This is a genomic window from Cytobacillus depressus (genome assembly GCF_008923245.1).
Classification (GTDB): domain Bacteria; phylum Bacillota; class Bacilli; order Bacillales; family Cytobacillaceae; genus Cytobacillus; species Cytobacillus depressus.
The window spans coordinates 346,029-450,600 of the sequence record NZ_WBOS01000003.1 but is presented as its reverse complement, the minus strand read 5'-3'; the positions used below and the strand labels follow the sequence as shown (position 1 = coordinate 450,600).

The 104,572-nt window shown below is 37.5% G+C and carries 85 protein-coding genes, 4 pseudogenes and 1 riboswitch (1 of these 90 running past the window's edge); of the genes and pseudogenes, 24 read left to right on the top strand and 65 right to left on the bottom strand.

What is annotated here, in order from left to right; translation table 11 throughout:
* Positions 1-143: 143 nt before the first annotated feature.
* The 4 genes and pseudogenes from F7731_RS10825 to F7731_RS10810 form a co-directional block, all read right to left on the bottom strand.
* The gene (locus F7731_RS10825) at positions 144-599 is read right to left on the bottom strand and encodes a hypothetical protein (RefSeq protein ID WP_151534786.1); all 456 of its coding nucleotides are present in this window, start codon (positions 597-599) and stop codon (positions 144-146) included.
* Positions 600-801: 202 nt separating this feature from the next.
* Positions 802-1,563: a glycosyltransferase gene (locus tag F7731_RS10820; protein ID WP_151534785.1), complete on the bottom strand. Its 762-nt coding sequence runs from the start codon at positions 1,561-1,563 to the stop codon at positions 802-804.
* Between the two features lie 564 nt (positions 1,564-2,127).
* Positions 2,128-2,736, bottom strand: a pseudogene (locus tag F7731_RS10815) (IS110 family transposase); the annotation flags it as partial.
* Positions 2,737-2,764: 28 nt separating this feature from the next.
* Positions 2,765-3,565 (bottom strand): DeoR/GlpR family DNA-binding transcription regulator, encoded by an 801-nt coding sequence (locus tag F7731_RS10810; protein WP_151534784.1) that lies wholly within the window; start codon positions 3,563-3,565, stop codon positions 2,765-2,767.
* A 348-nt stretch (positions 3,566-3,913) separates the two neighbouring features.
* Between F7731_RS10810 and F7731_RS10805 the strand changes: the two genes are divergently transcribed.
* The 4 genes and pseudogenes from F7731_RS10805 to F7731_RS26840 all read left to right on the top strand — a co-directional run.
* Positions 3,914-5,128: a metallophosphoesterase family protein gene (locus F7731_RS10805; RefSeq protein ID WP_151534783.1), complete on the top strand. Its 1,215-nt coding sequence runs from the start codon at positions 3,914-3,916 to the stop codon at positions 5,126-5,128.
* 58 nt (positions 5,129-5,186) lie between these two features.
* Positions 5,187-5,366 carry a twin-arginine translocase TatA/TatE family subunit gene (tatA, locus tag F7731_RS10800; protein WP_151534782.1) on the top strand — a complete coding sequence of 60 codons (180 nt, stop codon included), beginning with the start codon at positions 5,187-5,189 and terminating at the stop codon, positions 5,364-5,366.
* A gap of 71 nt (positions 5,367-5,437) precedes the next feature.
* Entirely contained in the window at positions 5,438-6,190 is a 753-nt protein-coding gene (tatC, locus tag F7731_RS10795) for a twin-arginine translocase subunit TatC (protein WP_151534781.1), read from the top strand.
* Positions 6,191-6,244: 54 nt separating this feature from the next.
* Positions 6,245-6,540: pseudogene (locus F7731_RS26840) on the top strand (cupredoxin domain-containing protein); the annotation flags it as partial.
* Positions 6,541-6,908: 368 nt separating this feature from the next.
* On the opposite strand, the gene F7731_RS10785 reads toward F7731_RS26840, so the two are convergent.
* Positions 6,909-7,226 carry a DUF1572 family protein gene (locus tag F7731_RS10785; protein ID WP_246197182.1) on the bottom strand — a complete coding sequence of 106 codons (318 nt, stop codon included), beginning with the start codon at positions 7,224-7,226 and terminating at the stop codon, positions 6,909-6,911.
* A 277-nt stretch (positions 7,227-7,503) separates the two neighbouring features.
* Here F7731_RS10785 and F7731_RS10780 point away from each other — a divergent pair, with 277 nt between their 5' ends.
* The 3 genes from F7731_RS10780 to F7731_RS10770 are packed head-to-tail and all read left to right on the top strand — an operon-like array spanning position 7,504 to position 9,038.
* Entirely contained in the window at positions 7,504-8,118 is a 615-nt protein-coding gene (locus F7731_RS10780; RefSeq protein ID WP_151534780.1) for a TetR/AcrR family transcriptional regulator, read from the top strand.
* A complete protein-coding gene (locus F7731_RS10775) occupies positions 8,115-8,585 on the top strand; it encodes a DUF2269 family protein (RefSeq protein WP_343032858.1) in 471 nt (156 codons plus the stop codon). The genes F7731_RS10780 and F7731_RS10775 overlap by 4 nt, the downstream gene beginning before the upstream one ends.
* An 18-nt stretch (positions 8,586-8,603) precedes the next feature.
* Positions 8,604-9,038: a DoxX family protein gene (locus F7731_RS10770; RefSeq protein WP_151534778.1), complete on the top strand. Its 435-nt coding sequence runs from the start codon at positions 8,604-8,606 to the stop codon at positions 9,036-9,038.
* A 535-nt stretch (positions 9,039-9,573) separates the two neighbouring features.
* On the opposite strand, the gene F7731_RS10765 is transcribed toward F7731_RS10770, so the two are convergent.
* Entirely contained in the window at positions 9,574-11,793 is a 2,220-nt protein-coding gene (locus tag F7731_RS10765) for a transglycosylase domain-containing protein (protein WP_151534777.1), read from the bottom strand.
* Positions 11,794-11,855: 62 nt separating this feature from the next.
* A complete protein-coding gene (locus tag F7731_RS10760; RefSeq protein ID WP_151534776.1) occupies positions 11,856-12,092 on the bottom strand; it encodes a hypothetical protein in 237 nt (78 codons plus the stop codon).
* 1,038 nt (positions 12,093-13,130) lie between these two features.
* Here F7731_RS10760 and F7731_RS10755 point away from each other — a divergent pair.
* On the top strand, positions 13,131-13,439 hold the full coding sequence (locus tag F7731_RS10755) for a hypothetical protein (RefSeq protein ID WP_151534775.1): 309 nt from the start codon (positions 13,131-13,133) through the stop codon (positions 13,437-13,439).
* A gap of 278 nt (positions 13,440-13,717) precedes the next feature.
* Here F7731_RS10755 and F7731_RS10750 read toward each other — a convergent pair whose 3' ends face one another.
* The 8 genes and pseudogenes from F7731_RS10750 to F7731_RS10705 form a co-directional block, all read right to left on the bottom strand.
* The gene (locus tag F7731_RS10750) at positions 13,718-14,191 is read right to left on the bottom strand and encodes a hypothetical protein (protein WP_151534774.1); all 474 of its coding nucleotides are present in this window, start codon (positions 14,189-14,191) and stop codon (positions 13,718-13,720) included.
* A gap of 346 nt (positions 14,192-14,537) precedes the next feature.
* Positions 14,538-14,999, bottom strand: a complete 462-nt coding sequence (locus F7731_RS10745) for a hypothetical protein (RefSeq protein ID WP_151534773.1) — start codon at positions 14,997-14,999, stop codon at positions 14,538-14,540.
* Between the two features lie 676 nt (positions 15,000-15,675).
* Positions 15,676-16,227, bottom strand: a pseudogene (locus F7731_RS10730) (transporter associated domain-containing protein); the annotation flags it as partial.
* Positions 16,209-16,769 carry an aldehyde dehydrogenase family protein gene (locus F7731_RS10725; protein WP_151534771.1) on the bottom strand — a complete coding sequence of 187 codons (561 nt, stop codon included), beginning with the start codon at positions 16,767-16,769 and terminating at the stop codon, positions 16,209-16,211. The gene F7731_RS10725 and the pseudogene F7731_RS10730, both read right to left, overlap by 19 nt.
* A complete protein-coding gene (locus F7731_RS10720; protein WP_151534770.1) occupies positions 16,700-16,885 on the bottom strand; it encodes a hypothetical protein in 186 nt (61 codons plus the stop codon). The genes F7731_RS10725 and F7731_RS10720 overlap by 70 nt, the downstream gene beginning before the upstream one ends.
* Before the next feature lie 73 nt (positions 16,886-16,958).
* Complete coding sequence (locus F7731_RS10715) at positions 16,959-18,590, bottom strand: thiamine pyrophosphate-dependent enzyme (RefSeq protein ID WP_151534769.1); 1,632 nt, start codon at positions 18,588-18,590, stop codon at positions 16,959-16,961.
* Positions 18,591-18,669: 79 nt separating this feature from the next.
* Positions 18,670-19,878 (bottom strand): LL-diaminopimelate aminotransferase, encoded by a 1,209-nt coding sequence (locus F7731_RS10710; RefSeq protein ID WP_151534768.1) that lies wholly within the window; start codon positions 19,876-19,878, stop codon positions 18,670-18,672.
* A gap of 192 nt (positions 19,879-20,070) precedes the next feature.
* Entirely contained in the window at positions 20,071-21,723 is a 1,653-nt protein-coding gene (locus F7731_RS10705; protein WP_246197181.1) for a thiamine pyrophosphate-dependent enzyme, read from the bottom strand.
* A gap of 174 nt (positions 21,724-21,897) precedes the next feature.
* Here F7731_RS10705 and pdxR point away from each other — a divergent pair, with 174 nt between their 5' ends.
* Complete coding sequence (gene pdxR / locus F7731_RS10700) at positions 21,898-23,277, top strand: MocR-like pyridoxine biosynthesis transcription factor PdxR (RefSeq protein ID WP_151534766.1); 1,380 nt, start codon at positions 21,898-21,900, stop codon at positions 23,275-23,277.
* 87 nt (positions 23,278-23,364) lie between these two features.
* On the opposite strand, the gene F7731_RS10695 is transcribed toward pdxR, so the two are convergent.
* From F7731_RS10695 to F7731_RS10670, 6 genes are all read right to left on the bottom strand, one after another.
* A complete protein-coding gene (locus F7731_RS10695; protein WP_343032857.1) occupies positions 23,365-24,567 on the bottom strand; it encodes a PDZ domain-containing protein in 1,203 nt (400 codons plus the stop codon).
* A 218-nt stretch (positions 24,568-24,785) separates the two neighbouring features.
* Positions 24,786-26,246, bottom strand: a complete 1,461-nt coding sequence (locus tag F7731_RS10690) for a S41 family peptidase (protein ID WP_151534806.1) — start codon at positions 26,244-26,246, stop codon at positions 24,786-24,788.
* 296 nt (positions 26,247-26,542) lie between these two features.
* Positions 26,543-27,436: a permease-like cell division protein FtsX gene (gene ftsX, locus F7731_RS10685; protein ID WP_151534764.1), complete on the bottom strand. Its 894-nt coding sequence runs from the start codon at positions 27,434-27,436 to the stop codon at positions 26,543-26,545.
* On the bottom strand, positions 27,426-28,112 hold the full coding sequence (ftsE, locus tag F7731_RS10680) for a cell division ATP-binding protein FtsE (RefSeq protein ID WP_151534763.1): 687 nt from the start codon (positions 28,110-28,112) through the stop codon (positions 27,426-27,428). The genes ftsX and ftsE overlap by 11 nt, the downstream gene beginning before the upstream one ends.
* Positions 28,113-28,457: 345 nt before the next feature.
* Positions 28,458-28,802, bottom strand: a complete 345-nt coding sequence (gene cccB / locus F7731_RS10675) for a cytochrome c551 (RefSeq protein WP_151534762.1) — start codon at positions 28,800-28,802, stop codon at positions 28,458-28,460.
* 51 nt (positions 28,803-28,853) lie between these two features.
* Complete coding sequence (locus tag F7731_RS10670) at positions 28,854-29,720, bottom strand: YitT family protein (RefSeq protein ID WP_151534761.1); 867 nt, start codon at positions 29,718-29,720, stop codon at positions 28,854-28,856.
* Positions 29,721-29,977: 257 nt separating this feature from the next.
* On the opposite strand from F7731_RS10670, the gene F7731_RS10665 reads away from it, so the two are divergent.
* Positions 29,978-30,445, top strand: coding sequence for a hypothetical protein (locus F7731_RS10665; protein ID WP_151534760.1), 468 nt, complete (start codon positions 29,978-29,980; stop codon positions 30,443-30,445).
* A 168-nt stretch (positions 30,446-30,613) separates the two neighbouring features.
* On the opposite strand, the gene prfB is transcribed toward F7731_RS10665, so the two are convergent.
* From prfB to flgM, 23 genes are all read right to left on the bottom strand, one after another.
* Positions 30,614-31,715, bottom strand: a protein-coding gene (gene prfB, locus F7731_RS10660; protein ID WP_151534759.1) for a peptide chain release factor 2 whose coding sequence is annotated in 2 segments (ribosomal slippage) — positions 30,614-31,642 and positions 31,644-31,715 — 1,101 coding nt in all. Because the reading frame shifts where the segments join, the coding sequence is not laid out codon by codon here.
* Positions 31,716-32,012: 297 nt separating this feature from the next.
* The gene (gene secA, locus F7731_RS10655) at positions 32,013-34,520 is read right to left on the bottom strand and encodes a preprotein translocase subunit SecA (protein ID WP_151534758.1); all 2,508 of its coding nucleotides are present in this window, start codon (positions 34,518-34,520) and stop codon (positions 32,013-32,015) included.
* A gap of 285 nt (positions 34,521-34,805) precedes the next feature.
* Complete coding sequence (locus tag F7731_RS10650) at positions 34,806-35,651, bottom strand: DUF1028 domain-containing protein (RefSeq protein ID WP_151534757.1); 846 nt, start codon at positions 35,649-35,651, stop codon at positions 34,806-34,808.
* Between the two features lie 337 nt (positions 35,652-35,988).
* The gene (hpf, locus tag F7731_RS10645) at positions 35,989-36,540 is read right to left on the bottom strand and encodes a ribosome hibernation-promoting factor, HPF/YfiA family (protein ID WP_151534756.1); all 552 of its coding nucleotides are present in this window, start codon (positions 36,538-36,540) and stop codon (positions 35,989-35,991) included.
* 407 nt (positions 36,541-36,947) lie between these two features.
* Positions 36,948-37,391, bottom strand: a complete 444-nt coding sequence (locus tag F7731_RS10640) for a YaaR family protein (RefSeq protein ID WP_343032856.1) — start codon at positions 37,389-37,391, stop codon at positions 36,948-36,950.
* 18 nt (positions 37,392-37,409) lie between these two features.
* Positions 37,410-37,682, bottom strand: coding sequence for an EscU/YscU/HrcU family type III secretion system export apparatus switch protein (locus F7731_RS10635; RefSeq protein ID WP_151534754.1), 273 nt, complete (start codon positions 37,680-37,682; stop codon positions 37,410-37,412).
* Positions 37,679-39,589, bottom strand: coding sequence for a hypothetical protein (locus F7731_RS10630; RefSeq protein ID WP_151534753.1), 1,911 nt, complete (start codon positions 39,587-39,589; stop codon positions 37,679-37,681). The genes F7731_RS10635 and F7731_RS10630 overlap by 4 nt, the downstream gene beginning before the upstream one ends.
* Before the next feature lie 202 nt (positions 39,590-39,791).
* Entirely contained in the window at positions 39,792-40,139 is a 348-nt protein-coding gene (gene fliT / locus F7731_RS10625; protein WP_151534752.1) for a flagellar protein FliT, read from the bottom strand.
* The gene (gene fliS, locus F7731_RS10620) at positions 40,139-40,534 is read right to left on the bottom strand and encodes a flagellar export chaperone FliS (RefSeq protein WP_151534751.1); all 396 of its coding nucleotides are present in this window, start codon (positions 40,532-40,534) and stop codon (positions 40,139-40,141) included. The genes fliT and fliS overlap by 1 nt, the downstream gene beginning before the upstream one ends.
* 39 nt (positions 40,535-40,573) lie before the next feature.
* Complete coding sequence (gene fliD, locus F7731_RS10615) at positions 40,574-42,082, bottom strand: flagellar filament capping protein FliD (protein WP_151534750.1); 1,509 nt, start codon at positions 42,080-42,082, stop codon at positions 40,574-40,576.
* An 11-nt stretch (positions 42,083-42,093) separates the two neighbouring features.
* Positions 42,094-42,453, bottom strand: a complete 360-nt coding sequence (gene flaG / locus F7731_RS10610) for a flagellar protein FlaG (protein WP_151534749.1) — start codon at positions 42,451-42,453, stop codon at positions 42,094-42,096.
* Positions 42,454-42,511: 58 nt separating this feature from the next.
* Positions 42,512-43,555 carry a glycosyltransferase family 2 protein gene (locus tag F7731_RS10605; RefSeq protein WP_281352274.1) on the bottom strand — a complete coding sequence of 348 codons (1,044 nt, stop codon included), beginning with the start codon at positions 43,553-43,555 and terminating at the stop codon, positions 42,512-42,514.
* Positions 43,556-43,866: 311 nt separating this feature from the next.
* Positions 43,867-44,730 carry a hypothetical protein gene (locus F7731_RS10600; protein ID WP_212031170.1) on the bottom strand — a complete coding sequence of 288 codons (864 nt, stop codon included), beginning with the start codon at positions 44,728-44,730 and terminating at the stop codon, positions 43,867-43,869.
* A 25-nt stretch (positions 44,731-44,755) separates the two neighbouring features.
* Positions 44,756-45,940, bottom strand: coding sequence for a glycosyltransferase family 2 protein (locus F7731_RS26450; protein ID WP_170289681.1), 1,185 nt, complete (start codon positions 45,938-45,940; stop codon positions 44,756-44,758).
* Positions 45,941-45,969: 29 nt separating this feature from the next.
* Positions 45,970-47,838, bottom strand: a complete 1,869-nt coding sequence (locus F7731_RS10590; RefSeq protein ID WP_151534747.1) for a glycosyltransferase family 2 protein — start codon at positions 47,836-47,838, stop codon at positions 45,970-45,972.
* Between the two features lie 140 nt (positions 47,839-47,978).
* The gene (locus tag F7731_RS10585; RefSeq protein ID WP_151534746.1) at positions 47,979-48,821 is read right to left on the bottom strand and encodes a flagellin N-terminal helical domain-containing protein; all 843 of its coding nucleotides are present in this window, start codon (positions 48,819-48,821) and stop codon (positions 47,979-47,981) included.
* Between the two features lie 128 nt (positions 48,822-48,949).
* Complete coding sequence (gene csrA, locus F7731_RS10580; protein WP_151534745.1) at positions 48,950-49,174, bottom strand: carbon storage regulator CsrA; 225 nt, start codon at positions 49,172-49,174, stop codon at positions 48,950-48,952.
* A 2-nt stretch (positions 49,175-49,176) separates the two neighbouring features.
* Positions 49,177-49,626: a flagellar assembly protein FliW gene (gene fliW / locus F7731_RS10575; RefSeq protein WP_151534744.1), complete on the bottom strand. Its 450-nt coding sequence runs from the start codon at positions 49,624-49,626 to the stop codon at positions 49,177-49,179.
* Positions 49,627-49,645: 19 nt separating this feature from the next.
* A complete protein-coding gene (locus F7731_RS10570; protein ID WP_151534743.1) occupies positions 49,646-50,197 on the bottom strand; it encodes a DUF6470 family protein in 552 nt (183 codons plus the stop codon).
* A gap of 48 nt (positions 50,198-50,245) precedes the next feature.
* Positions 50,246-51,136: a flagellar hook-associated protein FlgL gene (gene flgL, locus F7731_RS10565; protein WP_151534742.1), complete on the bottom strand. Its 891-nt coding sequence runs from the start codon at positions 51,134-51,136 to the stop codon at positions 50,246-50,248.
* A gap of 9 nt (positions 51,137-51,145) precedes the next feature.
* On the bottom strand, positions 51,146-52,714 hold the full coding sequence (gene flgK / locus F7731_RS10560) for a flagellar hook-associated protein FlgK (RefSeq protein ID WP_151534741.1): 1,569 nt from the start codon (positions 52,712-52,714) through the stop codon (positions 51,146-51,148).
* A gap of 20 nt (positions 52,715-52,734) precedes the next feature.
* A complete protein-coding gene (locus F7731_RS10555) occupies positions 52,735-53,220 on the bottom strand; it encodes a flagellar protein FlgN (protein ID WP_151534740.1) in 486 nt (161 codons plus the stop codon).
* 20 nt (positions 53,221-53,240) lie between these two features.
* On the bottom strand, positions 53,241-53,504 hold the full coding sequence (gene flgM, locus F7731_RS10550; RefSeq protein ID WP_151534739.1) for a flagellar biosynthesis anti-sigma factor FlgM: 264 nt from the start codon (positions 53,502-53,504) through the stop codon (positions 53,241-53,243).
* A 305-nt stretch (positions 53,505-53,809) separates the two neighbouring features.
* Positions 53,810-53,892: riboswitch (cyclic di-GMP riboswitch) on the top strand.
* 153 nt (positions 53,893-54,045) lie between these two features.
* Here flgM and F7731_RS10545 point away from each other — a divergent pair.
* Positions 54,046-56,229, top strand: a complete 2,184-nt coding sequence (locus F7731_RS10545) for an EAL domain-containing protein (protein ID WP_170289680.1) — start codon at positions 54,046-54,048, stop codon at positions 56,227-56,229.
* 99 nt (positions 56,230-56,328) lie between these two features.
* On the opposite strand, the gene F7731_RS10540 is transcribed toward F7731_RS10545, so the two are convergent.
* From F7731_RS10540 to F7731_RS10530, 3 genes are all read right to left on the bottom strand, one after another.
* Positions 56,329-56,757, bottom strand: coding sequence for a TIGR03826 family flagellar region protein (locus F7731_RS10540; RefSeq protein ID WP_151534737.1), 429 nt, complete (start codon positions 56,755-56,757; stop codon positions 56,329-56,331).
* 128 nt (positions 56,758-56,885) lie between these two features.
* Entirely contained in the window at positions 56,886-57,431 is a 546-nt protein-coding gene (locus tag F7731_RS10535) for a ComF family protein (RefSeq protein WP_246197180.1), read from the bottom strand.
* A 146-nt stretch (positions 57,432-57,577) separates the two neighbouring features.
* On the bottom strand, positions 57,578-59,074 hold the full coding sequence (locus tag F7731_RS10530; protein WP_151534735.1) for an ATP-dependent helicase ComFA: 1,497 nt from the start codon (positions 59,072-59,074) through the stop codon (positions 57,578-57,580).
* Positions 59,075-59,417: 343 nt separating this feature from the next.
* On the opposite strand from F7731_RS10530, the gene F7731_RS10525 reads away from it, so the two are divergent.
* Positions 59,418-59,702 (top strand): hypothetical protein, encoded by a 285-nt coding sequence (locus F7731_RS10525; RefSeq protein WP_151534734.1) that lies wholly within the window; start codon positions 59,418-59,420, stop codon positions 59,700-59,702.
* A gap of 117 nt (positions 59,703-59,819) precedes the next feature.
* On the opposite strand, the gene F7731_RS10520 is transcribed toward F7731_RS10525, so the two are convergent.
* Both F7731_RS10520 and F7731_RS10515 read right to left on the bottom strand, forming a co-directional pair.
* A complete protein-coding gene (locus F7731_RS10520; RefSeq protein WP_151534733.1) occupies positions 59,820-60,512 on the bottom strand; it encodes a response regulator in 693 nt (230 codons plus the stop codon).
* A 96-nt stretch (positions 60,513-60,608) separates the two neighbouring features.
* Complete coding sequence (locus F7731_RS10515; RefSeq protein WP_151534732.1) at positions 60,609-61,751, bottom strand: sensor histidine kinase; 1,143 nt, start codon at positions 61,749-61,751, stop codon at positions 60,609-60,611.
* A 694-nt stretch (positions 61,752-62,445) separates the two neighbouring features.
* Here F7731_RS10515 and F7731_RS10510 point away from each other — a divergent pair.
* From F7731_RS10510 to F7731_RS10490, 5 genes are all read left to right on the top strand, one after another.
* Complete coding sequence (locus tag F7731_RS10510) at positions 62,446-63,084, top strand: YigZ family protein (protein ID WP_151534731.1); 639 nt, start codon at positions 62,446-62,448, stop codon at positions 63,082-63,084.
* 104 nt (positions 63,085-63,188) lie between these two features.
* The gene (locus F7731_RS10505; RefSeq protein WP_151534730.1) at positions 63,189-64,211 is read left to right on the top strand and encodes an LCP family protein; all 1,023 of its coding nucleotides are present in this window, start codon (positions 63,189-63,191) and stop codon (positions 64,209-64,211) included.
* Between the two features lie 209 nt (positions 64,212-64,420).
* Positions 64,421-65,083 (top strand): hypothetical protein, encoded by a 663-nt coding sequence (locus tag F7731_RS10500; RefSeq protein WP_151534729.1) that lies wholly within the window; start codon positions 64,421-64,423, stop codon positions 65,081-65,083.
* 14 nt (positions 65,084-65,097) lie between these two features.
* A complete protein-coding gene (locus F7731_RS10495) occupies positions 65,098-66,297 on the top strand; it encodes an efflux RND transporter periplasmic adaptor subunit (RefSeq protein WP_151534728.1) in 1,200 nt (399 codons plus the stop codon).
* A gap of 223 nt (positions 66,298-66,520) precedes the next feature.
* The gene (locus F7731_RS10490) at positions 66,521-68,509 is read left to right on the top strand and encodes an S-layer homology domain-containing protein (protein WP_151534727.1); all 1,989 of its coding nucleotides are present in this window, start codon (positions 66,521-66,523) and stop codon (positions 68,507-68,509) included.
* Between the two features lie 281 nt (positions 68,510-68,790).
* Here the strand turns inward: F7731_RS10490 and F7731_RS10485 are convergent, their stop codons facing one another.
* The gene (locus F7731_RS10485; RefSeq protein ID WP_151534726.1) at positions 68,791-69,834 is read right to left on the bottom strand and encodes a glycosyltransferase family 4 protein; all 1,044 of its coding nucleotides are present in this window, start codon (positions 69,832-69,834) and stop codon (positions 68,791-68,793) included.
* 372 nt (positions 69,835-70,206) lie between these two features.
* On the opposite strand from F7731_RS10485, the gene secA2 reads away from it, so the two are divergent.
* Both secA2 and F7731_RS10475 read left to right on the top strand, forming a co-directional pair.
* Positions 70,207-72,573 (top strand): accessory Sec system translocase SecA2, encoded by a 2,367-nt coding sequence (secA2, locus tag F7731_RS10480; RefSeq protein WP_151534725.1) that lies wholly within the window; start codon positions 70,207-70,209, stop codon positions 72,571-72,573.
* A 17-nt stretch (positions 72,574-72,590) separates the two neighbouring features.
* Complete coding sequence (locus tag F7731_RS10475; RefSeq protein ID WP_151534724.1) at positions 72,591-73,478, top strand: accessory Sec system S-layer assembly protein; 888 nt, start codon at positions 72,591-72,593, stop codon at positions 73,476-73,478.
* 187 nt (positions 73,479-73,665) lie between these two features.
* Here F7731_RS10475 and F7731_RS10470 read toward each other — a convergent pair whose 3' ends face one another.
* From F7731_RS10470 to F7731_RS10440, 7 genes are all read right to left on the bottom strand, one after another.
* Positions 73,666-74,727, bottom strand: coding sequence for a DNA-processing protein DprA (locus F7731_RS10470; RefSeq protein ID WP_151534723.1), 1,062 nt, complete (start codon positions 74,725-74,727; stop codon positions 73,666-73,668).
* Positions 74,728-74,730: 3 nt separating this feature from the next.
* Complete coding sequence (locus F7731_RS10465) at positions 74,731-76,266, bottom strand: YifB family Mg chelatase-like AAA ATPase (RefSeq protein WP_151534722.1); 1,536 nt, start codon at positions 76,264-76,266, stop codon at positions 74,731-74,733.
* A gap of 38 nt (positions 76,267-76,304) precedes the next feature.
* Positions 76,305-76,943: a transposase gene (locus F7731_RS10460; protein WP_151534721.1), complete on the bottom strand. Its 639-nt coding sequence runs from the start codon at positions 76,941-76,943 to the stop codon at positions 76,305-76,307.
* Between the two features lie 304 nt (positions 76,944-77,247).
* Complete coding sequence (locus F7731_RS10455) at positions 77,248-79,440, bottom strand: 5'-nucleotidase C-terminal domain-containing protein (protein ID WP_246197179.1); 2,193 nt, start codon at positions 79,438-79,440, stop codon at positions 77,248-77,250.
* Between the two features lie 268 nt (positions 79,441-79,708).
* Positions 79,709-82,396, bottom strand: a complete 2,688-nt coding sequence (locus F7731_RS10450) for a copper amine oxidase N-terminal domain-containing protein (protein WP_151534720.1) — start codon at positions 82,394-82,396, stop codon at positions 79,709-79,711.
* 556 nt (positions 82,397-82,952) lie between these two features.
* On the bottom strand, positions 82,953-84,872 hold the full coding sequence (locus F7731_RS10445; protein WP_151534719.1) for an FAD-dependent oxidoreductase: 1,920 nt from the start codon (positions 84,870-84,872) through the stop codon (positions 82,953-82,955).
* Positions 84,873-85,175: 303 nt separating this feature from the next.
* Positions 85,176-87,068: a stalk domain-containing protein gene (locus F7731_RS10440; protein ID WP_151534718.1), complete on the bottom strand. Its 1,893-nt coding sequence runs from the start codon at positions 87,066-87,068 to the stop codon at positions 85,176-85,178.
* A gap of 204 nt (positions 87,069-87,272) precedes the next feature.
* On the opposite strand from F7731_RS10440, the gene F7731_RS10435 reads away from it, so the two are divergent.
* Entirely contained in the window at positions 87,273-88,679 is a 1,407-nt protein-coding gene (locus F7731_RS10435) for a stalk domain-containing protein (RefSeq protein ID WP_151534717.1), read from the top strand.
* 31 nt (positions 88,680-88,710) lie between these two features.
* On the opposite strand, the gene F7731_RS10430 is transcribed toward F7731_RS10435, so the two are convergent.
* From F7731_RS10430 to F7731_RS10420, 3 genes are all read right to left on the bottom strand, one after another.
* Positions 88,711-89,082, bottom strand: a complete 372-nt coding sequence (locus F7731_RS10430; protein WP_151534716.1) for a YhfM domain-containing protein — start codon at positions 89,080-89,082, stop codon at positions 88,711-88,713.
* Between the two features lie 196 nt (positions 89,083-89,278).
* Positions 89,279-90,271 carry a stalk domain-containing protein gene (locus tag F7731_RS27185; RefSeq protein WP_343032855.1) on the bottom strand — a complete coding sequence of 331 codons (993 nt, stop codon included), beginning with the start codon at positions 90,269-90,271 and terminating at the stop codon, positions 89,279-89,281.
* A 313-nt stretch (positions 90,272-90,584) separates the two neighbouring features.
* On the bottom strand, positions 90,585-93,107 hold the full coding sequence (locus F7731_RS10420) for an S-layer homology domain-containing protein (protein WP_151534715.1): 2,523 nt from the start codon (positions 93,105-93,107) through the stop codon (positions 90,585-90,587).
* Between the two features lie 585 nt (positions 93,108-93,692).
* Between F7731_RS10420 and F7731_RS10415 the strand changes: the two genes are divergently transcribed.
* The 3 genes and pseudogenes from F7731_RS10415 (at position 93,693) to F7731_RS27175 (ending at position 96,023) form a co-directional block, all read left to right on the top strand.
* Complete coding sequence (locus F7731_RS10415; protein ID WP_151534714.1) at positions 93,693-94,319, top strand: hypothetical protein; 627 nt, start codon at positions 93,693-93,695, stop codon at positions 94,317-94,319.
* 498 nt (positions 94,320-94,817) lie between these two features.
* Positions 94,818-95,561 (top strand): annotated as a pseudogene (locus F7731_RS27180) (serine hydrolase); the annotation flags it as partial.
* Complete coding sequence (locus tag F7731_RS27175; RefSeq protein ID WP_343032859.1) at positions 95,535-96,023, top strand: copper amine oxidase N-terminal domain-containing protein; 489 nt, start codon at positions 95,535-95,537, stop codon at positions 96,021-96,023. The pseudogene F7731_RS27180 and the gene F7731_RS27175, both read left to right, overlap by 27 nt.
* Before the next feature lie 828 nt (positions 96,024-96,851).
* Here F7731_RS27175 and F7731_RS10400 read toward each other — a convergent pair.
* Positions 96,852-99,200 carry a hypothetical protein gene (locus tag F7731_RS10400; protein WP_151534711.1) on the bottom strand — a complete coding sequence of 783 codons (2,349 nt, stop codon included), beginning with the start codon at positions 99,198-99,200 and terminating at the stop codon, positions 96,852-96,854.
* A 17-nt stretch (positions 99,201-99,217) separates the two neighbouring features.
* Positions 99,218-99,802 carry an S-layer homology domain-containing protein gene (locus F7731_RS10395; RefSeq protein WP_151534710.1) on the bottom strand — a complete coding sequence of 195 codons (585 nt, stop codon included), beginning with the start codon at positions 99,800-99,802 and terminating at the stop codon, positions 99,218-99,220.
* A gap of 528 nt (positions 99,803-100,330) precedes the next feature.
* On the opposite strand from F7731_RS10395, the gene F7731_RS10390 reads away from it, so the two are divergent.
* Positions 100,331-100,789: a C40 family peptidase gene (locus tag F7731_RS10390; RefSeq protein WP_170289679.1), complete on the top strand. Its 459-nt coding sequence runs from the start codon at positions 100,331-100,333 to the stop codon at positions 100,787-100,789.
* Positions 100,790-100,935: 146 nt separating this feature from the next.
* On the opposite strand, the gene F7731_RS10385 is transcribed toward F7731_RS10390, so the two are convergent.
* The 3 genes from F7731_RS10385 to F7731_RS10375 form a co-directional block, all read right to left on the bottom strand.
* Entirely contained in the window at positions 100,936-102,594 is a 1,659-nt protein-coding gene (locus F7731_RS10385) for a S8 family peptidase (RefSeq protein ID WP_151534708.1), read from the bottom strand.
* A gap of 49 nt (positions 102,595-102,643) precedes the next feature.
* Complete coding sequence (locus F7731_RS10380; RefSeq protein WP_151534707.1) at positions 102,644-104,017, bottom strand: N-acetylmuramoyl-L-alanine amidase; 1,374 nt, start codon at positions 104,015-104,017, stop codon at positions 102,644-102,646.
* 490 nt (positions 104,018-104,507) lie between these two features.
* On the bottom strand, positions 104,508-104,572 hold the final stretch of the coding sequence (locus tag F7731_RS10375) for a S8 family peptidase (RefSeq protein ID WP_170289678.1). Its footprint extends 3,358 nt past the window's final position; only the last 65 of its 3,423 coding nucleotides appear in the window; its start codon lies beyond the right edge, outside the window — the gene reads right to left on this strand; its stop codon occupies positions 104,508-104,510.

Here is a 104,572-nt window from a genome sequence, read left to right as displayed (position 1 = left end):
ACATATTCCTATAAAGTAACATTAATCATAAAATTATTAACCTAAAGCACATGGGCATATCCTGAATTGCGAACAGGGTAAATACCTTGTTCACATACATGAGCCATGAGTTAAATAAGTTCATTCCTAAAGAATTGCGCCCTTTATTCGAGGATTGAGCCCCTATTTATCTTGGATATTAGCAATGACAAATGGAAGTACAAGTTAGATGCTGCAAACCCCCACATTAGGGCTAACGTAAATCCATTCCAATGAATATCCCCACTGAACACAATAAAAAGAGCTCCAACGATTGCCCCCGCTAGGGAGTACATACCAAGTCCGATATAATACCTTTCCCATTTTGACTTTCCATTGGACTTTCTAATCAGCTTATTAATAAGGACCGAAAGGGGCATTCCTGCAATAAGGTAGAGAGATCCAGCATAGATAATGACAAAAACAAAGGTTTCAAAGAAACCAAAATAATACGTGTTAGGTTCCCGTTGAGAACTGGGAACGTAGGAAACCCAAGAAAATGCTACTGCAAATAAAACAACAGCTAGCGCCATTGTTGAGAGTCTTTCCAATAGGCTTTTTATTATTCTTTCCCTCTTCAAATAAACACCTTACTTTCCCCATTATCTGTTAAGCAATCGCGCCCTTTAATTGAAGATTTTACAACAATAAATAGCAGTATATGAAAATACATAAAAGCTACCCTTTGTTTAAGTACATTATTTCATAATCTATATACTTTCGGTTTTATTTCTTGTTGAAACCCAACTTTAGGTCCTGAACATTGTAATGGTACTGTTATGGTTATCTATCTTGATTTTCATAATATGCTTCATCCGCATGTTTCTGATCAGTTCCTTTTAAATAAGCTAAAATTATCTTCGGACGTTTCAGTAAAGCCCAGTCTCCATGTTTATCAAACTTTCTGGATGAAGTGATCATTCCATTTTGAATCGTCCCGTACTTTTTCCCATTCTTCTTTCCCCATTCCTTTAATCGCTTAGCAAAATCAGCATCTTCGGCCATAAGCATATCTTCATTAAATCCTTTAATCGACTGAAAATCCTTTTTGTAGCACCAGAAGATTCCCACGGATATTGCTCCATATTTAAGGAGTAGTGGGCCTATTAATAATAAGGTTGAAACAAATATGCCTAAAGACATTCTTTCAAATTTCCCTGTAACTCCACCACCGATGTACTTTCCAGTTGTTAAGTATTCCTCTACACTAGACAACACATGGTCGTTCATCTGGGTATCTGCATCAATTGTAACAATGATTTCACCTTTCGCTATATCAGCACCAGCGTTCCTAATCTTAGAAAGGTTTTTATCGTTATTCTTTATCGTTATACATTTGTATGATTTTGCAATTTCTTCTGTTCTGTCTGTACATCGATTTAACACTACGATGACTTCAACCTGATTTTCAAATGCTTTTGATGCCTTTGAAATAGATTCCAGGCATTTTCCAATGTACTTTTCTTCATTATGGGCAGGTATGATAATTGAGAATTTTATTTCCTCTTTATGTGTATCTTCTAAAGAAATCTCCTTTTCTTTCATACACGATCTCTCCCTTATAATGAAACTATTAATTTGTATTATTTTCCTTTGAAACACCAAAAGCGGCTGTTGTTAAAATTAAATCATAGGTCTATAGTATTCAATCCTAAATTACAACTCTTTTCACTTAAATCTTACCATATATTGTAATTATTTGAATCATTAAAGTTTATTACATTTCATCTTTTTGTGAAATAAGAGAACAACTTCTTTATTGTTTTTTTAGGTAATTAAATTGAGTTGCTTAGTATTATTCCTTTTTCAGCTGACTTATGACCGTTAGATTAAATACAAACCTTCACAATCTCTTTTAAGCTATAACTTAGGCAGCTTATTTTCTTTAAGGTTTTGTTCCACAATCTGGTTCTTATCATAAAGAAAGAGAGTAATCTTATTGCAGAATTGCGCCCGATTGTTGAATATCATTTTTCTATTGAATAGTATCGTTGTACTGAGCAGTAATCGATGTTAAACAACTTTATCAGAATAGCAAACGATTGCTTGAATTCTTCCATTACCTTACATGCGATATGGTTCACCGTAACAAATTTAAATGAGGTTTTGCATTTCTGCAATGATAATGGCTGCTGTATCTTTCTTAATTCCTGGCATTGAAATCAGAAGTCGTAATTCTTCCTGATAATTTTCCAAAATTTCGTCTACTCTTTATTCAATATCCAATATTAATTCTTCAAGATAGACAATGTGTTTCCACGATTGTTTGATAAGAAAAAGCTGATGGTCATTTAACGTACCAAACAAGGAATCCGTAATCAATTGTTTTTTATGGGCCATTCTACCGTGAATTTTTTGCTCGACATCTTCCTGATCAATATAACCACTGGATATTAGTTGTTCTAACAGTTTCCTGCCTGAAACCCCAAAGACATCCGAAATAACTGTACTTAACTTGATGTTTGAGGTCGCTAGTACTTTCTGAATTCGGTTCTTTTCTGATGTCATATGTCCAATCCATTTCTTTCTAAGCCTAGTCAAATCCCGTAGGTTTCGAAAATCTTCAGGAGGTACAAAACTTTTCTCTATTAAGCCATGTCTTAATAATTTGACAATCCATTCTGCATCCGAAACATCTGTTTTTCTTCCAGGTACGTTTTTAATGCGCTGGGCATTTGCCAAGGTAATATCAAAGAAATCTTCTAAGATCATTAAAATTGTACATCGGAGGTAAGGCACCTTTAAATTAATTTTCATGGATGACACCTGCATTTATCCATTTTACGTTTTTAACCATAGCATCTTTTGACCAATCAGCGGGCATTTCTTGATCTGTAATCACACATTCAATTGATGAAAATGACCCTATATGAAAAAGAGCCTTCTGATTCATTTTAGAAGTATCAGTTACAACATAAACACTTCTTGATCTTTTCATCATAATAGTAGATGCAGTTGCTTTATCAATACTAAAATCACAAATTCCATCTTTGCTAATTCCCCCACATGAAATAAACGCTTTATCAAAATAAAAATGTTCTAATAACTGATTGGTTAATGGCCCGCTGATTGATTGTTGCAGTGGATTGGTTGTGCCTCCAAGTACGATTACACTGCCATCAAATAGTTGATTTTCTAATCTATTATTTAAGATTTCTGCTGCTGCTAATGAATTGGTGACAATCGTGATGTTTTTTAAGTTTTTAATTGACCTTGCAATATGTAAGGTAGTTGATCCTACATCTAGAGCAATCGTTTCACCATCCAAAATGAAAGTTGCGGCAGCTTCCCCTATCATTTTTTTTTCATTATAAGAGATTCCGATTTTTTTATTAAAATGAGGTTCTTTCATCAAACTAAAATATTGAATAGCCCCGCCGTGAATTCTGCGCAGTTTCTTTTTCTCCTCAAGCACGCGTAAATCTTTTCGAATCGTTTCTGGTGTGACTTTTAATTTAATGGCTAGATCTACTACATTAATTTTATTTTTCATCTCAAGTTCCCTAATGATTAATCTATATCTTTCTGTAATTACATGCTTATTCATAAAATCTCTCGATGCCCCCATCAATTAATTTGTTTTGTTGTAACCAATTATATTAACTGAATATAACAAAAAGCCTAAGAAAATATTAAGTTTTGTAAATTAGTCAAAAATGAAGAATAAAACAAAATCAAAAAGCATCTTTTTCATCTATCTTTTCTACTATGAGTAATCTGATTATTTTTGTAAAAAGGACTATATGGCCGTTTTATTTGGCTTATTTGTTTTCTATTTTTTCTTTGTTTATTTTACTTACCTTTCTAACCTAATTAATACTCTATCAATATTTTTATCCTACGATGTAATAGTAGATGACAGGAATAATTTTTAAAAAATTGGGAGGTAATTTTCATGAGTAATCAGGATCTAAACAAAGGGTTAGACAGAAGGAGTTTTATGAAAATCGGAGGAATGAGTACGCTCGCGTTAACACTTGCGACTACTGGATTACCTGGAGATTTATTTACTAGCCAGGTACATGCCGAAGAATTAGGAAATGCTAAGCTACAATTTAACTCCGATGGAAAGTATAAAGTTATTCAATTTAACGACACTCAGGATGATGAACGAATTGATCGTAGGACAATTGAACTTATGGAGAAGGTTCTAGACTCAGAGAAGCCGGATTTTGTTGTTCTTAACGGTGACAATATTACAGGAGGCTGTGATACGGAATTAGAGATGAAACAAGCCTTAAATAATGTAGCTCAACCAATGGAAAATAGAGGTATCAAATGGGCAGTTACATTTGGAAATCATGATGAAGATTCTTCCCCCAATAGTGGAATGTATGAGAATGACATGCTGAAGTTCTACATGAACTACAAATATAATATGAATGAACCTGGAGAAAAGGGCCTTACTGGAACAGGAAACATGAACCTTTTAATAAAAAATTCAAAAGGTAATAATGCCGCATTCAACCTCTGGCTTCTTGATAGTGGAAGATATGCACCAGCACAAATTGCCGGACAGGATTTTAAAGGGTACCCTACTTGGGACTGGCTTCGTTTTAATCAAGTTAATTGGTATTATGAGAAATCCAAAAATCTTGAGAAGCAATACGGTTTTAAAGTGCCTTCACTTGTATTCATTCATATCCCTCTATGGGAACATCGTTTTATGTGGTATGGAAGTGTTGATAGCAGAACACAAGCTAACCATGACCTTGCAGCAGTAAAACATAATATAGTTGGAGAAAGAAATGAAGATGAATGTCCGGGACCGGTTAACGGCGGTTTGTTTTCAGCCATGTTAGATAGAGGGGACGTTAAAGGTGTTTTCTGCGGACATGATCATGTAAACACCTACTGTGGCAACTATTATGGAATTTTGCTTGGCTATTCTGGTAACACAGGTTTTGGAACGTACGGCCTTTCTGGAGCTGATCGAAACAGACTTCGTGGAGCGAGAGTATTCAATTTAGATGAAAATAAAGAAGGTGTTCTTGTAGAAACCCATATGGTTTTCGCTAAGGATTATGGAATTGATTTAACTGCGAACGATCAAAGTATGGATCCTTTACCATTAAATAATGGAGAAAAGGAAAAAGCGATGAAAGGATAAATGTTGTTGCTCTTATCCGGATCCATAGTTAAATAATATTATTAATGGAGGTAACAATATGCTGCAAAACATAGGAGTACCTGGTCTAATTTTAATATTAATTATTGCCCTCATCATATTTGGGCCATCTAAGTTACCTGAAATTGGGCGTGCATTTGGCAATACATTAAGAGAATTTAAAAGCTCAGCAAAGGATTTAATGTCAGAGGAAAAAGGAAATAGCGGTGATTCTAAGTAAGAGTGTCGAGGATGTAAGTTCAAAGCTTACATCTTCCTCTTATTTCTAAAAGGAAAAAGGGAGAGCCTTGTATGAAAAATCAAGAGTTAACGCTTGTTCATCACCTTGGGGAATTAAGGAAGCGATTAATCATTACATTACTCACTTTTATCGTATGTTTATTTGGATCATTCATTTTTGTTCAGGATATTTATGAGTGGCTTATTCGTGATTTCCACCGTGATTTAGCAGTATTAGGTCCAACTGACATCCTTCGAATATATTTTATGATTTCAGGAGTGAGTGCCTTCGCCCTTACCATCCCGATTGCTGCCCATCAAACGTGGCTATTTGTAAAACCAGGTCTAACTAAGAAAGAACAAAAAATAGCATTAGCCTACATTCCGGGATTTTTTACTTTGTTTGTTGCAGGGCTTTCATTCGGTTATTTTGTTTTGTATCCAATTGTTCTAAACTTTTTATTATCCTTATCTAAAGGCCAGTTTGAAACCATGTTTACGGCCGAAAAGTATTTTAAATTCATCATAAACTTAACACTGCCGTTTGGATTATTATTTGAAATACCGCTCATTGCCATGTTTCTTACCTCAATTGGTGTCATTAATCCAAAGTTTCTATCTAAAGCTAGAAGGATATCTTACTTTTTACTAACACTTATAGCTATTTTCATCACTCCACCTGATATTATGTCAGATTTATTAGTTATCGGACCGCTATTCATTTTATATGAATTTAGTGTTACCTTGTCTAAAATCGTCTATCGAAATAAAATCAAAAAACAGCAATCAGATCATACTATTATTCCAATGAAAAAAACGTCATAAACGTATTTCATTAATGGCAACAATAGAAAACGGTGCCTGTTCCCCGATAATTCGACATTCGAAACAAGGAGAAATCATCCTATTAAAGTCAAGTGGAAAAGTAATTGCCTTTTGAACACCTGTTGCCTGTTGATCGAACGGTTCATGGTGCATAACCAGATAAACCTTCTGTAAGGACATTTGTCCATTTGCATGAAGGGCGGACTAGTCCGGAAAGTGACGGATATCCAGACACATGGTTTACACAGAATTTTGAAAATGTTGGACCAAAATTTGTACATGAAGTCTACTATTATCCAATTTGCCAACGGCCTGCAACACTATGGTATCATGATCACGCCGTTGGGATCAGGTAAGAACGGATAGGGGTTAGAATACACTACTTTGTGGCATGAATCATTCAGGGAAAATCGTTTTCTGGATGGCGCTATATTTCATATCCAATTACCTATACGAAAGTGGAATCTTATATATGAAAGAATTAGCGGCGGATTATTTAAAGGCTATTGTGGGGCACGGAAATATTTCAAATGCCGCTCGTGGATTATACATATCACACCAAATCATAAGAACAGGAACCCCCTTGATATAAAAATTGATCAAAGGGGTTTTTGTTCTTCATTTCATTCTTAATTTCAGCCTTAAATAACCTAACTTTAAGTATTCTATGACTAATTTGTGCAAATGGTATAGAAACCTCATTTACTTATGGTACGGTTCACATTGTATTAAAAAGTAATTTCCATCCTTCTTCCCAAATTTGCATTATGTGTTCCTTGGATTCATTATCATCAACGAATTCCAAGTCTCTATCTCTGTAAGATTTTTCTCCATCAGTAGTCAAAAAATCCACCCAGCGAGAGTGCATATTCCCACTTAAATGCTTGATAATTATTGCAATGTTATTTGACTCTTCACTTGGCTTCCAGTGTAATTCTTCTTCTGACAATTGCTGTATTCCCTTTTCTGCACGTTCTTTAAAGTGTTTAAATTGTCCAATTGCAATGCTAAGGTATTCCTTTTCATAATTAGTCAAAGATATCTCCCCTAATTGAATATTCAATATATTAATTATAACACCGTTTTCACAATCTCTATTTTTTTAACATAAATATCAAAATTATCTTCCATGTGCTATTCAAGATTATGGCCCTTTTCATGAAGAAAGACGCTTTCCTTATTTTAGAAAAGCGCCCTTTTGTTGAATAACAAAATACTGTTTATTTACAAACCGACCGACGGTATGTATAATTAATATCAACAAACAAAACCAAAGATAACCGCCAATATACATGAGAAAAGGAGGAAAACACTTGGATCGAGCATCAAAACGAAAACGGACGAAGCAGCTTCTTTTGGATGCTACCAAAGAATTAGTACGCGAAAAAGGTTGTAGCAAAATGACCTTGAACGACATTATAGAACGTACGAGGCTTTCAAAAGGAGCTATTTACCATTATGTAAAAAGCAAGGATGAACTGTTGGCCATAGTGTTAGAGGAAAGACTCGAAGATATCAATGACAGCTTTTTTGCTGAAGTAAATAAAGGAAATAAAGAGCTGGAGGGGCCACTACAAGAAACCCTTAAAAAATTGCCATCGTTGCAAGACCCCCTTGATCCCACCAATCGAATCTTTATTTACTTGTTGGGTAAAAACGATCAACCTGCCGTAAGCGAGATGATCCGTCGTTTTTATGAACAAGCGATCCAATTTTCGAAGCAGTGGATTGTAGCCGGTCAAAAGGCAGGGGTCATTTCCTTAACAGTCGATGCCGATAAGATAGCCGAATTGTTTGTATTGATTTCGTATGGGGTACGTATGCGAAGTGCCATCTCTTCTGACTCCTACGCATTCGGCCCAGACGATTTCTCGAACTTCATCGCCGACTTACTGCGGTCAAAAAAGAATAATGAGAAAAGGATGTGAACTATTTGAACTTTCTACTATTTTTGCATCTATTGGGGTCGATTATTTTCTTGGGAAACATTATAACTGCAGCGTATTGGAAAATTCGAGCCGACATAAAGGGAGATCCTACACCCATTCACAACACGGTGAAAAACGTGATGTTGGCCGACTTTATTTTTACGCTGCCAGGATTGATATTAATCATCATCACCGGGAGTCTAATGGCTGCACAAGCAGGTTATTCAATGTCTGGTTTCAATTGGCTCACCCTCTCAATGATCCTGTTTTCCCTTTCCGGCATCCTCTGGTTGATGGTGCTGCTGCCTGTACAGCGTAGCATGATCCGCCACAGCGCCGAATCGATAGAGAGTGGCATTATTTCTAAAGCGTACCGGAAAGCATCGCTTTATTGGGCCATTTTCGGGATCACCACTACTTTATTACCTGTTGTTATTTTGTATTTTATGATTACCAAAGGTTTTTAAATTAGAGGAGGAATACGAATGGTTCCGTTTATCCTACTGATCGTGTCATTCCTGATTTTTCGCTTGATTGGTTTTTTCGGACTGTCTTATTTTGATGTTTGGGAAACTTCTTTACGAAGCGCTGTTGCTCTCATGTTTTTATTTACAGCAATGGCTCATTGGGGAAAGAGACGTCCGGATCTTATCAAAATGGTACCTCCGGCTCTGCCAAATCCAGATTTCATCGTGACCGCTACTGGAATATTAGAGATCATTGGTGCCATAGGCCTGTTGATCCCCATCACTTCCAATATTGCTTCACTCAGTTTAGCATTGTTACTTATTGTTATGTTCCCGTCTAATATTCGCGCTGCACGAAAAGGGATCACCATTGGCGGAAGACCCAGTACACCTCTTTTCCCTCGAACGATTTTACAAATCATATTTTTGACTGCTGTTATTTTAGCTGGATAGGATTGATAGACTACAGTGTAGACATAGCCTGAGATTGGTAAGATGAAGAATAAAATTTCCAACTCTCAAGTTCCTAGCGTTTTTTTCCTTTAGAAGGGGGATGTTTTTAAAACAGCTTATCTAAGAATCAATTATCATATTTATTTCACTTACTTTTGTATTATTTCTCTACAAACCATTGAAATGTATTGTTCAACTATATGGTCCAATTCATTAATAAGGGCACATTTCTTGCTCAAGAAATGCGCCCGATTGCGGAAGACCGTAATCAAAAGTATCAATACTTTACCGCTAGTTCTTATGGTGCTAACGCACCCGTTACACATTAAGTACATTTCTTCACATTCTCAAGCAACATGAACAATTGGGGGATTATGCTTCCATATAAAAGACCTATAAATAATGGGTCATGTGTATTTAATCTGTTAAAGTTTATTTTGAATTCAACGAGATTTTCCGATTAACTATCTATTGTCTTAATAAGTGAAATCGCCCTATTATTGAAGTGGAACAATAGTAAGAAAAAAATATCTATCTAATCATGCTTTTGTTTCTTTTTCTCTTCCTTTTTTCGACGCTTCTCTTCCTCTTTTTTCAATTTCTCTTCCTTTTTCTGACGCTTCTCTTCCTCTTTTTTCAATTTCTTTTCTTCTGTTTTGAGTTTCTTTTCTTCTTTATTTCCGCCATTATTAGGATGAATTATTACATTGTCGTTCTTAGGTTGAGGTGGAACTTCTGCAGAATCAATTCCTTTTATATAAAGTTCATTATTCACTCTGTAGACACTTTCTGGTTGCTGAAAATTTACTGTGTCCGTTCCGAAAGCTTCCATCATTGCTTTAAACATTAACTGTGAGATTTTCGTCGTATTTCCACTCATATAGTTACCCTGTCCGTTTTGAGTGTAACCCGTCCAGACAGCCATGGTGTATTGAGGTGTATATCCTGCAAACCAGCTATCATTTGCAGCTGAGCTTGGGTATCCATATTTAGCTCGGGTTTTTTCATCAAAATTGGTTGTACCTGTTTTCCCGGCAACATCCAGTCCGGAAACATTTGCAGTTGTTCCTGTCCCAGCATTTATGACTGTGCGTAACATATCAGTTACCATATAGGCAGTGTAATCCTGCATCACTCGTTTTGATTCCTGAGTAAAGCTAACCTCTTTACCATCAGGGGAAATAACTTTTTGGACAAAATGTGGTTGAGTGTATACCCCTCCATTTCCAAAAGCACTAAAAGCTCCAGCCATATCCAAAGGATTAACGGTATTGCTTCCGATTGAGTAGGATTCATATACCTGATTATTCTTAAAAGTAATGCCGAGTTGCTCTGCAAAATTCTTTGCTTTTTCCATCCCTACCTCTCTCATTGTGAGTAAAGCAGGAATATTGTAAGAGTATTGTAATGCTGTCCGTATAGTTATGATTCCGTGGTATTTATGGTCCCAGTTAGAAATAGGTTGACCAGTTGAATACGATGTCTCCTTGTCATGGATTAAATGACCAGTGGACCATTTTAAATGTTCAATCGCAGGTCCATAATCAAAAATTGGCTTAAATATGGAGCCAGGTTGACGTTTCATCTCGATTGCAAAGTTGTGTCCTAGAAATCCTGCTTTAAAGTCGTTTCTCCCGCTTCCAATCGCCCTAACTTCACCCGATTTTGTATCTAAAAAGACGAAGGCTCCTTGAAAATTTGGATTTGGATAAGCAATAATTTCATCTGTGTTCAGCATTTTGTCAGCATAATCCTGAGCTTTTGGATCCAATGTAGTATAAATAGATAATCCGTCCGTGCTGATGTCAACATCCTTCAATTTTCCCTTTACTTCTTTTACAGCAGCATCCAAAAATGCTTCATATGGCATGCTCTGTTGCGTATTTTTTTGTACGAGACCTTCTGTTACAGGAACTTTTTCTGCTTCCTTCATTTGTTTTTCCGTGATATAGCCATCTCGATGCATCGAGCTTAATACGATGTGACGGCGCTTCGTGGCTGCTTCTTTGTTTTCCGGTATAGTTGGATCATAATTGTTCGGACTCTGTGTCAGTCCGGCTATCATCGCCGCCTGCGCAAGCGTCATTTTTTTCAAATCATCGGACTCAATACCGTAATAATTCTTAGCTGCAGCAGCCACTCCGTAAGAGCGGTTTCCAAGGTAGATTTTGTTTAAATACATCATTAAAATGTCCTGCTTGGAATATTTTTTTTCCAACTGATACGCTAAGTCCCATTCTTGCACTTTACGTTTCAGTGTTTTCTCTGGAGACAGAAAAGAATTTTTAATGACTTGCTGTGTAATCGTACTACCTCCCTGAGATCCGAAATCCCCGGTTACGTTCACGAAAATCGCCTTGGCTGTCCGTTTGAGGTCGATCCCAAAATGTTCGTAAAAATGGGAATCCTCAGTGGCAATAAAGGCATCTTCCAACACTTTTGGCACTTGATTGTACGTAATTTTTGTCCGTTTTTCCCTCCCGTATTCATAAAGGAAGTTTCCGTCTTTATCATAAAATTTAGTAGAAAGCGGATCCACTAGCTTAGAAGAATCTAAGGTAGGTGTACCCTTAATCATTGAAGCGAACGTAATGGCTCCTGCTCCTGCTGAAACAAGACCGAGTACCAAACAGACAATGACCATTTTTTTAAACAACGATCCTTTTTTCAGTATACCAATACTTCTTTGTTTATTTTGGTTTGTTTTTTCCGCTTTTTTTCGTTCCTCACGAGATTGATACGCTTCTTCAGACATTCATATTCTCTCCCATGTAAAGATAATTAAAGTTAATATAAGATAAAAAGCCTGTGTCGATATTATAGTTTAATTTGATTAAATTTCGGGTCATCTTTTTCATGAACTCCTATATAACGGATTGAAGAACGATTGATCCAATAATACCCATGCTCACCTTTCGTAAGAAAGTATTTGCGCTGTTCAATCTTTTCTACTATTTCTTGTATAACTTGTTCCTTACCAATATCTGCCTTTTTCATTATTCTTTCTCGTTTAATATCATCCTCTAAGGTATAACAAACTATGAATTCCTTCATACTAACTCCCCCATTTAAAACTTACAAAGTTGATCAAACTCTATAAATCTACAGTTGGATGTTACTTTACTTGAGCCTATTTATATAGGTTCGTAAGAACCCTTAACTTTATTGGGGATTATGGGGTGTTAGTTTAAACCAAAAATAAAAAAGAGCTGCCGCAGCAACTCATTCCTATTCAACAAACCTGCTTCTTTACTTTAAGTATAATATCACAATCTCCTTTAAATTTAGCATAGGGATCTAATCTTCTTTAAAGGAGTTGCTCTACAATATGGCCCTATAATGAAAATAAGCGCTGTTCCTTATTACAGAAAAGCGCCCTTTAATTGAATAACTAAAACATAGCATTAGTCAAAAATAGTTATATACCGTATTTTTGAAGTGTAGATAACATGATTATTTTTTTCACTCTTTATAATAAAATAGTTACAGTGTTCAACTTTTTTAAACACTTCTTGTAAAACATCCTCTTTTCTAATACTAGTCTCTTTTTTATTTTCTCAAACTTGATATCAGCTTCAAGTGTATAACATACATTAAATTCTTTCAAATTAATCTTCCCCTACCTTTTATACATTGTCTATGTAATATTTTGTTAACAAAATGTAATTATTTTCGACCCTAAGAAAAGATAATCATTTCGAAGATTATTACTATAGTAATAATCAATTAGTCAATAGAGGTGAACTAAAATTAAACTTGATTTATTTGGTTTAATGCTAGTAATTATAGGATTTTGGTTAGGTATCTATAAAATTTTTATTGATACAACTGGTGGATATCTTAATAAAGTAACAGGAGTATTATCGTTAGTTTTATCTATAATGCTTTTTATTTCATTTGTATCAAAATTGTTCAAGAAGAGAGATTAGGTCGAAAATAACCAAATTTTGTTAATAGAATAAAAGCGATACAGCGGACCCATATACTATCATTATATCGAAATCAAAATGTAAATATTATGTCACAATAATACCATTGAAGATTGCGTATTAAAAAGTATAAACTTTACCTTATAATTTGAGGAGTGATTAAGTGAAAACAGTACCTGTGAATAAGCTGAAATTCAAGAAAAACTTATCGATGATTGAGCAATATGTAGTCAAAGATTTCCTGTTTCAATGGGTTGGTCGACCAACAGAGGGAATAGACGATTTTCTACCACTTGATTACACAGAAGATGTCTTTGCTAAGTTGGAGGCAAAACAGGACAAGACTTTCCTTATTAATGGGGATGAACAATTCAGATATGTAACAATAACAGAAGATAAACAAATCGTAATAGGCATTTTAGATTTAAATAAGGAGCTAAAGCATAGAATAATTTCTCCACAGGTTTATTAGATAAGCACTTTATAGTGCTTACCTTTTTCCTGTCCAATTTTGTAAACTTCCAACAAAGTTTCTTTATAAAACTTTCGTAATGTTATAGAAGATTGTTCAAACATCTTCTTAATAAACAATGCGGATTGTGAATCATTAGCGTTACTAAAGAATCTGGCCCTTTTCATGAAGAAAGACGCTTTCCTTCTTTCAGAAAAGCGCCCGATTGTTGAAGATCAGTGGCTGCTGAAGATGGCTAGTACTTATTGAACTCTAGCCCCTATAGTTTAATAAGAGCTTTACCTCCACCACGTATTATCTATTTTCTTTCTTAAATTAGCTTCTTCATTGTTAATATTATTTTTGATTTCAAGTAATCGCTTTTCTAAGTTTTCTGCTTCTTTTATATTTATCTCTGAAATATCTACAATGTTGCGAAGATATGTACGCCAAACATCTTCAACTTCACGGAAATTCTGTGATTCAACTAAACCCAAAGAGACCATATTAATGTAATATTGGTCAAAAGAATGACTTAAGTATGTGAAATACTGATTATTAGAATCTACTGAATGAACTTTGGCTAATAACTTGGAATCATTCGATGATAAAATCTTATTAGTAAACTCCATTTGCTCGTAAAGATTTATTACACTTAATTGTTCAGCAGTTTTTATTGTTAATAATTTATTATTCTTCGTATCAATACCGTAACTAATTAGAATAATTACCGATATTAAAATAAACCCATAAATCCAGATTTTCCTTTTCACCTTGTCATCCCCAAAGATGGTATTTGAATTTGTTTTGCAGTTTTCAATTTTATGATTTCCTAAGTTATTGAATATCTATTTCAAGCTAAATGCTTTGTTAGCACAAGAAGCGACTACTCTTGTTTAACAATCGCCCCCGTTAGCCATCCATGCAGCACAAAATCAGTGCTGCACCACAGAGTATGAAAATAATTAGGAAGCGCCAATACTGATACAGACCTTAATCCAGTCAACCCATTCCATAGATCAATGAATTGTTGCTCTTTCCATTTTTTTTAACGATGGATAAGGGATCTCTTTGGTATTGCCTTTTTTCGAAGTTAGAGAAGTTTATTTTCAAGGTAGTTCAATAAGAGATTTTATTTCGTTTGGCTATTTTCAATAATCCAAACTGCAATACAGTTTGAAAGAAAAGAAAAATCATAGAACTTACCACTGCCATAAAAATAAAGTTAAAGATAAAACCAATTTCTAAGAAGAAAATTGACACTAAAACTCCACTAATAACCCCCAACAGTACATAAGCAAATATTACTGTTAAGATACCTTTAATGCCCTTTAATTCAAATCTCTTAATAACTATTCCATCAACGATAGGTGATAAAAGAGCTCCTAATATAAAAAAAGTAAAGATACTTGGAACAAAATTGAATGCAAATAATCCTCCGAATGAATAATACCCAATATCAGATCCCCTTTCGGATATTGGTGTGTACCCTTTCCAAGAACTTGCCAGACTAAATACAATAGCAGATACAATAGCAGTAATAATTTTCACAAAAACAAATTTGTATCCGTTAAGTGGCATATTTGTCCACCTTTCTTTACTTATTTTTTTTCTAATACCATTATGACAGAATAAAACAAAAATCCCCACATGAAAAATTATCATTTTGTCAAGGAACAATATTCCACTAAACTGTCCTTTACTTTAAGTACAAAACTTCACAATCCCTTCTAAAATATCCATTTATTTCAAAAACGAGTTACTCACAATCTGGCCCGATTGCGGAATAAGAAAAAATCCTGCAAATCACAGGATTTTTAATCAAACTTTTTAATAAACGTCGCGACTTTATTTTGAGATAGTAAATTAACATATAAGCGAATTTGAATATTACGGATACCATAAGAAATTGCTACACCTGAATTATCAATACTTGATGAAAAAGCAAAAGCCAAGATGATTAGCCAAGACAATTTGAAACCCTCTCTAATTTTTTTTATTATTTTTAATAAATCGACAAGAAGTGCTTGGCATTATAAAAAGTGTTGATAAAAAATCAACAAAGTATGAACCTTACAGTCATTACCACTAAAAATATGAAACAACAGGATGACTATGTTTTGAGGAACAGCTTTCATATTTGCTTTATACGGCTTACTCACCCAAAAATAAAAAAGTTCTTCCCTGGAAAGAAGAACTTTTGTTGTTTGTTACTTATATTAAATTTATTAATTGTTTTTCTGCTAAAAACTCAATATTATTTTTTTACTTCTAAATAATGAATTTGATGTCCATCGATTTTATGCACTTTGAAAATATAACCTTCAAATTCTAGTTCTGAATCTGCTTCTGCATCGATGTTTTGAGTTAAGAACCAACCACCAATTGTGTCAACATCCTCTTCTGATAAATGAGTTCCTAATAAATTGTTTACATCCTCAATGAGCAATTTAGAGTCTAAAATATAATGGTTTTCGTTTAACATTCGAATCGCTGGTACTTCATCTTCATCAAATTCATCTCTAATTTCACCAACAATTTCTTCTATAATATCTTCAACGGTAACTAAACCAGAAGTACCTCCATATTCATCCATTAGAATGGCAATATGGATACGTTCTTTTTGCATTTTTAGTAGCAGGTCATGAATTGGGACACTTTCTATTACACGAATAACCGGATTTATAAATGGCTCTAATTTATAGCCTTCATCTAATTTGGGGTTTTTAAGGTTAGCCGTTAAGAACTCTTTCACATTGATAAAACCAAGAATATGATCTTTATCTCCATCTACAACTGGGTATCTCGTATTCCAATAAATGAAATTTTACGTACATCATGATTACTTGTCATTTCTTGGCCAATTTCTTCTGCTGGCCCGATTACTAGATTTACAACACCCTTAGGTAATCCAGCTTTATGAAAACATTCAAACACCATAATTGCCGATAACGGTGTTTCAAGTGCAGGCTTTAGGACTACAGTGCAACCTGCAGCAATAGCAGGGGCAATTTTTCTTGTAATCATAGACATTGGAAAGGTCCAAGGGGTAATAGCCGCGCATATACCAACTGGTTGTCTTATGACCATAAGATGTTTATCAAGATGTGAAGCTGGAATAGTATCACCATAAATTCGTTTTGCTTCCTCTGCATACCATTTCAAATAATTAATGGCACTGTTCACTTCATTTGTAGCTTGCTTTAAAGGTTTACCATTCTCTTTTGTTATCGTTTCTGCTAATTGAGTCATTTTCTCTCTCATCAAATGGACGACTTTTTCTAAGTAATTACTACGTTCATTCCCAGTTGTCTTTTTCCAAGTTTTGAATGCTGTTCTTGCGCTAGTAATCGCTTCTTTTCAGCTCTACCGCCCACTGTAATTGTTTGAATGATTTCGCCAGTTGCTGGATTTATTACATCCATTTGATTGTCAGTATTTATCCATTCGCCATTAATATAAAGCATTCAGAATCCTCCTGATTTATTTTAGATTTATGCCATCCAAACCTTATACTCCTGATCCATTCATTTTATCGATTCACTCTTTATGATCTGCTGAGAGTATATTTGGATTTGTCACTACTTCAATTAACGCAGGTTTCCTTGCTGTTAGCGCTCTCTTTAGAGCTATAGGAAAATCTGAAGTTCTTTCCACTCTTTCCCCATGTCCGCCAAAATTCTCTGCTAAATGAGCGTAATTAGGATTCGTCAGCTCGGTTCCTATTACTCTATTAGGGAATTTACCTTGTTGGAACTCACGAATTGTACCTAGCATATTATTATTAACTATAATTGATATGACAGGTATAATATGTCTGACCGCAAACTCAAACTCCTGCATTGTCATCATAAATCCGCCATCACCCGAAATGGAAACTACTACTTTATTCGGGTTAGCAAGTTTGGCACCAATTGCTGCAGGTAAACCATAACCCATCGCTCCCGAAGTAGTGCCCACATAAAAGCCTCCATCATCATAACGAAAATAACGAGTAACCCATGTATTGAAATTCCCCGCATCACTAGTAATAATCGCATCTTTGGGAAGTTCTTCAACTAAGTTATACATGACACTATTCATATCTACATAATCCTTGGAGTCATTATGTTCAGGAGAAGAAAACTCAATATAATTATCATGCATTTCTACTAGGTTATTTAAGCGCTGTTCATTATTCATAGGTTCAATAACCTTCAAAATTTCAGTTACAAATGCTTTTGCATCAGAAACAATCGGCAAAAATGGTGTGTATACTTTGCCCAAAACATCCGGTGAAATATCGACTTGAATAATCCGAGTACCCTTACTAAAAAGTGTATAATCCCTTGTTGTGGTTTCTGATAACCTGGTCCCAAGTGCTAGAACTACGTCACAATCCTGAATATAATTCAATAGATTATCAGGAAGGGCCGACTCCAATGCACCTGCATAATTTTGATGTAAGTTGGGAAAAGCACTAAAACGTCTAAAAGCGGTAACAACCGGTATTTGTAACTTTTCAGCCAATTGAACAAGTTCAGGTGTTGCGTTAGACATCATTACTCCGCCACCGGCAATAATAAGCGGCTTTTTTGCCTGTCTTAGTTTTTGTGCTGCTAGCTTAACTGATTCAATATCAGGTTGAATTGGAGCCACTTTACAAGGACCGTTCGTAACATCTCCTACTTCATCATTCAACATATCCTCTGGTAAAGAAACCAACACCGGACCTGGTCGGCCAGAACGGGCAATATGAAAAGCCCTGTGCAATAATTCTGGAATTCTTTCTGCACTTTCAATTTCTACTGTCCATTTACATAAATGACTAAAGAATGGTACAAGGTCGATTTCCTGAAACGCTTCTCTTCCACTAAAAGGACGCCCAACCTGACCAATTAAGGCTACTAATGGTGTGGAGTCTTGCTTTGCAGCATGTATACCTATTGATAAGTTAGTAGCCCCCGGCCCTCTTGTAGCCATACAAACGCCAATTTCTCCCGATGCTTTTGCATATCCATCAGCCATAAAGGAAGCTCCCCCTTCATGCCGAGTTGTCAAATATTCTATTTCAGGATGTTCGAATAAAGCATCAATGACATTTAAATAACTCTCACCTGGGACACCAAATATTTTCTTTACTCCTTCTTTACTAAATACATCAGCTATGATTTGTCCACCAGTTTTTCTCATTTATTTACCGCCTTTATATTAAATAGTAAAAATAACTTTACATTGTTGTTTTTTACCATTCCTACGGGAAAATACAACACTATTTTCCTTCACTAATCACATATGCATTTCTACTATCAGGCTTATCTTTTTTTAATAATTCTTTCATCCTTTTTAAAGCCTCTTTTATACGCTCTGTGGGAACAGTTGAAGATATACGGACATATCCTTCTCCAAATGGACCAAATCCAGTACCTGGAACAACAAGTACACCAGCTTCAACTAATAACATCTCTGCAAATTGACTTGATGTAAATCCTTCGGGGATTTGGCTCCAAACAAAAACAGTGGCTTTTGGCATTTTTGTAGGCATACCGATATCATTCAATGTGTTTACCATCATTTCTAAACGTTCTTCATACAACTTACTTTGTTCATCAATTAAACTTTGATCACTTTGCAATGCAAATGCAGCCGCTTTTTGAATTGGGGTAAATTGACCCGTATCCGTATTGCCTTTATAGATTCTTAATGCACCAATAACATCTTTATTTCCAACGATATATCCAATACGCCAACCAGTCATGTTATAAGTTTTCGAAAGTGTACCAATCTCAACCGCAATGTCTTTAGCCCCATCAGCTTGTAAAATACTCGGTGCCTTATAATCACCAAATGAAATCATATTGTATGCAGAGTCATTTGCAATAGGAATACGATGTTTCTTACCGAATTCAACCGCGTTATTAAAAAAGTCAACATCAACAGTTGCTGATGTAGGGTTATTTGGATAATTGAGTATCATTAATTTTGACTTTTCTAATATTTCTTTCGGAATATTGAAAAAATTTGGTTGATAGTTGTTTTTTTCTGTTAACGGCATAGCATGGAAATTAGCATTGGCTAAATATGTCGCCATTGGATAAATAGTAAAACACGGATCTGTAGTAAGAAGGTAATCCCCTGGATCAAGTAACGATGGGATTAAATGAGCAAGTCCTTCCTTTGAACCTATCAACGCAAGTACTTCTGTATCTGGATCCAGATCTACATTAAATTGACGTTGATAAAAATCTGCAACTGCAACTCTAAATTCAGTACAACCATTTACTGATGGATATTTCATGTTTTCAGCATTACTCATTTCTGTGAATAAATTCTCTATTATATGTTTAGGTGTCGGTTTGTCAGGGTCACCCACTCCTAAATCAATTAAATCGACTCCTGACTCAATTAATGCTTCCTTTTTTCGATTTATTTCCGTAAATAAATATGGTGGAACTGAAGCTACACGTTTTGATCCGAACATGTTTATTTTGCTCCTTTAAATAAAATAATTAGTACTACAGTAGCCTTTACCTCTTATGCATAAGATGAACTATAATAATTAAGGAAATTAGTTACTATCCACGCTTTCTAATAATCATCAATGAAGGGCGATGATATTTATCGGACACTCCAACTATCCTAATAGGTTTCTCTCTGTTCAAAGCTTAAATTTTCACCTAACTGAAATGCTCCGTAAATCTCTAATCGTCTTACCATTTACAATATGCTCAACATCATGACATCTCACATCAATTAGGGTCGTTACATTACGCGAAAGTGCTTCCTTAAACGCCCCTTCAAAACCTTCTTTGTTTTCGACTTTAACTCCAACAGCCCCCATGCCTTCTGCCATTTTTGCGAAGTCTACATTCCCTATATCCGTCCCAATGACTTTACCTGGATAATGTAACTCTTGGTGCATACGAATCGTCCCATATTTTCCATTATTGAAAACAATACAAACTATTGGTCGTTTACTTCGAACAGAAGTTTCAATCTCTTGAACCGTCATCATTACGCCACCATCTCCACAAAGCGCGATAACGGGACGGTCTGGAACTGCATGCTTAGCTCCGACTGCAGCAGGCAACCCGTACCCCATCGCACCATTCGTAGGTGCAATGAGCGAATTCGAACGACGCAGAGGAAAACCAGTATTAAACCAAGAAGCAAAGTTCCCAGCATCCATTGTTAACATTGCCTCTTCTGGTAACTGATCGTGGATAACTCTCGCGATTTCACTATAGATAGAGCCATCGCCAGGATTTTCTACTAATTTCTCAAAAGATCGACGACAGACTGCTTGCCATTCACTCCAGTTCTTATCGAGATCTAGTTTTGTAAAAGCCTTTAAAGCAGAATTTAAATCTGATACAATTCCTAAATCCGGGGCGTAGACCTTGCCAATTGTACTTGCTTCTATATCAACGTGAACGAGAGATTGGCCCCATGGCAATATCGAATAATCTTGTGAAGTTGCTTCCGAAAGACGGGTTCCTAACGCAATGACTAAATCCGATTCTTTCACATGTTGAATGAGTGAAGGCGGGGCGCTTAATATAAACTGCCCAATGTAAGCTTCATGCTCGTTATTAATCAGATCATGTCGTCTATATCCGGCTGCTACTGGCAATTTGTACTTATCCAAAAATTCAACTAGTGCATCTTCTGCTCCGGAACGGCGAATGCCTCCACCGGCAATCACGATAGGCCTTTCTGCTTTACTCAATAATTCCTCGAACTTTTTCAGCTCTTCTGGGCTTGGTACCGGTTTTGACTTTTGGGTAGGAGGGCCAAATGTCATAAGTGCTTCATCTAAAAGCATGTCTTCTGGTAAAGAAACGACCACTGGACCAGGTCGACCTGTTTGTGCTACACGAAAGGCTCTTTGCACAAGTTCAGGAACTCTTTTCGCGTCGCTAATCTCAACCGTCCACTTGGCAATTTCTTTAAAGTTTCGGCCAAAATCTACTTCTTGGAAACCTTCTCTCTCCCGGAACTCACGTTTCACCTGACCTAGAAAGACAACCATAGGAGTGGAATCTTGGAAAGCCGTATGGATAGCAATTGAAATATTGGCGCCTCCAACACCGCGTGTTGCCATGGCTACGCCCACTTTACCACTTACTTTCGCATAACCTTCAGCCATAAAGCCTGCCCCGCCTTCATGACGAGCCGAGAGCAATTCAATCTCACTTTGAGACTCTAATTCATCTAATACAGCCAAAAAGCTTTCTCCAGGAACATTAAATACATGTTTGACACCTTCAATTTTTAAGCATTCCACTACCGCTTTTCCTGCTGTCATTGTTTCTTGATAACGCATACAACCGTCTCCTTCTAACGTAATCATTTAATCAAAAATTGAACTGAGCCCATTTCTCCTTTCTTTTGACCTTAAGATTAGGAGATTTATCTCAATATTCAGTATTGTATAATGCAAACTGACATCTGATAAGGTACAATTATTTAAAAACTGACATGTCAGGAGTGATTATAAATGAAAGATACCATTTTTGCTTTTAAGGATAACTCTCCCAAATACAAACAAATCTATGAGCAATTTAAACTATTTATTAAGCACGGCGACATACAAGCTGGTGATCCATTGCCCTCCATTCGGCAACTTGCGGAATCCCTTCAAGTAAGCCGCAATACGACATTAATGGCATATGAGCAACTCGTGGCTGAAGGTTATATTCGTGGAGAAGGTCGAAAAGGGTATTTTGTAAATGAAGTAGAACCTTATTTATTTCAAGATGCCTTAGTTCTCTCTAATAAGAAGCAAACAAAGTCGGTGGAACCAGTCCTAATTAACTTCAGAGCAGGAGAAGTAGATCAAGACAATTTCCCCTTGAAAATCTGGAGGAGAATAGCCAATCAAGTGTTAACATTAAAGGAGAGCTTTGGTTACGGGGAACCATTCGGTGAAGTGTGCTTGCGTGAGCAAATCGCCACATATTTACTCCAATCTCGTGGTGTGAAAACTGATCCAAATGCGATTATTATCGGCAGTAGTACCCAACAAATGTTGATCAATCTTGGACAAGTTCTGAAAGATAATTTCCCTAGCATTATCGTAGAGGACCCAGGATACGATTTAGCTTGGGAAGCTTTTAAATTCCATCGTTTAATGTTTGAAACTTTACCAGTTCATGAAACCGGTGCAGATTTATCAAGATTAGATCAAATGAGGTCACGGTTAGTCTATGTAACACCATCCCACCAAAGTCCAATAGGAGTAAGCATGTCCATTCAACAAAGGCAAATGCTTATTCAGTGGGCTAACAAGAGGGATGGATATATTTTCGAAGATGATCATGATAGTGAATTTCGCTATACGCAACAACCATTTCCAGCACTCGCTTCCATTGATTCAACTAGAGTCATTTATTTAGGGAATTTCTCAAAGTCCTTTCTTCCAGGAATCCGTCTAAGTTATATGGTGCTGCCACAGCTTCTTTTAGACCGATATAAAAATCAATTTCTTCATTTCGAAAGTAACACTTCACTCCTTAGCCAGCTCACAATGGCTAAATTTATGGAAGAAGGAGAATGGAATCGCCATATTAAACGTATGCGTCTTGTTTATAAGCGAAAAATGCAGTGTATCGTTTCAGAATTAAAAGACCAATTCAAACAAAATTTAACTATTATTGGGGAGCAGTCTGGTTTGTACTTATTAGTCAAGGTACATCTAAAACGTTCAGAAGAATGGTTAATCGAGCGTGCTTCCATTAATGGGGTTAAAGTGTATCCTACTTCCATCTATTTCATAAAAAATCATTCTCATGAACCAATGATTAAACTTGGATTCAGTAATCTTTCTTGTGAGGAAATCCAGTTAGGTGTGAAGCTTTTAAAAAAGGCTTGGTCATAAAAAACACTCCATAATCGTTAGATTAGTCTAACAATCGTGGAGTGTTCTATTTAAACATTTTAACTAAATAGGAAAAAATCACGATAATTATACCGCTTCATTGCCCTTTTTCGTCTCATCCTTGACAAAGAGGATTCCGAGTTCATGGTGATCGCCCTCATACAAAGCTCTTTGGGCAAAGCGAATTTGGTCATTCACATCGAGTACTTCAAGCTTGCAATGTGCGCGGTTTTTCAGTAGAGCTTCATAGAAACTGCTTCGGTCATGAACTGCTCGACCGTTCACTTTCGTAACCAGCTCGCCAACTTGTAAACCCATATTGCTTGCCGGTGAGCCTGGAATGATTCCTAATACCATGACTCCATTATTTCTTTTTGAAAAATAAAAAGGTAGATTTTCATCTGCCACTCTCTGCCTTAACGAAATCAGCTCCCGGCCGATAATCGCGAGCGTCACAACCGCAATGGACGCAAGCGGATACCAGTAGCCTGAAATAGACAAGAGCGTGACAAAGACACCGAGCGCAATTACCTTTCTGCCAACCGCTTTCACCGCTGCTGAAGGTAGACTCCCTTGAATTTGTTGGAAAAATCCGACGGCAAAGGGAATAAGGATAATCGAGAAAGTGCTGCCTCCTATCGAAAATACAGGCCACCATTCAAAAGGACTTTTCAAAGCCTCACTCGGGATAATAAGAAAAAGCGGCAGCATCCATAGCCTTTTTACCTCATGAACCCCAATCATCTGCCCTCGTTTACTTTTTACTAGCTTAGGAGAGGATCCCTTCTGTCCATTCCGAACGATCAAAATGCCTTCACCAATAATTAACAGGGCAAGCAAAACCGCAATCGATGGAAAAATAGTTGCCTCTTTAACTTTTAGAGACGTAAAAAACGACGACAGCTGCCATCGCTGATCAGCGGCAAAAATCGTTACAAAAAATGCAAATCCGAGCGTGTAAGCCGGAGCCATCCAGCGGATTTTTGTCGTTAAGCTCCAAATTACTGTAAATGCAGCTGTAAAAAAGAGTGTCTCTACCGGGATGACAAGACCTGCCGCAATGGAAACTAGGGACAGAGATAGTCCAACAACTACTCCTAACGGGAACAGCTGTCTCAGCTCATAATAAGCATTCTCTGCTCGAATATGGAAATTTCTCCTCTCCCGTTTCACGCGGGAAACACCTAAAATAGCAGCAATAAAGAAAAGATAATATAAAAGCGGGTTAAGGAACAGTTTCCCAATCCCTTTCCCTATTTCTATCAGCCACGCATAAGCCAATCTAACCACCTACCTCCGATTAAAATCTTGTATATGTATGTAAAATGTAGAAAATTACTATTTAAGTCTATTACTATATATTCTATCAAATTGTACACTTAAAGCCTATTGCTATATTTTTGAAAAAAGAAATCGAGGGGCATAGTGATCGTTTTTCCCTCCCCCTAAAACCGAAGCCATAAGACGTAAAAAAAGCCATCGCCCATAAAAGACGATGACCCCCTAATCTATTGTCTGGCCAAATACCGCAAGGCCAGCTGTAACTGCATATCATTTTCTTCTTTTTTCATTTCAGCTACGACCGCCTGCTCAAGTGCGGAGGCGGTTTCTCTATCTATTTTTCCAGTAGGATTGAGCTTGTGCCCTTGTTGGAATGCGCGAACAGCGTTTTCAGTTGATTCGCTAAAATAACCGTCGCTTCTTCCCGGTGAAAAACCAAGTCCAGCGAGAATTTCTTGTGCATTTCTCACTTGTTCATTGTTCATATCCTTCACAAGTGCTTCTTCAATTTGCAGCGGGTGTGTCTGGAAAAACTTTGGCTGCTTTACTTCTAGTGTCGGCTTAATTCCTTCATTATGAATCCAGTTGCCGTCCGGAGTCAGCCATTTATAAAAAGTTAATTTAATATTGCTGCCATCCCCCATTGGAAAAGGCTGCTGAACTGTCCCTTTGCCAAATGTTTTTTCCCCGATCAGCGCATAGCCCTCCGCCTCATGCAAAGCACCTGCCAAAATTTCAGAAGCCGAGGCACTGCCTTTATCGATCAGAACAGCGATTGGGTAGTCCTTCCTCTCTTTTAAGTTAGAAAAATAGGGCTTCTTTTTCCCTTGGCGGTTTTCAATTTGAATATACGGTTTTTTTTCTGTGACAAGCTCTTTTAAAATTTTCTCTACAGACACTAATAGCCCGCCTGGATTTCCGCGAACATCAATAAGTAAGCTATCAATCCCTTTTTCCTCTAAAGAGTTTAGATTTTCTTTAAATTCTTTCGCTGTATCTTCGGAAAATGAAGTAATTTCTAAATATCCGATAGACTTCCCATTTTGCATTTTTAAATCGGAATTCACCGTAATTTGCGGAATCTCATCCCGTTTGACATTTACAATTAAAGGCTCCTTCAAACCACTCCTAGCAATTTCGAGCTTAACCTTCGTCCCTTTTTTTCCGCGGATTTTGGACGTTGCTTGGAAAAGATCCATCCCCTTGATGCTCTTCCCATCTACTTTCAAAATTTGATCCCGCGACTTTAACCCTGCTTTTTCCGCGGGAGATTCCTTAAACGGCGAGATGATAATGATTTTTCCGTCATCCATGCCTACTTCAGCGCCGATTCCTTCAAATGATGACTCAAGGGTCTCATTGAATTGCCTAACCGTCTCCTTGTTCATATAGACGGAATAAGGATCAGAAAGGGTTGCCAGCATCCCTTGGATGGCCCCTTCGACGAGCTGACTTTCCTCTACTTTTTCGACATAACTATTGAAGATCAAGCTATAGGCCTGCTCCACTTTTCCTAAATCTACATTCCCTATAGCGGATGGCGGGGCCCCTTCATCGATATGAGCCTCATTTTTGTTAGGCCTTTCTATAAATACACCGCCATGTAACCAAGTCATCCCAACATATGTGCCGCCTGCCCCCATTAATAGGGAGCCTGTCATTAATAGCGCCAACCATTTTCTATTCATCCCATCATCCTTCCCACTTGCTGCATACTTGATGAATGTTTTTTTTTGAAGCTTCATATGCGCCTAGCTTTAATAATTCAATATATGAAGGAAGCGGACAGGTTATGAGGGATTTATTTGGGTGGGGACTATGGATTCGTTATGGGGAGTGTTTTTGGGATCGCTCTTTGAAAACGAGAGCTATGAATGCGGCATGACGACCGATTTTGTAACCAATCTCCCAAAACGTCACTCATCAACAACAATCCAACGCAAAAAAAGAAAGAAGCCGTAGCTCCTTTCTTTCATCACCATCATTATACTTTTAAAAACTTCCTTACAGACATCATACTTCCCCAAATCCCAATGAGGGCACCCATGAGGATAAGCAGACCAGAAATCTGGTATACGAATGGGCTAAAATGAAGAAGTTCGATAAAGTTACCTTTTAGCTTCGGTGCTAAGAAATCATAGAGATAGAAATAGGATGTCGCAATGAGCGCGATTGGTAGGATGGAGCCAAGGATGCCGAGCCATAGACCTTCTAGGAAAAATGGCCAGCGAATGAAGGAGTTTGTAGCTCCTACTAATCTCATAATTTCAATTTCTTTTCTTCTCGCCACAATCGTAATTTTTATCGTGTTGGAAATGAGGAACATTGCCGTAAATAATAAACCGATGATGAGCACGATGCCGACATTGCGGCTCATATTAATGAAGGAAAAGAGTTTTTCAATTTTCCCTTGGCCATATTTAACTTTGGCAGCATACTCCATTTTTTCAATCTTTTTCGCAACCATCGGCGTATCATTTGGGTCCTTTGTTTTCACAACGAAGACGTCGTTTAACGGGTTGTCCTGCTCAAACAGCTTGTAGGCTTCCCCTTCTTCGCCAAAGCTTTCAATTAAGTTCGTCAACTCTTTATCTTTAGGAGAAAAGCGAATTGATTTCACTTCTGGAATTTTTTCAATTTTTTGCTTTAAAAGATTCTGATCCTGTTCGTTAGCAGCTACATCAATATGAACGCGGATTTCGACTTGTTCTTCGAGATCCGCTGCCACTTTATTCAAGTTCATCATAATGGCGAAGAATACGCCGACCAAAATTAATGTGACTGTAACAGCACTTGCCGAGGCGAAGGTCATCCAGCCATTTCTCGCCAGGCTCTTCAAGCTTTCTCGTAAATGTCGTTGTAATGTTCTAACCTTCATAACCGTAATCACCTCTTTGCTGGTCACGGACAATTTTTCCACTTTCAATGGCAATTACACGGTGCTTAATCGTATTTACGATCTCCTTATTATGAGTCGCCATGACGACCGTCGTCCCTCTCGTGTTAATTTCCTCAAAGATGTTCATAATTTCCCATGATGTTTCTGGATCGAGGTTCCCCGTCGGCTCATCGGCGATCACAACCTTCGGAGAATTCACGATCGAACGCGCAATGGAGACACGCTGCTGCTCCCCGCCTGATAATTCAGTCGGAAGCATGCGGGCTTTATGCTTTAAACTCACAAGCTCCAGCGTTTCCATCACCTGTTTTTTAATATATTTAGGCTGCTCTTCCGTTACTTCCAGCGCAAACGCCACATTTTCATAGACTGTTAATGTCGGCAGCAATTTAAAGTCTTGGAAAACAACTCCGATATTTCGGCGCAGAAGCGGAACCTTACTCGCCTTCAGCTTTGATAGATTGATTCCATTAATCGTAATCGTTCCGCTCGTCGGCTTCTCTTCTCTGTACATCATTTTAATAAAAGTAGATTTCCCGGCCCCACTTGGACCAACAACATAAACAAACTCTCCCGCTTTAATATGTACGTCAATTCCATTCGCAGCGACGACGCCATTCGGGTATTTTTTAAATACTTCCTGCATTTCTATCATTTACATCACCTAATTTTTTTGTGTCATATAGTGAAACGGGGGATTTTAACAGCCCGTTCATCCGCAATAAAAACAATATTCTTCGATAAAAATCGACAGCCATCCAACATAATTCTAGTTCTTTCAACGATTTTATACATATTATTATAACATCTTAACTTGTCTATGACCTTGAAAAATTATTACATTTTCTTTTCAGGGAGGAAACAAATAGAAGTACGGAAGCGCAGTTAAGAGGAAATTCGATTAATGACCGCTATGTCTTGTGGCGAACATCGACGTCAGCAACATCCTGTGACAAAAATAAAAACGTTCTGCCATAAAAAGCACAGAACGTTTTTATTTTTACTTTTTAGCAGCTAGCCATTCTGCTACTGCAGATGCTTCGTCACCTTGTAGAAGACCTTTTGGCATAGCACCTTTACCATTGGCGATCACATTTTCAATATCTTCTTTTGAAAGCTGTGAACCAATTTTGTTCAGAGCTGGTCCTACTGTACCTTCTAGGTTTGCGCCGTGACAGCTAGAGCATTTTTGATCGTACATCTTTTGTGCATCCCCAGCACCTGCTGTCGTTTCTCCGCCGCCTTTGTTCGTGGCTGGCTCATTCTTATCCTTCGCAGTTCCACCGCCACAAGCAGCTAGAACGAGCGAAGTACCCATTAAAAATGCAAGAAGCTTCTTTTTCAATGCTATTCCCCCTATGGAAAAATTACATATTACAGCTATATTATACCAACCCTACCCCCGTTTGAAACCCTCACCAAGGACCTCAGATGCGTCAGTAACAACGACAAACGCAGTCGGATCAATGGTTCTAACCAATTGTTTCAACTTTGTGAATTCTGTCTGATCGACAACACACATAAGAACCGGGCGCTCATAATCAGTATAACCACCGTATGCTGTTAGTTTTGTCACACCTCTATCGATTTTATTCAAGATTCCTTCACGAACTTCTATTTGTTTTTCCGTAATAATCAGTGTCATTTTGGAGCGGCCCAATCCGATTTGAACGACATCAATGGTTTTGCTCGTCACAAAAAGGGCAAGCAGGGCATATAGCCCCCGTTCAATATCAAATACCACTGCTGCGGTTAAAACAATTAACCCATCAATGATGGCAACACAAGTTCCTAAAGTAAATCCAGTATATTTATTAATGATTTGCGCGGCAAGGTCCGTTCCACCAGTCGAAGCCCTCCCTTTAAAAACAATACCTAGGCCCAGACCAACCCCAATCCCGCCAAATAAAGAAGCTAATAAAGGATCATTCGTCCATGGCTCAAACCCTTTCGTCAAAAAGACAACGAATGGCAGAAAAATCGTCCCTGCCAACGTTTTTACCCCAAACTGCTTTCCAAGAAAAATAACGCCGGCAATGAAGAGCGGAATATTAAAAGCCCACTGCACATACGCCGGCTCCCAGCCGACAGCAGCCGCCAAAATCGTACTAATCCCGCTAACACCACCGGAAGCAATCTTGTTCGGAAGCAAAAACACATTAAAGGTAATCGCAATAATCGCCGCGCCAAATAATATGTATATGTATTCTTTTAATATGTCTAAAATTGAGTGCTCTGAAGGATGCGTTTTATTGTTTTTCATCTATGTTCTCCTTTTTTGCGATAGGCTTGCTACGGTACCAAAATCCTTGTCAACCGCCCGTTTCCGACAGTGAGTATAGCATGCGAATTTTAAAGTGTAAATGCCAGTAGTTTGCTGTATTAAAGGGGTAAATTGCCTTTTAATATATTCCGCTTTTGTAATAGATTGTGGATTATTGAATTAAACTATTTATGATTTAGTCATTAAAGCTTTGCTATTGATTCTGTGGTACAATCTCGATAAGGAGGGGAAAAAATGTGGAAAAGATTCTTAATGAAATTTTGCATCAATTAAAAGGACATTCAAAGAGATTTGATACAATTGATCAAAGATTCGAGGCGGTAGACCAGAGATTTGATGCAATTGATCAAAGATTTGAAGCTGTTGACCGGAGATTTGATGCCGTGGATCAAAGGATCGAAGCTGTGGACCGGAGATTTGATGAAGTTGATCAAAAATTTGTTGCCATTGATCAGAGATTTGTTGCCATTGATCAGAGATTTGTTGCCATTGATCAGAGATTTGATGCCGTGGATCAGAGATTTGATGCCGTGGATCAGAGATTTGATGCCGTGGATCAGAGATTTGATGCCGTGGATCAAAGCATTAATAATCTTACAGAGATAGTTACCAATAATGCCACGGAATTTAGAAGCCATTTCAAACATATCGAATCGAAATTGGATCAGCATGAAGAAGTTTTTCGAATTATTTCTGATAGTTAATTGGAAATATCGTTGATTCAAACTACCTCAATGGGAAAAACAGTACACAATTGTTAAAAAGAAGAAACCTCGTCAAGTATTGCCTCAATATCAACATAGGCAAACGCCAATTTTCCAAAAAACAAAAAAGCCTTTGCTGATATTAAAATCGAGCAAAGGCTTTTCCTATTAGCTTAATTTTGAGCGCAGGAATGCATCAATAAATTGGTCAAGCTCGCCGTCCATAACAGCTTGAACATTTCCGGATTCGGTGTTCGTCCGGTGATCCTTCACCATGGAATAAGGATGGAACACATAAGAGCGGATTTGGCTTCCCCAGCCAATTTCCTTTTGTTCGCCGCGGATATCTGCCATCTGCTGCTCCTGCTCTTCAATTTTCTTTTGGTAGAGCTTTGCTTGGAGCATTTTCATGGCGCGCTCGCGGTTTTTAATTTGTGAACGCTCGGTTTGACATGTGACGACAACCCCAGTTGGGATATGGGTAATCCGGACTGCCGAATCTGTCGTGTTAACGTGCTGACCGCCCGCTCCGCTTGAACGGTACGTGTCAACTTTCAAATCCTCGGTACGAATATCGATGTCGATTTCATCATTGAACTCTGGCATCACGTCACAAGAGACGAACGACGTATGACGGCGACCCGATGAGTCAAATGGCGAAATTCGGACTAAACGGTGAACCCCTTTTTCCGCCTTTAAATAGCCGTATGCATTGTGTCCTTTAATGCCTAACGTCACACTTTTGATCCCTGCCTCATCCCCTGGCAAGTAATCAAGTGTTTCTACTTTGAAGCCTTTCTTTTCCGCCCATCTTGTGTACATCCGCAGAAGCATGGAACCCCAATCTTGTGATTCCGTTCCCCCCGCACCTGGATGAAGCTCTAAGATAGCACTATTTTTATCATAAGGCTCGCTAAGAAGAAGCTGAAGCTCGAACTCATTAAAACGCTTCGTCATTTCTACTATTTCTGTTTCGAGATCTTCCATCAGTTCTTGATCATTTTCTTCTTTCACAAGCTCGTACGTTAACTCTAGATTTTCATAGGTTTCATTTAAATCATAAAGCTCATTTACTTGATCTTTTAATCCATTTAGCTCCGCGATCACAACCTGTGCCTGCTGCTGATTGTCCCAAAATCCAGGTTGGAGCATTGTATCATCAAGCCCAGCAATGCGCGCCTCTTTGTTTTCTAAGTCAAAGAGACCCCCTAAAGTCCGCCAATCGCTTAGCTGCTTTTTCTAAATCATGTCGAATATCTGCTAATTCCATTACGTCACCTCATTAAGTTTTTAAAAAACATGATATTAATTATACTGTTTCAAATCAATTATTTCACACAAAAATTATGGGAATCGCTAATTTTCTTACCTCAAAAGGACTTATATTTGCGAAAAAAACCGAAAGAAAGCCGGCAAAGCTATTGTGATTGGCTCGCCGGCCTCTTTTTAAAGATATATTCCTTGGAATGCTTAAGGGGCACGCGTTCAAAAAGTGATGGACCAAAATTTTGCTGGCATACCCCATAGGCAATTTCAACATTTTATAGTAAAGTCGTTGATATTTTAATTAAACTCCGCAGCAGTTCTTAAACTTTTTGCCGCTTCCGCAAATACATGGATCGTTACGGCCGACGGAAATTTGTCTGACTGCTGGCTTTTTCTTCACCTTTTCGCCATCTTCCTTTGGATTCACCGCTTGTCCTTTGGCAACCTCTTGGCGCTCCAGGTTATTGCGAATTTCTGCCTTCATAATATACTTCGCAACATCTTCTTCAATGGCCGCAACCATTTGCTCAAACATCGCAAAGCCTTCCTGCTGGTATTCTCTTAACGGATCAATTTGACCGTACGCACGAAGGTGAATTCCTTGGCGAAGCTGATCCATCGCATCAATATGGTCAGTCCACTTGGAATCAACCCCACGAAGCACGATGACCTTTTCAAATTCACGCATTTGTTCAGGCTGAAGCACTTCTTCTTTTTCATCGTAACGTTCCTTCACTTTAGCAAAAATCGCATCAATCATTTCATCGGATTCTTTGCCTTGAAGGTCGTTGATTGTAATATCTCCTTCATGAAGAAGATTTCCATTAATATAATCGACCAGCCCTTGGTAATTCCACTCTTCCTCGTCCCCTGTATTCGGAGAGAAGGCTTCAATATTACGCTCAAGGGATGTGACAATCATTTTTTCCACGATTTCGCGCAGATTTTCTGATTCTAACACTTCATTACGCTGAGCATACAGAATCTCACGCTGTTGACGAAGAACATCATCATAGGAGAGAAGCTGTTTACGAGCATCAAAGTTATTTCCTTCCACTCGCTTCTGAGCCGATTCAACTGCACGAGAAACCATTTTACTCTGGATCGGCTGTGAATCATCCATGCCAAGACGCTCCATCATAGACTTCATATTGTCAGAACCGAAACGGCGCATTAATTCATCATCCATGGAAAGGTAAAATTGCGTAACCCCCGGATCCCCTTGACGTCCTGAACGTCCGCGCAGCTGGTTATCAATGCGTCGGCTCTCATGGCGTTCTGTACCGATAACAGCTAGACCGCCCAATTCCTTCACGCCTTCACCAAGCTTAATATCTGTACCACGACCAGCCATATTTGTTGCGATAGTTACAGAGCCTTTTTCACCGGCATCGGCAATAATTTCTGCTTCACGTCCATGGTTTTTCGCATTCAAGACGTTATGGCGAATGCCTTTTTTCGTCAAATATTTAGAAATCACTTCAGATGTTTCAATCGCAACCGTACCAACAAGAACAGGCTGACCATTTTTGTAGCGCTCTGCAATGTCTTCCACAACCGCACGGAATTTCCCGTCAATCGAAGAATAAATTAAATCGGCACGGTCATCACGCGCAATCGAACGATTCGTCGGAATAACGACTACATTCATATTGTAAATGTTGCGGAATTCCTCTTCCTCTGTCTTCGCTGTACCCGTCATGCCCGCAAGTTTTTCATACATACGGAAGTAGTTCTGGAATGTAATCGTGGCAAGCGTCATGCTTTCATTTTGAATTTCGAGCCCTTCTTTTGCCTCGATCGCCTGATGTAGCCCATCGCTATAACGGCGCCCCTTCATTAAACGGCCTGTGAATTGGTCAACTATCACAATTTCGCCTTCCTGAACAACATAATCCACATCCAAATGCATGCTTGTATGAGCTTTCAACGCTTGCGTAATATGGTGGTTCAGCGTCACATGGCTAATATCGAATAAGTTTTCAATGCCAAAAGCGCGTTCAGCCTTCGTCATTCCTTCCTCTGTCAGCTGAACCCCTTTTGTTTTTTCATCATACGTAAAATCTTCATCTTTTTTCAAAGTACGGACAAATGCATTCGCCTGAATATAAAGCGCCGTCGACTTTTGCCCTGATCCAGAGATGATTAACGGTGTTCGAGCTTCATCGATTAAAATCGAGTCTACCTCGTCAATCACCGCATAAAACAGCGGACGTTGCACCTTTTGTTCTTTGTAAAGCACCATATTGTCACGTAAATAATCGAAGCCAAGCTCATTATTCGTACTGTACGTAATATCTGCCGCATATGCAGCCTGCTTTTCTTCTTTTGTTAAACTATTTAAGTTCAAACCAACAGTCAATCCGAGGAACTCATATAGCTGCCCCATCTCCGTCGCGTCACGGCTCGCAAGATATTCATTGACCGTTACAACGTGCACCCCTTTGCCTGAGAGCGCATTTAAATAAACAGGCATCGTAGCTGTTAATGTTTTCCCTTCTCCTGTCTTCATCTCGGAAATATTTCCGTCATGCAGAGAAGCTCCCCCCATGATTTGCACGGGATATGGATACAACCCAAGCACACGGCGCGCCCCTTCTCTTACGACAGCAAAGGCTTCCACAAGTAAATCATCGAGAGACTCACCTTTTTGGTAACGGGCTTTTAATTCCTCCGTTTTTCCGCGGAGATCATCATCTGAAAGTTTTTCCATATCTGAAGCCAATGACTCGACTTGGTCAGCAGTTTTCGTAAGGCGTTTTAATTCGCGTTTATTCTGATCGAACACTTTATTTAAAATTCCAAGCATTAAAAACGCTCCTTTATATTGGATATGAGAGGCATGGTCATAAGCCTTTAATCTGCAAAATAGGCAAAGTCCTTATTTATATTTAGCCAGATCATAAGAATTTCGCTTAAAAAAGATGTGCTTCTTATCGGCTGAATCCTCTCATGAAATCTCATTTTATACCTATTAATCTTACCACTTTCCATAAGGAGTGACAACTTAGGGGAGTTGATGGTGCCTGGCAGCGGATAGATATCTATATTAATGAATAGAAGGACGAAAAAATATAGCGGGGACAATCCACCGCTATACTCCTTGCTTGATCATATAATCTAAAACATCTAGATCTATTTTCCCTTCCGACTGCTCCCGTGCTTCAAAGTTTTCGGTGTGGATAAAAGTCGTTAAAGCTTTAAAAAGCTGCTCCTCGTCATAATCGGCGTTCAAATACTGAAGACGAATTAATTGTTGAGCGATCGTCTCTTTCACTTCACCTTCAATGACAGCTATTTTCTCAGGCTTGGCTGGTGAAAAATAAAGCTGCTGCAGCTGATAGATTCGAATAAGCTCCTTAATCGGCTCGGGATGATCATCCACACGAAGGTCGATATAACGATCATTAAATCCGCCATATCCGCCTTTCTCTTTGACAACGAGCAGTGCTGCGGATTGCTGGCCACGGCTGTCTCCCCCGGCCGATTGCCCAGCATCTAAGGCAGCGAGCAATCGTTCTGCGAGCGTTCCTTCAACTCTTATAAAAGTATCTGCCATCGCCTGTACTGTTTTTTTATCGACTAAAATATTTCCCTGTGCCGCAAAATGAGGACCGGTAATTCCGCCTGCCCAGTCATAGCAGCCTTTTCCTGTAAACGTCGCGGGGTTCCCATTTGCATCAATAATACCTACTTGACGTAAACCTTTTTGCGGATCTTCCTCCGTGATAATGTCCATTGTTTCCTGTGCTGATTTTCCTTGCGCCATGAGCTCAAGCGCCTGCGGACCGTAGGAAGTATTTGCGTAGGATTGCGTAGCTACCGCGCCAACACCAGCCTTCGCAAACGGCACAACAGCGCCCACGCTAATAAATTTAGACTGTACAGCAATCCCCCATTCTTTTGCTTTTGGATCAAAACCGACGATAGAATATGTCATTGTGAGTCCCCCTTTATATTGCAAATTCGGTGAGACGGACATTTTCGTGTATGGGTTCGCTTGAAATGTCCGTTATTCTTTTTTGACGACCTTTTCTTCTTTTGATTTCGGCCGAAGTGTCCATTATTACCCTTTTAATTTTATAATTTCAATTATACCAAATCATTAAAATATTTTAATTATAAAAGGGCTTATTTAGGAGAAGATTTGCGGAAAATTGGGAGGCATATAAAAAAGGGACATCCGATAGTCGTTTCTTCGGCTACGGATGCCCCTTTGTCCTTAAATATCAATTTTCAATGGAACTGCACTTGAACGCAGCTCCGTATTTTACTATTTATTGTGCTTCAATCAAGCCATAGCGGCCATCTTTACGCTTATAGACTACGTTCGTCAGACTTGTTTCAGCATTTGTAAACACATAGAAGCTGTGACCTAACATGTTCATTTGAAGGATCGCTTCTTCGCTATCCATTGGTTTTAAATCGAAGCTCTTTTGGCGAACCACTTCAAGCTCATGCTCATCATCTGCATTGGCTCTATCGGAATCCTCCAGCGTAACGAACATGGCTGGAACATTGCCTTTTTCACGGAACTTGCGGTTAACCTTTGTTTTATGCTTGCGAATTTGACGCTCAAGTTTATCAGTAATTAAATCAATTCCTGCATACATATCATCGTGAACTTCCTCTGCACGAAGAACTAAATTCGGCATAGGAATCGTTACTTCTACTTTAGATGATTTATCTTGATACGTCTTCAAATTAACATGTACAGTTGATTCAGGAGTTTCAGTAAAATATCTTTCTAACTTAGCAATTTTCTTCTCTACATACTCTCGAATTGCTGGAGTTACCTCAATGTTTTCACCACGAATGTTAAAATTCATAAGCGAACTCCTCCTTTTCATATACAAATGCTGCACATCTTTCAAGAGCTGCCCTTTAATAAACCGGCACCTTTTAAAAGTGCGCTAAGTCTTATTAAAAAGACTATATGTTTATATTTCTATTTTACCCCATAAAACTCCTGCTAGTACAGGAAAAAAGATTGTGGAATTTATCGGAAGTGTGAAGGATTGGGTTAATTGAACGGATAAGTGGGAAAGCAAAGAAGGCCTATTGATGAAAAAAATGACACTGTTCGATCAGACTTATTTTCATATATATAAAATTGATTTAGATATAGTATTTAGCCGGTTGTTGGTGTTTGATAAGGACTGATTACTAGGAGGGGCAGGAGAAATAAACTACTACCCCTTAAACTAGCCGCCTTTAGACAGTTAGTTCACAAAAGTTAAGTATAAATATTAATCAACATTCCCTTAATTTCGCCAACCTTATTTAAAATATCCAAAGAGCCAGATTCCTGTTCAAGAACTGAATTAGTCAAGTCAATGAGCTTTTTATCCACTTCCTTAACCACTCTATGAATTCTTGTTGATCCTCGCTGATTAAAGCCGAAATTCTCCTGAAGCTCTAGCCCATTGTCCACTGCATACCTCAAAAAGTCCTTCACCATTTTTTTATAGGCTCGAAGACTGTCAACAGTGCGCAGCTCGCTCAGCTTTTTCCCCTGTTCTTCAATATCCTTGATTTTCGCTTGAAGGAGCTCTAATGCTTGCTCATTTTGATTTTTATTCATCACTGATTGGAAGGTAATTGAGCCTTTCGCCACATTTGCATTTGAGCCTATTTTATTTAAAATTGTATTTTTTCCAACTCTGTTGACTTCCATCATTTCACACCTTCTGAACTGTTACTCTTTCTCTATCTCTTTCATAAAATAAAGAATTTCGGAAATGAGTCCGTATAATTGCGGAGGGACTGAATCGCCAAGGTTTACCTTAATTAAATGCTTAAGTAAGGTAGGATCCTCTTGAATTTGGATATTTCCTTTTTGCGCAGCATCAATCATTTTTTGAGCAAATTGCTCTGCTTCATTTGTTGAATTTCTTTCTTCATCATTATTATAAGGATTTGCGAGAGATGGACCAATGAATGGTTTTCGAATATTTTGCCGAGGAATCATACTTTAAAATCATATCCTCTCTCTAAGGAAGTTTGTGTTTCTACTTTAGGTGCTGTCATTATTTTATTCTCTTCCACCTGATCCCCGAATGGTTTAAAATGGATCGTCCCTACTTTGTATCCTATTTCATTTAACCGATCAATGGAAGCATCCATAAATTTCTCCGCTTTTGCGGCTAGGCCTTGACGATTCGTTTTTAAAGTAATGGAGAGATTACGATTATTCGCATTGACGAGAATCCCAATTTCTCCGAGCTTTTTTGTTTCCAGCACAAAATATAAACTGCAGTTCTCCCAATCAATGCCTTTTCCCTTTTTCTGAGAATTAACGAAAACCTTCACATTTTCCATTTTGTTTTCAAGCATTAAAGGAAGCTGCATGAATAAGTTTTGCATCCCTGACGAATCAGGCTTATTTAGCAATTGCTGCCCTGTTAAGTTTGTTAAAGCTTGTTCCAATGGCTGGACGGTTCTAGGCTGTCCTTCTTCTAGTTGGATCAACTTCATTAAAGCCGACTTCAAATTCGGTTCCGTCTCCCCTTTTGAATTGCCTATTAAAACATTCGCCGTTTGATTCTCATGAACAAGTCCCATGCGCTTAACTGTTTCAAACATATGCCTCGCGGAATTTTCTTGCTCAAAAATTGGCTTCATGACTTGCTGGAGCTCGTTAATTAATGGCCTTGACGCATTCATCTCTTTTTGCAATAAGCTTTGCTCAGAGACAAAATGCATCACTTTTGACACGGCAGGCTTAAAATGGATCGTATCGAGTAAAGCTTTAACCTCTTTTACAATTTGATTAGCTTCTGTATGACTTCCTTTTGCAATTAGATCACGTGCCTTTGCAAGTTGTGAGCTCGCTGATAACAGCTCTTTCTCCGTACCCATGTCCGTATAAAGCATGTAATCGCCTTTTAAAATAGCATTGTCCAGCTTGTTTATCGCAGATTCAAGCAGCTGTTTCACTTGTGCAGCTGGAATTGGTTTATTCTCGACGAATGTGTGATTGATATGGTCTAAAAATTTTACAGCATCACGCTTCATCGTGTTAAAATTGATCGTCATTTGAGAGAGCTTTTTCGTAATCTCTGTTACTAGTATATTTTTTGAGGCCAAGTTTAAGGTTTGAGCAACTTCATCCATTATAGGTCGCTCATCGATAAGTGTATCTCCCTTTTGAAGCTGGGAAGGCTCTTCTATATTCTCATTTGCTATTTCTGTTTTCATGTTGTTCGAAGAAGCGAGGTCGTTAGATTCTACTTGAACGTCTAAACCCCGGCTATCGATAATACTTTCTGAAGCTTGTAAAAGATTTATTCCCTGATCTGAATGAAACTGACCTAATTCTTCTAGCAAGTCTTGAAAAGAATTAAATAATAGACTAACTGCCCCTTTTCCATTCAACGCGCTGTGGACAGCCGAAAGATGTGCAACTGTAATTTCTAATTTCCTTTGCGCCAATCCTTGGATGGTCTTCAATTTATCTTCAAAGCTGCCAGGACTTTTTTCTAAAAACTGTTTAAGATTTGCAATTGCTTCCTTATCTAAGCGGTAACCTTTATTAGTCAAAAATTGAATCGACTCTCTTAACTCTGGATGAGAAGCCGGATCTACCCCCATTTTCAGCATATCATTTATTGAATTATTTGCAGGAGGAGCTGAACTGGGCTTAATAATGACCTGTCCATTTTCATCAAAACGAACAACACTCACGAAAAACCGATCGGTAGGCGGGATATTTCCCTCAAACTTAGCAGTAAACTCCTGCCCTTTCATCATGACGGTTGCCTGATTTTGGTCCAATCTTTCCTTAATTACAGCCTGTACAACTTCACCAGCACGAAAGGAAGAAGTACTATCGTTGATTTGTAATGGTAGTCCCATAAATAGATTGTTTACTTGCATTGGAAAATCACTCCGGACAAATTGTTCTACTGGTTTTATCGGCTGGAAGTGGGGAATGTGAAGATGCACAGAGGATTAACATTGACTAAACAATATTTCATATAATTGCCCAAAAGTAATAACCCGCTTTTTAGTAAGCAGGTTATTTAGATACACTCTTTTTTTATTAGCATCCCTATATCAATAGGGTCGTAAGCTAAATTTATTTTCTCTTATCAAAATAATATCCATCAGCTGAAAGTGCATAGGAATCATTATATCCTTTAAATGCTGTCTGCCCTTTTTTTGTCTGTATAATATTCTGCTGAATGGATGCTTTAATCTTCTCCATACACTTCGTGATCTCTTCGCTAATTATATAAATCTCTTTCAGCTTTTTCTTTTCTTCGCTTGTCAATAAATCTCGATTCACACTATCCAATATCTTTCCACGCTTATCTAGATACAAGGTTAATTCTTCAATTTGCTTATCCGTATCATTATGTTTCTTGAATATAATAGAAGATCTTAATTGATTTGTAATTGCATATAGCTCGTCTATGCTGTCCATTAAACAAGCCCACTTGAACTATATTGTTTCTTACGATAGATAATCAAAGCTTCCTTCCAGGTATCGCGGAATTCTGTTATTAAACCTTCTACTTCACTTATGATAGCTATATCATTCTTAATATTTGCTTCTACTAACCTACGATTCATATAATCATATAATTTTCTCATATCCTTTGAAATAGGATAATCAAAATTGAGAGTAACGATTAACTCCGAAATAATATTTTGTGCTTTTGAAAGATTAGTATGCTTCGCTTCGATATTTTTATCTTGAACAGCTTTTTTCGCATGGTTTAAAAATTTTAAGCACCCATTGTAAAGCATTAGTGTCAATTCTCCAGGAGAAGCGGTTAAAACAGCGTTCTGTTGATAGGCCTCGAATGGTTTCTGCATATTAAAAATTCCCTCCTAAAATACGTTCTGCGATCTAAATTAGCCGATCATCCCAAGTATGGAACTACTTTGAGCGTTCATCTTATTAATTGCTTGTTCCATAGCTGTAAATTGCCTCCAATAGCGATTTTCGATCAATTTTAGCTTATCTTCCCATGTTTTCATTTGAGTGGAAACTTCTTTAATTGAACCGCCAAGCGAGCTAATATCAAGATTGATCGCAGTATTTGGGCGGCCTGCCTTTTTGTTTAAACTTTCTATTGATTTACCCACTTCATCATATATTCTCGTAGCAATCCCATCATCGCTCGTAAACAACTTTTCAACCTCATTAGGATTGTTAGCGATTGCTGCTTTTAACATATCTTCATCGATTTCTAACTTACCATCCGCAGACATAAAAGCAGATTTAATACCAATTTCAGAAAGCAACTTCAACTGGCCGCTAGGTATTCCTGAAACAGCATTATACATTTTCCCTCTAAGATTGGTTAAAGTATTTCTAATAATTTGATCGTTATATAACAAACCTTGTTTAGCCTTCTCATCCCACTTTTCAGCTTCTTTCTCTGACAAACTTTCTCTTTGCTCAGCTGTTAAAGGCTGATAATCACGATTACGAGGGGCTTTCACTTTCGAATTTAAACTATCGATCAAGGAATTGTAGCTTTCAACAAAGTCTTTAATATTGTTGAAAATGGATTCTGTATCGGATTCGACATTAACTGTTGTAGTAGTTCCTACTTTTAAAAGCGTCAAATCAATACCGTAAACGGTTACCTTATTTGAGGGTAAATTATTAATTACAGTTCCATCGAATGTAATTTCCGCGTTCCTTCCCTCAGCTTTAAATGGAGGAGAAGAAGGGTTAGTAGGTGATGATCCATTAAAAATTAATGAAGCAACATCTGTAGCACCTGTCATATGTGTTAGCTCAATACTTTGGTCTTTTCCCATATCTTTTGTAGTAATGACAAAACTAGTTGTTGTTTCATCAAAGAATGCTCTTAATCCCAATGATTTTCCAGAGGGATCAGTAGCTACCCCGATTTTACTAGCCACGGAAGAGAAAGTATCATTTTCAGTAACAGTGATTGTTGCTGTTCCGTTTGCAGTCTTGATCTCAAAGGTTGAGTCACCCTGATTTTGTGGTAATACATTATCTATTCCCTTTGCAGCTTTATCATCTACGTTAATAATGGCAGAACCTGATTTAATTTTAGCAACCTCAGCCAATTGATTGATTTCCAATTCATACGATCCCTGTATTGCATTGCCTTTTGCAGAAGCTAATGCATTAGCTGTATTAGTGGAAGTCGCCTTATACCCATTAAAACTACTAGAAAATCTTAATTGGTCTACCTTTTTTTGAAAGGCGCTAAGTTCCAGATTGACATCTCTATAGGCATCACGTTGCCATGAAAGCCATTCTTTTTTCTGAAATAGTTTGTCTAATGGGAACCGCTCCGCTTTCATTAAATCTCTAATAATCGCATTTGTATCAAGGCCGGATGCAAATCCAGTGATTCTCATTGTATTATTAATCATTTAGACCTCCATTAAATCTTGTTATCAACAAATAAACCTAAATACTCCTTCATCGATGCATACATGTCTAACAGCTTCTTAGGTGGTATTTCCCTTACTGTTTCCTTTGTTTCATCGTTTATTAGAGTTACGTAATATTTCTGTAGCTTTTCGTGGTACATATACTTTAGAGAAGTATGCGAATTTCCTAGTACTTGGTTCATGTCTGTGACTACTTGTTTTAAGTCATTTTCTCTTATTGCTATATTAGTATTATTCTCAGGCTGTTGTTCTAAGTTGTGTATTTGTTGCCCCCGACCTCTTAAAGATTTATTAGTTTCTAAACTAATATGATCAACTGAAGTTCTGGAAATTGAATCAACAGAGCCCATCTTCATCCCCCTACTAATTGTTCTATTTATTACATCGGATTATTTTGCGAAATATTTATTATTTAAGGGGTTTTAATCTTATTTCAGCAGGGCTATAGTTTTGTGCTGATGAAATATTATAATAATATTTTGCCTTTTCTTTCTGATTCAACATTTCATAGTAGACACCTAGATTATAAGCTGCTAAATACGAACCAGTTCCTACAACAATTTCTCTTTCTTTTTGTTCACCTAACACAAGGCAAGTTAAGTAGGCTCTCTCTATAAGTGGGAGAAAATCCATATTTTTTGCTACATCGCTTAAAACAAAATTCATATAAAATATTCCACAAACAAACTGAAAATCAGGACTACTTCCCAATGGCACATTCAGCTGGTCAATAATTTCAAATCCGGGATAATATTGTTTTAATTCGATTAATGTATAAATATAATTAACTACCAAATCCGTAAAATATCCTTCAGAACGATCAGCGATCAGAAAGCTTTCCCTAAAAAAATTAAAGGCGTCCTCATATAGATTCATTGTTTTATATTGCCTGGCAAGCTGATATAAAATATATGAATTATTTGGAAAACAAGTAAGTTCCTCATTTAAAATAGCGAGATTCCGCTCTGACTTGTCTGTTTGAAAATACCCAGTATGAAAAACTTCAATTGGCAGATCAATGCGTGGAAGATCAGATACTACCTGCTCATGAATTCTCCCAAAATACGAAGCTCCCTTGGGCAGAAGCCGCGAAATAAAATTCTGTGAAAACCGCTCTTCATTGTTTTGTAAAAAGTTACTTTTAATATCGACTTTCCCAATAAAATTTAAGTCTTTAAGTAAACTATTCACTTTGTCTTTATCCCAACTGGTAATTTGCTCATCTGCATCAAGAATCAAATTCCAGTCTAAGGTTGATTTAGATAAGGCAAAATTTCGGGCGTCAGCAAAATCGTTCGTCCAAGTATATCCATAGACTTTAGCGCCATATGTCTTTGCTATTTCTATCGTATTATCTGTAGAACCAGTATCTACAATTACTATTTCATTAACATAATGTTTTACTGAATCTAAACAATCTTCCAAGTGTACCTCTTCATTTTTTACGATCATGACTAAAGAAATGTTTGGCATTTTGTTCTCCTTTAATTCAAACGGTCATGTATCAAAAACAACTATTGTAAATGTTTTTGAGATATCTAAGTAAAAATTCCCTTCCAATGGGAAAGACAAAAGCTGTGGAAAAAATAATGTCCACAGCTTAATAAAATGATTTTTTCAGTACTAGTTTTATAGTTATCTATCTTAATTTATATAGTAATCAGATTAATTTACTTTTTAATGTCCTATAAGTGTTTCTTTTATCCACAATTTCAGAGGGTAGACCTATTGCTGGACCTTGTACTACTACAGAAATATCCTTTTCAGTTATCTTTTTTTTCATATATATTAAGTTCATATAACTCTTTAAAGTGATCCCTAGCATCCAAAATATGTAAATTCGAAAGTTGTTTTAAGCCTTTTGCACCATATTGATGAAATAAGCCCTCTAAATTTTTTCTATGCTCATCTTGTATATTTTCTAGCGTTATTCTTTGGCCCATATACGCGTGGTAAACGAACGATTTAAAACACACCTTTGGATACCAGTTAGTTCGAGTACCCATAAAGTACAAATATCCAAGTAGTAAGCTATCGTCTTCATAAGCTTGCATCCCTGTTAGGAAATTGACATCATAGCCTCCAACACTTTTTAATGTAGAAACTCTGTGAATTACTGGGTGGACGAATCCTTGAATTACCTTATCTTCAGAAATTCTTTCTAGTAATCCTAGTACCTCATTAACCTCTTTTGGTAAATCATAATTTCCATTTCCCTTTGGAAAAACATCACCAGTAGCTGTTATAATTCCTGGTGATATTAATGGTTCATCATTGTTTTCAAGATATTGAATTAATTCACTATACCAATTTGTAGGAAACAACATATCTAAATGAATTTCTGAAATATAAGGTGTTTCTGGATATTTCCCCCACACATATTCAAAGCATTTCTGCCTAGCTTGAGGTATGCCTATATTTCGACCATCACCTAGGATATGATATTTTATATTAAATGGGTTAAGAAATTCTTTTAACGTAGCATTATCCAGACTTCCTTTATTATATATAACAACAGTGTTTTCATCAGATCTTGATAATGTTTCAAAACACTTGCCTGCCATAATTAAATCTTCTTCATAGAATTTCTCTCTTAACATGAAAAGGAGAGTATGTACAATTCTCATTTCATTACCTCCAAATCCCTCAAAATTACTCTTTAACAATAAATTCTGTAATAAACCAAGTTCCGTTAATTTTCATTAATGTTGCTTCACACCGCATCTGTTCATGAAAGCTTTTTCCTTTTTCTATTCCTTCGTTAATAAGGATAAATTGGAATGTAACCGAATTATCATCATCAATTTTTAAATTGATTTCCTCTATTTTTGCTTTTACTATCAATTTTGCATCTTCATATCTAGATTGGTTTTCTAGAACATCTTTTAATAAATCATTTAGGAGGCTACCATAAAAATATTTACTCCAATCTTTTTTATAACCTGTCATATAGATATATGTTCCAAGACCCTCTATACCTTCTTTTAATACATAAATTAATTCGTTATATTCTTTTTCGTTTCCATTAGGAAGTAGCGATTTATCAAATTCTTGAATTCTGTCTAAATCTGTTTCCCTGTATATGTGAAAAGCCGGATAATAAGTATCCACGTACAGCTTTAAACCTAAAGCCGCTGCCCTGATACAAAAATGTCTATCTTCTCCCCAGAAACTTACATTTGAAATCTCTGAAAAATTAACTCCTTTTACTAATGCATTCTTACTTATCAACGTGCAAGCACCAAGACCTCCAACTTCATAAACCCCAGGAACCCTTAATTGATTTATAAAATCATTTATTCTCTTATTTATTTCCATTTCATCAATATTTTCATTTCTGTCTTTTTTATATAATGTATATTGGTCACTAATCCAAACTTGTGGTAACTCTATGCTATCCGGTTGCCATTTTGTCCAAAAGACCTCACTAATTATATCTTTATCTTGTTGGATTAGATGTTCTATAGTTTCTGGATGAAGTACAATATCAGAGTCAATAAAGAAGAGATAATCATAACCATCTTTTAATGCCTGCTCTATTATATAATTTTTAAATCCAGCAACTTTCCATACTAAATTCTCAGTCCATAAATGAGTTGATCCATCTGTATAATATATATCAGTCTCACTACTTTTCTTTATCTCCATTTTAGTAAAACTATTTTTGTATCTTTCCAATATCTCGCTAGATTCTTTATTACAATTATCATCGATAAATAAAAAACTTGCTTCAAATGTTTCCTTTTTTAGTCCACTCAGAGATATTAGGAATTGTTCCAAGATTTGAGGCTTTTGATGTATAGGACTTCCAATTAATATTTTTTTTAATTTCACCATTCGATATTCCCCTCTAACCCACTAAAATACTAAGCTAATTCTACTGTTAAAACCTGTTTCATTGCCTGTTCTACTAATAATTTCTCCTCTTCATAATTAATCTTTTCATATAGATTAAATAATCTATTGTATGAAGAATAATCCCCAGTTTTTTCGATCAATTTAGTGCACATAGTCAGTGCCTCATTCAATTTATTTTGTCTAATATAAACATCTACTAAAAGGCCATCTAAGTGATAATTTAGTTTATTGGCTTTTATTTCTTCCTCCAATAAATAACCTGCAATATTGAGAAACCCATGTACAACTAACAAACTTATCAAGTGTTCTTTTTGGTCATCTGTAAATTTAATGTTTTTATAGAGATTCAAAAATATTTTTTCTTCGCCTAATATTAAAAGTTTTAAACAACTATTCTTAAAAATATCAAAAAGAAATGTTGACATGAGAGCTTCCATAGTATCACTTCTCTCTATTAATGAAATCATCATTTTCTTTTCTCGTTCATCAAAATTCATGGTATTTTGAATCTTTATAAAAAGCTCTTTATTCTTTTCTATCATACATAATGAGATAATATCACTAAGTACTTCAGGATCTAACTTCTCTTCGTTCATCCAAATTGAACAAGCCTCAATATATTTCTTGTTATACAGTGCTGCTATAGCTAAAACTGAGTTTTCTACTCTTAAATTATAGTTTTCAATAAATAGCTGTAAAAGTTGACTACGGTTTACATAAAAAACTTTTACTAAAATCTCAAGATACTTTACTTCATAAATAGGATATATCATTTTTAAATTATCATTAATATTAGAATCACTTATTCCAGCTGATTTCATAACCGAAAAATACTGATTTAACGCTGGAGGGAACATCTTATTTTGATTTACTGCCGAAAAGGCAGAGTCTAATGCAGCAGTCAGTTTACCTTGCTTTTGTTGTATTTCTGATAATTTAATATAAGCAAAATAACTACCAACACCTTCAATTGACTGAAAATGCTCCACTTCACCTAGTTCAAGACATTTCTCAAATTCTTTCTCAGCTGCTTTTAAATAATTTTGTTTTTCATAAAACAACCCCATTAAATAATAGAACCCTGTATATTTAGGAAATAATTCAATAGAATCTTTCATTAGATAAATTCCTTCTCTATTTCTTCCAAGCTGTAACAAACAATCTCCCATAGAATAGAGAAGAAATGGTAAATAAATTTGATTCTTACTCAGTGAATAGGATTTTTTGAATTGATCTAATGCTTTTAAAAACTCTTTACCAACCTTGTATTGAATACCTAAATTAAATAAATTATATCCCGTTGGATTATTCTTTACTTCTTTCTCTAGAATTTTCAAATTCCGTTCAAATTTATTCTTTTGATTAAAAACTTCATTCTTATAACCATCATGGTGTATAAAAAAATCCGCAAATGCAATAGATAGATTATCAAAATCATCTATATTCAAGTGTTCATGAATCTTCCCAAAATACTTTAAACCTAAATTGTTTTTAAATAACCTAATGGCTTGATGGTTAGTAATATATCCACCATCCATATAATTTTTGAAATTAATTATATAATAGTCCTTCAATTCTTTAAGGACTTCCTGAAGATTTGTATTTTGGTCTAAATATTCATCTGCATCCAGCACAAGAATATATTCCGATTTTGCAATTTCAATAGAGAAATTTCTCGCTTCTGCAAAATCCTCTTTCCAAGCAAATTTAAATATTTTAGCTCCATAATCTTCAGCAATACATAAAGTAGAATCAGATGAACCCGTATCTACAATTATTATTTCATCAACTTGATTGGAAACACTATCTAAACATCTTTTTATATAAGATTCTTCATCTTTAACAATCATACAAAGAGATACAGTTTTATTATTCATAACGGCCACCTTTTGGATCCTAAGTTTCTAATAAATATATCGGTTATTCTGAAATAATGTTAAGTTACTGGTAATAATTACAATAAAACAAAAAGGACCTTAGTTTAACTAAGATCCTACGAATAAAAATATAAATTAAATTAACGAAGAAGTTGAAGAACACCTTGTGGCTGTTGGTTCGCTTGTGCAAGCATAGCTTGAGCAGCTTGAGTAAGAATATTGTTCTTAGTCATAGCCATCATTTCTTTTGCCATGTCAACGTCACGGATACGAGACTCAGCAGCTTGTAAATTTTCAGAAGTTGTTCCAAGGTTATTAATAGTGTGCTCTAAACGATTTTGAACAGCACCTAGGTTAGAGCGATTTTGAGAAACTGTATTTATTGCTGCTTGGATACTATCTAAGTTTCCTTTTGCTACACTGTTAAGTGAACCATCAGTAGTACTTGCGATACCAGAGCTTAAATCAGTTAATCCAGAAACACCAAGTGTGCTCGAAGTAGCATCTACTAGGTTTAAGGAAATTGTTTCCCCACTATTTGCTCCAACTTGGAACGTTAAAGAAGATGATGAATTTAAGATATTCTTAGTATTAAATTTTGTTTGACTAGCAATATTATCAATCTGTGATGTAAGTTGAGTAATTTCTTCTTGAATTTTAGAAGTATCAGAAGTTGTTAAAGTTTCGTTAGCCGCTTTAGTTGTCAACTCGGCCATACGTTGTAGCATTGCATGAGTTTCGTTTAACGCACCTTCAGCAGTTTGGATTAAAGAAATAGCATCTTGAGAGTTCGCAGCTGCTTGGTCTAATCCACGGATTTGATTACGCATTTTTTCAGAGATTGCAAGACCTGCTGCATCGTCAGCTGCACGGTTGATGCGGTATCCTGAAGATAATTTCTCCATTGATTTAGCTGAAGCGTTATTGTTGTAAGTTAATTGACGATGAGTGTTCATCGCTGAGATATTGTGGTTAATTCTCATTTTAATTTTCCTCCTTGAGTTTGAAAGTGCCCACTTCCATGTGGTTAGTATTACATAAGTATTTGCCGGCCGACTAAATTCCTATGTGACTATCTATTATATCGACAAGATTTTCGTAGGTTTTACATTTATTTCGTATTTTCCTCTAATATTTTTTTTAAGTCCAAATTTCCTTTTAATGCATTGATATTTTCTTGTTCCGTTTTGACGATTATTTCTTTCCGGAGGACTTCGACATCCTTTGGAGCTTTAATACCGATCTTTATTTGCTCTCCGTCTATTTCTAAAATGGTAATTTCGATGTTTTCATTCAGGATAACACTTTCGTTCTTTTTTCTTGTGAGAACTAGCATAATTATCCCTCCTGACCTATTTGTCTATTTTTATTTGTTAATCGATGCTTTGTATGATAAATCTCGGTATTTAGTATCGCTTGTTTCCCTTTATTTTTTTTTCTATTAATAATGACTGGTGCTTGCAAATTAATTGTAGATGTTGAAAGGGAATCTTCTAATGTAATAATTGAATAGATTTGGATATCTGTCTTATCCTGAATACTTAGTTGGGATATAACTGATTCTTCAATATCGAATACATACTCTTTATAGAATGAAAACGGCTCAGCTACAACAAAGCCAAGTTCTTCATTGTTTACGGATTGAAGGACACTAAATGGCGAGTTGGTTCCAAGAGGGAGAATAACAAATTCATTTTCCTGCGGGAACCCTGGAATGCCTCTATCAAAATAAATCTTATCTTCTTCGTTCACTTCAATTTCTTCGTGATACCTTGTATTGATTTTCATTTTTATCACCATACAGTCTTTATAATTTAAAATCTATTTTTAATGAAGGAGTTTGTTCTATATGAACATCTACACGACCCGGTGTATATTCATGAATTGGGCGATTTATTTGTACTTGAATATTCGGCTTATTTCGTTTCCATTCTATTTCTACTTTCGAAGGTGTGTATTCTACTTTAACACTGTTTTGTGAAGGGGTATTCCCTGTATTGAATACAATATCATGATCCAGCGCACGTTCTGCTTGATTCGCAATTGGATTTCCTCCATTTTCAATCCTCATTAGCTCAGCACCTTCTTGAACTGTTTTGCTAACATAATCCATAAAAGCCTGGTAACCTAGCTGAGAATTTTCATCTCCTCTTTTAAAAATAGACTTTAAATCAAGGTTTTCTTTTGCTAGTGTTTGATCAATCGTTAATTTGCTAGGAAGGCGATTAATTTCCATTTCAGCTGGAGGTTGTTCAATGCTTAAATCAGCTTGAGGCTGCTCGATAGATTGATTTGGTTTATTGATAGTTAATCCAATTCTACTTACTTGTGATTCGATACGGATTTGAGGTATTTGCATAGTATTATCTCCTATAAAGAAAAGCTATCTATACAGATAGCTTTATTCTTACCTTAAAAAGTCAACTAGTGTCGGTTGAATGATTCTAGAACCAACGCTAAGTGCCATTCTATGAATACTTTCCTGTGTTTGTAAATCTAATATGACCTTTTCTACATCGATGTCTTCATTTTCTGACATGGTTTTAGTAGCAATAATCTCCTGAGAATCTAAGCGATCTTGAATCATCTCTACACGATTCATCGAAGCACCAATACTAGATCTTGCTGAAGTAATCGAATTTAAATGGTTTTGAAAGCCATCAATGAAATTACTTAAATCTGGATCATTCCCGTTTTTTAATGCATCTTGCAAATCTTCAAGATCTTTTAGCAAACCGCTCGTCTCTGTACCGAATACATTTGCTCCCAAATAATTGACTTGAAGCTTGATTCCGGCTGAAACTTCAATATTAATAGCATCTGAATTGTAATTCGTCTGAATTTTATTTGCTGCATCAATAGAAACTGGCGCATGATAAATATCAGACCCATTAAAAATATACTTTCCAGACAATTTTGTATTCGCTATGGAAACAAGCTGCTTTTTAATTTCTTCAATTTCATCTTCTATTTTCTTTCGATCTGGATCAGTTACAGTACCTGTATTTGCTTGAGTGACTAATTCACTCAACCGGTGGATGGATGAACCAGCCTTTTCAAGTGCATCTTCAGTATTTTCTAGCCATACATTTACTTCAGACATATTTCTTTTATATTGTGAGATATCATTTACACTTGTTCTATATGAAATTCCTTTAAAAACAACCACCGGATCATCGGAAGGTCTAGATATTTTCTTTTGCGAACTAAGTTGCTCTTGATATTTCCCTAACTTTTGATAGCTCCCACTTAAGTTACGTAGCATATTATTTGTAAGCATTGATTGTGTAACACGCATTTATTTACCCTACCTTCCGACTACTCCCATGCCATTTATTATTTTATCTAGCATTTCATCTATAACGGTAATATTTCTTGCAGAGGCATTATAGGCATGCTGGAATTTGATTAAATTTGCCATTTCCTCATCCAGCGATACCCCTGATACCGATTGCCGCTGAAAATCAACAGTATCCAATAAAATTAAGGTGTTTTTTGTTAATACATTCGCTTCTCTTGTCTCTACACCAAGGGAAGAAATTAACCCGCCGTAGAAGGATTTAATGTTTCCACTCATCTTCAAATTACTTTGAGTAAAATCCTTTAAATCAATCGGGTTTCCTGTTGAAGGATCAATCAACTGTGCTTCAAATGCAGAAAAGTCCTTTCTGAGAACATCTGCTAGCCTATAGCCATTATCTCCATTTCCTTTACCTCTTAAAGAAGTAGCGATTTCATTCGGATTCGTAATGACCATTGAAATTTTTCCAGCTGCACCTTTATAATCAGTTAAATCATTAAAAAAGTCTTTACCATCATTTCCGTCTAAATCCTTTCCATCTTTATGGATATGATTTAATTCCTTCAGTAAGGTAAAAGCTAATTTATCCAACTGATCGATCATTTCAGGGTAACGGCCATCTTGATTTCCTGTTTTGTTAATATACCCATACGACTCAATATCTGCTTTAAGAGAGCCCTTTGCAAAATCCTCTATTTCAATTGATGAGCTAGAACCGATTTTTAATGATTCAATGTAACCATCATTATCAGTCATATACGATAATTTGTTTGGATTACCGTTTATTGTATTTTTATCAACAAGTGTTCCTAAGCTCGTCCCAGAAGGACTTATAATTTCAATTTTATAAATTCCTTCTGCAATAGGTGATGGTAGTCCTCCACTAGGCTGGGTTGTCACCTTTATATCCACTAACTGTGAAAGTTCATCAACTAGACGATCTCTTTCGTCGTACAAATCATTCGGCAAATCCCCATGTGGCTCTACTTGGCTTATTTGTTGATTAATCCCATTAATTTGAACAGCTAATGTATTTATTTTTTCAATGTTTACTTTAATACTTTGCTTAATATCCTCACGAATGGAATTAAGTGAGATCGAAAGATAATTAAAAGTATCCGCAAGAGCATGTCCTTGTGCTAGTACACTTTCTCTAGCTCCACTTTCAATGGGATTTGTACCTAATGTTTGTAGCGAATTCCAGAAATTATCCATCGCAGATGATAATCCCTCTGATGTAGGCTCATTCATGACATCTTCCATTCTACTCAATGCATCCGATTTTGATCCATAATAGCCTAATTTATTGTTCTCACTTCTATATCTAGCATCAATAAAACTATCGCGGATTCTCTGAATGCTTCCTGCTTCTACACCCGTCCCCATTTGACCAGGCATATACGGGCGGTTAATTCCATTGGCAGGATAAGGGGAAGCTTGCTGAAAATTCACCCTTTGCCTAGAATACCCTGGCGTATTTGCATTCGATATATTATGTCCCGTCGTATATATAGCACTTTGCTGAGAAAACATACCCCGTCGGGCAGTTTCAAGTCCCATAAAGGTTGAACGCATTTTCTTGTTCCTCCGTTCTATTACGCTTCTGAATTAAATATGCCTGAGGAATACTGTTCGGAAGGTTTTTGATTTTTCGTGGGCGGACCATAATTTATATTTGAGGGTTTTGGTCGTAATAATCCAAGCGAAAAATTAACAAATTGCAGTGATTGATGAATGAGTTGCTGGTTTAAAAAATTTTGCTCTTTGAGGTTAGTAACCAGCAAGGCTAGTTTCTTTCCCATCTCTTTAAGCTTTTCCTTTTCTGTTGAATCAATAACATCCATACAATCTGAAAAGACCGGCTGTTCAATATTCGGAACGATTTCCTTTACCGCCTTTTGCCGCTCCTTTTCCACCTGCCCAATCACTGCAATATGTTTTTGCTCTTCCTTCAATAGTTGATCAAGGGCTTCCATGTCCCCAGTTTTTATGATGTCTGTTTTTTGGACTGTGAGCTCGTAAAGACTGTTGTGGAGCTTAAGCAGTTTTTCTATCGATGCGGTTAATACCTCTGCGGACATGAAATGTTCCCTCCTTGTCTTTATTTCTTATAAAAATCGATGAGGCTCTTTGCAACCTCTTTTGGATTAACTTTATATGTTCCGTTCTCTACTTGGATTTTCAGCTTCTCCACTTTTTCTTGGCGGGCATTAGTATATTGGGAAACTTGCTGCATTTCTTTTGCTGTCGTTGAGATTTCAACTTTATCCGCTGCTTTGTTCGCTGATTTTACTGTATTTTCAAGCTTGTTCATTTGTCTTTTATATGGATTCACACCTGATGGTCCGAAATTATTTATCTTCATCATGGGTCCTCACTTTCTATCCGATACATTTTTCTCTATTTTTATTATCGGTTAAAAGTGTGTATTTTTTAACATTTTTTTATTAGAGGAAGAAGTTCATTAAAATGCTTGTTAATCCTGTCATTAACTCACAAATATGAATTATTAACTATCTAACTTTACTAAACATAAAGTCTTTCATTTCTTGTATATAAATTTAGAGATTTGGTAATTTGAGGAAAATAACCTTTTTCACTATGAATATAGTACAAAGTGCTATATTATGCTGATGTAGGGAAATTTGTCGAATTATGTATAATTTCAGGCCGCAAAAATGGCAATTTCGTTGAAAAACGATTACGCAAAGCCACAGGCCTATGGCAATTGCTATGTTCGCAGGGCTACCAAAAAGAGACTAATATCTAAACTGAAAAAATTCACGTCCTCAGAACCAGCATTAATAAATATGGCTGATTAGGTAATGTTTCAGGCAAAGATTAATCAAAAAAATGGTTATCAGTTTGCAGAAGTATCTTTTGATTCAATAAAAAGGAGCAAAAAAGTGGATCCAAATAAAACACCATCTAAACCTTATCTAGAAATCGCAGATCCCGATGTATTTTACCGTGCAATATTTGAAAACAATCCAGATACTGTTTTCTTTCTTAATCCAGAAGGAATTATTGTTATGCCAAATAAGGGGTTTACTGAAATTCTTGGTTATTCGGAAGATGAAATTGCATTCATTTCGATAGAAGAAATAATTTATATAAGTGAGCTCCCATTTTTTAAAGTATCATTTAATGAGGCCCTTACTGGTAACGTAAAACATTTTGATACTGTTTTTATACAAAAAGGGGGAATTAGTGTTCAGATTGATCTAACACTTATCCCTGCCAAATTTAATGGACAAGTTATCGGCGTTAGCGGAATAGCAAAAGATGTTACTGAACGTAAAAAGTCAGAGGAATTAAACAAATATTTAGCTTATAATGATTCGTTAACGGATTTGCCCAACAGAAGATTCTTTCATGAGAAATTGGAAAATGAATTAATTATCAGTAAAACGCTGCAGCAAAAGTTTGCAATCATGTACCTAGATTTAGATCGCTTTAAATATATTAATGATACATTAGGTCATTTTGTTGGAGATAAGTTGTTAATACAAATTTCAAAACGATTAAAAATATGCCTTGGAGAGAGAAACCTATTAGCTCGACTAGGCGGAGATGAATTTTCTGTTCTCATCCCCGATTTAAAAAGCGCAGATCAGGTCATTGATCTAGCAAAAACAATTATAGAATCCTTAGAGGACCCATTTTTTATAGAAGGATATCAATTGTTCATTACAACCAGTATTGGAATTAGTATATATCCTACCGACGGAGAAGATATCCATACACTATTAAAGAATGCCGATTCCGCCCTTTATAAGTCAAAAGAAAGCGGTAAGAGTAATTATCACATCTATACTTCATCTATGAATATTCAAACATACAAAACCTTCAGTTTGGAGTCAGGACTTCGAAATGCGATAGAATTGAATCAATTTGAATTTTATTATCAGCCAAAAGTATGTTCACGTACAAATCAAATTGTCGGTGTTGAAGCTTTAATTCGTTGGAATCATCCGGAATGGGGATTGTTATCTCCAGATGAGTTCATTCCCTTAGCGGAGGAAATAGGTCTAATTGCCGAAATTGGGAAATGGGTCAAATATCAAGCATGTTCTCAAAATAAAGCATGGCAAGACGCAGGATTACCGGCTATCCCTATATCTATTAATATCTCGCCTCTCCGATTTTTAGAAAAAAACCTAGTGAAAAATATTATTAGTGTTTTAGAAGAAACCAAGCTTGATCCCGAATATTTAGAAATTGAAATAACGGAAACATCCGTACTAGAAAATGAGAAAGTAGTTTTGTCTACTTTAGATGAGTTAAAAAGCATTGGGGTTAGAATATCTTTAGATGATTTTGGCACAGGTTATTCCTCTCTCTCCTATCTAAAACTGTTTAAAGGAAGGATTAATGCATTAAAAATTGATCGATCATTTATTAAGGATTTAAGCGAGAAAGACCCAGATGGCTCCAATTTTATTACGAAAACAATTATTGAATTAGCCCAGCACCTTAAGATGAATGTTGTTGCAGAAGGAGTAGAAAATACAGAGCAGCTCCAAATATTGAAGCATTATAATTGTGAAACTATTCAAGGCTATTTGTTCTCAAAGCCTGTTCCGGCTGATGAATTTGCTGTTCTTTTAGGAAAGGGCAAAATAGAAGTGTCAGGAAATCACGCCCATGACACTAAAAATCAGTTTGAAGATAAACGAGAATATTTTAGAATTAACCTAGATTTCCCATTATCAGCCTCTATGACACTAATTCGGATTTACGGAAGAAAAGTAGAGCTAGGGAAAACTAATGTATTGATTGAAGACATCGGATTAGGCGGTCTACGTTTTTTATCAGATATCAGGTTATCCGTTCATCGAGATATAATTTTGGAATTTGAAACAGAAATCCTCGGTGAAACAATTAAAATGTATGGGTCCGTAGTTTGGATGAATGAAATTAAGGCCGGTATTTATCAGTATGGGCTAGAATTCTTAGTCGAAGAGAATGAGCGCTTAAATCTAGCAAAGCTACTAAATAAGTTTGCCATTCTTCTTAGAAAAAACCCACTCGTTCCGAATTGTAACTTCGCGAAAGTGGACCGTTATCAATTCTTCAGGAATAAATAGATTTTGTGAATTTTCAGGGGGAACTCCCCTTGAAAATTCACTTTTTTATTTTTGCTTAATTTTTTGGTACAAAAGAAGTTTATAAATCTATCCTTTAACCTACCCCTTCCGTAACTTCTCATCCACCGCAAAATAAGTCGCCTGCTTTTCTCTTCTTTCAATTTCCTTCCGACGCTCTTCCTCTAAGTTATGCTCTGCCAGATCCTTTCTTAACTCATCCGTGCATTTATCGCAAAGCTTCCCCTCTCGGATAATCGCTCCGCATTTGTCACATGGGTATCCTAGGTTCGGAAACTGAGTTAATTTAAAACGTCCAGCTTTGATAAATTTTAAAAGGAGCTCTTCCTCTACTTCTGTTGCTTCGACCACTTGGTTCATTGTTGCGGCGCGATTTTCACGTTTGCGCATGTATTGATAGACAGTTTCATAGCACTTTTCTTCTTCTTTCCAGCATTGATCGCAAACATTGCGGAATTGATTTTTCACAAAAATACTGCTGCAATTTGGGCAATTTATTAGCTCTGCCATGGCCCTCGGCCCCCCTAATGATGAATAATCTCTTTTTCTCCAATTATAGCCAATGTTTTTGTTTTAAGAAATGATAGTTTCCCGGAAGTTAATAGCCTCATGCAAAAATACCGCTCCACTATCAATCATCAACCTCTTGCAAAAGAAAGCGAGCTCACAGAAAGCGCCCCCGCTTTCTTCAAACATTTAGCCGCATGCCGAAGGGTGGAGCCGGTTGTATAAATATCATCAATGAGAAGGATCTTTTGATTGGGTATTGGTTCTTTAATTTGAAAAACCTTAGAAAGATGAATTCGTTCGGAGCGTGATTTCTTCGATTGTTTTTCGGAGTGGGTTCGTGCGAGCAAACTGCTAGGTTCGTAGCCACAGGCCCGAATTAAAGCTTCAGATTGGTTAAATCCCCGTTCGTATTGGCGCTCCTCACTTAATGGAATTGGAACAATTAAGTCAAACGGAATCGCTGCAAGCTTCTTTTTCAAGAGAGATGCGAAAACATGCGCAAGTACATAATCCCCGCGATATTTAAATTGTGCAATCACTTCCTTTGCAAAATCATTGTACATAACAGCAGAATAGTTTCGCTCCAAAGCCCCAGCCCATAGCGATTCCTTTTCCCAGCGGACACAATCCGTGCATAAATCCTCAATAATAAATTGAGCATCCAACTGTACCAAGGGGCGATCACATTTTTGACATACCTCCCTCTCAATAAACGAAAATTTTCTTTTGCACGAACCGCAAACCGGTGCCTCCTCTTCCTTTGAAAATAAGGCTGACCAGCTGATCTGAGGAGTGATTTCCGTAAAGCAAATGAGACAGTTCAATAATCGATCAGTCCTTTCTTTCTCGCTTCTTCATTCATGTTGAGAATTTGCCTTTTGGCGCGAAGCATCGCCTCTGTTTTTCCATAATGAAAAAAGGTAATATTGCCGCCTGGCGCCAGTGAGCTTCTCCCGACCCGTCCTGCAATTTGGACAAGAGCGCTTTCCGTGAAAATCCGATCCTCCGCACCTAGTACTGCCACATCAATATTCGGAAAAGTTACGCCTCGTTCCAGAATTGTTGTCGTGAGAAGAAGTGGAGTTTCTTTGTTTCTCATCGCTTGGACCTTTTCCTTTCGCTTTGGATCCTCGGCATGGACAGCTTTAATTTTTGGGTGTAATTTACGAACGAGAGGCAAGATTTTTTCCATTTTTTCAATTTTAGGGACAAATAAAAGACATTGCTTATTGGCGTCGAGGCGGATTTGTAACCATTGGCTAATGTTTGAAGGAAGTCGATCTTTTTTGAGCTGTTTTTCCCAATTGCCGCACCAGTGGAATTCAGGGACAGGGAGAGGATGTCGGTGGAAGCGGGCAGGGATGGTGACGAATTCTCGTTTCCCCTGTCTGCATTCTTGTTGCCACTTTTCATTTGGTGTTGCAGTTAAGTAAATCATGGAAGAGGTTGATTTGCGCGCCTGACGAACGGCATATTGGAGAGTTTCATCTGCCGTATAAGGGAAGGCATCTACTTCATCAAGGATGATCGTGTCAAATGCTTGATAAAAACGAAGAAGCTGGTGTGTCGTGGCGATCGTGAGTGGTGCATAGAGATGCCTGTCCTCGCTGCCGCCGTATAGAGAGGCGACCGGGATATTCGGAAACACCTTTTTGAATCTAGGAGTGAGCTCGAGTACTACATCGGTTCTCGGCGTGGCTAGACACACCCTTTTTCCCGCGGTAAGGGCCTGATTAATGCCTTCAAAAAGCACTTCGGTTTTACCAGCTCCGCATACAGCCCAAACGAGTAGCTCCGTGTTATTTTGAACCGCTTCGACCACACGCCTTGATGCGGTTTGCTGACCGTCAGAAAGAGTACCATCCCATGTAAGTGGCGGAACGGAACATTCCAGGTAAGGGCTAGGGCCTGTCCAGCTTAGTAACGGCGTGCATTCCCCCACTCTCCCCATCATGATACATTTTCGACAATAGACGCACTCCTCCCCACATCGTGCACACGGAAAGCGGGCAAAAAAATGCTTGTCTTGATTTCCGCATCTTTGGCAAATAGACTTATTTTTCTCTGTCGTGAGTCCTTTTCGATAGTGGAGATAGCCATTTTCATAATGTTCGTGGATGTTTTGTAAAGGAAAGCTAAGGTCATCTAGCAAGAGCTGTTTTCCGGATAATTGCAGCTGGAGTTCTTTATTGTAGGAGAATGCTTTGTTTAACTCTTGATGCGGGATACTTTCTATGAAGGAAATGCGGTGTGTTTTTTCAGAGGATGTTAGGAGTTTTTCAGGCATCACTTTGTTTTCAAAAAGAGCAAATCTCATGATATCACCTCTAATTATAATATTGATCAACGTAGACGGGATACATCGGGGACACAAGCTGTACTATCCGTCACAATGGCCGTTTTTACCATATATGTACCATCCTAATTCTACTTTCTTGACTCCATTTTATATGAAATAGATGGAAAATGCATTACTTTTATTGGAGTTATCATTTCACGATATAGGCAATAGTCCTATGAAAGGTTCCAATCTATTATTTTATCTTTCTTTATTATAGTGCAAATTTCACGACAGCTTGGTTACACATGTAAACTATGGTAAGATAGCCATTATTCGACAGAATTCTCCATCAATGATTTTTGAGCAAAGGATGATACTAATGAAAACTGGATTTTTATTAAACTCTAGTTCAGGGGAGTTTAAGATCAATAAGATTTCTGATTATAAAATTAATTTTTTAAAACATGAACTGCGTACATATAAATCGATAAAAGTGCCTTATATTGATTACTCCATTAGCGGAGATGAATTGGCGGACTGGTTATTAGAGATTTCTTCCCCTCAAGAAGTTGAAGAAATCATTTTAATGATTAAATACGCCCGTAAAAGAGGCGCAGCAGGCAAATCAATTCTGCAAACCATTGCTGCGGCTTTAGTAAAATAAACAACAAAAAAGCACATAATGGCAGAAAGACCACTATGGCCCCTGCTATTATGCACTTATCAAGTGTCCATCTCAGAAAGAAAATAAAGTGAAATGTCCACGCGAGGTGTCTGACACCTATCGGACTTCGACCCAGCCGTTTTTGATGGCGACAACTACGGCTTGTGTCCGGTCATTAACATTCATTTTTTGGAGGATGTTGCTGACATGGTTTTTGACGGTTTTTTCACTAATGAAAATGGCTTCGCCGATGCCGCGGTTGCTTTTTCCGTCTGCAAGCAGTTGGAGCACTTCGCATTCACGGCGCGTTAGTAGGTGAAGCGGGCGGCGAATTTCAACTCTTTGCTTATAAACGCCAGCTGTTCCCGACTCTTCAAGAGCAAGACGGCGATATTCATTCACAAGATTATGCGTAACCTTCGGATGCAAGTAAGATCCGCCATCAGCTACAACCTTTACCGCTTCGATTAATGCGTCTGCATCCATTTCTTTTAATAAATATCCACTCGCGCCAGTTTTAAGCGCATGGGAAACATAATTTTCATCATCATGGATCGATAAAATTATTACTTTTGAGTCTGGAAATTTTTCGATTAGCTGTCTTGTTGCCTCAACCCCATTGATAGTCGGCATATTAATATCCATAATGATCACATCTGGTTGATATTGCTCAGCAATCGTCACTGCGTCGGATCCATCGTCCCCTTCAGCAACGACCGTAAACGATTTTTCAAAATCTAATATTCTCTTTACACCTTCTCTAAATAGCTGGTGGTCATCAATAATGACAATCTTTGTAGTCAATTGCATTCCCTCCCAATACTCCTAAATGTTATCTATATTTTTCTATTTATTTTTCCTAAATAATGTAATCTCTTTTTGAAAAAATCATGTATAAGCAATCCGTTATAAATTTAATGGCACCTGTATAAGGATCATCGTTCCTTTTCCAACGATGGAATCAATGGATATCCGGCCTTCTAATAGCTCGACCCGTTCCCTCATGCCCATGATGCCAAAGGAATCATTCTTCTTCTCTTGCTGATCAAAGCCCTTTCCATCATCTTTTACAACAACAACAACTTTCGACTTATCGATTTCAAGTCCGACCCTGATTATATTAGCCTCTGCATGCTTTAAAGCATTTTGCACAGATTCCTGAATTAGGCGGAATAGAGCGACTTCATATTTAGCTGGAAGACGTTTTTCCTCTTTTATACTAGTGAAATCAATTCTGATCGGTTTGTGATATTCTTCGATCGTTTGCAAGTATTTTTTGAGGGTTGGAACGAGCCCTAAATCGTCAAGTGCCATCGGACGCAGGTCATAAATGATCCTCCTTACCTCATAAAGGGCATTACGGACCATTTTCTTCAGATCACGGATTTCTCGAATCGCCTCAGCCCCGCCTCGCTCCTTATATACCCGTTCAATTAAATCGGAACGCAGCATCACATTTGCCATCATTTGTGCAGGACCATCGTGAATTTCGCGTGACAGCCGCTTCCGTTCTTCCTCTTGCGCTTCAATAATCTTTAAGCCAAATTCCTGTTTAAGCTTCGCGCTTTCCAGCATCTCTCCAACTTGTTTCAGATCACTCGTTAAATAATTCATGACAACTGAAATTTGTGAAATGATTTGCTCGGCCCGATCAATCGTTTCAGTCAGTCCGACAAGCCTTCTTTCAATATCATCCCGGCGATCACGGAGCTGCTTTTCTAATTGCTGATTCATCGAATAGTCCATTTGCAGACGATGCGCCTTCTCGTACGCTTCCCGAACTTCAGCTTCAGAATAATCTTTAAAATGCATACTGACTTCCGAAAGCTTTTTTCTCGCAGAACGTGTCTGTGCGTCAAGCTTGTCCCCGTCTTCAATTGCCTTTATGACGAGCGTCCTTACTTCTTTTAATTCATCGGATAAGGTTAAACTCTCTTTTCGGCATTGCTCGCCAATGCGAAACACTTCATCCTTGCTGGATCCGACTGTGTCAATCATTTTCTCTAATATAAAATCAAGTGTGTTAATATCAAATTTCTTAAAACTCATTAGGTTACCTCCAATGTTTAGATGCCCTCAAAGTAGTTTTTATAAAAAGCTAATCTGGGATCTAAATGAAGTCCTATAATTATAATCCTTATTTTAGCTTGATTTAATTAGAGATACTATCATTCCAGCTAAGAAAATAGACGATATTCAGTAAAATTCGATAAAAAGTCTTATGCTTGAGTTTATCTCCTGTGTCTTATATCCTATATAATAACACGTCTCATATGTATCTTATAAACGCCGATTGACAACGACGAAGTATTCATGAACACGATAAAAGCTGGTCCAACAATATGCCCACACAAGTGTATTCCCCATGGAGCTAGTGTTATTATACCATGGACCCTAAAATGCTATATTAAAATTCCATTACAAAACTATGTGGTTTTATATTACAAAAAAACAATTCCACCTAATATTTGATGTTTCAAATTGTGTCGAATTATAATAAGAAAAGCGCAAGGCGCTTAGCTTTCGGCAACTAGCATAAGACGAGCCGGCAGACAGGTTGTTCTTTAGCCTTTTTGACAGATTGGCTTATGACCTCCGACGTACAGGACGTACTAGTGCCGACGATGCCACAGGACGTGGCGTTCTTAGTCGGCGAGCCGATGGCGCCTGGAGCTAGACCATTTTCTAACTTCAAAAACCAATATTATTTTTATAAAAAGAAAAACCAGAAAGGAGCGGTCATATGCTGCCCCGTTACTATACAGTTAAAGGATACGGAGAACATGAAATTGTTATTCAAAAATCGCGTTTTATCGCATACGTGACAAGAGCAGAATCGGAAGTAGAAGCACAGGATTTCATTCAGCAAATTAAAAAGAAGCATTGGGATGCAACACATAATTGCTCCGCTTATATGATCGGTGAAAATGACCAAATTCAAAAAGCGAATGACGATGGCGAGCCGAGCGGTACAGCAGGTGTCCCTATCCTTGAAGTATTAAAGAAAAAACATCTAAAAGACACAGCCGTCGTCATTACGCGCTATTTTGGCGGCATCAAACTAGGCGCTGGCGGACTCATTCGCGCATACGGCAAAGCCACCTCCGAAGGGATTGACACAACAGGCATTGTCGAAAGAAAACTCATGCGCATCATGCACACAAAAGTTGACTACACTTGGCTTGGCAAGCTCGAAAATGAACTGCGCTCCTCAATATACACCTTGAAAGAAATCCATTACCTCGACAATGTTGAATTCGAAACCTTCGTGGAAGAAGATCAGACAGACAATTTTACGAATTGGATGGTTGAACTAACGAATGGACAAGGGGTGATCACGAAAGGCGAGCAGTTATATTTGGAGGACGAACTGGAAAAATAAGATTTACGTTTTGGGACGGAAACTGTAAAATATAATTGGGCAAATTAAGTATATATACCTGATGCAATTGTAATACATCCTTATTTTTTAAAAGGAGCGATCTCATGTCTAAATCTAGACAAAGCCATCGAGCTAAAAAGCAAAGCAAAAAACGAAAAAAAGTCTTTCTCTTTGTTTTAACCCCGTTCCTAATTGTTTTATTGGGTGCTACATCATACGCCGCCTTATTATATAATAAAGCTCAATCCGTCATGGACAACTCATATGAACCAATTATTAGGGAACAGACAAAGCGGGAACAGAAGGTTGATCCCAAATTGGATAATATCTCTGTTCTTATTGTTGGAATTGATGATAGTAATACACGTAATTATTCAAGTGGATCGAGAACAGATGCCCTCATGCTTGCTACTTTCAATGAGCAAGCAAAATCTGTAAAGCTGTTAAGCATTCCTCGGGATTCCTATGTATACATACCAAGGAAAGGCTATAATGACAAGATCAATCACGCTTACGGCAAAGGCGGAATCGCATCAACAATGGAAACGGTAGAAGGTTTACTGGATATACCAATCGACTATTATGTGAATGTGAACTTTAATGCTTTTATTGACATTGTCGATGCACTTAGCGGCATTGAAGTCGATGTTCCTTATACTTTTAGCGAGCAAGATTCACATGACCGGCAAAATGCCATTCACCTAAAAGCCGGTTTACAGCAGCTAAATGGCGAAGAAGCCCTAGCTTTAGCAAGAACACGTAAACTAGATAATGATGTCGAACGCGGAAAAAGACAGCAAGAAATTTTAAAAGCCATCGCGAATAAAGCAACCTCTGTGAAGTCTGTTACAAAGTATGCGGATGTGATTGAGGCTGTGGGAGAAAATATGACAACCGACTTATCATTCACTGAAATGAAAAAATTCATTGACTATATGACTGCTGGTACGAAATTAAATATTGAATCCTTATCTCTTGCCGGCGCAGACAATTACATCAATGGCATTTATTACTATCAATTAGATACCGCTTCCCTTAATGAGATTAAACAAACATTGAAAAGCCACCTCGATGTTTCGAGTACTGTTGCTTCAGATCATCATTCAGTGGAAGATACTACTCCTTAGATGACGTATTTTTATCCTTAAACTATAAATATACTAAACAATCGACATTTTTGGTGTCGGTTGTTTTTTATATAAAACTAAATCGTCGTCGAATTCGTTAAGCTACCTATGTAATTAGTAGGTATTTATGAAAGTTACTGGTTTTTATTTCAAGTTACTATGTTTATAGGCTAAAATAGAACTAGCAATCATATATGGTGGAGGTCCTTATGTTCTATAAACTTCGGCTAGTGAAAGGCATTGTTTACCCTTCTTATCTAAACTATCAGCTAAGCCAAGCGGAAAAAATCCAGGGGCTCTGGAAGCGAATCATTCTTTTAATTTGCTCTAGTGGTTTTCTAGCCCTTTTAACAGCCTTTTTTGGAATTGGCAACGAAATACTTTCAAAAGATTTATTGACTCTCCCCAGCAGTGACTTTGAATCTATTAAGCTTTTGTTTGCGTTCGGAAAAACTCTTTGGGGGCTGCTATTTGCGGTATTTATGCTGTTTCTTCCTGCTCTCTTTTTTTGGACTGTGACGGAAATACCTTATACAAAGCTTCTATCGACTCAAACGTTTATTCTATTTATTTTACTAATTGGAAAAGCAGTCCATCTATTGTTTGCCCTGCTTTTAGGCATTGATCTATTTTCTTCACCGCTTTCACTCGGTGTAATTATTCAATATGTAACGAACAATGAATTGCTGATTACCCTATTTGGTTCCATTTCAGTCTTTCATATTTGGGCGATTTATTTACAATACACATATATTAAGAAAATGACAGAAAAAGAGCCAAGAGTGATTTTTAGTTTAGTGATGGTTGCTTATTTATTCCTGCTTATCATATCAACACTTCTTCATTACACTAATATCGAAGGGTTATTATAAAGATGGTGATTCAATTGAAAAACTGGAAAAAAAGAATAATCATTGCTCTTTTAGTTATCTTTTTCTCAGCGAATCTTTTTCTCATTGTCAAAAAAGAGAGCAAGATTACTAGAGTTGAGAGAATTAATCATTGGGAGAATGTGAAGATTGGGCAGTTAAAAAATTCGTTATTGACCGAAGGAATAGTCATTCCTGAAGAAGAATACCACGTTTACTTCAACGAAAATCATGGAGTATTTAAGCAATTCTATGTAAAAAAAGGAGAAGAAGTGTCAATCGGAACGCCATTGTTTGAATACTCTCCTTTTAATACAAGTGACGAAATAGGGAAATTGGAAACAGAAATAACAGAGTTAGAGAATAAAGCAAGCAGCGTAGATACCGCGATTGATCAATTAGAAGCTTTACTAGATGAAGCGAGAAGCGGGCAAAAAGAAAAAGAGCGTCAAGATGAATTAGAAAGTGTTTATAACATTCAATCAAATATTTACGAAAAAGAGCTTGAAAAAGAATTCTATTTAGGCGAAGCTGCGAGAATACAAGAACAAATTCGAAAAATAGAAGAAAAACCAGATTCAATCGTAGTGGAAAGTGAATTCGATGGCTATGTAAAGAATGTGAAATATGATTTATCTGCTCCTGTCATAACCATTAGTTCGAAAACGCCTTCCATTAAAGGAAGCTTGAGTGAGACGGAAATTCATAAAGTTGAAGAAGGAATGAAGGTGTCTATCGGGAATAAAGAGGCTGACATCGGTACAATCTCGGACATCTCTCCTTTACCGGAAAATGAACCTGAAATTGACCAGGAATCAACTTATCCAATCCGTATACAGGTCGATAATCCTTCCGATGATCTCATTGCCGGAAAGCATGTCAATGTTGGAATTATATTAGAGGAAGCTGCTCCTGCCCTAATCATTCCGGAAACAAGCATCAAGAAGAAAAAGAGCGGTACTTTTATCAATGTTTTATCTTCATCCGGTACGGTCGAAAAGCGTTCCATTCAAACCGGGATTGAAAGTAATCAAAAGCTAGAAGTTATTTCAGGTGTGAATAAAGAGGATGTGTTTGCATCGAACGCTGAAGAAGTGAAATACAGTACCCACTCTCCATTTACAACACCGATAAAAATAAAAGAACTATCTAAATCAAGTTTGAAGCAAAGCTTGAAATCTAAATGGAAATATATCGTGCGTGGATTTTTTCATTAAAAATTAATATCATCAGATTTAATATACTGCGTGGTGATTACTTCAGCACAGTAAAGCTAAGTAAAGCTTGCTCACTAAAGACACACTTGCAGTAGCCTTCTTATTAAAAGACTAGACTAATAATCTAGTCTTTTTTTCATTCGACATTATTTTTATAGTATGGTAGAACTATAGAGGCGAAACATTTATTGGCAAAAACTATTCATCTTGAGGAGGCAATTCTTTGTTACAGAAAAAGCAGATCATCGTTGCACTCGTGTTGTCTTTGTTATTTTTCAGCATTCCACAGTCCTCGACTTTTGCGGAAACCATTCAACAATATCCGGTTTCTTCAGGGGTCCAATATAAAAATAATAAAGAGATTATTAATTCTTACCAGCAAAATATTAATCTATTAGAAATTAACTTACTAGATCCGAATACACAGCTGAATTTATCGTTTCCAACCCCGCTAAATTCATTAGCAACCACTTCAAATCAAGCGAAACAAAGCTACTATGCTGGCCATAAAGTGGTCGGTGCCATTAATGGTTCTTTTTTCGACATGACAACGAAGGTTCCTATGTATTTAATTGCCTATAATAATCAAATCGTTAATATTGGATTAACAGAGTTTGAGAGAGAGCATTATGTGAATCAACCAGCTGCTTTCGGAATTACGAGCACAGGAAAAGGTTTAATTGATGAGTATCAACTCTATTTATCACTTAACCATCTAGGCACCTCTTACGATATCACAAGCTTAAACAAGGCTCGTCAAGCAAATGAGCTGATCCTTTATACTCCTGAAAACGTGACGAGCGGTACAGGCGCTAATCAATATGGAGTGGAAGTTATTTTCACAAATGCTTCAAAAAATCGTAGCCTTCAGTTTGGAGATACAATCACTGGGACAGTAAGTGCGATTCGCCCGTTTGGTGATACGAAGGCAACTACGATACCCGCTGATGGATTTGTCCTCTCAGCACACGGGGATAAACAAGCGATTCTTGAAAGTATGAATATTGGTGATGAAGTACAAATCACTCTTGATATAGATAGTAAATGGAAGGGTTCAAAGTTTATGCTTGCGAGCGGTCCTATGCTTGTGAATAACGGGGTCGTTAGTGTAAATATGGATCCGAATAATATTAGGTCAAGAGAGCGTGCTCCAAGAACGGCGATTGCCCTTGATAAAACTGGATCAAAGGCCTATATGGTCACTGTTGATGGTAGATTAACAGGCAGCAAAGGCATGACCCTGCATGAATTCGCGCAATATCTTGTTAAAATCGGAGTGAACAAAGCCATTAATTTAGATGGCGGAGGCTCAACAGCTATGCTAGTCAGAAAGCATGGCACAGAATTGGCGTCCTTGACCAATACTCCATCTGACGGAAGAGAACGTGCAGTTTCCTCAACCCTTCAAGTAATTGACTCTTCTCCTCTAGGAGCTGCTAAATATATGAGTGCAGGCTTATCTGTTTCCGGAGAAGTTCAAATCGGCACACCTATTACGGTAAGTGTCAACCATGTACTAGACCAATTTTTCAATCCAATTCAAGTAGACCCGGCTAAAATAACCATTAGCTCAGATTTAGGCACGGTCCAAGGAAATACAGTCATCCCATCAAAAGCTGGTCAAGGCACGATTACGGTTAAATATGATGGCGTGACACAAATTCTGCCCATTAAAGTTATTGCAGAAAAAACAGCTTTCTCTGATGTTCCTGCATCTTATAAATATTATAAAGAAATAAGTGCTTTAACGAACGACAAAATCATCAACGGATATCCGGATGGAACCTTTAAACCGAATACTTCTTTAACGAGATTAGATGCTGCCCTCTTACTTGGGCGGGCTTTAAAATTAGATACAACAAATGTCCAGGATGTTAATTTTAAGGATGTACCGAAAACACATAAATACTATAAAGAAATAGCAGCAATCGCAAACCACAAAGTGATGAACGGAAAAGCTGCAGATATTTTTGATCCATCCGCTCCATTAACAAGAGCTGAAATGGCTGTCATTTTACACAGAGCCTTCAAATTAACAGGAAGTGCACCAATCACATTCACGGATGTGAACAATAAAACCTTTGGCTATGACTCCATTTCTGTCCTATTAGCAAATAATGTTACAGAAGGGTTCCCGGACAAAACATTCCGTCCAAAGGAATCTGTAAATAGATTTCAGTTTGTATTATTCATGTATCGTATTTTGTATTAATCAAGCTAATTAATAAAATTCCCAAATACGAAATGGTATATTCTCAATAAAATGCCGGTCGGTTCACTTCCACTATTGAAGTGAATCGACCGGCACTTGTCTTTCTACCGTGGACAAAAACCAAAAATGTCCTTTTAAGGTGTCTGACACCTCAAAAGGACATTTTGCAAAGTTTTCTTTCTGCGGTGTACACAGTAGAAAACGAAGAAGCGACAGCAACTAAATTTTTGTAATAAAAAAGCAGCAACCTAGTGTATATTAGGTTGCTGCTTATAGATGAATTATCGGCCTTTTCCTTGGCTGATCATTTTCAGTAAAGGTTTGTAGTCTTTGTTAACAAGCCCAATTTTTTCTGCGAAGATTTCGATAGCCAAGATAAGAATTCCAATGACTAAGATGGCGCCCCACAAAGTTGAATTGGAGAAAATAAAAGCTGCAATGCCAAACATCGCGGCAATCGCATAAATAATCAGCACCGTTTGACGATGTGTATAGCCGAGTTTTAATAAACAATGGTGAAGATGGGATTTATCTGGAGCTGACAAAGGCTGTTTATTAACAAAACGTCTAATAATCGCAAACAATGTATCAGATATAGGCACCCCGAGAATAATAACCGGGATAATTAATGATAAGATGGTAATATTTTTAAATCCGAGTAAAGCTAAAACGGAAATAATATAACCTAAGAATAACGCGCCTGTATCCCCCATGAAAATTTTCGCAGGGTGGAAATTATAAACAAGGAAGCCTAAAGTACTACCTAGAACAATCAAGCCCATGCTCATAACATAGACATCGCCCATTAATACTGCCATACCTGAAATGGTAATTAAAGCAATGGATGAAACACCGGCAGCCAGGCCATCAAGCCCGTCAATTAAGTTGATTGCATTCGTCACACCAACAATCCAAAGAATCGTTAATGGAATACTGAAGAAACCAAACTCAAGTGGTCCCCAAAAAGGGATATTAATAAACTCAACTTGTACGCCTGCAAGCACAACAGTTAATGCAGCGGCAAGTTGCCCCAATAATTTAATTTTAGCGGATAGCTCAAACAGATCATCTAAAACTCCTGTGATTACGATAATAAAGCTACCGATAATAATAGGGAGTGAAAACTCATCTGTCGGGCGTAAAAATAATATACCAATGATGAAGCTGATAAATATCGCTAGGCCACCTAAACGCGGCATGATTTTTTGATGTACTTTACGTTGATTCGGTTTATCAGTTGCTCCAATTGCAAAGGCAAACTTTTTCACCAAAGGTGTTAAAATAATCGATGCCAAAAAACAAAGAGCCAAGGTTACGTAAACCATTTAAGAACCTCCTCAAAAATAGCTTATCCAATTTCGAATAATATTACGAAAGTAAATTTCGGTATTTTCGTGATATCCAATTCCTTCTTATTGACCGTATTGATTATATCACCTATATAAAAATATTGAAACGCATTTTAGTACAAATTAATATTTTGTAACATAATAGCAAATTTTATACTTAATTTTATTATATTCGACGGAAAAACTTTCATTAAGTTACAAATTATTGCTAGTTTCCTATCTAAGTAGTATTTCTTCCTAACTTTTGTTAAGATATTTAAATGGAGTAAGTTTGGATTTTTTAAAGAGGTTGTTCAAAAAGTACGGGAAAAAGTCCTTTTGAACACACACTAAAAGGAGCGTCCATTGATGATTACGTTTCTAAAAAACACATTTGGTGATACGAACGAACGTCGTTTAAAAAAATATTATAAATTAGTTGAAAAAATTAATAGCCTAGAGGCCGAGTTTTCTGCTTTAACAGATGAACAGCTAAAGCAAAAAACACAGGAATTTAAAGATAAATTAGCATCAGGAATGACGATTAATGATATCGAAGTTGAGGCTTTTGCAACCGTTCGCGAAGCTTCAAAAAGGGTTCTCGGCATGCGCCATTACGATGTGCAGCTGATTGGCGGACTTGTCCTAACAGAAGCGAATATCGCTGAAATGGCAACCGGCGAGGGGAAAACACTTGTCGCCTCCCTGCCAAGTTACTTGCGGGCACTTGAAGGAAAAGGGGTTCACGTCATTACGGTGAACGAATACCTTGCGAAAAGGGACAGAGAGATTATCGGTCAAATTCACGAATTCCTAGGCCTTACAGTTGGCTTGAATTTGCCAATGATGGATCCATTAATGAAAAAACAAGCCTATCTTGCTGATATTACATACGGAGTCGGAACTGAGTTCGGATTCGATTATCTTCGCGATAACATGGTAAATAGTCCAGCGGAAAAGGCTCAGCGTCCATACCATTTTGCTCTAATTGATGAAGTAGATAGTGTGTTAATAGATGAGGCGAAAACCCCTCTCATTATTGCAGGAAAAATGCAGTCGAATTCTGATTTACACTATATTGCTGCAAGATTGGCAAAAAGCTTTAAAAAGGATACTGACTACTCTTTTGACGAAGAAACAAAAGCTACAAGTTTGACAGAAGAAGGAATTACGAAGGTTGAAAAGGCTTTCGGTGTAGACAATCTCTATGATTTAGAGCACCAAACGCTATACCATTATGTCATTCAGGCCGTTCGTGCCCACGTCATGTTCAAACGAGATGTTGATTATATCGTCCAAGAAGGCAAAATTATGCTTGTCGATATGTTTACCGGTCGAATTATGGAAGGTCGCACACTTAGCGATGGCTTGCATCAAGCGATTGAAGCTAAGGAAGGGCTTAAGGTGACGGACGAGAATAAAACTCAGGCTTCTATTACGATTCAGAACTATTTCAGAATGTATCCTTTCCTATCTGGAATGACAGGAACAGCAAAAACAGAAGAAAAAGAATTTGTCCAAGTTTACGGGATGCAAGTCGTACAAATCCCTACGAATAAGCCAAAAATCCGCGTAGATATGCTGGATAAAGTGTTCAAAACCGTTGAAGAAAAGTATACGGCGGTTACAAAAGAAGTAAAGGCAAGACACGAAACAGGTCAGCCTGTATTAGTAGGAACCACATCTATTCTTCAGTCGGAAGAAATCGCCAAATATTTTACAAAGGAAGGCTTAACCTTTGAAATATTAAATGCAAAAAGTGTGGAACAAGAAGTTCGCTTAATTTCAGAAGCTGGACAAAAAGGACATATTACGATTGCAACGAATATGGCTGGGCGTGGTACCGATATTTTGCTCGGTGAAGGTGTGGAAGCACTTGGAGGATTACATGTTCTTGGAACAGAACGTCATGAAAGCCGAAGAATTGATAATCAGCTAAAAGGACGCTCTGGTCGTCAAGGAGATCCTGGTTTCTCTCAATTCTTCATCTCGCTTGAAGATGATATGTTTAGACGTTTTGCTAAAGAGGAATTGGAGAAGCTGCAGAAGAGCCTAACCTACTCTGAAGACGGAATTGTTCAGTATAAGAAAATCCACGAGTTTGTCGATCGCACCCAAAGAATCGTTGAAGGTGCAAACTACTCGATGAGAGAATATAATCTGAAGCTTGACGATGTAATTAATGAACAAAGAAATATCGTTTATACGTTAAGAAACAAAATTCTTGATGGAAATGGTATGATAGATTTACTGGAATCTATCGTTAAGTCGACAATCGATGCTGAAGTCGATAAGGCTTGTTCAATCGAGATTCTTCCAGAGGACTGGGATGTCCATTCCTTAAAGAATACGATGGAGCATATTTTATTAGGTGAAACTATCGCCTTGCCTATAGATACTCACGATAAAGAAGCAATTTTAAGTGAGATTCTTAATGCTTTTGATAAGTATCGGAATCAGTTAGATGTCATAAAGGAGAAATATGAGGACGAAATCAGCGGGAACATTAAGCTGATTATGACTTCAATCCTTGATGCAAATTGGATTGCCCATATTGAAAACATGACACGTTTAAAAGAAGGTATTGGTTTACGTTCCTATCAACAAGAGGATCCGATGAGATTATATCAAAATGATGGACTAGAATTGTTCACTGTCTTCTATCAAAAAACTGAAAAAGAAATCTCTATTCACGCTGCCAATTATATTAGTGCGATGCTGGAGCAAGCTGAATAGGAAAAAGGAGCAAAGAGATGCTTTCTATTTTTCGACGAAAAAAAAATGACGAAATCAAAAAAGAAGGAAATGACCAAAGCTTTTCCACTGAAGAATTAATTAATGAAAAGGAAGAGACGACCGAAACTGAAATTGAAACAGCTCTTTCTTTTCACCCTAGCTGGAACTTACCTGCGGAGCAACAATATGTTTTCCGCTTCCTTAATAATGAGCTTGAGCCATTGAAGCCGAACCAAATCTCGTTATCCGGCATTGAAGTTGGCGAAGGTTCAGGTGGAATTGAAGTAACAGCTTTTGTTCGAAACAGCTTGCAAAAAGCGATCCAATTAGAGGAGGCCACCCTTCTATTACTGGATAAAGAGAGCCAAGTTATTGCGAGACATAAGTTTGACTTAAGTGAATTAGGAGAAATCCCAGGAAAAAGCAGCCGCCCATGGGTGTTTGTTTTCCCTCAAGAAAGCTTAAAGGTTACTGAGTTCAGCAAAGAAAACTGGACACTCGCATTCGAACTAAGGAAAAAACATTCTTTAGACCTTGAAGAAAGCTGGCAAAAAGGCCTTTCAGAAGATGCGAAAAAGCAACTGGAAAATATCGTAAACTCTACAGAACCTCCTAAAGAAGGAGAAATTAATATTATGGGTCTGCAAGCCAAGCTTGACGATGAGGGCAGCTTGCATACAACCATTTTTATCCGTAATGGCACAGATAAGGACATTCAAATTGAACAGCTACCATTACAAGTAATTGATGCGTCAGGAGAAGTAGCAGCCCAAGGCGGCTTCACACTTAACGATTTCGAAGTGAAAGCCAACACATCTAAACCTTGGACCTTCATCTTCCCAAAAGACAACATCAAAAAAGACCAACCCGATCTATCCAAATGGATCATCAAAATCAACCAATAGGTGTCACACCTATTGGTGTCTGACACCTTCCGTGGACAAATGGATATTTTGTCTACAGTATATGGACAGTGTAAAAAGTGAAGCATTTGCGCTTCACTTTTTTTGTAGAGTGTTTTTTGGTGTCAGACACCTCTCGTGGACATTTTGGTCTATTTTACTTCCCATATGGACACTTAATTTCTTTATCCTAGTGCAATCCGTAAACAAGGTTTCCTCTCATAATAATTTCCTTAGTTAATTCTAAATCTAGTAACTGATCCATGAGCTGGTCTTCGCTAAGTTTTGCTAGGTGGGAAAGTTGTTGGATGGTGATTGGGGATTCGGAAAGGAACTTTAGAATTGGATGCTCGCGTTTCACTTTCTCTATCAATTCTACATCAAGCGGCCTTTTATCTTTAACACATTGAAGACTCTGGATACCTAAATATGGGGAAATTCCCTCCGACAATAAGCGATTCGTTCCTACGCCTTCTTGTACTCCAATATGATTGGGCACTGCATAAACGCGTTTATTATTTTTTATAGCAAAATCAACCGTTGTCAGTGCTCCGCTTTGTTCTCCTGCCTCCACGATCACAAGCTCTGTGGACCAGGCACTTATTAATGCATTTCTTGAAAGAAAGAACTTTGGATTCGGCGCTGTACCAGGTGGAAATTGCGAAATAAACACATTCCCTTTTTCAAGAAACTCATGATAGAGCTGCCTCTGCTCGGTTGGATAACAAATGTCCGGCCCACAGCCAAGAAACGAAATCGTGTACCCACCATGACGGGCGCAAGCGGCTTGGGCATAGCTGTCAATGCCTTTTGCGAAACCGCTATTCACTGGAATATTCAACCTCGCAAGCTCTTCCCCAATCTGCTTTGCTATTTTCTTGCCGTATGATGTGCACCACCTCGCTCCAACTACACCCACCGCATTTTTGATTGGCTTGAGCTGCCCCCGATAATAAAGCACAACCGGAGACTCCTTGCATTCCTTCGCAAAATCAGGATAATTTACGTCATTATACAGAAGAAGCCTAACCCCGCTTTTTTCGGCGGCCATTAAAATCATTTCCGTTTCCTTCAGACTACGATTTAATCCAATTGATTCTAACGCATTTCTCGTCATTTTCGGAACCCCTGATAACGACTCTTCCCCAGCCTCATAAATTAATTTTGGACAATGAAAATGAGCAATCAGCTGTTTTTGCAGGACGGGTCCTACATATTTCAATCTACTTAACCATACCCAATATACATCCATCTTTTATCCTCCCGTTAATAATAATGAATCCTTTTCGACATCCCTGCTCAGGAGGCTTTTTTTCATATGCTGGACTTCTATTTGCTCCTTCCCCTCCAAATCTGCAATCGTCCGCGCAACCTTTATGAACTTATCCAGTGAACGACCACTGTAACGAAACCGGAGATAAGCTTGCTGCAGTAAATCAAGACTATTACGATCAAGCACACAGAATTTTTTTATTAAGGCTGGGGTTAATTGTGCATTGCAATTCACTCCAGCAATATTTTTATATCTCTCCTGCTGAATCGCCCGGGCTCGTTCTACCTTTTGACGAATTTCGCTTGAACTAGCTCCCTCTTCCTCTTTGTTAAAAAAATCGACGACCCCAACAAATTTTTGAATGTCCATACGATCCATGATTGGTCCAGATAATCTTTGCCGGTATTTAATAACTTCATAATCTGTACACCTGCATTGGTGCTGCCCATGATAGCCACACGGACAAGGGTTCATCGCCCCTACAAGCATAAAATTAGCTGGGTATGTATTCGTTCCCCACACTCTTGAAATGGTGACGGAATGATCTTCCAGAGGCTGCCTTAGTGCATCGAGAGATTTTTTCCCGAATTCAGCCATCTCGTCTAAAAATAATACACCATGATGGGCTAAAGAAATTTCACCTGGCATAGCGAAAGGCCCACCGCCAATTAGGGAGTTGATAGAGGCGTTATGATGAGGAAATCTAAAGGGGCGATCGGTGATGAGGCTGCCCTTATCCTTCAATAAATTGGCAACACTATATATTTTCATCACTTCTAATGACTCCTCTTCTATCATTTTTGGAAGAATCGTCGGAATTCGCTTTGCAATCATTGATTTCCCACACCCAGGTGGACCAATCATAAGGAAGTTGTGGCCGCCGGCAGCAGCAATTCCAATATATTCGATTAAAGATTGAAGGCCCTTGACATCTTTGAAATCAACAGAGTAGTTTTCATCTTCGGGCAAATTTTCCGCTTTGGCTTCGGTTTCTATCACCGGCTGATGCTTTCCTTCTACAACAAAAATGGCTTCCTTTAAGGTTTTGCAGCCAATAATGTTTACTCCTTTAACAAGCTGGGCTTCAGGCATATTTTCAATAGCAACAATTAACTTTGTAAGACCGAGCTCCTTCGCTTTAATTACCATTGGCAAAATCCCTGAAACAGGCCGGATATGAGAATTTAGTGAAAGCTCGCCAATGATTCCTGTTTGTGCGAAGTTATGAGGTTTGATTTGGTTCGTTTTTATTAGAAGTCCAATGGCCATCGGCAAGTCAAAATGGGTGCCCGTCTTTTTCATATCAGATGGAGCAAGATTGAAGACGATTTTTTGCGGCGGAAATTGGTAGCCGGCATTTTTAATCGCAGCCTCCAGCCGTTCTTTCGCTTCCTTTACGGCTTTATCTCCTAATCCAACGATTGAAACAGAAGGAAGCCCAATGAGCGTATCGGTTTCCACCTCGACAAGATGGCCGTGTATGCCTGTGAGCGTAAAGCTATGTACAGTTGATGCCATTTTTATTCTCCTTTATAAAAAATACCTTTCTTTCACCACTAGAGCATCATTTTATATACCGTTTTTTCATTCCAATCAGTGAATTGTTTTCTTTCTAGCTCCTTTTTAATATATTTCCCGTGTTCATCAAATTCCGGATCACTAAAGCCTGCATTTAGATATTTTTCATACTCTTTATGTTGGGGTTTGGGAAAATAAGAAAGGATTTGATCGGTGCTTATCAGGGGATTTTCCTCTTTCAGCATATATGCGCGATAGCTGCTCCATGGGTAATCTTCCAGTTTTGTTACAATACCAGCCTTCAAAGGATTTAAATGAATGTATTTACTAACGTCAAGCTCATAGGATGCACTATCAATCCATTCAGCGCCATAGCGTCTCTCAAAAACATACCCGGTAAAATCATTGCGCTTATTAAAATATTTGGCGTAATTTGAGTGGAGATGCTTCATGATCAAGCCTGTGCGGGTGTCGATGGTTTCCAAAAGAAGGTGAATGTGATTGGTCATTAAACAATAAGAATGAAGAATAAAGGGGTAGCGTTCCTTCGTCTTAGCTAGCAGGGTGAGATAATGCTTTCGATCTGCATCATCGTGGAAAAGAGCGTTTTTTCTAATCCCTCTGCTAGTAATATGATATTTTGCACCTGGAAACCAGACACGTCGTTTCCGAGCCAAAAAAATCACTCCTATTCTTAGAATTATTTGGGACTTGGGAAAATAGCAAACGGAATTGGGATGGAAGGATGGTGTCGTGGATGGGGAAGAACCTATTTCAGTGCGAGGAAAACACTTTATCTATCACTATACAATACTTTCAAAATTATTGCTATATATTTCAAAATAATATTAATATTCAGTAGTCTCACATATCTCCAAAACCGAAAAAAAGACAAAGAGTTAAACTCTTTGTCTTGTCTCCTTTAACAGTCCACATGGGACGGAAAAAAAGTCTATTTGTCCACGAGCGGTGTCTGACACCTTATTTTGCGATGTCGACAATTCTTTCTTCAACTTTCGGCTCGACTGTTTTGAGCTTCGTTACGTAGTCACGAAGGTTTTCCCAATCAGATAAGCCTAAATCTGTTACACGGCCCGCTTCATATGCTTTTTTGAATACGTCGTAGTTATCTCCGCCTTTAGCTGTGAAAGCATTTGTAGCGATGACATATTCCTTTGTTTTATCTAGGGCTGTATAAGTACCGTCTGCACCTTGTACCTCAACTGAAACAACTTTGCTTCCAGCTGGCTTTGAACTGTCATAAGTAAACTTCATTCCAGAAACGTGAAGGAAGCCGCCATGCTCTTTTGGAGTTTGGCTAACACTATGCTCTAAAGCTTCATTAATTTCAGCACCTGTTAATTTCATCGTTGCTAATGTGTTACCGAACGGAAGAACAGTTAATACATCACCTAAAGTAATCGGTCCTTTATCAAGAGCCGCGCGAATTCCACCGCCATTTTGCATCGCGATAACAGTATCTTTATTAAATTCCTTCGCTTTATCAAGCATACCGTCGGTAATTAAGTTACCTAGTGCTGTCTCGTTAGCTCTTACACTTACAGATGATGTTTCACTTGCACGTGGATTTAGTAGTTCCACTGTAGAAACTGCACCTGTTTCTGTATTCTTCACTTCTTTTATTTTATCAGAATACTGTTTTAGCATTTTCGCTGCAACAGGATCTTCTGTTTTATCAGCCACTTTAATTAATTTCCCAGCTTGTCCAACAACTCTACCTTTGTCATCGAATTCAACATTTAATGTACCTAGGAAGTCACTGTACTGGTACGCTTGAACAATAACAGTAGGATCCTTCGCTTTTCCATCCTTATCCTTATCGATGACTACTGGCTTTTTCAATTCTGTGTGGCTATGTCCGCCAACGATAATATCAATTCCTGGAACAGCTGCAGCAAGCTCAAGGTCATTATCGTATTCTGGGTTATCATCATAGCCGATATGAGTAACAGCGATAATTTTATTTACACCCTGATCTTCAAGGGATTTAACCGCTTTCTTCGCTTGCTCAATATAGTTTTGGAACTTAACTTTTCCTGGGCTTGAAATATCAGCAGTCTCTTCTGTCGTCAAACCAAAGATCCCAATCTTCTCCCCGTTAACTTCCTTAATGATTCCACTGTAAATGTTACCTTGAGATGGTTTATTGGCAATCGTTCCACCATGATAAATCCCATTAAATAACTCATCATTTGAGAAATCAACATTCGCACTAACAAATGAGAACTTTGCATTTTTGACAAACTCTGATAAAGCCTTATGGCCATCAGGGCTGCTTCCTAAATCAAATTCATGGTTACCAAAAGTCATGACATCATATTTCATATAATTCATGAATTCTAAATCAGCTTTTCCTCTGAATTCATTAAAATAAAGTGTACCTGAGAAAACATCACCGGCATCAATTAATAAAGAATCCTTCTTTTTCGCTCTTACTTCTTTAATAGCAGTTGAACGTTTTGCCACATTATCTAAATGAGCATGTGTATCATTCGTGTGCATGATTGAAAGCTTGAAGTTAGAAGTTTCCTTTTCCAAAATACGATTGATAAATGTTGTGAAGCTTGCGCGCGTAACAGGAGCTTTCGGATCAAATTTACCTGAATCCGTTCCAGTTGTAATTCCATTTTGCGCTAAAATAATAACATCGTCCTTATGCGAAGGATTCACTTTATCCATATCAGTAAAAGTAACCTTTTCGTCCGTTCCGACTAAGTCAAACGCACGAACTAATACAGATGCTACTTGTTCACGAGTTAGTATATCAGTTCCACCAAATTTATTATTGGAACCAATAAAGATACCAGCTTGCTTCGTTGCTGCAGCAGCCTCAGCAAATCCAGATTTACTATTAATATCCGAGAACGAAGTTAAATCCTCAGGAATTGGCAATTCCATTGCTTTTGTTAAAAGAATAGCAGCGTGACCTCTAATAAGCTCCTTATTTGGCTTGAATGTACCATCTTCATAGCCGTTAATAATTCCCTTTTCTACTAAATTATAAATAGAATTAGCAGCCCAGAAATCTTTCTTTACATCTGGAAATTCCTTTGTTGCGGCTGCATTTGCAGCGGGAGCCGCCATGGAAGCAACAACAGCTGCAGCAGTTGCCGTTGCAAGAAACTTACGGTAAGACTTTGGATTATAGCTCATTTATACTTGTCCTCCTCAGAAATCCTTTTAATAGTAGTCATGAAATATACAAACATACAACTCTATTATAAAGTAATTCAAAAGTATTGCTATAATTTTTACAAAAAAAACACATGTAAAAAAATAGCGAACTTTATAAGAGTTTTTAACCAAAATAAAAGCCCCTCTCTGGTAAAAGAACTACTTTTCTACCAAAGAGGGGGATTTAATTTAAGTGTCCACCCCACAAAGAAAAATCAGGGGAAAGTCCACGGGCGGTGTCTGACACCTAATTTAGGGTGATCTTAGTGCTTGGGGTGGATAATGCGTTGATGGAGGCGCCTACTCCATCGGCAATGGATAGTATAAAAATTTGATAGCTTACCCCGTTTCTAATGATTTGCCCATTTACATCTCGGGCGTCTGCTGCTAGAGTTTTGATCAATGTATTTCCTGAACTATCCTTATTCACTCTCGTACGATTTTCCACAGGTACAACGTTTGCCTTTGAAAGATCAAAGGATCCGGCGTTCGATTCATTGACGACCAAAATATCATAATAGGCAATATTCGACTCGTCTCCAGCTTTTGTAAAACTCACCTCTAAATCAGAGCCATTCCCATTATTAGCAATATCATTAGCTGTCACATTGCTCGCTTTCTGTACTTCTGGGTGTGATAAGCTAAATTCAGCAGATGCATTGGATAAAGCATTACTCTTACCAGTACTCGATACGCTTAATACAAAAACCCGATATTTTTGGCCAGTTGTAATAAGTGTCCCACTAGTATCTCTTGAATGAGCTCCAAGCACCACTGTAATGTCTTTTCCTGTTTTAACGACTCTCGTATAGTTATTACTTGATACTTGATTGGCTTTAGCTAAGTCAAAAGCAGGTACATCACTAGATTTAACAACCATGATGCGATACTCAGAAATGGCAGATTCGTCTGTAGCCTTTGTAAACTTCACTTCTAAATCGCGGCCATCGCCTAAATTCCCAATATCTGTTGCGATAACATTCGTAGCCGCAAGGGTAGTCGTGTTATCTCTTAGTTTAATAGAAGATGCTGCTGACAAAGCATTGTTGCTACTGTTTCCCCCCGACGATACCGTCAGGACAAATACTTTATATTCTACATCCTCACGAATCATTTCACCATAAACATCTCTAGAATTTGAATTTAACACCGTCTTGATATTGGCTCCTGTTTTCGGAACTCTCGTATAGTAATTAGTCGAATTGGCAGAATTTAAGTTAAAACTGCTCGCTTGAGATGATTTAACAACCATAATTCGATACTCACTAACTTTTGATTCATCTGAAACTTTATTAAAAGAAACCTCTAAATCCCTTCCATCTCCCCAATCGCTCACATCTTTGGTAACCAAGTTTGTCACTGCGTTCGCAATTTGGTTATTTGTCAGTTTTATTGTCGAGGAAGCCGTTGAAAGGGTATTTTTGTAAGAGTTTGCTAGGCTTCCTACGGAAAGAACAAACACTTTATAAGGCGTATCATTTTGCACATAATATCCACTCACATCTCTTGCGTTAGCAGATAAATTGATCGAAATATCCTTATAGGCACTTTTCGACACAGAAGTATAATAGGATGAAGAAGTGTTTTCCGCTCTTGATAAGGTAAAGTTTTTTACATCTGCCTCCCTAACTACAAATATCCGATACTCTGAAACTCGGCTATCATTGGTAGGTGCGGTAAAACTCACTTGTAGATCACGGCCATCTCCATAATCAAATGTATCCTTCACTGCCAGTTTTGAAATTCGTATTTCTTCCGGATTACTATTTAATGTGATCGCATTGGAAGGAGCTGATAAAGCACTGCTAAATGATCTGGATGGATTCCCAACAGAAAGAATAAATACATTATAAGCAATCCCGCTTTGGATCAAGCGCCCTTTACTATCTCTCGTCCAGCTGGATAGATTTTGACTAATATTCGCGCCTGTTTTTGAAATCGCCGTATAATTGGCGGCCGGGAGCTCCAGCGCTGCGGATAAATTGAAAGCTTTTGCCTCATCTGCTCTGACAACAATCGCTTGGTATAGCAGCAAATCATATTCATCAGCAATTTTATTAAAAGAAACCTCCAAATCACGGCCGTCTCCGAAATCGCTCACGTCTTTCAAGCGGGGCCCTGTTACAGGCTTAACAGTATATTTTCCTTTTAAAGTAAGTTTCGCAGATTCATATCCTAGAATAACATTATTCTTATTGACTGAAATAACAAAAATAGTGTAGTCGATATCATTTTGGATGCTATCCCCATCCGAATCTAATGAAGAATAAGTAAATGTTTTCTGCTGCGTTTGGCCTCCCCCCGTGAAAAGAAGATAGCGGTTTGCTGCTAAACTCATTGCTTTATTTACGTTAAAATTCGAGAGATTCGATGTTTTAACAACGATCCCACGATAATGATCAATTTGAGCATCATTTTTTGCTTTTGTAAAACTAACTTGTAAATCGCGGCCATCTCCGTAATCATTAATGTCTTTAACAGCTAAATTCGAAACACCATTATTTTTGGTCTTAATTTCTACTGTTCTTTTGTAGGAATCATAGTAGACATCATCCCCAAGAGCTTCACTTACAAAACGAACCGGAACCAAAGTCCGATTATTCAAAGCTTGTGCCGGTACATCAAGCTGAACCGACTTGCCGTTGATTTTTGCACTTTTTGATCCAAGTGTCAGTTCAATTGTTGTACTTCCTCTTTGCGCGGTTATGACCTTTGTTTTGGAATTATAATCAACCACCGCCTGCAATCCTTCAAAAATACTGCGCAACGGCACTAACGTTCGACCATTCTGAATGATTGGCGGCTGGTCAACACTAATAACCCTGCCATCAATAATAATCTTTATTTCCGTACCCGCCGCTGATGAAGAGGCAGGCATTGCCAAGCCTAGCAGTAAAACAAATACAGCCATCAACTTAATTGCTTTCCTAATCATAATTTGGCCCCCTTACCATGCATAATGATTAAATTATAAAGGAAAATCAAGGTTCAATAAACAAAAATTTACATCCCTTATCGTTTAGACGTTTCAACGAAAACTTAAGTTTCATGATATGGTGTCTGACACCAAAGAAAGACACTCCACCCATTTGATCCGCCCCATAAAGACACCAAAACTGAAATTTCTTGAATTTGACAAACTGCCTCCCCTGCCAATTAAAAAGAAAACCGTTTATAATATCTGTTATTAATGCTGCACAATTATTTCATTAATAAATAAGGGCGGATTTTATGCAAAGGAACCGAATGAGTAAAGCACTTGTCATTTTTTCTAATCATTTTATGCTTAATCCCGTTTCTTTTGCTATGGGGTTGGATAAAAATACTTAATATGCCATTGGTTAATATGTAGCTCTTCCTCTTTGCAACAATTTAAAAAGGGTAGCCATTCACTTATGAATAGCTACCCTTACTTATTTAACCCATTACCGTCCACATACAGTGGAAATATATCGCAACTGTCCACGGGCGGTGTCTGACACCTTTTTGCGTTACTGTCCACCCACAGTGGAAAAATCAGCATCCTGTCCACGTAAGGTGTCTGACACCATATAGTTGAGGAGGGAGGCTTGGAGGGCGAAGAGTTCTTTGAGTTTGAGTTCTCTGTTGTCTGGGATGTTTTGGGCTAGTTCTTTGGTGATGAGTCCTTTTTCAATTAGGGTTTCCCAACTGTTTGGACCGGATAGGCCCCAAATCACTTCTGTCAAAAATCCTGCTGCTTCATCTCTTGTAATCGGATTACTCCCTGTATGATACACCCGATAATAAACGCTATCTACTTTATCTCTCAGCCGCTCCATTTCTCCAGGGTTAGCCCGTTGAATTACTTCTTTAAGAAGATTGGCAAATGTAAGATTAGTCGCAATCGATTCGACCTTTAGATCGTTGTTATAGCCGGCAACAATGAGACCATAGTTCATTAAAATTTGAATGGACCCATCATACCATTCTCCTTCATATGGATAGGAAGCTGCGAAATGGTTCAAATATGCCCCTTGATTAGCTAAAGTAGCCCTCAAGCTCTCAATTAAATCCTTACTTGTGCTCATTTCCCTAAACGTCACTCGTTTGTTAATCGCTAAAGCTGCGGCCGCTCCAGCAGCTTCCCCCGCTACCATTCCAGTCGGAACCACCCTTGCACTCCCAGCCGCCAGCGATGAGAAACCGGAAGAACGCCCGACAACGAGTAAACCATCAATTTCTTGCGGGACTAAGGATCGAAAAGGAATAGCATATTTCTTCGGCGCAGAAAGAACATAACCATAATCAAACCGGGTCTGCGCTTGCACATCAACAGGGTAGGCCCCTAGCCCAATGCTGTCCCAATGATCCTTGTTCGTCCACACATCGGCCATTGGAAGCTGGTACTCCGCGCGAATATGCCTCGTTTCCCTCACGTATAATTCGTCGGGGTAACTAGCAATCTCCGCCTGTTCAAAGCCAGGAAATTCTTTTTTCAAAAATTCCAAAATATGACTAGTATTCCTCTTGCCTTTTTCAATGGCCTCTTGTTTAGACAATCGATCTAACCCGTCTATTCCAAAAATTTGTAACGCATTAATATAGTATTCGTCGCCTATTTTGACTAAATTTAACCCTCGCAGCCGGGTTTCTTCCTCCTGCGGTTCATAAAGATTATGAAGATCCGAAAAACCCCAAACAACGGACTTATTCACTTGAGCCCCGCCAAATTCTCCGGATTTCGCTGCCTCTTTAACTTTTTTCCAATCAACATTCTTTAAATGCATCATTAATGTAACGGCCATTTTCCGATCCTTTAATCCGATGTCCTCGCCTCCAAGAAAATAAGGAACATTGGACTGAACGGCAAATTCAGCATCCTGGGTGGCATCAATAAAGGTCTGTCCTTTAATCGAATATTTCCCATACTTATTCTTGAGTTTCACACCGACAACACGATGATCCACCACAATTGAATCCAACACCTCGGTTTCGGGAACTAAAGTAATATTAGGCTCTTGATCGACAAGCTTTTTAAAAGCGGCCTTCGCTGTTAAAATATCAAAAGCATCGTCTCCGCCAACCATTTCATGCCACTCTTTATATATGCCCCCACTTACCGATTTTCGATTTTCGCCGCGAGGAATGTCGAGGAAATTTAACATGCCATATGTAAATAAACCTCCTAATTCCTCGCGATTTTCTACTAATAGAGTTTTTGCCCCTTTTCGAGCAGCAGACACGGCGGCCGCAACCCCTTCAGGCTCGCCTCCGATTACAACCACATCATATTGACTTGCCAATTTTTTCGGCAAAACCGGCTTCTCATATTCTTGAACAAGAGCCTTATACTCCATCGCGCTCTTAAGATGCCCAAGTAAAAAATAGATTCCATATACAAATAATAAAACTAAAAAAGAAGCGCCAACCAGACGATAATGTTTAATCATAATTCCCCCCTGCAGTTACCAAATCCTCTTCTCGAAGTATTATCTCCAATAATTTGACTTAATTGGTAAAGAAAAGGTTACAATTAAACATGTTTTATTTACACAAAACATTCATGATTTTGCAATCTCAACCCAGTATGTAAATATCATGGTTTCATTTCACTGCACTGATGATTACTTCGTACATCAGGGACAAGTTCTTCCGAATCAGACGACATTTTATTTACACACAGCATTTATCTACATAATTTGATATTTTCCGGGAAATCTTTCATGTCCAAATAGCAATTTCTGAAACACTTTCTATCTCGTTTCGACATAAATAGCAACAGGCAAGCTTGCCCCTCCTGCATGCATCACTTCTAGCTGAATCGTGGCGGTTTGCTCATTCATCTTAAAATCAGGAAGCTCAACATATTCCGTACCAGGCTTAAGGGTCGGGATTAAATAAACCTGTCCATTCATTTTCACGGCCCCGTTATATAATCCGCCTCTGCCCGCCATTTTTAACCTTACAGTTTTAGATTCCCATGTCGGATTCACAATAGGGATATTCACTTTATACACCATGCCAAAATGACCAGGGTTCCCGACAGATCCGTTTATCATGGATAAGGAATTTTGCGCAGTCAACAGATGATCTGTTTTGTCATTGGAAATATTATAACCAACTTGCGCTGAACCTACAGTATTAGCTGGGAACGTTGCCGAAATTGTAGAGTGCGGCCAAACACCTCTTGGATGGGCAGCGAGCTTATCAATCGCAACCGGCTCCGATTGGATGAGTGTCAAATTCTCATTATTTTTTGCCAAAACAGTTCGAATGGTGTAGCTGCTCTCTCCACCATTTAGAGAACGAATATCTAAATCTTGTAGGAAGCCCACCGTATAGCCTGGATGCAGCTCGTAATTTTCAATAATTTTCGTTTCACCAGGTTGGATCACGATACCTTTACTCTCTAAATCTTGCAGACTTTCATTTAAAACAGCATCAGCAATCGGCAAACCGATATCATAATTTAGCCAGCTGTTCCCGCTTTTTTTGGCGTAACCTTTCGCATTCATGATCTGGATGCTGTTGCTCTTTGACGTATTTTGGATAGTCACGCCAATTGTCACTTTTTGCCCAAGCTTGTTCAAATGCCAGCCAAAAACACGATGTTCATTTGTTTCAGCGGCAGATGTAACAGGATGCTGTGCTAATGTAGCAGTTGAATTCGGGATGAGACTTGGAGTTAATGTCTCCGGATTATCACTTACGAGCAAATTACGGTTTCCTTCTAATGTGGCACTTGGCACAAGCTCTGGCCGTGGCGTGGCACCAAAGGATTTCTCAATAAAATCACTCTTGAACATATATTGGCTAAGATAAATATACATTTCCTTTTTGTCCGCCAGCATACGTAAATTACCACCTAAAGCATTCACAATAAAATGAACCGGCACATACATTTTACCTGATTGAAGGAATGGAACCTCATCTATTTGTACAGGCTCCTGATTCACAAGGACGGTATTTTTCCCATTTGCAAAAATAAAGTTCAAGCCAGCAATTTGCAATTCAAATTCTTGATTGGATCCCCACGTTCCAGAGGCATTTTCTAAATGCTCATAAAAATAATCAGCCGGAATATAAGTCCGGCCTTGCTTTACCATTACAGGGTCAGCCATTATAATTCTTTTATTATTCATATGTAGAACATAGTTCGCTTCTGATGGAGTCGGAGTTCCTATGGAATCATTTAAAGTAATTTCAACTTTTTGCTTCGCCTGATTCCATTGCACAATGCCATCAAAATTTTCACTCACAAACCTGAGCGGCATATAGGTCCTGTCCCGATAAAGCAACGGGGCAACGTTCATAGAAATGTTTTTCCCATTCACTTGAGCCACTAAGGAATTTACCTTAAGCGCAACGGTTTTTCCATTTTTAACAGCACTCGCTGTTTTGGATTTTGTATCCCATGACACATTGGCACCGATTGCCTCATATAAATCCCTCATCGGTAAAAGAAGATGATCAGACTTATTAAGGATCGGGTCTTTTATTTTGATGTTTTTTCCATTAATTTCAATTGTTACATTACTTTTTATGTATAGGCCTTTCCCTACAAGCGCTGAGGCCGAAGCTTCCAAGTGACTAGTAAATAACAAAGAAGCTAAAACTATGGATGTTACGACGCGTAACACTTTCATTTTTTCATTACTCCCTTCTATTTCATTGAATTACTATTATACTAAACTATCTTAACATGGAGGTTCATAAGGATGAGATTTATATTGCACTAAATATTGGAAATGAGTAAAAGGTAGTATACATTTACCAATTTCCCCATTACCATTTCTATCATTATGCTATAATGACAATATATGACATTAAACTAATAAGGGGAAATTATCATGGGTAAAAAAGGCTATGCAACACTAGTATTTTTCCTCCTTACATTACTTTTACCAACATTTACACTGGCAGATAACAATTACACTGGTTTAATGAATAATGGCAGTGCCACCATTCCTATTAGAGGTGTTTTTCAAAGCATGGGGGTAAAGGTTGATTGGGAGCAAACTACTAAAAAAATCACTTTAAAGAAAGATGGATTTCATACTGTATTACAGGTTGGAAACAAGCAAGCGGTTGTGAACGGTAAAAAGCAGCAGCTTGATACCGCTCCGTATATTCATAACGGAACTACCTATCTACCACTTCGCTTTATTGCAGAGGCATTAGGGGCCAATGTGACATGGGATCAGTCAAGCAAAATAGCCACAATTAAATACTCAGGAATAGCCATTCAAGTTAAAGTAATTTCAAATCAAGTCACAAATGAAAAAGTGACGAGCTTCAAAAAAACAATCAATGGCGTTGGTGTAACGGGTATAAAAATTCCTGCCAACGCAGGCTATTTGCCTAAGATAGTTTTAGCCAATGGACAATTCGGTAAAACGCAAAGTTTAGCAGCAATGGCTCAATCCAATAATGCCGTCGCCGCCATAAATGGAACATTTTTTGAAGCATATGGGGGACATCCCGATCCATGGAATCAAATAATCAACGATGGGGAAGTTGTTCATATCGGTAATACGGGATCGGCCTTTGGCTTTACAAAGGATGGAAGTGTTAAGCTTGAGAAGCTTAAGATTAGTATTAAAGGAGCAACAAATGGTTCTTACCAACATCCTAATAATTGGTACGCATTTGGTCTCAACCATTTGCCTTCGAAAAACGGCAATTTATCATATCTCTTTACTTCGAAATGGGGTAAAGTTTTAGGCTTTAATTATGGAACGAATATTGTAGTTGCTAATGGGGTTGTGACAAAGATTTCAAATGGTGGAGATGTGTCCATCCCGCCAAACGGAAATGTTATCTCTCTTCATGGCAGTGAAAAATACTTGGCAAGTCGTTTTACAATTGGAATGAAGGTAGAATATAAAGTGTCTTTTTCAAATAATCATGGAAATGAAGTTGATTGGAGCGATGTGGTGACAGCAGTTGGTGCCGGTCCTAGCTTAGTAAAGGATGGTAAAGTGATCGTTGATGCCGCTAGTGAAGGATTTACAGAAGCAAAAATTCTGAAACAATCCCTTAGTCGCAGTGCCATTGGGGTAACCTCACAAGGGGATATACTCCTAATGAACGCAACTACTACGATCCAAAAACTAGCTCAAGTCATGCAATCATTGGGCGCAGTTCAAGCAATGAATTTAGACGGAGGTGCCTCCTCAGGATTATATCTAAACGGGCAATATTTAGTGAAGCCCGGCAGAGGTTTAAATAATGCATTAGTTTTTATTAAGGAATAGTGGTAGTGGACCCTCTTTGTGGTGGGGTCCACTATTTTTTATCTTCTATTATCTTTTTGATCTGATTGGATGCTTTCTCGGAAAGTGTATAAATGGTATGAGTATCATTCAAGTTCATGATGGTTCCGGAGTTATCACCAATCCACAGGAAAAATGCCTCGTTCCCTATTTCAACTTTATAATGTGGATCCGCCATATTAACTATACCAGATTCACGTGCAGCATTTGTAAATGCCTTTATAATGACATTTTTCTCTTTAGAATCCGAAATCACAACCAGTGAGTTCTCTTTAAAGTCGGAAAAACTCTTCATTTCATAAATATTAACATTATCAACCTTTTGAAATGAGCATGCACTGATAAAAAGTAACAATAGTACTGTTATACCAAGCTTACTTTTCACAAAATCACTCCTTATAATATAGGACGATCATCCACAAACAAAAGTGGCAGTTTTTCACCTTATTAAATAACTCTTCTGTAAAATAAAAAGAATGATCCAACATTTTGCTTATAAATGTCGGATCATTCTTCTTATTATCTAGTGTCCACCTAGTGTGGATAAAATCTTACAATGTCCACGAAGGGTGTCTGACACCTTAGTAGTTCTCTAAACTCCAAATTCCGATTTGTTGCTTTTGAGCTTTGGTTTGGATTTCACGGAATTGGTCGACGTACCGGGTGTTTGGCACATAAACGTAGGCAACTCGAGCAAGGCCTTTTTCAAGCAAAAGCTCGTTAACCATACGTCCATCAGCATAAACATAGGCAAGTAAGCGCCCGTATTTGTCCCGCTCACTTACATCTAGTTCCACTTTAACAGCCTTACCTGGAGGCATAAGTTGTTTCGCAAAGTCACTTGCCTCTTTACCGAAAGGTTCTACCGGTTTAGTCGGATGAACGGTTTCCGGAGTGTCAATCAAAAGCAAACGGATTGTTTCCTCTTTCCCGTTAAGAGAAACTTTCACTGTATCGCCGTCAACAACCTTCGTAACGACCCCATCTAATTGATGATAGGCAGCCGTTACTTTAGAGGCAATGGTAATTGTTTTTGTTGCTGAATCATAATTCACACTTGCACCTAATGCTTCACCGACAAAGCGAAGTGGAACGAGCGTACGCCCATTTGTAATTTTTGCAGGTACATCAATCGGAACAACTTTTCCATTAACTGTTGGTGTCTTGGAGCCAATCTTTAATACAATGGTTGTCCCCGTATGGCCAGCTTTAACGATTTTACTTTGCGGGTCCCAATCAACAGTTGCCCCTAAGCTTTCAAAGATCCCACGCATTGGCACTAATGTCCGGCCATTTTCGATGACCGGAGGCTGATCATATGATTGTTTCGTTCCATTTATGTACACCGCTACTGCTGAATTTTTTGGTGCTGGTGCAACTGGAAAAGGAGTCGGACTTGTTTCAGTTCCGTTATGATAATGATAGCCCGTGCAAAGGCCCGCAGCTTTTGACTGTTCAGAGCAGTTATGCCCCCCCTTAGCATCAAGTCTGCCTGGATGTGCTAAAGCTGATTGTGAAGAAATGAACAATGAAAATGAAGCGATAACCGCTATTATGATACTTTTAACCTTCAACTAATGTCCCCACCTTTATAAAATTGTTTACATTAAAATTATGAAAGATTTTTGAGAGAAACTCAATTTGTAATTTGTGGAAAAATATAGTGGGAGTTTTTTATCTATCTATTTATTTTGATTTCCATGACAATAATTTATTGTACACCTGCCGTGGAAAAAAACTCACAATGTCCACGGAAGGTGTCTAACACCTAATAGAAAAAGAATGATCCAACATTTTGCTTACAAATGTCGGATCATTCTTCTTATTATCTAGTGTCCACCTAGTGTGGATAAAATCTTACAATGTCCACGAAGGGTGTCTGACACCTTATTTAGAGATTGTTAGGCCTGCTTTTTGAGCGTTGCCTGCTGCGTCTTGGATATCTGCATTTTCAACGTTAACTGTGTTTGTAACTAGTTTCGCTACTGCTGAAGATTCAGCTACTGTTAGAACTAATTTACCGTCAGCTGTTACTTTCTTGTCAGTAATTTTAATTCCAGCACCTTTGTTATCTAAAAGAGTAATTTCATCTGAAATTCCATTTTTCGTAACAAGTTTGATAGCTTCAGAGTATGTTACTGTTACTTCTGTTAATGTTGTAGCTTCAAAAGATTGAGCTTCTGGAGCTGTGTTATCAGTAACAGCAATTGTTGTTGTGAATGGTTGGCTTACTTTGTTATCTAAAGTTTGAACGTCATTGATTTTGAAGATTGCTTTAGAATCGTCAGCTTTAACAAAACCAGCTGGTAAAGTAATTTCAACTTTAGTTTGATCAAGAGACTTATCTTCTTTTTGTCCGAATGCAATAACAGTTCCTTCTGGAAGAGTTACACCATTTACTTGGTAAGCAGCAGCATTAAGAGCTGAACCAGTGCCAGCAGCTTTCACTTGTGCACCAAAATCAACAGTGATTACATTTTCCTCTACAGTTACACCAGCAACTTTAAACGTTGTTTCAACTGGTTTAGCAGCTTCTGTTACATCCACTTTAAATGCATATTTCGCACTGTTATTTGGAGAAAGAGCTTTATCTTTAACGAAGCCTTCAGCTAATTCAAGGCTATATTGATCTGCAGCTAATCCATTAACAAGTGTGAAAATAACTGTTTTATTATCATTTGATAATGCAACACTTTTTACAACTTTATCTTGAGCTTTGATTTCGCCTTTTGAATTTACAACAGAAATTTTAGCTGCTGTTGGATTAGCAACTTCTTTATTGTATGTTACTGAGAAAGCAGTTACCTTTCCGTTTGTTTCAGAAGTTTCCACCTTAACTGCTTGAGGAGCAGCAATGTCTTTAGAAACAGTTACCGTTTTAGTTACATCTTCTGCATTTGTGTTGCCAATTTCATCTTTTAAATCGCCTTTTGCAAATGTTAATGTAACTGCATCAGAGTTACCATTTTTAAATAGGTATTGCTCTTTTAATGTAACGATATATTCTTTTTCATTTACTTTAGTTATTTCTTTAACAATATTTTCTGTAAAGCTACCAACTTTAGCAGTCACTTTTAACGACTCAGCAAGCTCTTCGTCCAAAGTTACTTTCACTGTGTTTTCACCAGTTGCTACAACACTTACTACAGATGGAGCTACATTATCAACTGTAACTTGTACAGGCGCAGTTTGAACATCTTTCACATTACCTGCTACATCCTTAGCGTTTACAACTGTTACTTCGTGTGACTTAGCTGCATCAAGGCTTAAACCTTCAACAGTTACCTTGTTTCCTTCACGCTTAAAGTCATGACCTTTGCCATCAATTTTCACAGCATCTAAAGAAGTTACTTCTTCATCAAATGTTAAAGTGATTTTTGTAATCGCATCTTTTGTATCTTTAATTACTGAAGTTGCAGAAGCTAATACTGGTGCAGTTGTATCGTTAACTGTTACTTTAGCGTTAACAGCTTTAACGAACTCACCGTCAACATCCTTCACGATTTCGAAAGGAACTTTTACTGTGTAGTCGCCTTTGAAGAAGTTAGTAGCTTTTAAAGTTAAAGTTTTTCCGTCAGCACTTAACTCTTGAGTAATTGCGCCAGCTGCTTTCGCGCCTTGACCTGCTACTACAGTAATTACATCAGCATCAGAAGCATTTTTTAAAGTTTTCGCATCTACAGCTTTAGTAAATTTCACTTCGATTGTTTTTGCATTCACTGCTTTTACACTTTCAACTGCTGGAGCAGCTGCATTTGGCTTTTCTAATGTAGAACCTTTAGCCCAATCAGTTTCAGTTAATAATTTTGCAAAGTCAGCACGTTTGATTTGTGCATCTGGTGAGAAAGTTGTTGCAGTTGTACCAGTAACTAGATCGTGTGAGAAAAGAATCGTCACGTATTTAGCATACCATTTGTTGGCATCAACATCTTTGAAGTTTGCAGCTGGGCCGTCAGCTTTAAGTTTTAGATCGTAAGCTTCTACAACCATTTTTGCAAATTCGCCACGAGTTAATGTACCAGTTGGATCAAATTTGCCTTGGCCTTTACCGTTGATTAGACCTTTTGCAGAAAGTGCATTAATGAATTCTGCATACCATTTCGTTTGGTCTACATCAGAAAAGTCTGCTGCAGGAGCTTTCTTCGTATCTAATTTAAGAATGTTTGCAATCATTTTTGAAGCTTCAGCACGGTTGATCTTTCCGCCAAGATCAAATGATCCATCAGGACGGCCATCAATGATTTTTGCATTTGCAAGTGCAGATACATAATCAAAATAGAAGTTCCCAGCTGGAACATCCTTGAAATTAGCTGCTGCAAATCCAGCAGTTGGAGCAATCGCAGAAGCAACCATTGCTGCTGTCATTGAAGTAGCTAAGAACTTTTTGTAATTTTTTGATTGTTGAGCCATGTATAGTATCCTCCTAAAATTGTACAATGGAATCTAGTTGACAGACTTTTGTATGTATGACTTTATACTCTAAGTTGGTAACTCTATCAAACTAGTTAATAAAAGTTGCAGAATTTTCTCCTGCTCCCCTTACCTAGGTAAGGGGTTATAAATAAAGTATAGCAGAGAAATTTTCAATAAATAGTACTTTGGTACTTTTTCATTTAATTACCTAATGGACGCTATTTTTAGCTATATAGGGAATGATTGGTAAGTCCCGATAAGAATGTAATTTTATTAAAAATAAAGCATGACAAAATTGCCACACTCACCTTAAGCTCTCCTATACTTTATACTATTCGTTAAATGGGGTTTATTTTATGGGGGTTTTTTTCCTTTAGAAAATGAGGATCTAGAAATGAATTATTGTTGAAGAAGCGCACGTAGACCATCATACCCATAAGTAATGAAACTTGTCATCCTTTGCAATAATATCCTGTTATTACTATAAGTAATGTTAAAATAAAAAAGGAATATTAAGCAATTATTTCTAGGCCATTGGTCGTTTGGAAAGGAATAATTTACATTTTAGGAAGGATAACAATTATGAAAAAATATATAACCATCTTAGTATTAGGTAGTAGTATTTTATTATTGTTTTATACAGTGTTTAAGCTTGTCGGAAATGGATCTTTTAAGTTGGCCTTCGTATCATATGGGTTATTTACGGTCAGCTTTATTTTTTCCATCACTTATTTATTCAAAAAAAAATGGGTTCCAATCACTATTCAACTAATAACACTATTCATAGTGATTGTATTGCCACCATTGATTAGAACGGAAGTCAATTTTTATCTTTATAAAGATGATAGAGAAGAGATCATTAGAATGTTAGCCAATGGGGAAATAAAAAAAGAAGCAGATAGATACGGAAGTAAAGGTTTTTACTGGTATTACACTCCACCACAATATATAGATGCAGTTAAATCCGACACAATAAGAGCAGGAATGCATTCAAAAGATAACTTTTTTGTCTATTTTCAATCAGCTGAACAACCCTTTATGGATTTTGTCGGTTTACAGGAAGGTTTTATTTATTCATCCACAGGTAAATTTCCAACTGCTAAAGAGTTTGATTACTATAGCGATTATAAGAAAATAGATAATCACTGGTATTTCGTATCAACTGATCATGACAGATTTAAGAAATCATGTTTGTTTTTGTGTGAGTAATTAAGTAAAAAAAGAATCATATGATTGGATATTTATATTCTTCCGCTTTTTAAGGTATTTTTATCGGGATAATCGTGCGGAACGAAAATTAGAACCAACCTTATTTCTACAAAATAAGAATCCATTTTGATTAACCTTTTTCAAAATGGATTCTTTTTATTTATCGTAAAATGCTAGCATGTTGGCATTATTGGTTATAAAACTTCGTAGCTACTTCAAAATCACCATCAAATAGAGAATATAAAGCGAAAAATCCTGTTATTCTCCCCATTCATTTATAATCATAGCTCATAAATCAATCGATATCAGAATTCAGTGATAAGGTTTGAAACTTGATATTTCTATATTTTTCAAGAGCCATAAACATCTGGTTTTTTATCTAAGGGTATAAATTTTACAATTCATACATATATTTACTAATTAACTCTATTTAATAATAATTAAACATGATATAAAAGACTTATTACTAAACTACTAAAAGGAGTGTTAGAAGAATCCATGCTTAAGAGAATTTTAATATTATTGGTTATACTTATATTTTCATTGAGTTCAAGTTTGAATGTGCATTTGGCAAAAGCGGCAGATTTGCAATTCCAACAAGAGATCAATAAAGAACTAGCAGCTTATATTAAAGGACAAAAAGGAGTCATAACCGTTCATTATGTGGACTTAACTACAAACGAAAGCTATTCATACAATGGGAACAATGCCGCATCTGCTGCCAGTACGTTAAAGTTACCCCAAGCCCTGTATATTATGGAGTTAGCGGATTTGGGGTAAATTAACTTAGATGAGCAGCTCACCTATCGATCCCATCACCACTATGGCGGAAGCGGGATTATTCAAAATGAAAAGGTTGGGAGCAAGTATACCATCCGGGAACTGGTAAAGAGATCCATGATTTATAGTGATAACATTGCATTTATCATGTTGATGGAAAAGGTCGGAAAAGGGAATTTAATTAATTACATGAAAAAGCTTGGTGGGACCTACACATATCCGCAAGGCAAAAGCATCACATCTGCGAAAGATTTAACTCTTTATGCGGCTAAGCTTTATGCATTCTCCCAGAAGAGTGCAAATGGAAAAGAGTTAGTAAAGTACTTAAAAAGTACCATTTACAGCACGACGATCCCCGCTGGAATAAAAGGTGTTGAAGTTGCCCATAAAGTCGGCATGATTCCGATGAATTTAATTTATAATGATATTGCTATTGTGTATGATGAAAACCCATATGTGCTAGCAGTAACAACAAAGAATCTGGAATATAATCATTCCCAGACAGTAATTGCAAATATCGCCTCAATTACTCACAAACATCACATAAAAAAGTATGAAAACAATATAACGATTACGACTAAAATCAAAAGTAAGGATAGTGACCAAATAATCGTTTTTAATCAAAAATCTAAATTAGTAGATGGGAGATTGCTAGTCCCACTGAGACAGACCTTTGAAGCTTTAGGTGTCAAAGTAGATTGGAATCAAAATAATAAAACAGTGACCGCTTCAAAGGGCGGAACAACCGTCTCTATTCCTATTTATGCAAAACAAGTCCAAGTGAATAACAGACCTACTCTAATGGATGTAGAAGCACAAATTGTTAATGGAAATGTACTCATTCCTCTACGGTTTGTAAGTGAGGTCTTCAATGCTGAAATAATGTGGGATAATAAAAATAAGACAGTTAGTATTTTAAAATAGTACCTTGGGGAAAAAACTATAAATCTTTCGGCAACGGCTTGATAGTTTTAAAATAAAACATTTATTACAGGGAAGAGAGGACTTGAAATATATTCCTTTCTTCCCTATAAATCGTTCATCAAAATTCAGTGAAGTGATCAAGATTAAAAGAGCTAAAGGCATGGAAGAGGACCCTTCCTTTGTAAGGGGAATTTCATTTCTTAGTTTTTGCAATAAATAGTCATGAAGTAGATTAGTGTAGACAAATAGATGCATAAATCTTCTCGGGGATCATTATTTCGTTGTAAAAGAAGACGGATTAATACGCGCTTGAATCGATAACGCTTCATATCATCATTCTTTGCCTCTTTCACATAGTTAGCGGCTAATATATCGATGGCAAAGGGAATACTAGAATTAAGCAAGCCCTTTTCATTTTGATCGATATTTTTATACAGATAATATTCATATTTTATGATTGTTTCATAGGATTAATGAATATACATATTAGGCGCCGGAATTTTTTAGAGGAATCAGTTAATAATCAGATGGCAACAATATCTTTGTTATTTTTATCAAAAATTCGATAATAATAATAAAACATTCTCTTTGAAAACGAGGATTTCTCTCACCTTGAATTTCTATATGAATGAGAAACCAATAATGAAAATTCTCCTACACTTTAGTATTTTACCCTAATGAGGGTCAGGCTCCAAGATTTCTGCTTTTCTTTTCAATTCTAAAATACCAAAAAGAAAAGCCCCGCAGAGATTCCTCTCCACAGAGCTTTCCAAGTAAGACATTATGTCTATCAATCTCTCATAGTGTTTAGAACACCATCATAAAAGATTACTTAGCTACGTCGACTTTAACAGAAGCTTTTTGTTTATTATTAGCTTTGTCTAATACATCAGCAGTTGTTCCACCTGCAGCAGGTACTTTTGTTTCAACTGATAATGATTTAGTTAAATCAAGAGTTGTAGTAGAAGTTGCTGCAACATATGCTGTTAGACTTACAGTAAATGTATCATTAGTAGCTACTCCATTTGCATCAGCGTCAGCAACACTAAATGTTAAGCCTTTATATGTGAATGTTGAACCAGTTAGTACAACATCATTAGTACCATCTACAGTATAACCAGTAGCAGTCTTCTTAACAGTTACAGTCTCATTAGCTGTTCCAGTAAATGTACCTAGAACTGTTACGTTACCAGTTCCTGTATTTGTTCCTTTAGTTAAATTAGTAGCTGTTGCAAATGTTGAAGCTGCAGCACCTGCTGAATCAGCACCTTTAGTAACTACAATTTTAATTTTAGCAGGGAATCCAGATACACTAGTAGCAACTAATTCAGCATCTGCAAGAGTTACAGCAGATGATCCTTGATAAATAGTAAACTCATCACCTACGAAAGCACCATTTAAAGTAACCATATCTTCATTATATGTTAATTCAATAGTTTTATTGTCTAACACTTTAGCGCTTTTTAGTTCTGGTTTAATATTATCAGTAACTGAAACAGTTGTTGTAAATGGCTTGTTTGTTTTTCCAGTTAAAGTTTGAACACCATTAACTGTGAAAATTGCAGCTCCATCTGTTGCATTCATTGTTCCATCTGGTACTGTGATTGTAGCAATTGTTTGTGCTTTATCAGTAGCAGTTGGAGAACCTTCTGCATTTAAAGTAATAGTTGTACCAGAAGGTAATGAGCTTCCGTTAATTGTGTAACGAGAAGGATCTGTTGCAGAACCTGTTACAGCTCCACCTTTTACTGCTTCTGGGAATTTAACAGTGATCACGTTAGTAGTAGTTGTTGATGCGCTAGTAACTGTGTAATCACCTGAAGTCTGACTTGATCCAAAATCAACAACTGCAGAATATGCTTTTGATTCATTTTCAGCAATAGAAGAATCTTTTACAAATCCTGTAGTAAGTGTAAATGAGTACTTTCCTGTAACTTCTTTCTCAGTACCGCTAGTGATAGCAAATGTAGCCTTTTTAGCTCCCTCAGCAACGTTAGCATTACCAATAGTTCCAAATACTGATGCTGAAGTTACAACAACACCATTTTCATTTACAACGTTAGCTGGGAACGCTAATGAAGCATTAGCTTTTACACCTTCACTAAAGTTCACTACAAGAGCTGTTACTTTACCAGCTGAATTCTTTTTATAAGTAATACCTGTTACTTCAGGCGCAACAGTGTCTTTTGTTAGAGTTGCAGATTTAGAAATTCCTACCAATTTATTCCCTAAGTAGTCTTCAATAGCATCATTAACAAATAATACTGTTACATTATGAGATGTTTTAGAAGATGAGAATAAACCAGCTGCGGAATTTGCTCCTGTTTTTTGTAATTGAACAACAAATTGAGTTTCTGAATCCCCATCAAGTTGTGTTACACTACCAACTGTTACATCCTCATAAACATCACTTTTTACCTTAATATTAGCTTTTAAGTTTGCTAATGCTGCAGCATCATTCTTCATATCTTTACTGAATGTAACTAATAGAGCATTATCTCCATGTGCTACAACAGATTGAACAACTGGAGCTACAGCATCTTTTGTTACTGTAAACTCTTTTGTTGCTACTGAATTAACGTTACCTGACTTATCAGTTAGGTTAATTGCTTCAATTTTATATGTTTTTCCAGTTTCTAAATTGCTAGCAGCAGTTAGAGTAAGAGTAGTTCCAGCCGGATTTAATACAGCATTACTTACACTTACACCATTGATTTTGTATGCTGCACCAGTTTGAACTGGTTCAGAGAACTTAACTTCAACTTCTTTTGTTGAATCATCTTTTGTAACAGCTTTTACACTTGAAATTTCAGCATTTACTTTATCTTCTACTGTAATTACTTGAGTAAATACAGGGAATTTTGTATCAACAGTACCATCAATAATTACGTTTTGAACAGTTACAGCAACTTTGTATGCAGCTTTATTATCAAAAGCATTATTTAAAGTTAGGCGAACTGATTTCTTATCATCTAAAAGAGTGGCAGTAGATACTGTTTTACCATCAGATAGAGCATAATTACTTTCTGTTTGAGCTGAAGTTTTATCAACCTCAGTACTGAATTTAACTAATAATTGTCCTCCGTTAATTGCACTTACACTAACAACACTAGGTGCAACATTCTTAACAGGAACTTCCTTACGTACTTCTTCAACTTCCGCACGGTGTACAAACACTGGAGTTTGTGCACGAGTTACAGTTCGTTTGGTGAGAATTTGCCTGCAGCAACTCCTTCAACAACTCCAAGGCTAGCTAAGATGTTTACGAACTCAGCGCCCCATCCGTTGTTGTCAGTGAAAGACACGTCAGCATTTTCGTTAAGTTTTAAACCGTAAGCTGTAACAACCATTTTCGCCATTTCTTGACGAGTGATTTTAGCGTTTGGCTTGAAAGTATCTTTGTCGTAACCGTTAATTACGCCTTCTTTTTGAGTTTGAAGAGCAGCGATGTATTTAGAAGCCCAGTGGTCAGCTGCATCTTTGAAGCTAGCCTTTGCTTCGTCATCGATTTTAAGACCTAGAGTGATAGAAAGGATCTTAGCAGCTTCACCACGAGTGATGTCTGATTTAAGATCGAAAGTCCCACCTGGACGGCCATCGATCGCACCTTTACCTACTAAATAGTCGATTGATGCTTTTGCCCAGTGATCAGCTGGAACGTCTTTGAAACTTTTTGCTTCAGCTGCGAAACCAGCTGTTGGTGCAACTGCAGATGCTACCATTGCAGCTGTTAATGATGTTGCTAAAAACTTACGGTGCTTTGAAGATTGGTTAGCCATAAGTCAATATTCCTCCCTAAATATAATTAACTATTTTTATTTACTAGCTTGGATGTCTACTAGAATAAGTATCTAATATGTTTAGCCTTACTCGTTTGTATGTATATAATCAAAAGCTAGTTTAGTTACAGAAATTAAATTTACAATACAAGACCTAGTATAAGTGACATATTCTGGTGCGTCAACTTTTTTGTGTAAACATAACTAAAATTCTTGTAAAATATGATTTAATTCCCTTCCGAATCTAATTTTACCTCAATTTCATGTTTTTTCAACAGGAAACAATTGTAATTATATCGTAATTACATTGTAATGCAGGCTGTAATTTACGACTTTTTTGTCTACTATCCGTATTATTTCGGCTTTTTTAACTCAAACCTTAGTATTCTATGTTAAATATGCGGAAATATTACTATGTTCCACTAATTAGAGATCATTTTGTTACACAGTTGTAAAATAAGTTTTGTAGAAATCATGTTACAATAAATTTAGAAAATTTGGTCGAATTATAGCAACTGGAGGAGAATGATGAAGAAAAAGATCGTTTGCACATTTATTGCTCTTTGCGCGCTGCTTAGTTTCGCTGTTCCGAATGGACAAGCTCAAGAAAACACACGAGCCAGTCTCGTTAAAATATCACAAGACTATTTAAAGACACCATATAAATACGGTGGAACAACATCAGCTGGATTTGATTGCTCTGGATTCGTCCTTTTCATATTTAAAAAGTTTGATATTTCCTTGCCACGCAGATCAGCTGATCAGGCAACTGCGGGTAAAGCAGTTAAAAAAGAAGATTTACAACCTGGTGATATCGTCTACTTCAAAAACACACCCAAATCAAACGTGTCTCATTCAGGTATATATATAGGAAGCAACAAGTTCATTTCATCTACTACCTCACATGGAATTCGCATCGATTCATTAAATGATCCATACTATTGGGGCAAGCGCTATGCGGGTGCAAGAAGAGTGCTGAGTGAATAATACATAAAAAGAAAGAAGCGCATACCGTCTATGCGCTTCTTTCTTTTTATGTCAAATTAGTTGTCAGCAGAACTTGTCCTTGATGTACGGAATAATTACCAGCACCAGTAAAATGAAACCGACAACATTTATCATTTAACCATTTTTTATTTAAAGCTCTCATCTAAAGCTCGAGCCAGCAATACAGAAAAATCCGCACGTGTAATGTTTATTGTCGGCTTATATGTTCCATCCGGATAACCTGTCGTTATTCTTTCCGCTTTGAGCGAGTTGACTGCAGGAGAGTAATATTTAGCTGCCTCTACATCCGTAAACGCACTTTCTAACCCAGGGTCATAGCCAAATGCTTTTTGTAACATAACCGCTACATCTCCGCGAATAATCGCTGCTTTCGGTTTAAATGTACCATCTGGAAAGCCCGTAACAATCTGAGCGTCGGCTGCATTGCGGATATAGCCTGAAGCGAAATTTCCCTTCGGTACATCCGAAAAGCTCGTTGGCTGAATCTCCCCCGCCATCCCTAATGCCTTACCGATCATCGTAATGGCTTCCGCACGTGTAACCGCTGCATTCGGATAAAACCTTCCATCCGGGTAGCCTGTAATGATTTCGTGTTCTAATAAGTATGCAATTTCTTCTTTATAATAAGCCGTTTTGGCTATATCGGGAAATGTAACTTCAGACTTTTCGAGCGTATCAAGCGCCTGAACTAATCCATAGCCGTACAAATTGTCTCTCCCAGGCTCCCCCAAATCTAGAGCAGATTGCTGCATAAGCAAGCGAATGTTGTGATTACTTAAAGTCGGATAGGCTTCCTTATATAAAGCAGCAACTCCTGTTACAAAGGGAGCAGCCATAGACGTCCCGCTCATATAGGCATATTCTCTAAACACGCCATCCACGTATCCATTATATGTGCTGTACACTCTCATACCTGGAGCAACAAATTCTAACCCTTTCCCAAAGTAAGAAAAAGCGGTTAATTCATTATTATCGCCGATGGCTCCAACAGCAATGACTTCCGGATAGCGGGCAGGGAATAACACATCTGTGCCTACCGTCAGCGGCTGCACCGAATTCCCCGACGCAGCAACAAGAATCATTCCGCTGTTGTAAGCCTTTCTAATCGCTTCATTTAATAAAAGTGAACCTTCAGGAGCTGTAAAGCTTAAATTCACAATATCCATTCTATGCTGAATAGCCCACTCAATTCCTGCTATAACATCGGATTGATTACCTTCACCATATGAATTCAATGTCTTGATTGCATATATTTCAGCATCAGGGGCCAGTCCGACTGACCCAATTTCGTTATCAAGGGCAGCGATAATTCCAGCAACATGTGTCCCATGCCCCTCATCATCGTTGTAGAAAGGTGAACTCTCGACAAAGGATACGCCCCCAGCTACCTTTAAGTCCGGATGACTGGTGCTGACCCCCGTATCAATAATGCCGATTTTGACTCCCTTCCCCGTCAATCCTAGAGATTTGGATTTCTGAGCCTGAACTTTTTCATAGCTCCAATCGACGATTTGACCATTTGTTTGAACCTTGGAGTCGTCTTCTACTCTCTTAATCTTATTTTCAGCTAATAGCGCTTGTTTTTGCGAGTCTGCGATTGTCATAGACACAGCCGATAAGTTAGCAAATACATAATGCACATCTAAGGCATATTTTTCAACAATCTGCTGATCGACTTGTTCATTGAAGGTAACAATGACTCTTTCTGTTAACTCCTCTCCGTCTACTTTGAAAGGGAAAAGGAATAAGAAAAGGACGAAGGCAATTAAAGTATGTTTCTTCATAAAATAAAATCCTTTCCATATATTAAGAAAAACGGACAGATGCCCGTTTTTACTTTTCTTTCCAATTATAGTAATCTAGTATCCCTAGAGAAATAGCCTCTGCTGCTAAATTTCGATATTGATCTGAACCTAGCTTTTTCGCTTCAGCTGCATTCGAGATAAATCCAGTTTCAATAAGAACAGAAGGTAGTGGATTTTGGTATATCACGTAGAAATTAGCATTTTTCACGCCTCGGTTTGCTGTGCCAAGTGCTTGATACAGTCTGTTCTGGATAAAAGTAGCAAGCTGCTTACTCTGTTCCGCACGGCTTACGGCTGCAGTACTGAAGTAAGTTTCCGTTCCACTCGGCGAGCTGCTTGTATTGCTATTGACATGGATACTTACGAATGTGTCTGCATTTGCTCTTGTCGCTACATTCACACGTTCATCTAATGTTAAATATGTATCGTCTTTACGTGTCATGACCACTTGAACGCCTTTTTGCTCCAAAATTTTCTGCACCTTTAAAGCGATAGATAAAGTTATTTCTTTCTCCTGTAACCCATTTCCCATTGCACCAGGATCTTTGCCGCCATGGCCCGCATCAATGGCAATGACTCTTTTTGCGGCTTGGCTTGGGTCTTTTAAATAAGCTCTATGAACAAATCCTGTCAGATTTCCATAGCTCATATATACCCAATCACCACTGGCATAGTAGATTGTTAGAGTTGTGCCTAATGGAAGGGCTCCTAATACAGCGTAATCTGTGCCAGGGCCGCTTCGGACATTCAAGCTATCTGCTGTTACCACTCGTTTTCCACTCGGTGTTAAGTTAGAAGAAACCCGGAAAGCTGGGTCAATTGCTCTAGCAATTAGTAGTGAGAACTCTTCACGAGTAATCGCATTATTCGGCTTAAATGTGCCATCTGGATAACCATTGGCAATTCCTTCTGTTACAATCCGATCAATAGCTTGCTGTAACGATCCACTTGTCGGAATGTCTGAGAAAAAGGTATTGCTCGTTTCCGTTAATTGAAATGCCTTTTCCAGCCATAGAGCCATTTCTCCCCTAGTCATCTTATCCTTCGGTCTGAAGTTGGCTTCTGCAGAAAGAATTCCTCTTTCAACAGCGGATTGAATATAACCTGATGCATAGGAATCAACTTTTACATCCTTGAATGAAGTTGCGCGCTTTTCGCCATTTAATTTAATTGCCCTGCCCACCATCGTGATGGCCTCGTCTCTTGTCACGTTGGCCTTTGGCTTGAAGGTGCCATCAGGGTAACCGGTAATAATTTGGCGATCGACTAAATAATAGATTTCCGATGAATATTTATCAGGGACATCCTTAAATGTTGCTGCAAGCCCTTTACCGCCCATCGAAATGACCATAATACACACGGCGACTAGAATACAAACTTGATAACGTACTTTTTTAAACATTGTTGCCCTGATTCCCCCTGCAATCTATTAGTGTGTGTTCAAAAAGGAGGACAAAAAGAGCCGAGAAGTTCAAGAAAGCGAAGTCTTCGAGCACCGGAACGTATGGTTTTAATACGTAAAGTGCGGAGAAGCAAGCTGACTTCAAAAGGCGGAAGTGCCTTGGAAAGGAACATCAACTAAAGACCGCCACGTCCTGTGGCGAACGTCGATGTCGGCACATCCTGTGCAAGTCCGACAAGCATAAGACGGCTTACGTAGTGGCTCGATCTTTAGCCACGAAGTAAGATGGCTTATGACGTCGGGGCTAGGCACTGGAGCTAGATTAGCAGAAATTCGAAAGCTATTTTTCCCGGACTTTTTGAACATCCTCTTTTAGTATATTCTGTCATATTGTATCACATTTTGCGGAGGAATTTGGCGGGATTTTAAAAATCTAACTATATTCATAGAAAAAGGAAGAATCACTCAGATTCTTCCTTCAATAATCATCCTATTGTATTTGGACTATTAATTTGTATGGCTCAATTGATGTTTGGTTGTATGCTTCTTTTAGCT

Excerpts from the sequence above, each read along its gene's own strand:
- F7731_RS10820 (WP_151534785.1), bottom strand. The coding sequence starts at position 1,563 with ATGAAAGAAAAGGAGATTTCTTTAGAAGATACACATAAAGAGGAAATA.
- F7731_RS10810 (WP_151534784.1), bottom strand. The coding sequence starts at position 3,565 with ATGAATAAGCATGTAATTACAGAAAGATATAGATTAATCATTAGGGAA.
- F7731_RS10805 (WP_151534783.1), top strand. The coding sequence starts at position 3,914 with ATGAGTAATCAGGATCTAAACAAAGGGTTAGACAGAAGGAGTTTTATG.
- tatA (WP_151534782.1), top strand. The coding sequence starts at position 5,187 with ATGCTGCAAAACATAGGAGTACCTGGTCTAATTTTAATATTAATTATT.
- tatC (WP_151534781.1), top strand. The coding sequence starts at position 5,438 with ATGAAAAATCAAGAGTTAACGCTTGTTCATCACCTTGGGGAATTAAGG.
- F7731_RS10770 (WP_151534778.1), top strand. The coding sequence starts at position 8,604 with ATGGTTCCGTTTATCCTACTGATCGTGTCATTCCTGATTTTTCGCTTG.
- F7731_RS10765 (WP_151534777.1), bottom strand. The coding sequence starts at position 11,793 with ATGTCTGAAGAAGCGTATCAATCTCGTGAGGAACGAAAAAAAGCGGAA.
- F7731_RS10760 (WP_151534776.1), bottom strand. The coding sequence starts at position 12,092 with ATGAAGGAATTCATAGTTTGTTATACCTTAGAGGATGATATTAAACGA.
- F7731_RS10745 (WP_151534773.1), bottom strand. The coding sequence starts at position 14,999 with ATGCCACTTAACGGATACAAATTTGTTTTTGTGAAAATTATTACTGCT.
- F7731_RS10720 (WP_151534770.1), bottom strand. The coding sequence starts at position 16,885 with ATGCTTTATATTAATGGCGAATGGATAAATACTGACAATCAAATGGAT.
- F7731_RS10715 (WP_151534769.1), bottom strand. The coding sequence starts at position 18,590 with ATGAGAAAAACTGGTGGACAAATCATAGCTGATGTATTTAGTAAAGAA.
- F7731_RS10710 (WP_151534768.1), bottom strand. The coding sequence starts at position 19,878 with ATGTTCGGATCAAAACGTGTAGCTTCAGTTCCACCATATTTATTTACG.
- F7731_RS10705 (WP_246197181.1), bottom strand. The coding sequence starts at position 21,723 with ATGCGTTATCAAGAAACAATGACAGCAGGAAAAGCGGTAGTGGAATGC.
- pdxR (WP_151534766.1), top strand. The coding sequence starts at position 21,898 with ATGAAAGATACCATTTTTGCTTTTAAGGATAACTCTCCCAAATACAAA.
- F7731_RS10690 (WP_151534806.1), bottom strand. The coding sequence starts at position 26,246 with ATGAATAGAAAATGGTTGGCGCTATTAATGACAGGCTCCCTATTAATG.
- ftsX (WP_151534764.1), bottom strand. The coding sequence starts at position 27,436 with ATGAAGGTTAGAACATTACAACGACATTTACGAGAAAGCTTGAAGAGC.
- ftsE (WP_151534763.1), bottom strand. The coding sequence starts at position 28,112 with ATGATAGAAATGCAGGAAGTATTTAAAAAATACCCGAATGGCGTCGTC.
- F7731_RS10670 (WP_151534761.1), bottom strand. The coding sequence starts at position 29,720 with ATGAAAAACAATAAAACGCATCCTTCAGAGCACTCAATTTTAGACATA.
- secA (WP_151534758.1), bottom strand. The coding sequence starts at position 34,520 with ATGCTTGGAATTTTAAATAAAGTGTTCGATCAGAATAAACGCGAATTA.
- F7731_RS10650 (WP_151534757.1), bottom strand. The coding sequence starts at position 35,651 with ATGACATATTCTATCGTCGGTTTTGATCCAAAAGCAAAAGAATGGGGG.
- hpf (WP_151534756.1), bottom strand. The coding sequence starts at position 36,540 with ATGAATTTTAACATTCGTGGTGAAAACATTGAGGTAACTCCAGCAATT.
- F7731_RS10640 (WP_343032856.1), bottom strand. The coding sequence starts at position 37,391 with ATGATGGAAGTCAACAGAGTTGGAAAAAATACAATTTTAAATAAAATA.
- F7731_RS10635 (WP_151534754.1), bottom strand. The coding sequence starts at position 37,682 with ATGATTCCTCGGCAAAATATTCGAAAACCATTCATTGGTCCATCTCTC.
- F7731_RS10630 (WP_151534753.1), bottom strand. The coding sequence starts at position 39,589 with ATGCAAGTAAACAATCTATTTATGGGACTACCATTACAAATCAACGAT.
- fliT (WP_151534752.1), bottom strand. The coding sequence starts at position 40,139 with ATGGACAGCATAGACGAGCTATATGCAATTACAAATCAATTAAGATCT.
- fliS (WP_151534751.1), bottom strand. The coding sequence starts at position 40,534 with ATGCAGAAACCATTCGAGGCCTATCAACAGAACGCTGTTTTAACCGCT.
- fliD (WP_151534750.1), bottom strand. The coding sequence starts at position 42,082 with ATGATTAATAATACAATGAGAATCACTGGATTTGCATCCGGCCTTGAT.
- flaG (WP_151534749.1), bottom strand. The coding sequence starts at position 42,453 with ATGGGCTCTGTTGATTCAATTTCCAGAACTTCAGTTGATCATATTAGT.
- F7731_RS10605 (WP_281352274.1), bottom strand. The coding sequence starts at position 43,555 with ATGATCGTAAAAAATGAAGAGGTACACTTGGAAGATTGTTTAGATTCA.
- F7731_RS10600 (WP_212031170.1), bottom strand. The coding sequence starts at position 44,730 with ATGAGAATTGTACATACTCTCCTTTTCATGTTAAGAGAGAAATTCTAT.
- F7731_RS26450 (WP_170289681.1), bottom strand. The coding sequence starts at position 45,940 with ATGGTGAAATTAAAAAAAATATTAATTGGAAGTCCTATACATCAAAAG.
- F7731_RS10590 (WP_151534747.1), bottom strand. The coding sequence starts at position 47,838 with ATGAATAATAAAACTGTATCTCTTTGTATGATTGTTAAAGATGAAGAA.
- F7731_RS10585 (WP_151534746.1), bottom strand. The coding sequence starts at position 48,821 with ATGAGAATTAACCACAATATCTCAGCGATGAACACTCATCGTCAATTA.
- csrA (WP_151534745.1), bottom strand. The coding sequence starts at position 49,174 with ATGCTAGTTCTCACAAGAAAAAAGAACGAAAGTGTTATCCTGAATGAA.
- fliW (WP_151534744.1), bottom strand. The coding sequence starts at position 49,626 with ATGAAAATCAATACAAGGTATCACGAAGAAATTGAAGTGAACGAAGAA.
- F7731_RS10570 (WP_151534743.1), bottom strand. The coding sequence starts at position 50,197 with ATGCAAATACCTCAAATCCGTATCGAATCACAAGTAAGTAGAATTGGA.
- flgL (WP_151534742.1), bottom strand. The coding sequence starts at position 51,136 with ATGCGTGTTACACAATCAATGCTTACAAATAATATGCTACGTAACTTA.
- flgK (WP_151534741.1), bottom strand. The coding sequence starts at position 52,714 with ATGCGTTCAACCTTTATGGGACTTGAAACTGCCCGACGGGGTATGTTT.
- F7731_RS10555 (WP_151534740.1), bottom strand. The coding sequence starts at position 53,220 with ATGTCCGCAGAGGTATTAACCGCATCGATAGAAAAACTGCTTAAGCTC.
- flgM (WP_151534739.1), bottom strand. The coding sequence starts at position 53,504 with ATGAAGATAAATAATTTCGGACCATCAGGTGTGAATCCATATAAAAGA.
- F7731_RS10540 (WP_151534737.1), bottom strand. The coding sequence starts at position 56,757 with ATGGCAGAGCTAATAAATTGCCCAAATTGCAGCAGTATTTTTGTGAAA.
- F7731_RS10530 (WP_151534735.1), bottom strand. The coding sequence starts at position 59,074 with ATGAGATTTGCTCTTTTTGAAAACAAAGTGATGCCTGAAAAACTCCTA.
- F7731_RS10525 (WP_151534734.1), top strand. The coding sequence starts at position 59,418 with ATGAAAACTGGATTTTTATTAAACTCTAGTTCAGGGGAGTTTAAGATC.
- F7731_RS10520 (WP_151534733.1), bottom strand. The coding sequence starts at position 60,512 with ATGCAATTGACTACAAAGATTGTCATTATTGATGACCACCAGCTATTT.
- F7731_RS10515 (WP_151534732.1), bottom strand. The coding sequence starts at position 61,751 with ATGAGTTTTAAGAAATTTGATATTAACACACTTGATTTTATATTAGAG.
- F7731_RS10510 (WP_151534731.1), top strand. The coding sequence starts at position 62,446 with ATGCTGCCCCGTTACTATACAGTTAAAGGATACGGAGAACATGAAATT.
- F7731_RS10505 (WP_151534730.1), top strand. The coding sequence starts at position 63,189 with ATGTCTAAATCTAGACAAAGCCATCGAGCTAAAAAGCAAAGCAAAAAA.
- F7731_RS10500 (WP_151534729.1), top strand. The coding sequence starts at position 64,421 with ATGTTCTATAAACTTCGGCTAGTGAAAGGCATTGTTTACCCTTCTTAT.
- F7731_RS10485 (WP_151534726.1), bottom strand. The coding sequence starts at position 69,834 with ATGGTTTACGTAACCTTGGCTCTTTGTTTTTTGGCATCGATTATTTTA.
- secA2 (WP_151534725.1), top strand. The coding sequence starts at position 70,207 with ATGATTACGTTTCTAAAAAACACATTTGGTGATACGAACGAACGTCGT.
- F7731_RS10475 (WP_151534724.1), top strand. The coding sequence starts at position 72,591 with ATGCTTTCTATTTTTCGACGAAAAAAAAATGACGAAATCAAAAAAGAA.
- F7731_RS10470 (WP_151534723.1), bottom strand. The coding sequence starts at position 74,727 with ATGGATGTATATTGGGTATGGTTAAGTAGATTGAAATATGTAGGACCC.
- F7731_RS10465 (WP_151534722.1), bottom strand. The coding sequence starts at position 76,266 with ATGGCATCAACTGTACATAGCTTTACGCTCACAGGCATACACGGCCAT.
- F7731_RS10455 (WP_246197179.1), bottom strand. The coding sequence starts at position 79,440 with ATGAGCTATAATCCAAAGTCTTACCGTAAGTTTCTTGCAACGGCAACT.
- F7731_RS10450 (WP_151534720.1), bottom strand. The coding sequence starts at position 82,396 with ATGATTAGGAAAGCAATTAAGTTGATGGCTGTATTTGTTTTACTGCTA.
- F7731_RS10445 (WP_151534719.1), bottom strand. The coding sequence starts at position 84,872 with ATGATTAAACATTATCGTCTGGTTGGCGCTTCTTTTTTAGTTTTATTA.
- F7731_RS10440 (WP_151534718.1), bottom strand. The coding sequence starts at position 87,068 with ATGAAAGTGTTACGCGTCGTAACATCCATAGTTTTAGCTTCTTTGTTA.
- F7731_RS10435 (WP_151534717.1), top strand. The coding sequence starts at position 87,273 with ATGGGTAAAAAAGGCTATGCAACACTAGTATTTTTCCTCCTTACATTA.
- F7731_RS10420 (WP_151534715.1), bottom strand. The coding sequence starts at position 93,107 with ATGGCTCAACAATCAAAAAATTACAAAAAGTTCTTAGCTACTTCAATG.
- F7731_RS10415 (WP_151534714.1), top strand. The coding sequence starts at position 93,693 with ATGAAAAAATATATAACCATCTTAGTATTAGGTAGTAGTATTTTATTA.
- F7731_RS10395 (WP_151534710.1), bottom strand. The coding sequence starts at position 99,802 with ATGGCTAACCAATCTTCAAAGCACCGTAAGTTTTTAGCAACATCATTA.
- F7731_RS10390 (WP_170289679.1), top strand. The coding sequence starts at position 100,331 with ATGAAGAAAAAGATCGTTTGCACATTTATTGCTCTTTGCGCGCTGCTT.
- F7731_RS10385 (WP_151534708.1), bottom strand. The coding sequence starts at position 102,594 with ATGAAGAAACATACTTTAATTGCCTTCGTCCTTTTCTTATTCCTTTTC.
- F7731_RS10380 (WP_151534707.1), bottom strand. The coding sequence starts at position 104,017 with ATGTTTAAAAAAGTACGTTATCAAGTTTGTATTCTAGTCGCCGTGTGT.